General features: G+C 71.0%; 90 protein-coding genes (2 of these 90 only partly in view). 40 read left to right on the forward strand and 50 right to left on the reverse strand.

Annotation, left to right across the window (positions count from 1 at the left end; genetic code table 11):
- The 4 genes from LXT21_RS12705 to LXT21_RS12720 all read left to right on the forward strand — a co-directional run.
- Positions 1-12, forward strand: the end of a protein-coding gene (locus LXT21_RS12705) for a PspC domain-containing protein (RefSeq protein WP_254038380.1). The gene continues 339 nt to the left of window position 1, outside the view; only the last 12 of its 351 coding nucleotides appear in the window; the start codon falls outside the window, past its left edge; it ends in the stop codon at positions 10-12.
- Positions 13-157: 145 nt separating this feature from the next.
- Positions 158-1552, forward strand: a complete 1395-nt coding sequence (fumC, locus tag LXT21_RS12710; RefSeq protein ID WP_254038381.1) for a class II fumarate hydratase — start codon at positions 158-160, stop codon at positions 1550-1552.
- A 151-nt stretch (positions 1553-1703) separates the two neighbouring features.
- Entirely contained in the window at positions 1704-2312 is a 609-nt protein-coding gene (clpP, locus tag LXT21_RS12715; protein ID WP_046716258.1) for an ATP-dependent Clp endopeptidase proteolytic subunit ClpP, read from the forward strand.
- Between the two features lie 178 nt (positions 2313-2490).
- Positions 2491-2913, forward strand: coding sequence for a hypothetical protein (locus LXT21_RS12720; protein ID WP_254038382.1), 423 nt, complete (start codon positions 2491-2493; stop codon positions 2911-2913).
- Here LXT21_RS12720 and LXT21_RS12725 read toward each other — a convergent pair whose 3' ends face one another.
- From LXT21_RS12725 to LXT21_RS12735, 3 genes are all read right to left on the reverse strand, one after another.
- The gene (locus LXT21_RS12725) at positions 2914-4803 is read right to left on the reverse strand and encodes a bifunctional metallophosphatase/5'-nucleotidase (protein WP_254038383.1); all 1890 of its coding nucleotides are present in this window, start codon (positions 4801-4803) and stop codon (positions 2914-2916) included.
- Positions 4804-4960: 157 nt separating this feature from the next.
- On the reverse strand, positions 4961-6949 hold the full coding sequence (locus LXT21_RS12730) for a bifunctional metallophosphatase/5'-nucleotidase (RefSeq protein ID WP_254038384.1): 1989 nt from the start codon (positions 6947-6949) through the stop codon (positions 4961-4963).
- A 97-nt stretch (positions 6950-7046) separates the two neighbouring features.
- Positions 7047-7505, reverse strand: coding sequence for a DUF3293 domain-containing protein (locus LXT21_RS12735; RefSeq protein ID WP_254038385.1), 459 nt, complete (start codon positions 7503-7505; stop codon positions 7047-7049).
- Between the two features lie 317 nt (positions 7506-7822).
- Here LXT21_RS12735 and LXT21_RS12740 point away from each other — a divergent pair, with 317 nt between their 5' ends.
- Positions 7823-8452 (forward strand): hypothetical protein, encoded by a 630-nt coding sequence (locus LXT21_RS12740; RefSeq protein ID WP_254038386.1) that lies wholly within the window; start codon positions 7823-7825, stop codon positions 8450-8452.
- Positions 8453-8475: 23 nt separating this feature from the next.
- On the opposite strand, the gene LXT21_RS12745 is transcribed toward LXT21_RS12740, so the two are convergent.
- The 7 genes from LXT21_RS12745 to LXT21_RS12775 form a co-directional block, all read right to left on the reverse strand.
- Positions 8476-8988, reverse strand: a complete 513-nt coding sequence (locus LXT21_RS12745; protein ID WP_254038387.1) for an ester cyclase — start codon at positions 8986-8988, stop codon at positions 8476-8478.
- Positions 8989-9056: 68 nt separating this feature from the next.
- Positions 9057-9944 (reverse strand): aldo/keto reductase, encoded by an 888-nt coding sequence (locus LXT21_RS12750; RefSeq protein WP_254038388.1) that lies wholly within the window; start codon positions 9942-9944, stop codon positions 9057-9059.
- A gap of 30 nt (positions 9945-9974) precedes the next feature.
- Positions 9975-11579 (reverse strand): hypothetical protein, encoded by a 1605-nt coding sequence (locus LXT21_RS12755; RefSeq protein WP_254038389.1) that lies wholly within the window; start codon positions 11577-11579, stop codon positions 9975-9977.
- Positions 11580-11630: 51 nt separating this feature from the next.
- The gene (locus tag LXT21_RS12760; RefSeq protein ID WP_254038390.1) at positions 11631-13244 is read right to left on the reverse strand and encodes a hypothetical protein; all 1614 of its coding nucleotides are present in this window, start codon (positions 13242-13244) and stop codon (positions 11631-11633) included.
- Between the two features lie 163 nt (positions 13245-13407).
- Positions 13408-13623 carry a hypothetical protein gene (locus LXT21_RS12765; RefSeq protein WP_254038391.1) on the reverse strand — a complete coding sequence of 72 codons (216 nt, stop codon included), beginning with the start codon at positions 13621-13623 and terminating at the stop codon, positions 13408-13410.
- 48 nt (positions 13624-13671) lie between these two features.
- Positions 13672-13878: a hypothetical protein gene (locus tag LXT21_RS12770; RefSeq protein WP_254038392.1), complete on the reverse strand. Its 207-nt coding sequence runs from the start codon at positions 13876-13878 to the stop codon at positions 13672-13674.
- 300 nt (positions 13879-14178) lie between these two features.
- On the reverse strand, positions 14179-14397 hold the full coding sequence (locus tag LXT21_RS12775; protein WP_254038393.1) for a hypothetical protein: 219 nt from the start codon (positions 14395-14397) through the stop codon (positions 14179-14181).
- Between the two features lie 391 nt (positions 14398-14788).
- Between LXT21_RS12775 and LXT21_RS12780 the strand changes: the two genes are divergently transcribed.
- Together LXT21_RS12780 and LXT21_RS12785 are read left to right on the forward strand one after the other, a co-directional pair.
- Positions 14789-15604, forward strand: a complete 816-nt coding sequence (locus tag LXT21_RS12780) for an HlyD family efflux transporter periplasmic adaptor subunit (protein WP_254038394.1) — start codon at positions 14789-14791, stop codon at positions 15602-15604.
- Positions 15605-17824, forward strand: a complete 2220-nt coding sequence (locus LXT21_RS12785; RefSeq protein ID WP_254038395.1) for a peptidase domain-containing ABC transporter — start codon at positions 15605-15607, stop codon at positions 17822-17824. It begins immediately after the preceding gene.
- Between the two features lie 3 nt (positions 17825-17827).
- Here LXT21_RS12785 and LXT21_RS12790 read toward each other — a convergent pair whose 3' ends face one another.
- Positions 17828-20236, reverse strand: coding sequence for an ABC transporter permease (locus LXT21_RS12790; protein WP_254038396.1), 2409 nt, complete (start codon positions 20234-20236; stop codon positions 17828-17830).
- A 114-nt stretch (positions 20237-20350) separates the two neighbouring features.
- Positions 20351-22690 carry an acyl-CoA dehydrogenase family protein gene (locus LXT21_RS12795; protein ID WP_254038397.1) on the reverse strand — a complete coding sequence of 780 codons (2340 nt, stop codon included), beginning with the start codon at positions 22688-22690 and terminating at the stop codon, positions 20351-20353.
- A gap of 143 nt (positions 22691-22833) precedes the next feature.
- On the opposite strand from LXT21_RS12795, the gene LXT21_RS12800 reads away from it, so the two are divergent.
- Positions 22834-24114, forward strand: a complete 1281-nt coding sequence (locus tag LXT21_RS12800) for a phospholipase D-like domain-containing protein (protein ID WP_254038398.1) — start codon at positions 22834-22836, stop codon at positions 24112-24114.
- On the opposite strand, the gene LXT21_RS12805 is transcribed toward LXT21_RS12800, so the two are convergent.
- Both LXT21_RS12805 and LXT21_RS12810 read right to left on the reverse strand, forming a co-directional pair.
- A complete protein-coding gene (locus tag LXT21_RS12805) occupies positions 24115-24885 on the reverse strand; it encodes an endonuclease III domain-containing protein (RefSeq protein ID WP_254038399.1) in 771 nt (256 codons plus the stop codon).
- Between the two features lie 96 nt (positions 24886-24981).
- Positions 24982-25488, reverse strand: coding sequence for a GNAT family N-acetyltransferase (locus LXT21_RS12810; protein WP_254038400.1), 507 nt, complete (start codon positions 25486-25488; stop codon positions 24982-24984).
- Between the two features lie 203 nt (positions 25489-25691).
- On the opposite strand from LXT21_RS12810, the gene LXT21_RS12815 reads away from it, so the two are divergent.
- From LXT21_RS12815 to LXT21_RS12825, 3 genes are all read left to right on the forward strand, one after another.
- Positions 25692-31775, forward strand: coding sequence for a hypothetical protein (locus tag LXT21_RS12815; RefSeq protein ID WP_254038401.1), 6084 nt, complete (start codon positions 25692-25694; stop codon positions 31773-31775).
- Positions 31776-31846: 71 nt separating this feature from the next.
- Complete coding sequence (locus tag LXT21_RS12820) at positions 31847-32761, forward strand: C40 family peptidase (protein ID WP_254038402.1); 915 nt, start codon at positions 31847-31849, stop codon at positions 32759-32761.
- 59 nt (positions 32762-32820) lie between these two features.
- Positions 32821-33234 (forward strand): hypothetical protein, encoded by a 414-nt coding sequence (locus LXT21_RS12825; protein ID WP_254038403.1) that lies wholly within the window; start codon positions 32821-32823, stop codon positions 33232-33234.
- Between the two features lie 33 nt (positions 33235-33267).
- Here LXT21_RS12825 and LXT21_RS12830 read toward each other — a convergent pair whose 3' ends face one another.
- A complete protein-coding gene (locus tag LXT21_RS12830) occupies positions 33268-35868 on the reverse strand; it encodes a protein kinase domain-containing protein (RefSeq protein WP_323394374.1) in 2601 nt (866 codons plus the stop codon).
- Between the two features lie 154 nt (positions 35869-36022).
- On the opposite strand from LXT21_RS12830, the gene LXT21_RS12835 reads away from it, so the two are divergent.
- The 7 genes from LXT21_RS12835 (at position 36023) to LXT21_RS12865 (ending at position 51575) form a co-directional block, all read left to right on the forward strand.
- Complete coding sequence (locus LXT21_RS12835) at positions 36023-45571, forward strand: flagellar hook-length control protein FliK (RefSeq protein ID WP_254038404.1); 9549 nt, start codon at positions 36023-36025, stop codon at positions 45569-45571.
- 21 nt (positions 45572-45592) lie between these two features.
- Positions 45593-46192, forward strand: coding sequence for a hypothetical protein (locus LXT21_RS12840; protein WP_254038405.1), 600 nt, complete (start codon positions 45593-45595; stop codon positions 46190-46192).
- Positions 46192-46890: a 7-cyano-7-deazaguanine synthase QueC gene (gene queC / locus LXT21_RS12845; protein ID WP_046716235.1), complete on the forward strand. Its 699-nt coding sequence runs from the start codon at positions 46192-46194 to the stop codon at positions 46888-46890. The genes LXT21_RS12840 and queC overlap by 1 nt, the downstream gene beginning before the upstream one ends.
- Positions 46887-47555, forward strand: coding sequence for a D-alanyl-D-alanine dipeptidase (gene ddpX / locus LXT21_RS12850; protein ID WP_254038406.1), 669 nt, complete (start codon positions 46887-46889; stop codon positions 47553-47555). Before queC ends, ddpX begins: the two co-directional genes overlap by 4 nt.
- A gap of 80 nt (positions 47556-47635) precedes the next feature.
- Entirely contained in the window at positions 47636-49042 is a 1407-nt protein-coding gene (locus tag LXT21_RS12855; RefSeq protein ID WP_254038407.1) for a YfbK domain-containing protein, read from the forward strand.
- An 8-nt stretch (positions 49043-49050) separates the two neighbouring features.
- Positions 49051-50874, forward strand: a complete 1824-nt coding sequence (locus tag LXT21_RS12860) for a sensor histidine kinase (RefSeq protein WP_254038408.1) — start codon at positions 49051-49053, stop codon at positions 50872-50874.
- Positions 50871-51575 carry a response regulator transcription factor gene (locus tag LXT21_RS12865; protein ID WP_254038409.1) on the forward strand — a complete coding sequence of 235 codons (705 nt, stop codon included), beginning with the start codon at positions 50871-50873 and terminating at the stop codon, positions 51573-51575. Before LXT21_RS12860 ends, LXT21_RS12865 begins: the two co-directional genes overlap by 4 nt.
- A gap of 11 nt (positions 51576-51586) precedes the next feature.
- Here LXT21_RS12865 and LXT21_RS12870 read toward each other — a convergent pair whose 3' ends face one another.
- Both LXT21_RS12870 and LXT21_RS12875 read right to left on the reverse strand, forming a co-directional pair.
- Positions 51587-52501, reverse strand: coding sequence for a hypothetical protein (locus tag LXT21_RS12870; RefSeq protein ID WP_254038553.1), 915 nt, complete (start codon positions 52499-52501; stop codon positions 51587-51589).
- Positions 52498-54333 (reverse strand): protein-arginine deiminase domain-containing protein, encoded by a 1836-nt coding sequence (locus LXT21_RS12875; RefSeq protein ID WP_254038410.1) that lies wholly within the window; start codon positions 54331-54333, stop codon positions 52498-52500. Before LXT21_RS12875 ends, LXT21_RS12870 begins: the two co-directional genes overlap by 4 nt.
- Positions 54334-54607: 274 nt before the next feature.
- Here LXT21_RS12875 and LXT21_RS12880 point away from each other — a divergent pair, with 274 nt between their 5' ends.
- Entirely contained in the window at positions 54608-56101 is a 1494-nt protein-coding gene (locus LXT21_RS12880; protein ID WP_254038411.1) for a DUF1800 domain-containing protein, read from the forward strand.
- Here LXT21_RS12880 and LXT21_RS12885 read toward each other — a convergent pair.
- Together LXT21_RS12885 and LXT21_RS12890 are read right to left on the reverse strand one after the other, a co-directional pair.
- Positions 56055-57467 carry an ankyrin repeat domain-containing protein gene (locus LXT21_RS12885; protein WP_254038412.1) on the reverse strand — a complete coding sequence of 471 codons (1413 nt, stop codon included), beginning with the start codon at positions 57465-57467 and terminating at the stop codon, positions 56055-56057. The genes LXT21_RS12880 and LXT21_RS12885 overlap by 47 nt on opposite strands.
- Positions 57468-57667: 200 nt before the next feature.
- Positions 57668-58621, reverse strand: coding sequence for a LysR family transcriptional regulator (locus LXT21_RS12890; RefSeq protein WP_254038413.1), 954 nt, complete (start codon positions 58619-58621; stop codon positions 57668-57670).
- 104 nt (positions 58622-58725) lie between these two features.
- Here LXT21_RS12890 and LXT21_RS12895 point away from each other — a divergent pair, with 104 nt between their 5' ends.
- The 3 genes from LXT21_RS12895 (at position 58726) to LXT21_RS12905 (ending at position 61805) form a co-directional block, all read left to right on the forward strand.
- Positions 58726-59430 carry a type 1 glutamine amidotransferase domain-containing protein gene (locus LXT21_RS12895; RefSeq protein WP_254038414.1) on the forward strand — a complete coding sequence of 235 codons (705 nt, stop codon included), beginning with the start codon at positions 58726-58728 and terminating at the stop codon, positions 59428-59430.
- A gap of 293 nt (positions 59431-59723) precedes the next feature.
- Positions 59724-60962, forward strand: coding sequence for a DUF1501 domain-containing protein (locus tag LXT21_RS12900; RefSeq protein WP_254038415.1), 1239 nt, complete (start codon positions 59724-59726; stop codon positions 60960-60962).
- Between the two features lie 51 nt (positions 60963-61013).
- Positions 61014-61805 carry an alpha/beta hydrolase gene (locus LXT21_RS12905; protein WP_254038416.1) on the forward strand — a complete coding sequence of 264 codons (792 nt, stop codon included), beginning with the start codon at positions 61014-61016 and terminating at the stop codon, positions 61803-61805.
- A 21-nt stretch (positions 61806-61826) separates the two neighbouring features.
- Here LXT21_RS12905 and LXT21_RS12910 read toward each other — a convergent pair whose 3' ends face one another.
- The 4 genes from LXT21_RS12910 to LXT21_RS12925 all read right to left on the reverse strand — a co-directional run bounded on the left by LXT21_RS12910 (position 61827) and on the right by LXT21_RS12925 (position 63736).
- The gene (locus tag LXT21_RS12910) at positions 61827-62267 is read right to left on the reverse strand and encodes a CBS domain-containing protein (protein WP_254038417.1); all 441 of its coding nucleotides are present in this window, start codon (positions 62265-62267) and stop codon (positions 61827-61829) included.
- 101 nt (positions 62268-62368) lie between these two features.
- Positions 62369-62902 carry an SRPBCC family protein gene (locus LXT21_RS12915; RefSeq protein WP_254038418.1) on the reverse strand — a complete coding sequence of 178 codons (534 nt, stop codon included), beginning with the start codon at positions 62900-62902 and terminating at the stop codon, positions 62369-62371.
- On the reverse strand, positions 62895-63368 hold the full coding sequence (locus LXT21_RS12920) for an SRPBCC family protein (RefSeq protein WP_254038419.1): 474 nt from the start codon (positions 63366-63368) through the stop codon (positions 62895-62897). Before LXT21_RS12920 ends, LXT21_RS12915 begins: the two co-directional genes overlap by 8 nt.
- Positions 63365-63736 (reverse strand): ArsR/SmtB family transcription factor, encoded by a 372-nt coding sequence (locus tag LXT21_RS12925; protein WP_254038420.1) that lies wholly within the window; start codon positions 63734-63736, stop codon positions 63365-63367. The genes LXT21_RS12920 and LXT21_RS12925 overlap by 4 nt, the downstream gene beginning before the upstream one ends.
- A 96-nt stretch (positions 63737-63832) precedes the next feature.
- Between LXT21_RS12925 and LXT21_RS12930 the strand changes: the two genes are divergently transcribed.
- The 3 genes from LXT21_RS12930 to LXT21_RS12940 are packed head-to-tail and all read left to right on the forward strand — an operon-like array spanning position 63833 to position 66467.
- Positions 63833-64717: an S-methyl-5'-thioadenosine phosphorylase gene (locus tag LXT21_RS12930; RefSeq protein WP_254038421.1), complete on the forward strand. Its 885-nt coding sequence runs from the start codon at positions 63833-63835 to the stop codon at positions 64715-64717.
- Positions 64714-65820 carry an S-methyl-5-thioribose-1-phosphate isomerase gene (gene mtnA, locus LXT21_RS12935; RefSeq protein WP_254038422.1) on the forward strand — a complete coding sequence of 369 codons (1107 nt, stop codon included), beginning with the start codon at positions 64714-64716 and terminating at the stop codon, positions 65818-65820. Before LXT21_RS12930 ends, mtnA begins: the two co-directional genes overlap by 4 nt.
- Before the next feature lie 26 nt (positions 65821-65846).
- On the forward strand, positions 65847-66467 hold the full coding sequence (locus tag LXT21_RS12940) for a class II aldolase/adducin family protein (RefSeq protein ID WP_254038545.1): 621 nt from the start codon (positions 65847-65849) through the stop codon (positions 66465-66467).
- Positions 66468-66473: 6 nt separating this feature from the next.
- Here the strand turns inward: LXT21_RS12940 and LXT21_RS12945 are convergent, their stop codons facing one another.
- Positions 66474-67760, reverse strand: a complete 1287-nt coding sequence (locus LXT21_RS12945) for a metallophosphoesterase (RefSeq protein WP_407666982.1) — start codon at positions 67758-67760, stop codon at positions 66474-66476.
- A 168-nt stretch (positions 67761-67928) separates the two neighbouring features.
- Positions 67929-68465 carry an FHA domain-containing protein gene (locus LXT21_RS12950; protein ID WP_254038424.1) on the reverse strand — a complete coding sequence of 179 codons (537 nt, stop codon included), beginning with the start codon at positions 68463-68465 and terminating at the stop codon, positions 67929-67931.
- Positions 68466-69015: 550 nt separating this feature from the next.
- Here LXT21_RS12950 and LXT21_RS12955 point away from each other — a divergent pair.
- From LXT21_RS12955 to LXT21_RS12965, 3 genes are all read left to right on the forward strand, one after another.
- Entirely contained in the window at positions 69016-71046 is a 2031-nt protein-coding gene (locus LXT21_RS12955; protein WP_254038425.1) for a hypothetical protein, read from the forward strand.
- Positions 71047-71312: 266 nt separating this feature from the next.
- Positions 71313-71615 carry a hypothetical protein gene (locus LXT21_RS12960; protein ID WP_254038426.1) on the forward strand — a complete coding sequence of 101 codons (303 nt, stop codon included), beginning with the start codon at positions 71313-71315 and terminating at the stop codon, positions 71613-71615.
- A complete protein-coding gene (locus LXT21_RS12965) occupies positions 71612-72067 on the forward strand; it encodes a PIN domain-containing protein (protein WP_254038427.1) in 456 nt (151 codons plus the stop codon). Before LXT21_RS12960 ends, LXT21_RS12965 begins: the two co-directional genes overlap by 4 nt.
- Positions 72068-72114: 47 nt before the next feature.
- Here LXT21_RS12965 and LXT21_RS12970 read toward each other — a convergent pair whose 3' ends face one another.
- The 3 genes from LXT21_RS12970 to LXT21_RS12980 all read right to left on the reverse strand — a co-directional run bounded on the left by LXT21_RS12970 (position 72115) and on the right by LXT21_RS12980 (position 76397).
- Positions 72115-73752 carry a long-chain fatty acid--CoA ligase gene (locus tag LXT21_RS12970; RefSeq protein WP_254038546.1) on the reverse strand — a complete coding sequence of 546 codons (1638 nt, stop codon included), beginning with the start codon at positions 73750-73752 and terminating at the stop codon, positions 72115-72117.
- 101 nt (positions 73753-73853) lie between these two features.
- Positions 73854-74891, reverse strand: coding sequence for a 6-phosphofructokinase (locus LXT21_RS12975; RefSeq protein WP_254038428.1), 1038 nt, complete (start codon positions 74889-74891; stop codon positions 73854-73856).
- 78 nt (positions 74892-74969) lie between these two features.
- The gene (locus LXT21_RS12980) at positions 74970-76397 is read right to left on the reverse strand and encodes an amidase (protein ID WP_254038429.1); all 1428 of its coding nucleotides are present in this window, start codon (positions 76395-76397) and stop codon (positions 74970-74972) included.
- 215 nt (positions 76398-76612) lie between these two features.
- On the opposite strand from LXT21_RS12980, the gene LXT21_RS12985 reads away from it, so the two are divergent.
- Positions 76613-77356, forward strand: a complete 744-nt coding sequence (locus LXT21_RS12985; RefSeq protein WP_254038430.1) for a glucosamine-6-phosphate deaminase — start codon at positions 76613-76615, stop codon at positions 77354-77356.
- Positions 77357-77360: 4 nt separating this feature from the next.
- On the opposite strand, the gene LXT21_RS12990 is transcribed toward LXT21_RS12985, so the two are convergent.
- The 5 genes from LXT21_RS12990 to LXT21_RS13010 all read right to left on the reverse strand — a co-directional run bounded on the left by LXT21_RS12990 (position 77361) and on the right by LXT21_RS13010 (position 85248).
- A complete protein-coding gene (locus LXT21_RS12990; RefSeq protein WP_254038431.1) occupies positions 77361-78992 on the reverse strand; it encodes a vWA domain-containing protein in 1632 nt (543 codons plus the stop codon).
- Between the two features lie 166 nt (positions 78993-79158).
- Positions 79159-81495, reverse strand: a complete 2337-nt coding sequence (locus tag LXT21_RS12995) for a di-heme oxidoredictase family protein (protein ID WP_254038432.1) — start codon at positions 81493-81495, stop codon at positions 79159-79161.
- A 26-nt stretch (positions 81496-81521) separates the two neighbouring features.
- Positions 81522-82511: a beta propeller repeat protein gene (locus tag LXT21_RS13000; protein WP_254038433.1), complete on the reverse strand. Its 990-nt coding sequence runs from the start codon at positions 82509-82511 to the stop codon at positions 81522-81524.
- 20 nt (positions 82512-82531) lie between these two features.
- Complete coding sequence (locus tag LXT21_RS13005; protein WP_254038434.1) at positions 82532-83029, reverse strand: hypothetical protein; 498 nt, start codon at positions 83027-83029, stop codon at positions 82532-82534.
- The gene (locus LXT21_RS13010; protein WP_254038435.1) at positions 83026-85248 is read right to left on the reverse strand and encodes an NHL repeat-containing protein; all 2223 of its coding nucleotides are present in this window, start codon (positions 85246-85248) and stop codon (positions 83026-83028) included. The genes LXT21_RS13005 and LXT21_RS13010 overlap by 4 nt, the downstream gene beginning before the upstream one ends.
- Before the next feature lie 600 nt (positions 85249-85848).
- Here LXT21_RS13010 and roxB point away from each other — a divergent pair.
- On the forward strand, positions 85849-87870 hold the full coding sequence (roxB, locus tag LXT21_RS13015; RefSeq protein WP_323394378.1) for a rubber dioxygenase RoxB: 2022 nt from the start codon (positions 85849-85851) through the stop codon (positions 87868-87870).
- 74 nt (positions 87871-87944) lie between these two features.
- Positions 87945-88466, forward strand: a complete 522-nt coding sequence (locus tag LXT21_RS13020) for a hypothetical protein (protein ID WP_254038437.1) — start codon at positions 87945-87947, stop codon at positions 88464-88466.
- A gap of 131 nt (positions 88467-88597) precedes the next feature.
- On the opposite strand, the gene LXT21_RS13025 is transcribed toward LXT21_RS13020, so the two are convergent.
- Together LXT21_RS13025 and LXT21_RS13030 are read right to left on the reverse strand one after the other, a co-directional pair.
- Positions 88598-89389, reverse strand: coding sequence for a hypothetical protein (locus tag LXT21_RS13025; RefSeq protein ID WP_254038438.1), 792 nt, complete (start codon positions 89387-89389; stop codon positions 88598-88600).
- 105 nt (positions 89390-89494) lie between these two features.
- Positions 89495-89716, reverse strand: a complete 222-nt coding sequence (locus LXT21_RS13030; RefSeq protein ID WP_254038439.1) for a hypothetical protein — start codon at positions 89714-89716, stop codon at positions 89495-89497.
- Between the two features lie 74 nt (positions 89717-89790).
- Here LXT21_RS13030 and LXT21_RS13035 point away from each other — a divergent pair, with 74 nt between their 5' ends.
- Entirely contained in the window at positions 89791-90291 is a 501-nt protein-coding gene (locus LXT21_RS13035) for an SMI1/KNR4 family protein (RefSeq protein WP_254038440.1), read from the forward strand.
- Between the two features lie 455 nt (positions 90292-90746).
- On the forward strand, positions 90747-91574 hold the full coding sequence (locus tag LXT21_RS13040) for a glycosyltransferase (RefSeq protein ID WP_254038441.1): 828 nt from the start codon (positions 90747-90749) through the stop codon (positions 91572-91574).
- Between the two features lie 82 nt (positions 91575-91656).
- On the opposite strand, the gene LXT21_RS45185 is transcribed toward LXT21_RS13040, so the two are convergent.
- Entirely contained in the window at positions 91657-92640 is a 984-nt protein-coding gene (locus tag LXT21_RS45185) for a transglycosylase SLT domain-containing protein (RefSeq protein ID WP_323394381.1), read from the reverse strand.
- Complete coding sequence (locus tag LXT21_RS13050; protein ID WP_254038442.1) at positions 92624-93349, reverse strand: TetR/AcrR family transcriptional regulator; 726 nt, start codon at positions 93347-93349, stop codon at positions 92624-92626. The genes LXT21_RS45185 and LXT21_RS13050 overlap by 17 nt, the downstream gene beginning before the upstream one ends.
- Positions 93350-93446: 97 nt before the next feature.
- Here LXT21_RS13050 and LXT21_RS13055 point away from each other — a divergent pair, with 97 nt between their 5' ends.
- Complete coding sequence (locus tag LXT21_RS13055) at positions 93447-93962, forward strand: hypothetical protein (RefSeq protein WP_254038443.1); 516 nt, start codon at positions 93447-93449, stop codon at positions 93960-93962.
- 7 nt (positions 93963-93969) lie between these two features.
- Here LXT21_RS13055 and LXT21_RS13060 read toward each other — a convergent pair whose 3' ends face one another.
- From LXT21_RS13060 to LXT21_RS13090, 7 genes are all read right to left on the reverse strand, one after another.
- Positions 93970-94515, reverse strand: a complete 546-nt coding sequence (locus tag LXT21_RS13060) for a hypothetical protein (RefSeq protein ID WP_254038444.1) — start codon at positions 94513-94515, stop codon at positions 93970-93972.
- A 17-nt stretch (positions 94516-94532) separates the two neighbouring features.
- A complete protein-coding gene (locus tag LXT21_RS13065) occupies positions 94533-95168 on the reverse strand; it encodes a hypothetical protein (RefSeq protein ID WP_254038445.1) in 636 nt (211 codons plus the stop codon).
- Between the two features lie 234 nt (positions 95169-95402).
- Entirely contained in the window at positions 95403-95885 is a 483-nt protein-coding gene (locus tag LXT21_RS13070) for an acyl-CoA thioesterase (protein ID WP_254038446.1), read from the reverse strand.
- Positions 95776-96852 (reverse strand): YheT family hydrolase, encoded by a 1077-nt coding sequence (locus tag LXT21_RS13075; protein ID WP_254038447.1) that lies wholly within the window; start codon positions 96850-96852, stop codon positions 95776-95778. The genes LXT21_RS13070 and LXT21_RS13075 overlap by 110 nt, the downstream gene beginning before the upstream one ends.
- Positions 96845-97576 (reverse strand): hypothetical protein, encoded by a 732-nt coding sequence (locus tag LXT21_RS13080; RefSeq protein ID WP_254038448.1) that lies wholly within the window; start codon positions 97574-97576, stop codon positions 96845-96847. Before LXT21_RS13080 ends, LXT21_RS13075 begins: the two co-directional genes overlap by 8 nt.
- A 5-nt stretch (positions 97577-97581) precedes the next feature.
- The gene (locus LXT21_RS13085) at positions 97582-98664 is read right to left on the reverse strand and encodes a fatty acid desaturase (protein ID WP_254038449.1); all 1083 of its coding nucleotides are present in this window, start codon (positions 98662-98664) and stop codon (positions 97582-97584) included.
- 329 nt (positions 98665-98993) lie between these two features.
- Complete coding sequence (locus LXT21_RS13090) at positions 98994-101249, reverse strand: CocE/NonD family hydrolase (protein ID WP_254038450.1); 2256 nt, start codon at positions 101247-101249, stop codon at positions 98994-98996.
- A gap of 334 nt (positions 101250-101583) precedes the next feature.
- Between LXT21_RS13090 and LXT21_RS13095 the strand changes: the two genes are divergently transcribed.
- Both LXT21_RS13095 and LXT21_RS13100 read left to right on the forward strand, forming a co-directional pair.
- The gene (locus LXT21_RS13095; protein WP_254038451.1) at positions 101584-102219 is read left to right on the forward strand and encodes a carboxypeptidase-like regulatory domain-containing protein; all 636 of its coding nucleotides are present in this window, start codon (positions 101584-101586) and stop codon (positions 102217-102219) included.
- Positions 102220-102257: 38 nt separating this feature from the next.
- Positions 102258-103499 carry a hypothetical protein gene (locus tag LXT21_RS13100; RefSeq protein WP_254038452.1) on the forward strand — a complete coding sequence of 414 codons (1242 nt, stop codon included), beginning with the start codon at positions 102258-102260 and terminating at the stop codon, positions 103497-103499.
- 72 nt (positions 103500-103571) lie between these two features.
- On the opposite strand, the gene LXT21_RS13105 is transcribed toward LXT21_RS13100, so the two are convergent.
- Positions 103572-104135, reverse strand: coding sequence for a hypothetical protein (locus tag LXT21_RS13105; RefSeq protein ID WP_254038453.1), 564 nt, complete (start codon positions 104133-104135; stop codon positions 103572-103574).
- Positions 104136-104295: 160 nt separating this feature from the next.
- On the opposite strand from LXT21_RS13105, the gene LXT21_RS13110 reads away from it, so the two are divergent.
- The 3 genes from LXT21_RS13110 to LXT21_RS13120 are packed head-to-tail and all read left to right on the forward strand — an operon-like array spanning position 104296 to position 108290.
- Entirely contained in the window at positions 104296-105591 is a 1296-nt protein-coding gene (locus LXT21_RS13110) for a hypothetical protein (RefSeq protein WP_254038454.1), read from the forward strand.
- A 47-nt stretch (positions 105592-105638) separates the two neighbouring features.
- The gene (locus LXT21_RS13115) at positions 105639-106973 is read left to right on the forward strand and encodes a hypothetical protein (protein WP_254038455.1); all 1335 of its coding nucleotides are present in this window, start codon (positions 105639-105641) and stop codon (positions 106971-106973) included.
- Positions 106974-106985: 12 nt separating this feature from the next.
- Complete coding sequence (locus LXT21_RS13120) at positions 106986-108290, forward strand: hypothetical protein (protein ID WP_254038456.1); 1305 nt, start codon at positions 106986-106988, stop codon at positions 108288-108290.
- A gap of 28 nt (positions 108291-108318) precedes the next feature.
- Here the strand turns inward: LXT21_RS13120 and LXT21_RS13125 are convergent, their stop codons facing one another.
- From LXT21_RS13125 to LXT21_RS13135, 3 genes are all read right to left on the reverse strand, one after another.
- Positions 108319-108858, reverse strand: a complete 540-nt coding sequence (locus LXT21_RS13125) for a dihydrofolate reductase family protein (RefSeq protein ID WP_254038457.1) — start codon at positions 108856-108858, stop codon at positions 108319-108321.
- 380 nt (positions 108859-109238) lie between these two features.
- Complete coding sequence (locus LXT21_RS13130) at positions 109239-111056, reverse strand: hypothetical protein (RefSeq protein ID WP_254038458.1); 1818 nt, start codon at positions 111054-111056, stop codon at positions 109239-109241.
- Between the two features lie 22 nt (positions 111057-111078).
- Entirely contained in the window at positions 111079-111462 is a 384-nt protein-coding gene (locus LXT21_RS13135) for a hypothetical protein (protein WP_254038459.1), read from the reverse strand.
- A gap of 168 nt (positions 111463-111630) precedes the next feature.
- Between LXT21_RS13135 and LXT21_RS13140 the strand changes: the two genes are divergently transcribed.
- Positions 111631-113037 (forward strand): FAD-binding oxidoreductase, encoded by a 1407-nt coding sequence (locus LXT21_RS13140; protein ID WP_254038460.1) that lies wholly within the window; start codon positions 111631-111633, stop codon positions 113035-113037.
- Positions 113038-113052: 15 nt separating this feature from the next.
- On the opposite strand, the gene serA is transcribed toward LXT21_RS13140, so the two are convergent.
- Positions 113053-114306 carry a phosphoglycerate dehydrogenase gene (gene serA, locus LXT21_RS13145; protein ID WP_254038461.1) on the reverse strand — a complete coding sequence of 418 codons (1254 nt, stop codon included), beginning with the start codon at positions 114304-114306 and terminating at the stop codon, positions 113053-113055.
- A 191-nt stretch (positions 114307-114497) separates the two neighbouring features.
- Positions 114498-115343: the 3' portion of a serine protease gene (locus LXT21_RS13150; RefSeq protein WP_254038462.1), read on the reverse strand. The gene runs 813 nt beyond the window's last position; only the last 846 of its 1659 coding nucleotides appear in the window; its start codon lies off the right edge, out of view — the gene reads right to left on this strand; the stop codon is at positions 114498-114500.

The raw sequence follows: 115343 nt of genomic DNA on the forward strand, positions 1-115343 counted from the left end.
CGGCGGGTCTAGGTCCACGGTTCGAGGGGCACGGCTCGCTGAGTCACGCTTATCGGCGCGTTCTGCTCACGGCTCGACGGTTCGCCTCGTCTCCCGGTGACCCGTTGCCCGGCCTGTTATGCGTGGGCTCCAGGATTCTCTTCTCCAGGAGCCCGCCTTGAGCACCCGCAACGTCCGCATCGAGAAGGACACCTTCGGCCCCATCGAGGTCCCCTCCGAGCGCCTCTGGGGCGCGCAGACCCAGCGCAGCCTGCAGAACTTCGACATCTCCACCGAGCGCATGCCCCCCGCCCTCATCCGCGCGCTCGTCCTCGTCAAGAAGGCCGCCGCCCTCGTCAACGTCGAGAACGGCTCGCTGGCCCGCGAGAAGGGGGACGCCATCGTCCGCGCCTCCGACGAGGTCCTCGAGGGCAAGCATGACGCGGAGTTTCCGCTCAGCATCTGGCAGACCGGCAGCGGCACCCAGACGAACATGAACACCAACGAGGTGCTCGCCAATCGCGCCTCGGAGCTGCTCGGCGGCGAGCGCGGAGAACAGCGCCGCGTCCACGCCAACGACGACGTCAACAAGGGGCAGAGCTCCAACGACGTCTTCCCCACCGCCATGAGCGTCGCCGCCGCCACCGCCATCGCCGAGCGCGTGCTCCCTGAACTCGATGCGCTTCGCGACGTGCTCGCCGACAAGTCCCGCGCCTTCATGGACGTGGTGAAGATTGGCCGCACCCACCTCCAGGACGCCACGCCCCTCACCCTGGGCCAGGAGCTGAGCGGCTATGTCGCGCAGCTGCAGCATGCGCGCGCCCACCTGGAGCGCGTGCTGCCCCACCTGCACGAGCTGGCCCTGGGGGGGACGGCTGTCGGCACGGGGCTCAATGCCCCCAAGGGGTATGCCGAGCGCGTCGCCAAGGAGATTGCCCGCCTCACCGGCCTGCCCTTCGTCACCGCCCCCAACAAGTTCGAGGCCCTGGCCGCCAACGACGCCCTGGTCCACGCCCACGGCGCCCTCAAGGGCCTGTCCTCCGCGCTCTTCAAGATCGCCAACGACATCCGCTGGCTGTCCTCCGGCCCCCGCTCCGGCCTGGGCGAAATCACCATCCCGGAGAACGAGCCCGGCAGCTCCATCATGCCCGGCAAGGTGAATCCCACCCAGAGCGAGGCGCTCACCATGCTCTGCGCCCAGGTCATGGGCAACGACGTCGCCGTCAGCGTGGGCGGCGCCTCTGGCAACTTCGAGCTCAACGTCTTCAAGCCCCTCATCATCCACAACGTCCTGCAGAGCTGCAGGCTGCTCGCTGACGGCATGCGCAGCTTCCGCCTCCACTGCGCCGTGGGCATCGAGCCCAACCGGGCCCGCATCCAGGAGAACCTGGAGCGCAGCCTGATGCTCGTCACCGCCCTCAACCCGCACATCGGCTACGACAACGCCGCGAAGATCGCCAAGAAGGCCCACAAGGACGGCAAGACGCTCAAGGAGGTCGCCGTGGAGCTGGGCCTCGTCACCGCCGAACAGTTCGACCAGTGGGTCCGCCCGGAGAAGATGATCGGCCTGTAGGCGCCGGGTGTCCTACACGCCTCCGCCCCTCCGCCGGAAGCCCCTTCGAGGGCCCACCGGGGGAGGGGACGGGGCACAACCGTGGCCCAGCGCACGCTGCGGGAAGAAGGGGCGGGCGCGCGCGCGGCAGGACGATTAGGGTAGGGGGGCCATGAACGTCCCCTTCGTCATCGAGACCACGCACCGCGGCGAGCGGGCGTACGACCTGTACAGCCGGCTCCTCAAGGACCGCATCATCATGCTGGGCACGCCCGTCAACGATGACGTGGCCAACATCATCGTCGCCCAGCTGCTCTTCCTCGAGTCCGAGGACCCCGACAAGGGCATCAACCTCTACATCAACTCGCCCGGTGGCTCCGTCACCGCGGGCCTGGCCATCTACGACACCATGCAGTACGTGAAGTGTCCGGTGTCCACCATCTGCGTGGGACAGGCCGCCTCCATGGGCGCGCTGCTCCTGCTCGCCGGCGCCAAGGGCAAGCGCTACGCCCTGCCCAACAGCCGCATCATGATTCACCAGCCGCTCGGCGGCGCCCAGGGCCAGGCCACCGACATCGACATCCAGGCCAAGGAAATCCTCCGCCTGCGCAGCTACATCAACGGCCTCATCGTCAAGCACACCGGCCACACCGTCGAGCGCATCGAGAAGGACACCGAGCGCGACTACTTCATGAGCGCCGAGGACGCGCGCCAGTACGGCCTCATCGACGAGGTGGTGGAGAAGCAGCGCCTCATCTCCCCGACGCCGTCGAACAAGTAGCCCGGGTCCTCGCCCCCCGCTCCTCATGGCGGAGCGGGGCGCCTGGCGCCTCGCGCGGATTCCCGACGCCTCCCGGGCGCAGGTTCCGCGCTGGAGCCCCGAGCAGGGCAAGACGCGCGCGCCTCTAAAAATGCTCTCCAGGGATGCGGGTGGCACGTCCCATGCCCAACTTGTGGACATGTCCAGGCTCAGCTCGCGCCCTCTTCCTCGACTCCTGCTGACGGCTGCATTCCTGGCTGGAGCGGGCTGTGTCGGGCCCACCGGCCGGCCGCCCCAGCCTCCCAGCTCGGCCTCCGTGCAGGCGGAGCTGGGGGAGCGTGACGTCATCCAGGCCGGTGAGGAATACGCCCGCAACAACAGCTTCGTCCTGACCCAGGCCGGCGAGGCCGTGGAGATACGCCCCAACCTCTGGCGCATCCGCTTCGGCCTGAAGGACAAGCCCGGCCGGGGTGTGGAGCTCGAGTTTGACGAGATTGCCCGCAGGGTGACGCGCGCCCAGGAGATTGAAATCCTCCCGGGCTCCACCCTCACCCCCGAGAACGTCCCCGGACGGGGCGAGGATGTGCCCTCCGGCGGTCAGGGACGCGGGCCCGTGCCCTGACTAGGGCAGCACGGTGATTCGGTTCAACGCGGGCGCCGCGAGGGGCCTGGCCTGGGAGCTGTTGGCCTTCAAGTAGGCCTCCAGGGCGTCGCTGTCCACGGCGCCGCCCAGGCGGTTCGTCCCCTGCGTGAGCACCGCGAAGCCGTCACCGCCGCCCGCGAGGAAGTTGTTCACCGTCACGCGGTAGGTCGCCGCTGAATCCAAGGGCGCGCCGTCGAGGCGGATGGACGCAGGGTCGATGCGGCTGCCGATGGGCGCCGACGCGCTGAACGCGTATGTGAAGCCCGCGGACGGGTGGAGGATGCGGGTGACGACGTTGGGCCCCACCTGTTGCCATTGTCGCTCCAGCAGCTCCTCGAGCTGCGCGCCCGTCAGCGTCAGGGTGACCAGGCTGTTGCCGAACGGCTGCGTGGTGAAGGCCTCGCCGAAGGTGACCTCTCCCCGGTCCCGCGGGTTGTTCGGGTCGCGGGTGATGTCCGCGCGCACGCCGCCCGGGTTCATGAAGGCCACCCGCGCTCCCCCCAGGTTCTCCGCCCGCGTCGCCGCGAGCTGCGAGTCCGCGATGACGAAGCCCAGCGTGGACTGTCCCGCCGGGTCCGCCTGGGTGATGGGCGTCTTGAGCGTCTGCGCCACCCAGCCGATGACCCGGTTGGCCAGGGGCGTGGCCAGCTGCTGGTAGCGCGTCACCAGCTCCTTCACCGGCCCATCCTCCGTCACGTCGCGGGTGACGATGAGGTTGTTCGCCTTCGCCTCCACCACGTCACCGGTCGCCTTGCTCAAGGTCAGGTCGATGTCGGTGACGAGCCGCCCCACCGACGCGGCGCTCGTGACGACCTTGCCGTCGATGACGCAGTTGTAGGCCTGGTGCGTGTGGCCTGTGACGATGACGTCCACCGCGTCGTCGAGTCCCTTCGCGATGGCCACGATGGGGCCGGAGATTGCGCCGCCCTCGCCCGTGCCCCGGCACTCGTTGATGAGCGAGCCCGGCGCGGGCACGCCGCCCTCGTGCACCACGACGATGAGGGTTTCCACGCCCTGCTGGCGCAGTTGAGGCACCAGCGCGTTCACCGTCTCCACCTCGTCCTGGAAGGTGAGCCCCGCCACGCCCGTGGGGGTGACGATCTCCGGCGTGCCCTCCAGCGTCATGCCGATGAAGGCGACCTTCACGCCGTCGAACTCGCGCACGTCGTAGCGGGGGAACAGCGTGCGGTCCACGCCCGTGGCCACGTTGGCCGCCAGGAACTTGAACCGCGCGCCCCCGAAGGCGTCCCCGTCCTGACAGCCGTCCTGCGGGTGGCAGCCCCCGGACTGCATGCGCAACAGCTCCGTGCTGCCCTCGTCGAACTCGTGGTTGCCCACCGCGACCAGGTCCAGGCCGATGAGGTTCATCGCCTCGATGGTGGGCTCGTCGTGGAAGAGCGCGGACACCAGCGGCGTCGCGCCGATGAGGTCTCCGGCCGCGACCACCACCGTGTTGGGGTTGGTGGCCCGCAGGGCCGCGATGTGACGGGCGAAGTACGACGCGCCGCCCGCGCTCACGCGCACCGGACCGCCGTCGGCGTCCATGCCCGTCTGAATCTGTCCGTTGCTGCCCCCGGGCGGCTCGAGCTGCCCGTGGAAGTCGTTGAACGCCAGCACCTGCACGCTCACCGTCTCGGAGCCCGCGTCCACCGTGGGCGGCTGGGCTGGACGCTGGACGCACGAGGCGTCGACGCAGGCCCACTCATGGCCCGGGACCGGTGGGCCCTTCGACTTGCGGCAGTCGAGGGCGTCCGTGCACGCGTCTGCTCCGCGTCCGCCGTGGGCGAAGATGAGGACGCCAGCGAGGAAGGCTCCGGCGAGGAGGAAGACTCCAGGGAGCGCGCCCAGGCGCGAGGTGGACCGTGACATGGCGAGGGGCTCCCGAGGGACAGGACCGGGGCGGGAACCTACTCCGCCCCGCGCACCCTGGCGCGTCTTCCTGGAGGCCGCTCGTGGCGCGTCACGCGGCCGTGGCTCACGCAAGCGCGCGGGGGACAGGGACACGGCCCCGTCCCCCGAAGCGACGCTACGGCAGCCGGGTGACGCGATTGAGCGCCGGGGCGGGGAGCGGGTTCGCCGCGCTGCTGCGCGCCTTCAGGTAGGCCTCCATCGCGTCGATGTCCATGGCGCCAGTCAGCCGGTTCGTCCCCTCGGTGAACACCGAAAAGCCATCACTCCCACTCGCGATGTAGTTGTTCGCGGTGACGCGGTAGTTCGCCGCCGGGTCCACCGTCACGCCGTTGAGCCGGATGGACGCCGGGTCGACGCGGTTTCCGGCGGGTGCCGACGCGCTGAACGCATAGGTGAAGCCCGCCGACGGGAGCAGCATGAGGGTGGCTCCCGACGGCCGCCACTGGAGCTCCAACACCTCCTCGATTTGCGCGCCCGTCAGCGTCATGGTGATGAGGCTGTTGTTGAAGGGCTGTGTGGAGAAGGCCTCGCCGTAGGTGACCTCGCCCTGGTCGATGCTCGCGCGCACGCCGCCCGGGTTCATGAAGGCCACCTGCGCCCCACCCAGGTTCGCGGGCTTCGTCGCCTCCAACTGCGAGTCCGCGATGACGAGGCCCAGGGCGGACTGACCCAAGGAGTCCGACTGGTTCCTGAGCGTCTGCGCCACCCAGCCGATGACCCGGTTGGCCAGGGGCGTGACGAGCTCCTGGTACTTCGTCACCAGCTCCTTCACCGCGCCGACCTCCTGCACGTCGCGCGTGACGATGACGTTGTTCGCTCGCGCCGCCACGACGTCGCCCGTCGCCTTGCTCAACGTCAGGTCGATGTCCGTGACGAGCTGCCCCATCGACGAGGCGCTCGTGACGACCTTGCCATCGATGACGCAGTTGTAGGCCTGATGCGTGTGGCCGCTGACGACGACATCCACCGCGTCGTTGAGCCCCTTGACGAGGCCCACGATGGCACCTGAGATGAGGCCGTCCGCACCCGCGCCCTTGCATTCGTTCACCAGGGAGCCCGGGGTCGCGATTCCGCCCTGGTGCACCACCACGATGATGGCTTCGATGCCCTGCTGCCGCAGCTGGGGCACCAGCGCGTTCACCGTCTGCACTTCGTCCTTGAAGGTGAGCCCCTCCACGCCCGAGGGAATGACGCTTCCCGGCGTGGCCTCCAGCGTCATGCCGATGAAGGCGACCTTCACGCCCTCGAACTCGCGGATGTCGTAGCGGGGGAACAGCGTGCGGTCCACGTCCGTGGCCACGTTGGCCGCCAGGAACTTGAACTTCGCGCCCGCGAAGCCATCCCCGTCCATGCAGCCATCCACCGGGTGGCAGCCGCCCGACTGCATGCGCAACAGCTCCGTGCTGCCCTCGTCGAACTCGTGGTTGCCCACGGCGACCAGGTCCAGGCCGATGAGGTTCATCGCCTCGATGGTGGGCTCGTCGTGGAAGAGCCCCGACAGCATCGGGGACGCGCCGATGAGGTCTCCTGCCGCCACCACCACCGTGTTCGGATTGGTGGCCCGCAGGGCCGCGATGTGACGGGCGAAGTACGTCACGCCGCCCGCGTTCACCCGCATCGGTCCACCGTCGGGGGCCACGCCCGCCAGAATCTGGCCCGAGGGCGCCTCGAGCTGCCCGTGGAAGTCGTTGAACGCGAGGATTTGCACGCTCACCGTGGAGGGGCCCGAGTCGGGCGTTCCCGAATCGGGCCTCCCCGCGTCGGGCGTTCCCGAATCAGGCCTCCCCGCGTCGGGAGTTCCCGAGTCGGGAGCCCCCGCGTCGGGCGTCCCCGCGTCCGTCGTCCCCGCGTCCGTGCCCGCATCCGGGAGCGGTTGCTGGGCGGGGTGCTGCACGCAGCGCTTTTCCTCGCAGACCCACTCCTTGCCCTCGGCCGGTGCGCCGTTGTCGTAGCGGCAGTCGGTGGCGTTCCGGCAATCGTCATCTTCGCCTCCTCCGCAGCCGCCATGGACGAAGAGGAACATGCCGGTGACGAACGCTCCGGCGAGCAGGAATGCGCTGGGGCGCGCTCCCGGAAGTGGCGAGCGCGGTGTGGCTTGAGGCATCGATGGAACTCCGACGAGCAGAGAGGGGAAACCTACTCTGTTTCGTGGACGATGGCTCGACTTCGTCTCGACACGGGGTTGCGACTGTCGTCCTGTTTCAAGGAACGGGCGGCGATGCTTCGCTGCCGCACAGCAGCAGCTCCGCGGGGCCGCCGGTGCGACCCACCAGGATGGCCACCTGCCCATGGGCGCGACCGAAGCGCTCCGCCTCCGAGCGAGGCAGCCCCGGGACGAAGAGGCTCTGCTCGGACCAGCTCCCGTCCTCGGCCTCGCCGATGGCGGGGGCGATGACGAAGCCGCCCGCGACCAGCTGGGAGATCAGGCGTTCCTGCGCTCGCTGGTTTTCATCCTTGCCGCGAGGCCGCGAGCCCGGATTCCACGCGGTGAGGAACGCCCACTCGCGGTGGCCGCGCGCGGTCAGCTCCGCGTCGAGCGCGGGATGGAGCCGGCCCACTCGCAGCACCTGCTCCACGCCTCCGGTGGAGGCATGAGGACGGATGACGTAGCGTGTTGCCCGGTACGCCCCCAACAGCCGCTCCTGGTCGAGCTGTCTCATGTCCGCATTCTCGCGTCGGTCACGGCGCTGTGTCAGCCCCCCGTGCCTCATCAACTTGAGCCGCGGTGTGTCACGTGTCACCCGACACGTGTCTTGAATCAGGCAGTGGGTGGAGCGCTCTTGCGGACGGGCACCGCCACATCGCGACTGGGGCCAGGTCCGGTTGGGGCGACATTCCGGGAGCATCGGGCGTGGTCAGCGCTCAGGAGTGGGGGCCCTCGTTCTCGTCATGGTGGGGGACCGCGCGCGGCCCGGTCGGCCTTCCGCTAACGTGCGGTGCGTCAGACGCGTGGAGCGCTCCGACGGGAGGCACGAAGATGGATTCGCTGGATGCTCGGCTGGAGCGACTGGAGCGCCGCTGCCGGCGGCTGCAGGGACTGACCTTCTCGGCGCTCGCGGTGGCGGGGCTCGGATTGGGCGTGGCCGCGCTGAAGCCCTCACCGACGCTGGGCGGCGGAGAGCTGGTGGCGTCGCGTCTGGTGCTCAACGACGCGCAGGGGCAGCGGCGCGCGTCGCTCGGATTGGATGACGCCGGCACCACGGGGCTGGTGCTGCATGACCAGGCGGGACGTCCGCGCGCGCTCCTCGGCGTGGCCCAGGACGGCGCACCCCGGCTGCGCTTCTCCACCGCAGAGGGCGAGTCGCTCGCCGAGCTCACCGTCTACTCGGACGAGGCCCCGCGCCTCACCCTGTCCAAGCCCGGGGGCGTGGACCTGTTCGCCGTGGGCCTCCAGGTGGACGGCTCCTCGCGCCTGGAGCTCGCGGACTCGGATGGCCGTCCCCGCGCGATTCTCGGCGCGGACGAGCACGGCTCCCCGGGCCTGCTGCTGGTGGACCGCCGGGGCCAGCCGCGCGTGGAGCTGCGCGTGAGCCCCTCCGAGGGCGCGAGCCTCCGCGTCGAGGGCCGCGACGGCGAGGTCTTCCAGGCGCCCGCCGTCCTTCAGTGAGCTGTCGTGGGTCTCCCGCCTCGCTACGGCTGGGGCGGGACGACGCGGTAGCCGCGCTGGAGCAGCGGTGAGAGGCGGTCGGAGATGTCCCACGACTCCACCACCTTGCCGTCGCGCATCCGGTACAGCGAGTGCCCGTTGAGCGCGAGCGGCCGGGGCCTGCCCGCGTCGTCCAGGTTCAGCGGGTCCGTGCCCGCGGCCTTCCAGTGCACCAGCACCAGGTCCTGGTCCGCCACCACGTGGAGGATGTCGAAGCGCAGGTCGGGGAACGTCTCGAACGTGGCCTCGGCCTGCTGGAGCACCAGGGCCGGCCCCACCACGTTTTTGGGCGCGTCCTGCGAGTGGTCCACGTAGTCCTCGGCGAACAGCTCCGGGACGCGGTCCAGCTTGCGCAGGTTGTAGAGCTCCTCGGTGAGTAGCCGGGCCCGTTGACGGTTCTGCTCCTCCTGCTGCGCGGCGCGCTCCACCGGAGACACGGACGCACACGCGGACAGCAGGCCGAGAACGCAGAGCCACAGCGTCGTCGTGGTTTTCATGGCCCGGGAAGCTGGGCAGCCTCGCCCGGCGCGTCAGCCCCCCAGGGCCCGTGAGTGTTCAGCGGGCGTCACAGCTCCCGGCGGCGATGCGGCGCGGAGCGGTCGATGTCCCGCACCTCCTCGGGGGTGAGCTTCAGCTCCGCGGAGGCCAGCGAGTCCTCGAGCGTGGCGCGCCGGCGGGCGCCCGGGATGGGGACCACGCAGGAGGCCTTGGCCATCATCCAGGCGAGGACCAGCTGGGGGACCGACACCCCGCGCGCCCGGGCCAGCTCCTGGACGCGGGGGATGGCGCCGAGCTCGGCGATGCGACGCGGTCCCCCCAGGGGACTCCAGGGGAGGAACGCCAGGCCCTCGCTCTGGCAGCAGGCCAGCACGCCCGTGAACTCCGAGCTTCGCTGCCAGGGGTTGTACTCGTTCTGCACGGAGACGATGGGCGCCAGCCGGCGGGCCCGCTGCAGTTGCTCGAGCGAGACGTTCGACAGGCCGATGTGGCGCACGAGCCCGGCCTCCTGCGCCTCGCGCGCCACGGCGAGGCACGACTCCAGGCTGTAGCGCGGGTCCACCGCGTGCAACTGCCACAGCTCGATGGGCCGCTTGCCCCCGAGCGCCTCGAAGCTCTCGCGCAGCGTCCTTCGCAGATGGTCCGGCTCGCAGAGGACCACCCAGTCGCCGCCCGGACGCACCATGCCGCCCTTGGTGGCGACGATGACGCCCGACGTGTCGCCTGGATAGGTCGAGAGCGCCTCGTGGAGGAGCCGCTCGTTGTGGTGGGCGTCGGAGTCATCCCGGCAATAGGAGTCCGCGGTGTCGAAGAGGGTGACGCCCAGCTCCAGGGCCCGGTGGAGCAGGGCGATGGAGTCCTCGCGGGAGGGGCGGCCCTCCAGCGACAGGTGCAGCGCCCCGAACCCCAGGGCGCTCATGGACAGGTTCGTGACTCCGAAGCGACGCGTCCGCATGCGGCTGGCACCCCTCCCGGGGCGGGTGCTTCAGAGGAAGGTGTTCGGGTTGAGGTGCTTGATGATCATGTTCAGCCGCTGCCCCGACGTCATCACCATGTCCCGGACCAGCGCGTCCGCGGTGGTCTGCTGGTAGGTGGTCCAGGAGGCCTTGCGCAGGGCCTGGGAGATGTTCATCCGCGTGCGCTTGAAGCGCTCCGCCATCACCTCCCGCCCGCCCGGGGAGTCGCCCAGCTCCGCGGCGGGGACCTCGAGCCGGGTGGGCACCTCGACGCCGAGCACCCCCAGGGCATCGCGCGCCGTGCGGACCTCCGCGTCGACGAGGTGCTCGACGATTTTGGGCACGTGCGTGAGCTCCGGCACGGCCAGCGCCCCGCCAAGCTCCCGCGACAGGTCCTCGTCGCTGGCGCGCGTCAGCCGCGCCGCGATGTCCTGGGCCTCGCGGTCATAGAGGTCGAGCAGCAGGTGCACGTAGGCGCCGGGCGGGGGCGGCGCCGGGTCGAAGAGCTTCAGCGTCTGGTTCAGCCAGCCCAGGAACCGCTGCCCGGCCAGCCCCAGCTCGTCCTCGGCCCCTTGCAGCTTCTCGCCCAGGTACGTGGCGCGGTCGAAGGACTGCCGGATGGAGAGCGGGACATCCACCTGGATGGGGCCGTAGCGCTCCTGCAGGCGCTCCAGGTTCAGGTGGACGCGGCTGAAGAACAGCGCGAGCGCGGTGTAGACGTGCGTCACGCTGATGGAGCGGTTGACCTCCCAGCGGTCGGGCCCCGTCGTGCGGGCGCGGTGCCAGGGCGGGATGATGACCGGGGACTCGGAGGCCTTGTAGCCGCGCCGGAGCATCGAGTGCGTGTGCTCCAGGTCCAGGAACTTCTGGTGCAGCGATTCGTGGAGCAGGTACTCGGCGGCAATCCAGGGGTTTCGCAGCAGGTGCGGCGCCAGGAAGATGGTCCCCAGGACGTGGGGGTTCGTCACGGACGTGAAGATTCCGGACTCACCCGGGGGCTGCGGCACGGACGAGTAGATGTCCGAAATCACCACGAGGTGGGTGTGGGTCAGCGCGCTCCGGGACAGCTCGGGCAGCAGCTCCTCCAGCAGCTGGGTGCCCAGCCGGAGGTTCTCCAGCTGCTTCGCGTCGGGCGTCAGCGTGGTGATGCGCGGCAGGTGCTCGCGGTACATCTTCTTGAAGCGCCGCCCGAAGACGTCGTCCTGGCGCTCCTCCATCCATATCCACCCGTGGTGGGGCTTGTCGCCCAGCCGCTCCAGCCGCCCGCTCGCCAGGGACAGCGGCGAGGCGCCCGTGCGGCGCGTCAGGTGGTCCGTGCTCACGCGCAGGACCTCCAGGCAGTCCTCGACGTCGTGCTGGGGCATGTGGAGCGTGAAGTGGCCCAGCAGCGTGTGGACCGCGTCGCGCACCACCGGGTCTCCGATGATGCGGTAGGCCGTCAGGCCGTCGGACTGCTTCAGCGCGTCGAGGAAGGCCCGGGCCTCCGGCACCGTCGGGGCGAGCATGCCCAGCCGCTGCTCGTAGCGCTCGCGGGTGCGCGCGTCGATGTAGTCCCCATCGCCGAAGGGGCGCATCAAGGCCAGGGACTGCTCCACCTTCTCCAGACTGTTCGGGTCCAATGCCGTCGTGCTCATGTGCATGCCTCGCTGCGTCTTGGGGGTGCGACCCTCGTGTGTGGAAGGACTTCAGGAATGCGCGCGCTCCGCGAGGGGCTGGCTGCGCGTCAGGGCGTGGAGCTCCAGGCTGGAGGACTCCACCATCCGACGCACCAGCTCGCTCAGGGGCTGATGGGTGCCGGGCTCGCGTGAGTCCCGGAAGCTCGCGGCCCGCACGCTCCGCAGCAGCTGCGAGACGGCCTGGCGCGTACCCTGGAAGGCGCGGGTGAGCTCCTGCTCACTGGCCTGGACGAGCCGCTGCAGCGACTCGTCGGTGGGCGCATCGGGACCTTGGGGGCGCCATCCGGAGTCCCCCAGGCTGGCGGCGAGCTGGCGGGCCGTGTCGAGCTCCCGGGTCAGCAGGGCCGCCAGCCGCTCGCGCCGGGTCCGCTCCCAGTCCGGCGCCGCGATGGCGGAGGCGGCGCCCAGCCGGAACCCCGCGCTCTCACGCGTGTACAGGTCGAGCAGCAGGTGCACGCCGTTGTCCTCGGGCTCCGGGCCCGCGCCCAGCTGCTCGAGCATCTCCAACAGCCAGGCCACCATGCGCTGGCCGGCGACGCGCAGCTCGCCCTCGCCGGAGCGTCGCACCGCGAGGCCCAGATAGCGCGCCCGCTCGAACGCCTCGTGCTTCAGCAGGGACGGGTCATAGCCCCACAGGGGGCCGTACCTCGCCTCGAGCTCCGGGAGGCCGCGCTCGAGCAGCTCGAAGTAGAGCGCCAGGTGGACATAGACATGCATCGCCGCGATGGAGCGGCACACCGGCCACTCGTTCGTGTTGTCCGGCAGGGGGCGGTTCCAGAGCGCGCGAATCCGGACGGACTGCTCCGCCTGGTAGTCCTTGCGGAAGACGGCGTGCGAGTGCTGGAAGTCATACCACTTGAGGTGGAGCGCCTCGTGGAGCAGGTGCTCGGCGGCCTTGTATGGGTTTCCGAGGACCCCCATGGCGAGGAAGACGGTCCCCGGGATGATGCGGGTGGTGAAGGAGCCGTAGGGGAACGCGCGCTCCCTGTTCTGCCATTGCGTCCGGTCGAGGACGTCCGTCACGGCGATGAGGTGGGTGTGGTCGAGCGCGCTGCGGGTGACGCGCGGCAAGAGCTCCTCCAGGATGCTCACCGCGGAGGAGAGGGTGGCGGTCGCGTTGGCGTGGGGCGTGCGCAGCGCGGAGGAGGAGCCCTCGCGCTCGAAGAGGTCGCGGAACCCCTGGCCCCAGGCGTCCTCCTCGCGCTCGTCGCACCAGACCCAGCCGTGGTGGAGTTGCGTTCCGATGCGGTGCACCTGGCGCGCGCCGAGGGAGAGCGGCGAGGCGGGGGCGGGCTCGCCCAGCAGTCGCGTGGCCTGCTCGAGGATGTGCTGGGAGCGCGAAAGGGAAGGCGGGGTCTGTCCGAGCTGCAGCTCCCCGAGCGTGTCATTGAGCGTGGCGCGGAACACGGGGTCCCCCACGACGCGGAAGCGGGCCTCGGGGGTGGCCTGCCTCATGGCCGAGGCCAGCGGGGCCGTCTGGGGCAGCCGCTCGGCGAGCAGCTCCGCCCGCCGCTGATAGCGGGTCCAGGTGCAGTCGTCGATGTAACGCCAATCCCCGAACGGGACGTTGCTGGCCAGCGCGCCCTCGATGGACGCGAGCTTCTCCGAGTCATCCATACCCATTCGTCACGTCCGTGAGGCTTGGCGCCGCGCCCGGGAGCGCGGACGGAGTGGAGGGACAACGGCACCGAACGCGGGAGCCCGCGACTGGCTCCTCGTGGGCTCCCGCGCAATCAGCTCCATGGCTCATCGCCATGTCTGACCACTTCGGTGAGCCGTCGCGGGCTCAGGGGTTGCGGACGATGACGCCGCCGCCGCCGGTGTCGGGGTTCTGCGGCGCCGTGTACGTGCTTTCGCAGGACACGTACGTACTGCCGCACGTGCCAGCGCCCGCGCTGGAGACCAGGCCTCCGATGACCGCGTCCAGGTCATCCGGGGACAGCTGGGACTCCTGAACCCACGACTCGGTCACCTGCTCACTGCGGATGGTGTCCTTCATCATTGCACCTCGTGTGCTTGGGTTGGGGGTGACGAGAGGGTGCGGAACCGCTCAGCCCTTGGTGCCGGTACCGGGCTGCTGAGGCTGCTCGGGCGCCGTGTACGTGCTGCCGCACGACACGTAGGTGCCACCGCACGTGCCAACGGCATCCCGGGAGGCCAGGCCACCGATGACGACGTCGAGGTCGTCCGGCGACAGCTGGGACTCCTGGATCCACGACTCCGTCACCTGCCCACTGCTGACAATGGTGTCCTTCATGATGCACCTCTTGTGCTTGGGTTTGGGTGCTGCGGTGCATGCCGGGGCTCCGACGCGAGGCGAGACCTGGCTCGAGAGATGAGTCAGGTCAGGCAGGTTGGAGTTCTTGGCAGGCGCAAGCATTAATCCATTCTTTGGGGTGCGAGGCAATGGGGGGTGTATTGTTTTAGGGATGTCCTGGGTTGAAGACAGTCAAAGGGCGTGGGAGCCAGCGATGGGTGTTCGCGGACTCCCACGAGGTCAGCTCAATGGCTCATCGCCACGGCGGACCACCGCGAGATGACGCGGGGCGGCTGGGGCCTACGTGGCGACGGGGCCGGTCGGCACGGGCTGCGTCGGCGCGGGCTGCTCCGGCGCGGTGTACGTGCTGCCGCAGGAGATGTACGTGCTGCCGCACGTGCCAACGCCCACGTTGGAGACCAGGCCGCCGATGACGGCGTCCAGGTCGTCCGGGGAGAGCTGAGACTCCTGAACCCAGTTGTCGGTCGACTGCTCGCTGCTGACGATGGTGTCCTTCATGGTGCTCCTCTTGCTGTTGGGTTGGATGCTGCGGTGCGCGCCAGTGAGGGCGATGTGATGCCTTCACGGCGAGCGTGTTTATTATCCACTGCGAGAAAGTCTCGACAATGGGTCATTGTGTATCTGTCTTGTGTTGTCGGGCTGGATAATTCCGTGATGCAAGGGCTGGATGGTGAGTGATTGGAGTGCGGGAGGACCCGCGCGTCGGCGTTGACTGAGGGGTTGTACTTAGCTGCGACGCGGCATGCGTCAGGTGAGTCAGACATGTCTCGGGAGGAGATGTCTGGATGACGCGGACGGTCTGGCTTCGACCCCATGTCTCGACTGTGTCTATGATGGCTCGCGTGTCGGGGGCGCGGAGGCGCTGCCCGTTCGGGGACAGGAGCTCGCCGTGCAGCGCAAGGCATCCATCTTCAGACGCGAGGCGATGGAGCACCATCGGGAGGGCCCGAAGGGGCGCGGCGACGTGCTGCGCATCGCGCCGACGTGGGTGCACCGCGCGTACTGGGTCCTGATGGCGGCGCTGGCGTCGCTCCTGGTGTTCGGTGTGCTGGGCCGCGTGGATGAGTATGCCTCCGGGCCCGCGCTGGTCCGGGTGACGGAGCTGACGCCCCTGGTGAGCCCCACGTCGGGCGTGGTGGCGCACGTGCGCGTGCAGCCCGGGCAGAAGGTCCTCGCGGGCCAGCCCCTGGTCGGCCTGGTGCACGCGCCCGCCTCAACCGAGCAGTCCGTGTCCCAGCGGGAGCTGACCGCGCCCTTCGAGGGCGTGGTGAGGGACGTGGACGCGCGGCCGGGGCAGCAGCTCGCGCCGGGGCAGCGGGTGCTCTCCCTGACGGCGCGGGAGGCGTCGATGACGCTCAACGTCTTCCTGCCGGGCCGGTTCCAGCCGCTCTTGCGGCCGGGGATGGCGCTGCGCGCCGAGCTCGAGGGCTTCGAGCGCTCCTATCAGGACCTGGTCATCGTCTCCGTGGGGGACCAGCTCATCGCCCCCGGCGAGCTCAAGCGCTACCTGGGCGCGGAGCTGGAGGGGCGGCAGGGGACGGCGGAGGCGGTGGTCCTGGTGACGGCGCGCCTGCCGGGGCCCACCTTCGAGAGCCAGGGGTTGTCCTTCGGCTATGTCGACGGGATGCCCGCGCGCGCGCAGGTTCGCGTGCGCTCCGAGCGTCTCTTGATGCAACTGCTGCCCGGCTTGAGAGGACGGTTGTAGATGTCGACGCAGAAGAAGCCAGGGCTGCTGGAGCGCTTTCCCGCCTTCCGGCGCGTCCGCACGGGCCCCTTGCGCCGGCGCATCCCGGAGGTGCGCCAGATGACCGTGGCCGACTGCGGCGCGGCGTGTCTGGCCATGGTGCTGGGCTACCACGGGCGGGCGATGAGCCTGGAGGAGGTCCGCACGGCGACGGGCGTGGCGCGCGACGGCACCAGCGCCCGGGCCCTCCTCGACTCGGCGCGCCGGTTGGGGTTGCGCGGACGCGGCGTCTCCATCGACCTGGACCGGCTGCCCTTCCTGCCGCCGGGCACCATCCTGCACTGGCGCTTCTCGCACTACGTCGTGCTGGAGCGGCAGGTGCCCGGCGGCGTGGCCATCGTCGACCCGGAGCAGGGCCGCCGGGTCGTGACGATGGAGCAGTTCAGCCAGTGCTTCACCGGCGTGGCGCTGCTGCTCGAGCCCGCCGACGACTTCACGCCCGGCTCGACGCGGCGCGGGACGTGGCGCTACCTCTGGCCGCTCCTGCGCGAGTCGGGGACGCTCAGCCGCATCGTCGTGCTGTCGGGCTCGCTGCAGCTGTTCGCCCTGGGGCTGCCCCTGTTGACGGGGATGGTGGTGGACCGGGTGGTGCCCCGGGCGGACTACGGGCTGCTCGGGGTGCTCGCGGCGTTGATGGGCACGCTGCTGCTGTTCCAGTTCCTCGCGTCCCTGGTGCGCTCCCAGCTGCTGCTGGAGCTGCACTCGCGCATCGACTCGGCCGTGACGCTCGGGTTCCTCGAGCACCTGGTCAGCCTGGCCTACCCCTTCTTCCAGCTGCGCCCGGTGGGCGACCTGGTGATGCGGCTCAACATCCAGACGCGGGTGCGCGACATCCTCTCCAGCGCCGCGGTGTCGGGCCTGCTGGACGGCTCGCTGGTCCTGCTCAACCTGGGCGTGCTGCTGGTGGCGGACGTCCGGCTGGGCGTGCTGGTCGTCGGCCTGGGCCTGGCGCAGCTGGTGGTCCTGCTGGCGGGGCGCCGCTGGATGAAGAGCCTGATGTCGCGCTACCTGGAGCTGGATGCGAAGAACCAGGACTACCAGATTGGGATGCTGTCGGGGATGCAGACGCTCAAGGCGTTCGGCGTCGAGCAGGACGCCGTGCAGCACTACTCCGGCTTCTACGTGGACCTGCTCAACGTCGCGCTCGAGCGGGGGCGGCTGGGCGCCTGGCTGGACTCGTTGAACGCCTCCTTGCGGATGGCCTCGCCGCTGGTCGTGCTCTGTGTCGGCGCCTACCAGGTGATGGAGGGCCACCTGTCCCTGGGCGGGATGCTCAGCCTGAGCGCGCTGTCGGTGACGCTGCTGGCGTCGCTCTCGGCGCTCGTCGCCACGGGCGGACAGCTGCAGTACCTGGGCAGCTACCTGGAGCGCATCAACGACGTGATGGACACCCCGCCCGAGCGCGACCGGCAGAGCCTGGGCGCGAGCCGGAAGCTCGAGGGGAACATCGAGCTGAAGGCGGTGTCCTTCCGCTACCACCCCACGTCCCCGCTGGTGGTGCAGGACGTCTCGCTGCGCATCGACAAGGGGCAGCTCGTCGCCATCGTCGGGCGCTCCGGCTCCGGCAAGAGCACCCTGGCCAACCTCATGCTGGGGCTCTACCTGCCCACCGAGGGACAGGTCGCCTACGACGACATGGACCTGGCGCGGCTGGACCTGCATGACGTCCGGCGGCAGATGGGCATCGTGCTGCAGGACCTGTCGCTGCTGGGCAGCACGCTGCGCGACATCATCGCGGTGGGCAACCCGGAGGTGTCCCTGGAGCGCGTCACGGAGGCCGCGCGCCTGGCGCAGATTCACGACGACATCATGGCCATGCCCATGCAGTACGACACGCCGGTGGCGGACCGGGGGCAGTCACTGTCGGGCGGGCAGCGTCAGCGCCTGGCGCTGGCCCGGGCCCTGGTGCGTCAGCCCTCGGTGCTGCTGCTCGACGAGGCGACGAGCGCGCTGGACGCGGTGACGGAGCAGCAGGTCCAGCAGGCCATCGCCACGCTGGACTGCACGCGCATCGTCATCGCCCACCGGCTGAGCACGGTGCGCCGCGCGGACGTCATCTTCGTGATGGACGAGGGGCGCGTGGTGGAGCGTGGGACCCACGAGGAGCTGCTCGCGGGGCACGGCGTCTACGAGCAGCTGGTCCGGGCCCAGATGGAGCGCCCCCAGGCGCTGGCCGGCTGAGGGCTACTCGCTGCGCAGCGCGACCACGGGGTCCAGGCGGGTGGCGCGCCAGGCGGGCACGAGGCTCGCCAGCAGCGCCACCAGCCCGAGCGTGGTGGCCACCGCGACGTAGGTGAGGACGTCGGTGCGCTCGACGCCGAAGAGCATGTTGCGCAGCAGCTGGCTCGCCACGAAGGCCAGCACGGTGCCGAGCAGCAGCCCGAAGCCGGCCAGGCGCAGGTACTGGCGCACCACGAGCCGGACGACGTCGAGCCGGCCGGCGCCGAGCGCCATGCGGATGCCGAATTCGCGCGTGCGGTGGCTCACCGAGTGCGCGACGACGCCGTAGATGCCGAGCGTCGCGAGCGCCAGGGCCAGCAGGGAGAAGCTGGCGACGAGCACCATGTAGAAGCGCGGCTGGGCCACGGACTGGGCCAGGACGCTGTCCATGGTGCGCACGTTGGCGACCGGCAAATCCTTGTCGAGCCCCTGGACCTCGCGGCGCACCAGGGCCGCCAGCGCGAGCGGCTCCGAGTCGGTGAGCACCGTGAGCTTCATGGCGTTGGCGCGCGCCTGGGCGAACGGGACGTAGACCTCCGAGGAGGGCCGGTGCTTGATGCCCCCGTGGAGGACGTTGCCCACCACGCCCACGATTTCACCGCCGAAGCGCCCGTTGCCGAAGTCCACGCCCAGCTCCACCCGGCGCCCGAGCGGGTCCTCTCCGGGCCACAGCCTGCGCGCGGCCTCCTCGTTGATGAGCACCGCGCGCGTGCCCTCGACGGCGCCATCCTGGCTCGTCAGCGCGCGGCCCCGGTGCACGGGGATGCGCAGCGTCTCCAGGTAGCCCTCGGTGACCAGGCGCACGTTGACGATGGCCTCCTGGCCGGGGACGGGCGGCGGGCGGGCCAGGTCCTGCAGGGGCGACGCCATGGCGCTCCCCGTCAGCGGCAGGTGGATGGCCAGCCCCGCGTGCTGGACGCCGGGCAGGTGGCGCACCCGCTCCAGCAGGGTGTCGTAGAAGGACTGCACCGCCGGACTCCCCCAGGGATAGCGGCTCTCCGGCAGCGCCAGGTCCAGGGTGAGGACGCGGTCCGTCTTGAAGCCCGGGTCCACCTGCTGGAGCTTGAGGAAGCTCTTGAGGAGCAGCCCGGCGCTCACCAGCAGCACCACCGCCAGCGCCGTCTCGGCGACGACCAGGCCCGCGCGCGCGTGGCGCCCCCGGAGGCTCCCCCCGGCGCCCGCGCCGCTCTCGCGCAGCGCCCGGTCCAGGCCGACGTTGGAGCCCTGCAGGGCCGGAATCAGACCGAAGAGCAGCGCGACCAGCAGCGCGAGCGCGGTGGTGAACGCGAGCACCGGCCCGTCGATGGCGACCTCTTCCAACCGGGGGATGTCCCCCGGGCCCATGCCGACGAGCAGGTCCAGTCCCCACCGGGCCAGCATCACTCCCGCCGCCGCGCCGACGAGCGCCAGCACGACGCTCTCCGTGAGCAGCTGCCGGATGATGCGACCCCGGCCCGCGCCCAGGGCCAGCCGCACGGAAATCTCACCCTCGCGGCTGACGCCGCGCGCCAGCAGCAGGTTGGCCAGGTTGGCGCAGGTGATGAGCAGCACCATGCCCACCGCGCCTATCAGGACCAGCAGCGCGGGCTGGACCTGGCCGACCAGCTCCTCTCGCAAGGGGATGAGGCGCAGGCCCAGGTCGGTGTTGGACTTGGGGTGCTGCTGCTCGAGCTCCCGGGCGATGGCGCTCACGTCCTGGCTGGCCTGCTCCAGCGTCATGCCGGGCTTGAGCCGCCCATAGACATTCAGCCAATGCGAGCCGCGATTCTCCGGGTTGATGAGGTCCCCCTCCCAGGTGACGGGGGCCCAGAGCTGCGCCTTGTTGGGGAAGTCGAACTCGCGGCGCGCCACGCCGATGACGGTGTGCGGCGTGCCCTCCAGGGTGATGGTGCGACCGACGACCTGGGGGTCCCCCGCGAAGCGCCGCTGCCAGAGGGTGTGGCCCAGCACCACCACCTGGCTCTTTCCGGGCTGGTCCTCGTCGGGAAGCAGGCCCCGGCCGAGCAGGGGCTGCACGCCCAGGACGCGGAAGAAGTCCGCGGTGATGCGCGCGCCCAGCACGCGCTCGGGTTCGCCCTCCGGGCCCGTCAGGCTGATGTCGGTGGAGCTGACGGCGGCGAGGCCCGAGAAGGAGTGGTTCTGGGATTGGATGTCGCGGAAGTCGAGCGCGGAGGAGGGCAGCGTGCCGCCTCGCCTGGGCGTGTGCTGCACATGGACGAGCTGGTCGATGTCCGCCATGGCGAAGGGGCGCAGCAGGACCGCGTTCACCACGCTGAAGATGGCGGTGTTGGCGCCCAGGCCGAGCGCCAATGTCAGCACACAGATGAGGGTGAAGGCCGGGTTCTGGATGAGCTTGCGGAGGGCCTGACGCACATCTTGGCGAGTCGTGTCCAATGCCTGCTCCAGTCCTGGGATGCGGTCATGCTCGACCCGCGCGAGGCCGAGCATCACCGCAATGCCACACGTCCCGGACCGTGAAGTCAAACGTCAGGCGGACAAATGCCCCAGTCCGATGGGCGCGGCGATGCACGTGTCCGGAATGCCGAAGGCATCCACCAGCGCCACAGCGTCCGGCCGGAGCTCCGTGCACAGCTTCACGACCTCCTTGCGGATGGCCAGCGCCTTGCCGCCCTCCATGAGGTTGTTCTCCTGGAACCAGCCGCTCGCGGCCTCCAGGCAGGACAGGCCGTAGAGGTCGCACAGCCGCCCGAGCACCACCTTGAGGCCCGGGTCCTGGACCATGGTCACCCCGTGGATGAACTGCTCGAGCACCACGCGCTCGACGTGCGCGTGCGCCAGGGCGACCAGGTGCGCCTGGACCTGGTTGAAGGCGGCGAAGGCCTCCACGCCCGCCGTCAGCCGCTTGCGGATGCGCCGCGCCACCGAGGCGAGCAAATCCTCCTCGCGGTAGCGCAGGAAGCGCAGCTGGAAGTCGTCGTCGCGCAGGTGCTCGCTGCCGGTCCTCCGCGCGGCGATGGGGTTCCTGTCCGCCATGGCCGTGGCCTTGTCCGCGATGAGCTTGAGCACCGCGTACACGCGGTCGTCCTCGAAGCGCTGGCGGTAGTCCGTCAGCAGGCTCTTGGCGACCAGCTGCATCAGCACCGTGTTGTCGCCCTCGAACGTGGTGAAGATGTCCGTGTCGTCCTTCAGCGCCGACAGCCGGTTGGCCTCCAGGTAGCCCTGGCCACCGCACGCCTCGCGCGCCTCCTGGAGCACCGCGGTGCAGTTCCACGAGGCATACGCCTTGAGGCCCGCCGCCAGCGCCTCCACCTCCATGGAGTCCTCCTCGGTGCGCTTCACGTAGCGCTCCACCAGGTGCTCCAGCGCGAAGTCGAGCGCGTACGTCTTCGCCAGCGGCTTGAGCAGCCGCAGCTGGTGCGTCTGGTGGTCGAGCAGCCGCACCTCGGGTGCGCCCGGCGGGCCGAACTGTCGGCGCAAGTCCCCGTAGCGCACCGCGATGGTCAGCCCGCTCTTGGCCGCGCTCAGGGACGCGCACGCCACGCTCACCCGGCCCGCCACCAGCGTGCCCAGCATGGTGAAGAACCTGCGCCCGTCGCTGGAGATGGAGCTGGTGTACTCGCCCTCGGCGGTCACCTGGCCGAAGCGGTCCAGCAGGTTCTCCCGGGGCACCCGCACGTGGTCGAACCAGATGCGGCCGTTGTCCACGCCGTTGAGGCCCATCTTCCGGCCGCAGTCCTCGATGCGCACGCCGGGCAGCACCTGTCCGCGCTCGTCGCGCAGCGGCACCAGCAGCGCGTGCACGCCCAGGCCCTTGCCGCCGACCTCCAGCTGCGCGAACACCGTGGTGATGCGGCCGTGGCGCGCGGCGTTGCCGATCCACTCCTTGCGCGCGCCCTCGGACGGGGTGTGCACGACGAAGTTGCCGGCCTCCGCGTCGTAGCGCGCCACCGTCTCCACGTCGCGCACGTTGGAGCCGTGGCCCAGCTCGCTCATGGCGAAGCAGCCGGGCAATTCCAGCGTGGCGACCTTGGGCAGGTACTCGCGGTGGTGCCTCTCCGTGCCGAGGAAGAGGATGCTCGCGCCGAACAGGCCGAAGTGCACCCCTGCCTTCACCACGAGGCTCAGGTCGAAGAGCGCGAGCGTCTCGAACGCGGCGATGAAGGCGCCCAGGTCCGCGCCGGCCTCGTTGCCTTCCGGGAAGGCGATGCGGCCCAGGCCCTGGTCCGCCAACTGCTTGAGCCAGGCGAAGACCTGCTCGCGCTGCTTGTCCGTGTCGAGCGTGCGCTGATAGCGGAAGGTCGGGTCCTCCAGCCACTTGCGCACCTGGGAGCGGACCTCCGGGTACTTGCGGTCCAGCACCGCGCGCAGCGCCTCGGGGGCGAAGGACGTGGGCTCGGTGGGGCCGATGCGGCGCGGCTCGTGCGCGGCGGACGGCACCAGCGCGCGCACGGCCTCGCGCCCTGAGACGCCCAGCACGGCCTCCAGCGAGGCCAGCGCGCGCACCAGCTCCGGCATGCTCGAGGGCAGCTCCTTCGAGTCCGCGACGAGCTCCGTCAGCTTCGCGCCCAGCTCGGAGAGGCTCTCCTGGGGGCTGAGCTTCAGGCGCTCCGCCGCGGCGCGGATGTGCTCGCGCACGAGGGCCAGCTCGTTGGAGCTGGGCGGCATCAGCGGGTCCAGCCAGCGGGCGAGCACGGTGTTGGAGCGCAGGTCCAACCAGGGCTGGGCGCGCGCGGCGGTGCCCAGCATCCGAATCTCCGCGGGCGTCAGCTCACCGTCCGTCCACGCCACGTAGAGCATGGGGACCAGGGGGGCCAGGCGCGGCAGTGACAGCAGCTCCTTCGCGGTTGGACGAATCTCTTCCACCATCAGTTGGCTCTCCAGCAAGCGAGGGAAGAGGCCCAGTGTGGCCAGCCCGGTGCCGGGCGGCAATGGGAGAGAGCACCTGCCTGTCGGGCAGGCGGCCAGGCCCTGCATGCCAGGGCCGGGAAGTGTCCCTAGCTTGCCACGTCATGGACGAGCCCCAGGACCTCTCGGAGATGGAGATTCTTCCCCAGCCCGGCGCCCACGGCTTCGATGCGGGGAGCGAGCGCGGCAAGCACGAGATGAAGGGACCCTTCGAGCTGCCTCCGGGGCCTCGGGGCTTCTCGTTCTCTCTTTATCAATCCACCGGTGCGGCGCTGATGACGGGGCACCGCCTGGAGCTGCTGGACAACGGCGCGGTGTTCGACCGCATGGTGGAAGACATCCGCGCGGCCCGGGAGAGTGTCCACATCCTGGTCTACATCTGGCGGCCCTGCGACGTGTCGGACCGCATCATCGACGCGCTGGTGGACCGCTCACACGCGGGGGTGGCGTGCCGCGTGGTGGTGGACCCGGTGGGCAGCGAGGAGCTGAGCGGGGACAAGGACTTCGACCAGAAGGTGGAGAAGGTGCTCTCGGCCGCGGGCGTGGAGGTGCACTACTACCGGCTGCTCGCGGGCAAGGTGATGGGGCGGCTGTTGGGGCGCACGCACCAGAAGCTGGTCATCATCGACGGGAGAATCGCGTACACGGGCGGCTTCGGCTTCTGGAAGGTCTGGGAGGGAGATGGGCTGTCGCCGGAGGAGTGGCGCGACACCAGCGTGCGCGTCGAGGGGCCCGCCGCGCGCGAGATGCAGCTCTCCTTCTCGCGCTACTGGCAGGAGTCGGGCGGTGGGCTGCTGCCCCCGGACACCTTCCCGGAGCCCATGCTGGTGGGGGACTCCGAGGCGTGCTTCGTGGAGAGCGCGGGCAAGCTGGGCATCACCGACGCGGAGCGGATGGTGCGCATGGTCATCGCCGCCGCGCGTGAGCGCCTGTGGATTGCCAACGCGTACTTCTCACCGCCCAACGAAATCCTGGAGCAGCTGGAGGAGAAGTGTCGCCAGGGCGTGGAGATTCGCGTGCTGGGGCCGGGGCCCGTGCATGACGTGAAGGTCATCCGCGCCTCGCAGCGCTCCACGTACGAGCGATTGCTCGAGGCGGGCGTGCGCATCTACGAGTACCAGCCGTCGATGATGCACGCGAAGACCATGATTGTGGACGACTGGCTCGCGGTGGTGGGCTCGACGAACCTGGACTCGCTGTCGCTCAACAAGCTGGGCGAGGGCTCGCTCATCATCCATGACAAGGAGTTCGTCCGGAAGATGGAGCGGTGCTGGGCCAAGGACCTGCGCGTGTCCAAGGAGATTTCGCTGGAGAACGGCGGCCGCACCAATCCGTGGCGGCGCCTGGCTCGCCGGGCCACGCAGCTGGTGGGGCACGACCGATAGTCAGCGCGGGTTCGTCACGCCGACCTGACGGCAGGCGCTGAGCACCGGGCACGTGGAGCACTTGGGGCGCGAGCCCGTGCACACGTGCTTGCCGAAGGGCACCAGCAGCCGGTTGAGCTCCACCCAGTACCTGCGTGGGAGCTGGGCTTCGAGCGCGGCCATGGTGGCCTCGGGCGTGGGCGCCTTCACATAGCCCCAGCGGTTCGTCACGCGGTGCACGTGGATGTCCACGCTGATGGCCTCGTGTCCGCAGGCGATGCCGAGCGCCAGGTGCGCGCACTTGGGGCCCACGCCCTTGAAGGACTGGAGCACCTGGGCATCGCAGGGCAGCGTGCCCGCGAATTCGTCCCGCGTGCGCACGGCGATGGCGTGGAGTTGATGCGCCTTGGCCTCGTGGAAGGTGACGGGGCGGATGAGCGTGTCGAGGGTGGCGGGGCTCAGGCGCGCGAGGGCCTCGGGTGTGGACGCGCGCTCGAGCAGCCGGAGCGCCGCGGGCAGGCTGACCTCATCGAGGGTCCGGATGGAGAGGATGCAGGCGACGAGCTGCTCGAAGAGGCTGTCGTGGCCTCGGGCCGACAGCGCGAACATGGCCGCGTCCGCGAAGTCGCGGACCGTGTGACGCACGCGCGCGAGCACGTCGTCGATGTCGAAGGGGACCTTGTCCGGACGGGGCGCGGGCTCGGAGACCTCGGGTCGTGCTCTCGCGGTGCGCGCGCTCGTCGGTGACGGTGCCCTGCGGTGTCTGGGAGGCGTCGGTCCTCTGTCCGCCATTCAGTCCCCCTCCTTGCCCGAGAAGATGGGGACACGGTGGACGTCCGGCCTGGAGTGTCGTCCGGGCCGGTGGCAGGGCAGGGGGACGGGGGCGCTTCAGCTCGCGGGCTTCGTGAGGTCCATCGCGTACCAGTGGTCGCAGCCGAAGTGGCCCGTGCTGCCCATGGGCGCGCAGAGGGGCTCGAAGCCGAGGCGGCGGTAGAGCTTCTGGGCCTGGGTCATCGAGGCGAGGGTCTCGAGGTAGCAGCGCTGGAAGCCCGCCTCGCGCGCGAAGTCGAGGCAGCGGCGCAGCATGCGCTCGCCCGCTCCCAGGCCACGCGCCTCGGGGAGGAAGTACATCTTGCGCAGCTCGCACACGCCCGGGTCTCCGCCATCGAGCGGGGCGATGCCGCCGCCTCCGATGACGCGGCCCGCGCGCTCCACCACGAAGTACGCGTGGCGGGGGCGCGCGTAGGCGGCGCTCATGGTGTCGACCTCGGGGTCGTGGAGGGCGAAGCCGGGGCCATCCGCTCCGAACTCGGGCATCACCGTGCGGATGACGCCCGCCACGGCGGCATCATCCGTGGGTCGGATGGGACGCAGGGTCAGCTCGTCGTTGCTCATGCGCGGGGACGGTCCCACGGAATGAGAGGTGGGGCCAGTGGGACTCCAGGGCGTGACGGGTGCGTCGGAGTGCGCGCACCCGTTGTGCACCTGCTTGCACAGGTGGCACCCGGGCGACGCACCTGGAATGTGGGGGGCGGCTTTCCACGCCCTGGATATCCCAGGCATTCTGGGTGGCATGTCCGTTGTAGAGGGGGAGCTTCATGTACTGCCCTGATTGCCGACAGGAGCGCCTGGGTCAGTTCCACCAGTGCGCACTCTGTGGCACGGCGATGACCTCGCGGCCTCGTTCCGAGCTGGACGCGGAGCTCGCTCACGTCCACTTCCTCCTGTCCGAGCTGTCGCGCTGGGATGCCACCGAGGTCCCCCCCAACGTCCGTCGCTTCCTCTCCGAGCGCTACGAGCGTCAGGCCCGAATCCTCCTCTCCGTGCTCGCCGAGTCGCCTGCACCGGCGAACCGGGTGGAGCCGCTGCGGACGGCGGAGGCGGTAGCGGTCGGAGCGCCTTCGCGCCCGGGTGAGGGGCCCACGGTGGTTCCCGACGAGGGTGGGGTGCACGCGGGGGCCACGGTGCTGCCCGTGACGGCAACGGATGCGGCGGCTTCGGGCTCCGCGCACGAGGCCCCGTGGCGGTCGAACGAGGCCGTGACGCACTCGGTGCGGGACACGGGGGATTCCGCGTCCGTGGCGAGCGGCGCTTCGGTGATTCGGGAGGCGGGCGGCGGGTGGGGCGCGGATGCGACCGCGCAGCGCTCGGGTGAGTCGCTGGCGAGTGGTGCGCCGGCTGGCGGCGTGTGGGGCGCGGAGGAGGCCGCGGCGAGTGGCGCCTCGGTGATTCGGGATGCTCACGGTGTGAGTGAGGTCTCGCCGGGCTCGGAGCGTCCGAAGGCGGGTCTGTCGTGGGGTGAGGGTGCGTCCGGGCCTCGCTCGGATGCGTCGTTGGCGAATGACGCCTCGGTGATTCGAGAGGCGCACGATGTGAGTGATGTCTCGCCGGGCTCGGAGCGTCCGAAGACGGGCCTGCCGTGGGGCGAGGGTGCGTCCGTGCCTCGCCCGGACGCGTCGGTGGCGAGTGGTGCATCGGTGATGCGAGATGCGAGCGGCACGTGGGGCTCGGACGGGTCCGCGTCGCGTGCCGACGATGCCCAGGGCGCACGAGGCGCGGCGCCATCCGCGTCGGGCGCGGATGCCTCGGCGGCATGGCGCGCGGAGGATGCTTCGGCTGCTTCGCGAGACGAGGCGAAGCGCGAGGCCGAGCGCGCCGCGAGGGCGGAGTCGACGCGACGACCGGGGCCGCGCGTGTCGCCACATGCCCGGGTGTCCGGGGCGGGCGCCGAGGCGCATCCGCTTCCCGAGGACGCCTCCGCGCCGTCGTTCGAGGCCCCGCAGCCCCGAGGCTCGACGGCCCGGTTCGTCGAACAGGCCTCTTCGTGGAGTCGCGTCTGGAAGCCGTTCCTCTACGAAAGCATCATGTGGTTCGTCGGTGCCTTCCTCGTCCTCTCGGGCCTGCTCTACTTCGTGTTCGAGCGATGGGCCGGGATGAGCTCCGTCAGCCGCTCGATGGCCATCTTCCTCGCCACGGCGGGGGCCTCCGCGTTCTTCTCCATCATGGGGGCTGTCCTCGGACGGCGCGAGGCCCTGCGCGGTCCGGGGCGCATCCTCGGTGTCATCGGCTCGGCGGCGGCGCCCCTCGCGGGCATCGCCCTGTCGCCCACCGGGTTCAGCGACGCGTCGCTGTCCGGCAACCTGGGCCCGTGGTGGCTCACTCCGGCGCTCCTGGTCTGGGCGGCCATCGCCGCGTGGTTCGTTCGCAAGCCCGCTGACGCCTTCGACGCGCCCTCGCGCCCCTTCGTCCAGGCCTCGCTCGTGGTCAGCATCCTGATGATGGGACTGGCTCCGGTGGCCGCGAGGCTCGGGGGCGTCGCGCTGTGGCTCAACCTCGTGCCGTGCGTGCTCTTCTTCCTGCTGTCGCGGCGCTCCGCCTCGAGTCCCCGTGAGGGAGCCGCGCTGGCCTTCGCGCTCGCCGCGCCGCTGTACCTGCTCATCGCCTACGCCGTGCGACTGCACCTGGCGCTCGTCCACGCGGGCACGCCGCCCGAGGCGGGCATCTATGCGCCGCTCGTCGCGTTCCTGCTCGCGTCCGCCCATCGCTTCCGTGCACTGCCCGCCGAGCGCGCGGCGGACACGCTGTCGCTGGGCGTCGTCTCGCTCCAGACGATGTGTCTGGTCGCCGCCATCGGCGCCCCGCCGCCGACGTTCTTCGTCACCGCCGCCGTCATCACCTGGACGCTGCTGTCGCTGGCGAGCGGCGCCCTCCACCGGCTGCCGTGGGTGTATCCCGCCTACGCCGCGCTCTACTTCTCGTACGCCACCAGCGGCCAGTTGGTGCCGGGGCCGCTGAGGCGGTTGCTCGACGCGCTCAAGGCCTCGCTCGGTTATCCCGTCGCGGACCGGCTGCCCGTGCAGTACGGCGCGCTGACGGCGCTGCCCTTCGTGCTCGCGGGCGTGGTGCTCGCGGTGTCGCGGCTGTGGCGCGGTGAGCGCACGGGCCAGGCGCGCGACGTCGCCTTCGCGGAGGTGCTGCTGCGCTGCACGGCCGTGGCTGGCGTCCTCTTCTCCTTCTACGGCATCGCCGGGCCCGACGCGCGCCCGGCCCTCTGGAGCGTGCTCGGCATGTCGGTGGTGTGCCTGGGCACGGGCCTGCTGGTGGACCGATTCTACCTGAAGGCCGTCGGCGCGCTGCTGATGCTGGTGGTGCCGGCGTTGGCCATCCAGGTCCTCTCGGTGGAGGCCGCGTCCGTGGTGGTCGGGGTGCTGGCGCTCGGATTGTCGGGCGTGTCCCTGGTGTGCACCGCGCGGACGCGGGCGCTCGTGGCCTCCGTGGGCGGATTGCTGGCCACGGCGGGCTTCCTGATGGGCCTGTTCAGCGACTTCGGCTTCACGCCGCTGGCGGGCGCGGTGCTGTGTGGCGCGAGCATGCTGCTCATCGCGTGGAGCCTGCGCAACGCGTACGCCGTGGCCTACGCGGTCCTGCTGGCGGCGGCCCTGGTGCCGAAGCTCGCGCTCCAGGTGTCCGTCACGGCGATGGCCTTCTCGCTGGTCTTCGTCGCGCTGGCGCTCGCCGTCGTGGCCGAGCGGGGCCGGCTGCTGCGCCAGCTGAGCGGGGTCGCCGTCTTCTACGCGCTCTTCGGATTCCTGGCGGGAATCATCGGCACCGTGAGTGGCCTGGGCGTGGTGATGCTCCTGTCGGCCGGAGCCATCGCCGTGGTGTCGCGCACGTTCCCCCTCGCGCGGCCCCTGGCGGTGTTCCTCGCGGCCTTCGCGCTGCTGCCGGACATGGGGCGCTCGTTCTCGCCCTGGGGCGGGCTGATGACGCCGGCGATGTCCATGGGGGCGTTCATCCTCTGGGCCCTGGGGTCCTCACTCAGCGCGGCGCGCTGGGGACGCAGCCCGAGCACCACCGTCGCGGCGCTCGTGGCGTGGACCTTCCCCTTCTTCGCCGTCGTGGAGGCGAAGTCCTGGCAGGAGAACTCCTTCATCCTCGCCACGGCCTTCGCCGCGCTGCTCACGGCGCGAGCCATGCCCGCGGGGCTCAGTGTCGGGGTGGCCGCGCTGTACGCCACCAGCGGCCTGTACTCCACGGGGCCGATGGCGCTGTTGGGCCTGGCCACGGTGCTCGCCGTCCTCGCGGTGCTCGAGGAGGTCCCCGCGGTGCTGAGGGTGGGCGCCGGTGGCCGCCGCTACGCGATGGTGGCGACGGTGGCCTCCGCGCTGGTGATGGTCATCACCGTGGTGCGCTGGGATGACGGGCACCCGGCCTGGATGGCCGCGGGCGCCATGGTGCTGCCGCTGTTGTGGACGCGCGCCACGCGCCTGCCCTACTTCGCGTGCCTGGGGGTACCCCTCTGCTTCGTGGGCTTCCTGGCCATGGGTGGGGACACGCCCACGTGGGCGTATGCGCTGCCGCTGCTGTCGTTGGCCGTGACTCGCGCCGTGGAGCATGTGCCCGGCTTCAGCGCCCTGCTGCTGCGCTCGAACGAGGTGGAGGTCCGCAATCGGCTGTCCCTGGGCATGCAGGTCAGCCTCGCGCTGCTCACGCCGGTGGTGCTGCTGACGTCGTGGATGGGGCCGCTGCCGGTGTACTTCCTCACGGCGTCGCTGGCGCTGATGCCCGGGCCCATGCCGTTCCTGCGCGTGTGCGGCGCCTCGCTGCTGCTCATCGCCGTGCCCGAGGCGCGGCCCGTCGTCACCGTCCTCCTGCTCGCGCTCGCGCTGGCCGAGCACCATGTGGCGCCGAAGCTCTGGGCCTTCTTCCGCAGTCCGCCAGACGCGCAGCTGCGTCAGGCCTCCGTCATCACCGCGCTGGTCATCGGCGTGTTGCCCGTCCTGGAGGACCCGTCACCGACGAAGCTCGCGGGTCTCGCGGGCGTGGTCGCCGCGTCCGCGTTCCTCCTGTCCTTGCGGTGGCTGCTGGTGCCGTCGCTCCTGGTGCTCTCGCTCGCGTGCGTGGGTCGGACGGAGTCGCTCCAGTTCCTGGAGTGGCGGCCCGAGGCGGGGCTGCCCATCGTCGCCCTGGCGCTGGGCGCCGCCGTGTTGTCCGCCTTCTGCCAGTCCGGGGGTGTGCAGCGCTCGCTCGACCAGGGGGTGAATCGGCTGACGCCTGGACTGGGCGGCACGTGGAGCGAGCCGTTGTGGGCGGGGAGCGCGGGCGTGCTGGGCCTGCTGCTCGTGTCGAGGCTCGTGGACGCGGGGCCCGGAGCGCTCGCGCCGCACGTGGCGCTGGGGGCCGGGGCGGCGTCGCTGGTGTTGATGGCGACGCGTGAGCGGTGGATGGCGAACGTGGCCACCGCGCTCCTCGGCCTGTCGCTGGTGGCGGCGGTGCCCTTCGTGTGGCTGCCCGCCGCTGTCAGTGGCGCGGGCCTGGTGCTGTGCGTGGCGGGCCTGGTGCTGGACGCGCGTGGGGTGCGCGTGGGCGCGGCCCTGCACCATGGCGGCTGGGTGATGGCGCTGTTGTCGTTGTCGGCGCTGCGCGAGCTGCGGCACGTCGGGACTCCGATGTGTTTCTTGTTCGGTCTGGGCGCGGCGTGGACGGTGGTGTGGCGGCGGCGCGAGCGCGAGGCGGTGGGCTGGCTTGCGTCGCTCGTGGCGGTCCACGGCGTGATGATGCACCTGGGCGCGGTGTACTCCACGGGGCGCGGCTCGGAGTTCATCCTCCCGTACCTCGGCGCGCTCAGCGCGCTGCTCGCCGCGCTCGCGCTGTTCGTGGCGGGCCGCGAGGTGCGCCGGGGCGTGGGGTTGGGCTTCACCGTCGTGGCGCTCATGGAGGTGATGTTCGGCCTGGGGTTGCTGGGGCCGCGGGGGGACGCGCTGCGCGAGGCGCTCGTCGCGTGTGGAGCGCTGGCGGTGCTGCTCTTCGCGCTGGTGCGCCACGCCTCCAGGGAGGAGGACGAGCCCGCCGCGTTCCTGGCCCAGGCGGTGCTCGCGCTGGGCTACCTGTCCATGCGCATGCTGGGGATGGGCGCGCAGCCGAACTCGGGTGACAGCCTGGCGGCGCTGGTGGGCGGCGCGCTCTTCACGGGCCTGTACTTCTTCGTGCAGCGCGAGGGTTCGGGGCTGGCCGTCTTCCGGCGGCCGGCGCTGTGGGGCGCGTACCTGTTCCCGATGGCGGGTCTGCTCTCCGCGCCGTGGAGCGAGCCCCTCCAGGTGGCCGCGCTGCTGGTGGGGCACGCCGCGCACTTCGCCGCGCTGGCCTCGCATCCGACGCGCCGGGGCTCGGCCTCGCTCGCGTCGGTGGTGGCCTTCAACGTCGCGCTCTTCCTGGTGTGGCAGGGCACGGGCCACGGCGAGCCGCAGTTCTACGTCATCCCCGCGGGCCTCTCGCTGCTCGCGCTGTTGCGCGTGTTCCGGGGCACCCTCGAGCAGGACACCTACGCGCGGCTGCGCGCGGTGGCTGTCACCGTCATCTACGTGGCGGGCGCATGGAAGCCGCTGATGTTCGACGATGGGGGGGCGATGCTCCTGTGCGTGTTCCTCTGCGTGGTGGGCGTGGGCTTCGGAATCGCGTTGCGCATCCGCTCCTACGTGTACCTGGGCACCGCGTTCCTGGTGACGTGCGTGGCGGCGAACCTGGTGCGCTTCGGCATGAGGGACCACCGCGTCGCGGCGGCTTCGCTGTTCCTCATGGGCCTGTTCGTCATCGGCTCCATGGTGATGCTCAGCGCCCACCGTGCCGCACTCCTCCAGAGATACACCCGGGTCCGCGCACTGCTGTCCACCTGGGAGGGGTGACACTTCGAGTTCTTGGCGACAGGCCCCACCTGTGGGATTGAATGCGGCCGCCTTTGTTGGAGGGTCGTCGGTTGTCCAGTCCTCGCCTGCTCGCCATCGTTCCGCTGTGTGTCCTCATCGGCTGCGCCACCGTGCAGTCCCGCGACGTCGGGACGGCCCCGGAGGTGGTGCCTTCTCCCGCGGCGGAGTCCACCGGGCAGGGCACCCAGGTGCCCGCGTCCGACACGCCTCCGGCCGTGGCCCCCGAGGCTTCGTCCGCGAGCGAGGGGGTGACACCGGTGGTCGCGGAGGCACCTCGCGCGGAGCGTGCGCCCGCCGTCGTCGCCACCGTGATGTCCGAGGAGAAGGCCCGTCCGCTGGTGACGGGCGTCATCTCCGCCGCGCTGGAGGCCGTCGCGCTCGTCACGAGCCCGGGCACGGACTCCGCGGGCTTCTGGGACGCGTACCGCACGCCGATGCAGTTCGCGCGGCTCATCGTGTCGCGCTCCATGCAGCTCGTCGGTGAGCGCAACCTGGGTCGCTTGAGCCGGGGCATGCCGAACGACTGCTCGGGCTTCGTGCGGTTGGCGTATCTCTCCGCGGGCATCGACCTGGTGGCCCACGGCTTCCTCGCGGGGGAGAACGCCGTCTCCGCCATCTTCCGTCGCGCCACGCAGGGCGGCCGACTGCACCAGCACGCGCCGCGTCCGGGCGACCTCGTCTTCTTCCGCGAGACGTATGACCGCAACCGCGATGGTCGCCGCAATGACGGGATGACCCACATCGGCGTGGTGGAGGCGATTGGCGATGACGGCACCGTCACCTTCATCCACCGCGGGAGCAAGGGTGTGGCCCGCAGCCGCATGAACCTGGCCCATCCGGAGAAGCACCAGCTCACCCAGGGCGGCCCCGTGGTGAACGACTTCCTTCGCCCGGCGAGCAAGGGCTTGCGCGCCTATGTCACCGGCGAGCTCTTCGTCTCCTATGCGTCTCCCGAGGGGCTGTAGATTTCCAGTCGATGTCCCGCACCCCGCGTGGCTTTGAAGCTCCGCGAGGTTGTTGCGTCATGTCGGGCATGAGAATCGCCCTGCTGATTGGTGGTCTGTTGCTCGCCCCGGGCTGTGTCGTGCACTCGCGCTCGGAGCCGCGTCCCGGGCCCTCGCGGCCTCCGTCGCGTCCGGCCTCCATGTCCTACAAGGAGGCCGTGGACCGGGGCTTTGGTGAGTGCCGCTCGCGTCGTTACGATTGTCGTCTCAAGGAGGCGCACCTCACCGGTCGCGACGTCTGGAAGGTGAAGTTCGATGCCTCGGCGCCAGGCGCTCGCGGCCACCTGCACCTCGAATACGACGCCTTCTCCCGCAACCTGCTCAGGGTGGACGAGAAGGTGAAGGCGCGCAGGGACAGGCACGATGACTGGGATGACGACCACCGTCACGGTCGCGGCAAGGACAAGAAGGGTCACGCCCACCGCGACGACTGACGCGCGGGCCCGGGACACGATGCCCGGGCCTTCTCAGCCGCCCTTCTTGTTCAGCCGCTGCAGGGCCCGGTTCGCCTCGCCCTGACCGCAGTCTCCGCTCTTGCCGACCTCGAGCTCCGCGAGGCGGATGAGGGCGGGGACGGCGTCCATGTTGCCCAGCACACCCAGCCTCCTCGCGGCGAGGCGGCGCAGCTCGCACTCCTTGGCCTCCAGCGCCTTGGCGTAGCCCGCGACGAGGTCGAACCCCTCGGTCTCCTTCGCGGCGTCCAGGTAGCGCACCGCGCCCCACTGCTTGATGGAGAAGTCGCTCTCCACCAGGTCGATGAAGTACGGACGCACGCGCTCCCGGGGGATGTTGCTCAGCAGCTTGCGCAACTCGTCGGAGTCCTTGCGGCCGTAGTCCTCCGCCAGCCCGTCGAGAATCGAGTCCTCCACGCCCGCGCGGCCCTCATCGTCCAGCGTGGCGAGCAGCACCCGCTCCTTGTCGTGGTTGCCGAGCGCGTGGTGCGTGGCTGCGAGCGCGCGTCGCACGGAGGCCTGCTTCTGCTCGTCGTTCGACGTCGCGTTCAACAGCGCGAGGGCCTCCTCCGTCCTGCCATCCTCCAGCAGCGACAGCGCCTTCACCGCGGGGCGGTTCAGGTGCCACACCCACGCTGCGACGAGCAGCAGGAGCACGCCCACCACCGCGCCCGCGTGCTTCGGCTTCGCGCGGGCCAGGGCCACGGTGGCCTGGGCGCGTGCCTTCAACTTCGCGGGCGTCAGCTCCTCGCGCAGCTTCGGGCCCGCCTCGCGCAGCGACTGTCGGGGCGAGAAGGCGCGCACGCGCTGGATGCGCTCACGGACCCGCTGGGTCAGCGAGGCCCAGGCCGCGCCCGTCCTGTGCAACGCGGGGGCGAAGTGCACCGCGAGCGCGTTCTGTTTCTCGAAGCGGCCACCGAAGGGCGGGCCCTCGGCCACGCGCAGGCAGCGGTACAACTGGAGCTGCTCCTCGCGGCCGGGCAGGGTGATGGAGCCACATGGCTCCACCTCCGCCTCGGCGCGGTTTCGCGCGAGATTCACGGCCTCCGTGAAGGTGACCTCGCCCGCGGCGGCGACGTGCTCCACCGTCTCCACCACCTCCATGGGCTCGCCCAGCACGGTGTCGGCGGTGAGCAGCACCTCGCCCGCGTGCAGGCACACGCGCACGTTCAGCCGCTCCTCGTCGGGCAGCGCCTGGTTGTGGCGCCACAGCTTGTCCTGCATCGCCATGCCGCACAGCACCGCCGCGGTGGGCGAGCGGAACACCACCAGCAGCGCGTCGCCGCGCTTCTGCACCAGCCGTCCCTCGTGCTCCCTCACCAGCGGAATCAGCAGACGGTCATGCGTCTCCAGCATCCGCGCGTTCTCTTCGTGCGTCTGCCGGCTGGTGCGCTCGGTGAAGCCCTGGATGTCGGTGAGCATCACCGTCAGGTTCTGCGGCTTCACCACGGAGTTGCTGCCGGACAGCGACGGGCCGCCCGAGGGCCGGGTTCCGAAGGCCGCCGTGCCCGTGCGCACCATTCCCGGAGGGAGGCTGTGCGCGCCCGAGGTCGCCACCGCGCCGTACGCGGCCGTGCCCTGGCTGATGCGCTGGGACGTGGCGGGCACCGGGGCGTCCGCGCCGCCGAAGACCGAGGTGCCGGTGGGGCCGGGCGTGGCGACCACAGGCGTCTCGCCCGTGCCGAAGACGGACGTGCCCGAGGGCGAGGTGAGGGTGGCGGGCATCCCGACATAGGCGGGCGTGCCCAGCCCCGGCGTCAGCGCGGAGAGCGAGGCGTGGGCCGCGGCGAGGGCATCCGCCAGTTCGTGCGCGCTCTGGGTGCGCTTGGCCGGGTTCTTCTCCAGCAGCTTCATCACCAGCGACAACAGGCCGATGTAGCGCGACAGCGACGGGGCGGCCCGGTCCAACGGCAGCGGCGCGTGCGAGGCGTGCTGCGCGAGGAAGTGACGCGCCTGGGGCCCGTCGAACGGCAGGCGCCCGGCGAGCACGCGGTAGATGAGCACGCCGAAGGTGTACAGGTCACTGCGCGTGTCCACCTTCGCGCCCACCGCCTGCTCCGGCGACAGGTACTCGGGGGTGCCGAGCACCACGCCCACCTGACTGACGTTGCTCTGCGCGTCCGGCTCCACCAGCCGCGCGATGCCGAAGTCGAGCAGCCGCGCCTGCTCCCCGCGCGCGCCGGGGGAGATGAAGACGTTCTCCGGCTTCAGGTCGCGGTGGATGATGCCCTTGTCGTGGATGGCGGCGAGGCCCTCCGCCAGCTGATGGAGCAGCGGCAGCGCGCGCCCCGGCGGCATGGGCCCCGGGGTGAGCACGTCGTAGAGGCTCTCGCCCTCCACGAACTCCATCACCAGACAGGCGTGATCGCCCGACTCGCCGAAGTCGACGATGTGGACGACGGCGGGGTGCTCGACGGCGGAGAGGAGGCGGGCCTCGCGCTTGAAGCGCTCGGCCATGCCGGGCTGGGCGTTGAGGTCGTGGTGAAGGACCTTGATGGCCACCTTGCGGCCCAAGGAGACCTGTTCACCCAGGTACACTTCCCCCATGCCGCCCGAGCCCAACGGACGGAGGACTCGGAAGCGACCGTCGAGGACGAGAGAGTCGGGAGCCAGCACGCCGGGCGCATCTTGGCCGACTTCGCGGCGGCGCGCATGACGAACCGCACGGGGGCGGGCCTGGGGCCGCTCTGCCCCGCTGGCTGCCCCCCTGGCGGGGGATTGCCATAAATTTCGGGGGCTTGGGCACCGTGGTAGCGTCCGGGCTCCCGCGATGGCCAACGAGAGCGACTCCACCAAGCCCACCGCGGCGCCCGACGCGCGCGCCGCAGCACCCGAGCTGCGCCTGCTGGACCGCAGGGCGTTCGTGGGGTTCCCCGCGCTCGAAGTCACGCCCGGGCTGCGCATCTCCGACTTCGCGCTCCAGATTCCGGACGTCAGCTTCCCCTTCAACGTCAGCGCCGGGGCCACGCGTTATCAGCGCAAGAAGCTGAGCTTCGGCTTCCTGGAGCTGAGCGTCGACGCGGACCTCGTCACGCGGCGGGTGGCGGAGCTGGCGGGGAAGCTGGCGGGCATCGAGGAGCTGCGGCTGCACTTCCGTCCCGGCTACCTGGAGGGCCAGGGACGGCTGCCCGCGCCGGAGCGCACGCCGTTCACGTTCAAGGTCGCCTTCGACGCGGATGGCGAGAAGCTCGCCATCTACCTGTACGACGTGCGGCTGTATGGCTTCTCGTCGACGCCGTCGGTGCAGGTGCCGGGGCTGTTGTCCTCGGCGGTGGGCGCGCTGGCGCTGGTGCCCGACGTGGAGGTGCGCGGGGCCTCTGGGTTCTCCACGCGCGTGCTGCCCGCGCTGTGTCAGCTCGCGGCGGTGAGCCGTGGCTACAAGATGCCGTCGCTGGACACGGCGCGGCTGTCCGCCGCCGAGGTGTCGAGCACGGGCCTGCGGCTGCGCTTCGCGGCGGGGGGACTTCCTCCTCCGTCCGCGCCGGACGAGGAGCTGCTGCTCACGCTCGAGGGCGCGCGGGCGTTCGCGGACGCGGAGGGGCTGGTCGCCCAGGGCCGTCTGGCCGAGGCGCGGCAGGTGTATCTGCAGGCCGGGGACGCGCAGGACGCGCACCCGTTCGCGGCGGAGCGGCTGTTGTCGCTCCTGGTCGCGGACCCCCAGGCGCACGAGCTGGCCCTGGACGTGGCGGCCACGCTCCAGCGCAGGCGCGACAGGAGCCCCGCGGCGCTGTGGGGCGAGGCGGTGGTGCGCGAGCGTCGCGGCGAGGGTGCTCGCGCGGCCGAGCGTTATCTGGCGCTGTGCGCGCTGGCGCGTCGTACGTCCGAGGAGGCCGCGGCCTTCTTCTCCGCCGAGGCCGCCGCGCGCTGCTCTCGCGACACCGCGCCTCAAGTCGCGGTGAAGGCGCTGCACGAGCTGCTGGGGCTGAAGCCGGACCACCTGCCGTCGCTCAAGGCGCTGGCTCGCGCGTCGGACCAGGCGCGCGACAGGGCCGGCGCGGTGCGGGCCTATCGCCGGTTGGCGGCGCTGGCTCGCGACCCGCACGAGGCCGCGGACGCGCACGTGCACCTGGCCCGGCTGTGCGCGCAGACGGAGGACGACATCGCCGGCGCGCGCCTGCACTGCGAGGCCGCGCTGCGACTGGCGCCGGACCAGGCCGATGCGTTGCTGCTCTTGGGTGAGCTGTGTCACCGGGGCGGCGAGCACCTGCGCGCGCTCAAGGCGTTGGACCGCCTGCGCGAGGTGTCCATGGCCCGGCACGAGCTGGACCGGGTGGGCCACGCCGACCTGATGGCCGGCCGCGTGTGGGAAGAGGGCTTGAAGCAGCCGGAGAACGCGCTGCTTCGCTACCGCGAGGCGGTGTCGCTGCTCCCCGGCGAGCCCGAGCCGCTGTTCGCCGCCGCGCGCGTGGCGGAGGGGCTGGGCCGGTTGCAGGAGGCACTCGCGGGCTACCAGCAGGCGCTGGAGCTGGCGGGGCCGGCGCCGCGCTCGGAGGGCATCCGCCACGCGGCGCATGCGAGCCACCACGCGTTGGCGCGGCTGTACCGCTCGCGGCTGGGAGACCCGGCGCGCTCGCGGGAGCACCTGGAGTCCGCGCTCGCGTTGGACCCTCGCGACGCGCTGGCGCTCGAGGAGCTGATTCCGTACTTCCGCATCACCGGCAAGTCGCTGGAGCTGGCCGACGCGCTGGAGAAGTCCGCCGCGCTCCAGGACGAGCCTTCCAAGCGCGCCGCGTCCTGGGCGGAGGCGGGCGAGCTGTACCGCGGGCGGCTGCAGCAGCCGGAGAAGGCGGAGCGACTGCTGCTGCTCGCGCTGGAGGCGGACGCGGACCACCGGCCGTCGCTGGAGTCCCTGCTGGCGCTGGCCGAGGCGCGGCGCGACGGGCCGCTGCTCACGCGGTGCCTGTCCGCGCTGGCGCGGCTGTCCACCGACGTGAAGGAGCGCGCGCAGAAGTACCGGCGCCTCGCGGTGGCCGCGCGCGACCTGGCGTTCGACCTGGACCTGGCGGTGCATTCGCTGCAGGAGGTGCTGCGCGCGGAGCCGGATGACCTGCCGGCGCTGGGTGAGCTGTGCGCCCTGCAGCGCAAGCGCGCGGACATGGCCGGGCTGGCCGTGGCGCTGGAGGAGCGCGCGCGGGTGGCCGAGGCGCAGGGCGACAAGCGCCTGGCGGCGGCCGCGCTGCGTGAGCTGGCCGGGGTGCTGGAGGCCCGGCTGGGGCGCGTGGGCGATGCGCTGGTGGCGCTGGAGAAGGCGGCGCGGCTGGCGCCCGACTCCGCGGTGCTGCTGGACCTGGCGGACCTGTCCCTGCGCTGCGACCGCCCGGAGCATGCGCGGCGCGCGCTGGAGTCGCTCCTGTCCACGCTGCCTCGCACGGCGGCGCCGGAGAAGCTGGCGGACGTGCGGGCCCGGCTGGGACGCGCGTGCGAGATGCTCGGCGACCGCGAGGGCGCCATCGCCGCGTATGCGCAGGCGCTGCCCTTGCGCCGTCTGGACGACGCGCTGGCCGCGCGCCTGGAGTCCCTCTACACCGAGGCCGGCGAGACGCAGGCGCTGGCCGAGCTGTGGGCGGGTCGCGCGCAGGCGCTGATGGGGGCCGAGCGCGCCGAGGAGGCCGCGCCGCTGTTCCTGCAGAGCGCTCGCGCGCTGCTCGAGCGGGGCGAGAAGTCCGCCGCGCTGCTGCGCCTGTCCGCCGCGCTGGAGGCGAGCCCCGAGGGCCCGCTGGCGGCCGAGGTGCTGGAGTCGCTGGCCGAACTGGAGCTGGAGCGGGGCGAGAAGCTGGAGGCGGCGCGCCTCTACGCGCGCCGTGCCGTGCTGGTGCCCGAGGACCGCGCGGGCGCGAGGCTCCTGTTCCGCGCGTCGCTGTTGGCGGCGGGGACCAGTCGCGAGGAGGTGTTCCTCGCCGAGGCGCTCGAGCGCGACGCGTCGTTCGCTCCCGCGCGGCAGCGCCGGGGTGAGCTGAAGCTGCCCACCGATGCCCGGGCCGCGCTGGATGACTTCGAGGCGGTGCTGGCGCTGCCTCCGGTGGACGCCGACGCGCCTCGCGAGGCGGAGCGCGTGTCCCTCACGCGCAAGGCCGCGGGCGCCGCCGTGCGCGCGGGCCGCACCGACTCCGCGCGCCGCCTGTTGGGCGAGTACTGCATCCGCGCGCCGGAGGACCTGGACGCGCGCGTGGAGCTGGCCAACCTGCACCGCAAGGCGGGCGCCCGCGAGGCGCTGGCGGACCTGCTGGTGGAGCTGTGGCCCCGCCTGTCCGGTGAGCCTCGGCGCGCGGCCCGTCGCGAGCTGGCGGAGCTGTCGTTGTCGCTGGGACGCGCGGGCGCGGCGATGGACTCGCTGCGCAGCCTGCGTCTGGAGGAGCCGCACGACACGTGGGCGGCGCAGGCGCTGCTCGATCTGCTGCCCCCGCCGGGCACGGGCTCCGTCGAGGAGGAGGCCGAGCGCCTGGAGCTGTTGGGCGCCCTGGTGACCTCGTCGTCGGGAGAGGAGCGCGCGGAGTTGCTCGCGCGCCGCGCCGTGCTGCACCGCGCGTCCCATCGCCTGCCCGCCGCGCGTGAGGACTTCTCCGAGGCCGCCACGCTGTCTCGCCGCCCCGCGCCGTTGCTGCTGGCGCTGGCGGAGCTGGCGCGTGAGTCCGAGGACGAGGCGGGCGAGCTGGCGGTGTGGCGTCGCGCGGTGGTCGCCGATGCCCAGCTCGGCACGCGCGCCCGCGAGCGACTGCTCGCCCTGGGGACGACGCTGGCGGAGAAGGATGTCCGGCCGCTGGCGCGCGAGGCGCTGCTCGCCGCCGTCGCCCTGTCGCCCTCGGAGGCGGAGCGCTGCGACGCCTGGTTCACCCTGGCCGACCTGGCCCGCCGTGACGAGCGTCCGGACGAGGAGGCCACCGCGCTGGCCGAGGCCGCGAAGCAGGGCCCCACGCCCCGCCGCGTCGAGGCGCACCTGGCTCGCGCCGGGCTGCTGGAGTCGCGCGGAGCGCTGGCCGATGCGCGCGAGAGCCTGCGGGCGGCGCTGGCGCTGGCGCCCCGACACACGGGGGCCACGGCGTCCCTGCTGCGCGTGCTGCGGACCCTGGGAGACTGGGCCGCGCTGGCCGAGGTGCTCGCGGCCGAGGCGCCCCACGCCGGGTCGGGCGAGGCCGCGACGATGTACTCGGAGCTGGCGTCGCTCTACCTGGAGCGACTCGACCAGCCGGGCCCCGCAGAGGCGGCGCTGCGCCATGCGCTGCGGCTGACCCCGGACGACGCGAACGCACGGCGCCAGCTGGTGTCCCTGGTCGCGGGTCGGGGCGAGCTGCGCGAGGCCGCGGCGCTGCTGGAGACCGCCGCCGAGAGCGCGGGCGCGACCGAGGCCGCCACGCTGCTGCGCGAGGGCGCCACCTACGCGCGCGACGCGGAGGACCTGGAGCGCGCGCTGAAGCTGTCGCGCAAGGCACACGCCCTGGTGCCGGCGCGCGGCGCGGAGCTGGCCTCGCTGGCGGAGCTGCTCTACCTGCGCGGCGCGGTGGTGGAGGCGCTCCCGCTCCAGGAGACGCTGGCGCTCGCGGTGGACTTCTCGGGCGACGCCGAGTCCGCCGAGGCGAGCTGGCTGCGGCTGGGCGAGCTGGCGGAGAGCGCGGGCGAGACGAAGCGCGCCGTGGGCGCGTACCGGAAGCTGCTCGCCGAGCGGCCCTTGTGCGAGGCCGCGGTGCAGCGGCTCTCCGCGCTGCTGGAGAAGGACGACCCGCGCGGCGCCTTCGAGGTGCTCGTCACCCACGCTCGCTCGCTGGCGCCGTCCGAGGACACGGTGCGGCGGCTCGTGGTGCTGGCGGACAAGGCGCGCGCCTCGCTCGCGGACGCGGGGGTCGCGGCGTCGCTCTTGTCGCACGCGGCCCAGATGGCCCAGACGCCGCTGCCCCTGCGGCTGCGGCTCGCCTCGCTGTACCGCGAGACGGGGCGCTCGCTGGAGCTGCTCACGGAGCTGCGTCAGGTGGCCGCGCTCAGCCTCCAGGTGGGCGACGTGGCGGCGACGCTCGCGGCCCACGACGAAGAGGCCCGGCTCGCCGAGTCCACCGGCCGCGCGGACGACGCGCTGCGCGCGCTCGCGGATGCACGAGACCTCCTGGAGTCGCGTGGCCGTCCCGCCGAGGCCGCCGTCTGCGAGCGCCGTCGCGCGGAGCTGCTGCGCGACGTGAAGCTGGACCTCTCGGCCGCGGAGGGCGCGCTGGACCGCGCCTTCTCGCTGGCGGAGGACCTGGGCACCGCGCGACTGGGCGCCGCGCTGGCCGAGCGCCGCGACGACGCCGACGCCGAGGCCCTGTGGCTGGAGCGCGCGCTGCCGCTGCTGGAGGACTCCAAGGAGGCCGCGGCGCTGCGGCTGCGGCTGGCGAAGCTGCACCTGGGCGTGCTCGCGGACGCGGAGCAGGCGGAGCGCTTCCTGCGCGAGGCGCTGCGCGAGGACCGCTCGCTCGACGAGGCCGAGGCGCTGCTGGCCCGGCTGCTGGAGCGCGACGGCCGCATGGCGGAGCTGGCCGCCTGGTACGAGGAGTGCGCCGAGGGCGAGGCGGACGCGGAGCGCCGCGCCGAGCTGCTCCAGCGCGCCGCGGTGCTGTACCGCGACAGGGCGGGGCGCCCGGACGCGGCCGCCGCGGCCTTCATCGCCGCGCGCTCGGCCCGTCCGGACGACCTGGACCTCACCGCGCAGGCCGCGGAGCTCCTGCACGAGGTGAATCGCCACGCGGACGCCGCCGAGTTCGACGCGGTGCTGCTGGAGGCCGACCCGTTCCGCGAGCCCATCTTCACCCGGCACCGCGCCTTCCTGGAGGAGTCCGAGGACAACCAGTCGCTCGCGGAGCTGATGCTGCGGCGCGCCCAGCGTCAGTCCGACGTGGACGCCGCGGCCAGCTACCTGGCGGCGGCCCGGGCCTTCCGCGCGGGAGGCGCCCGCGAGCGCGCGCTCTTGTGCGAGGACCGCGCCTTCGAGCTGGACCCCGCGAGCGTCGAGGCCTTCGCGCAGGTGCGCGAGCGCGCGGCCACGGACGTGCGCCGGCTGTCGGAGCTGCTCGCCCAGCGCGCGCGAGCCCTGCCTCGCGAGCAGGCGCTGCCCCTCTTGCGCGAGCGCGCCACGCGCCTGCTGGACGCGGGGGAGGCGCTGCTGGCCGCCGAGGCCTTCGACGTGTACCTGGCGAGCGCGGGCGACGACGTGGAGGCGCTGACCGCCCGCGCGGAGCTGGCGGCTCGCAGTGGTGGCCCCGCCGCCGCGCGGCCGTATGACCGGCGGCTGCTGGACGCGGGCGGTGACGCGCTGCCCGTGCCCGTGCGCGCGCGGACCTGGCTGCGGTTGGGCCATGCGTCGCTGGGCGCGAACGCGTACCACGACGCGGCGGATGCCTTCGAGTCGGTGGTGTCGCTGGAGCCCGACGGCGAGCGCGGCCGCGAGGCGCTGTCGCTGCTGGCGGAGGTGCACTCGCGCACGGGCAACGCGCCCGGCCTGTACCGCGCCTCGCTGCAGCTCGCCCGACGCGCGGAGGACACGGCGACGGCGGAGGTGCTGTACCGCCGCGCGGCGGATTTGTTCGAGGACCCGAGGGAGGCCATCGACGCGCTGCTGCCCCTGGCGCGGCTGCGTCCCGCGGACGCCTCCGTCATCGACCGCGCCGTCGCGGGTCTGCGCGCGATGGGCCGCCACGGCGACCTGCTGGCGGTGTACGAGTCCGGCGCCGAGGCCGCGGGAGGCGCACGCGCCGCCGAGCTGCTCCTGGCCGCCGCCACCGTGGCCGCCGAGTCGCTCGCGGACGTGGCCGCGGCGTGGGAGCTCACCCAGCGCGCCGCCGAGGCCGCCCCCGAGGACGTCACCGCGCTGCGCGCCCTGGTGACGGGGCTGCGCGAGCGTCGCGACACGGCCCGACTGCGTCAGGCCCTGGAGCGGCTGGTGCCGCGCCTGGAGGACGCGGACGAGGCGGCCCTGCTGCGGTTGGAGCTGGCCGCGCTGCTGGAGGCCGAGGGCGAGACGTCCACGGCCCGCGAGGCGCTGGAGGCGGTGGTGGAGCGCGGCGCCTCGGGCGCGGGCTACGCCGTCGCGCTGGAGGAGCTGGAGAAGCTGCTGACGGAGGCTCCCGCGCGCCGGGCCGAGGTCCAGGTGGCCCGCGCCGAGCTGACGTCGGGACGTGAGCGTCGTGCGTTGATGCTCGCGGCGGCCCGGGGCTTCGAGAGCGCGGGGCGTCTGCCGGACGCGCTGAAGGCGGCGAAGGACGCGGCGGCCGTCGAGCCGGACGTGGACGCGACGCTGCGAGTCGCGCACCTGTACCGGGCCTCGGGCGAGTCCCCCAAGGCGGCGACGGCGCTGCTGCAGGCGGCCCGGCTCGCCTCTCCGGACGAGCGTCCGCCGCTGCTGCTGGAGGCCGCGGACCTCTGGGAGAAGGCGGGCGAGCACGGCGAGGCGCTGGAGGTCATCGAGCGCATCGCCACCGAGGCGCCGGACATGCTCGCGCCGTCGGAGCTGGCGGAGCGCTTCGGTCGGCTGGGCGCCTTCGCCCGCGCGCTCCAGGTCGGCTTCGCGCCCGCGATGCTGGCCGGCGAGCTGACGGACGCGCTGGCCATGGCCGCGCAGGCCGGAGACGCGGCGCGCACGCGCGAGGCGCTCTGGGCCCTGGTCGCGCAGTCGGACGCGGACCCCGCCCACGCCTCCGCGCTCGCGGACGGGCTGCGCGCGGAGCACGACGCGGAGGGGCTGTTGGAGCTGGCGGCCCTGTCCGTGTCGAGGGACGCGGCCTTCTCCGTGGCCCTGCGCGACGAGGTGCTGCGCGCCCCGGACGCGCCGGAGCTGCAGCGCCTGCGCGCGCTGGACGAGCTGTCGACCGACGCGGGCTTCGCGGCCCGGCTCACGCTGCTGTTGCCTGGCCTCGAGAAGCACCCGGAGCCGCTCTCGGTGGCCGTGCTGAACCGGGTGCGCGCGCTGCCGGACGCGTCGCGCGTGGAAGCGCTCGCCATGGCGGCGGAGGGCTGGACGTCCCGCCGCAAGTCGCTGCTGCTCGAGCGCCACATGCTGGAGTTCAGCCTGGGCCGCTTCGACGCCGCCGCGCGCACGCTGGGCCAGCTCATCGAGGTGGAGGAGGACGCGCGAGCGCGGGCCATCCTGCATCTGGAGCAAGGCGAGCTGTTGCTCAGCCCGCTGGAGCGGCCCGACGAGGCCCGCGCGGCCTTCGAGCGCGCGCTCGAGGATGACGCCGCCTGCGTGACGGCGCTGCACAACCTGCTGGCGCTGGTGGATGAGGCCGAGGACCCGGCCGTCTTCGTGTCGCTCGCCGAGCGCCTGGTGTCGACGGAAGGTCCCGCCGCCGCGACGCAGCACCGCGAGCGCTGGGCGGACGCGTACGAGATGCTGGGCCAGGTGGCCGAGGCCGCCGCCCAATTGGAGGCGCTGCCGGAGACGGAGGAGCGCCTGGCCCGCCGCGCGAGGCTCGCGGAGGAGCGGGGCCTCACGGGCGAGGCGCTGCGGCTGCGCGAGCGGCTCACCGACGAGCCGGGGATGCTGGAGTCCATCCTGCGCGGCTACCTGGACGCGCAGCTGGTGGCCCCCGCGGCCCGGCTCGCCGAGCGCCTCCTCGATGGCGCGGGCCTGTCGCCGGAAGTCCTGCGCCTGGCCTGTGAGCGGCTGTCGCCCGTGTCCGAGGGCGCCGCGTTCGCCACGCGCGTGTGGCCGGGGCTGTTGCGCGCGTCCCCGCTGGACGTGGACGGCTGGACGCTCTTCGCCGAGGCCCTGCGGCTCGTCGGCCGTCAGGACGCGGCCGAGCGCGCGGATGGCATCGGCGCGGCGCTGTCCTCCAGCACGGCGCTGGTGACGCGGGTGCCAGTGTCGCCGCTGCCGTTGCCCTCGGGCTTCCAGCACGCGCCGCCCGTCCGGGTGCTGCCGGTGACGACCGAGAGCCTCCCGCGCCTGTTCGCCGCGCTGCGGCCCGCGCTGACCTCCCTGGGCGCCGAGGTGCTGTCGGTGGGCGTGGACCCCATCGGCGGCGTGGAGGCGTACCTCACCGCGCCGGACGCCCTGGTGCTGGGCGCGGGCGCGCTCGCGTGCTTCGACGCGGTGGAGCTCGCCTATCTGTGCGCGCTGGCCCTGGCGCTCGGAGCGGAGGGCGTGAAGCTTTCCCGCCCGGGCGAAGTCCCCGGCTTCGACGAAGCGGCCGTGGCGGCCTTCCGCGCGGTGCCCTCGTCGCTCGGGGCGGGGCGCGTGCTGGCCCGGCTGGATGCCAAGGTGCGCGGGGGTGACCCGGCGCGGGTGGATGTGGGCGCGGTGCTCGCCCAGGGGGAGACCTTCCGGGCCGTGGCCCTTTGCGTGCTCGACCTCGGGTAGCCGTGTAGCCTGCCCGGCCGTATGCGCCTGAAGCCCTTGCTGCTCTCCGTCCTCCCCGCGGCCGCCGTCGTCGCGGCCATGGCTTGCAACACGGACCCGGTGTACCCAGGCAACCAGTTCCTGGGCACCTTCCAGTTCGAGGCCCGCCTGGACCCGGCGAACACCACCTGCGACGCCTCCATGCCGGAGTTCGCGCAGGTGGACGACGCGGGCGTGTTCCGCTTCGAGGGCACGTTCTCCCGCAACGATGACGGCGGCACGGGCTGGCTCACCGTGCAGGGCTTCAACCGCGACGCGAAGTTCGACGGGCAGCAGGTCGACTCCATGCTCCGCGCGACGTCGCAGCGCGCGTCCTGTGGCAGCACCTGCAAGGACTCACAAATCGAGGAGTCACTGAAGGTGACGCTCTTCAGCGACAGCCAGGCGCGGCTGCTCAACCGCGACTGCAACGGCTTCGACGGCGGCATCCCCGACGCCAGCCCGCCGGCCCCCACGGAGAGTGGCTACGACGTGGCGCTCGCGTGCGGCGCGCTGACGGACGTCTTCCTGCCGGGCTCGTGTACGTGTAATCCGACGACGTGCAGGACTGCGTACAAGGTGCAGGGAGTGCGGAGGGACTGATGACGAAGCGTGCGGTGGTGTTGACCTCGGGGGGCCTGGACTCGACGACGTGCGTGGCCATGGCGAAGGCGAAGGGTTTCGAGCCGGTGTGTCTGGCGGTGGCGTATGGCCAGCGGCACGCGGTGGAGCTCGAGCGGGCGCGTGAGGTGGCGACGGCCCTGGGTGTGAAGGACTTCCGGGTGGTGGGCATCGACCTGCGCCAGGTGGGCGGCTCCGCGCTGACGGCGGACATCGACGTGCCCAAGGACCGGCCCGCGGACGAGATGAGCCACGGCGTCCCGGTGACGTACGTGCCCGCGCGCAACGCGCTGTTCCTCTCGCTGGCGCTGGGGCTCGCGGAGGTGGTGGGCGCCACGGACATCTACATCGGCGTCAACGCGGTGGACTACAGCGGCTATCCCGACTGCCGGCCGGAGTTCATCCGCTCCTTCGAGGCGATGGCCAACCTGGCCACGAAGGCGGGCGTCGAGGGCGCGCGCTTCACGGTGCACGCGCCGCTGTCGGGCCTGACGAAGGCGGACATCATCCGCGAGGGCGTCCGCCTGGGCGTGGACTACGGCATCACCCACTCCTGCTACGACCCGGACACGCAGGGCCGCGCCTGCGGGCGCTGTGACAGCTGCCTGCTGCGCAAGAAGGGCTTCGAGGAGGCCGGCGTGCCGGACCCGACGCGCTACACGGTGGAGGCCGGAGCATGAGGACGTGGGTGCTGGTGGCGGCGCTGGGCCTGTCGACTCCGGCGCTCGCCGAGGACGCGGGGGCCAAGAAGGCGAAGCCCCCGAAGGACTCGGGCACCTCGCCGCTGGTGGACGCCTCCACGGTGGTGGAGGACCTGGCGCTGGACCTGCGCTACGCGACCGAGGACAACTTCCTGAAGAAGAAGGTGTACCCCGACACGGCGCGCTGTCTGCTCCTGCCGGAGTCCGCGAGCAAGCTGAAGGCCGCCGCGGACGTGCTCCGGCCCAAGGGCTACCGGCTCAAGGTCTACGACTGCTACCGGCCGCGCGCGGTGCAGTGGGAGATGTGGAAGATCATGCCCGTGCCCGGCTACGTGGCGGACCCCCGCAAGGGCTCCAACCACAACCGGGGTGGCGCGGTGGACCTGACGCTGGTGACGCTGGACGGACAGGAGGTGGAGATGCCCACCGCCTTCGACACCTTCACGCCCGCGGCGCATCACGGCTATGCGGGAGGCACCGAGGCGTCGCGCCGTCATCGCGAGGTGCTGCGCGAGGCGATGCTGGGCGCGGGCTTCTCGCCCAACCGCATGGAGTGGTGGCACTACGACTTGCCCGACGCGAAGTCGCGGCCCGTGTTGGATGTGCCCTTCACGTCGGAGAAGCAGGGCAACCAGGCGGGCTGACGGCGCCATGATGGAACCGTGATGATGCCGGCCCGCCGCCTGCGGCAGGCTGCGCACCATCCCAAGGAAGGCCGTGCCCGGTGTCCCGCGTGAAGCCCTCGATGAAGAGCGCCCTGCTTCGCTCCCTCTGCGGAGTCCTCCTGTGCCTCGCCTCGCCGGCGTGGGCGCAGGTGGGCGAGGTGACGGGCGTGGTCTCCGAGGCGAAGGACACGCGGCCCCTGGCGGGCGTGAAGGTCCACGCCGCGTCCCCCGCGCTGTCCTCGCCGCGCACCGTGACGACCGATGAGCGGGGCCAGTATCGACTCGCGTCCCTGCCGGCGGGCCTCTACACGCTGCGCTTCGAGAAGGAGTCCTTCCAGCCCGTCACCCGCGAGGGTGTTCGTGTGGAGGCGGGACGGACGCTCGACGTGGCGGTGGAGCTCCAGGCGCTGCCCGTGTCCCATCATCCCTTCGCGTCCCTGACGCCGTTCGCGCCGCCGCTGCGGTTGGAGTCGGACGGAGTCGCCTGGATGGCGGTGCCTCGCGCGGGCGACATCCGAGACCGCGCGCCGCCGTGGGCGCTGCCCCAGGTGTCGCTGATGCCCAGCGAGGGCTCGGGTGAGCGCCGCTACGTGCCGGGCAGCAAGTTCCTGCGCGATTCGGACCTGCGGGGCCACGGCGTCAACCCGACCATCGACACCGAGGAGGAGAACGCCTCCACGTACCCGCTGCGGGTGAGCACGGCCTCGTATGCGCTGACGCGTGGCCACCTGGAGCGCGACTCGCTGCCGGCCGAGGAGGCGGTGCGGGTGGAGGACTTCGTCAACAGCTTCTCTCCCAAGGCGGGTGGCGAGGACGCGGGACCATTCATCGTCGACGTGGAGGGGTTCCCCTCGCCCAGCCGCAAGGGCTACCACGTGGTGCGCGTGACGCTGCGCACGCGCTCGTCCTTCAGCGACGTGGGCGTGCAGCTCGAGTTCGACAAGCGCGCCGTGGCCCGCTATCGCCTGGTGGGCTACGAGAATCCATCCGCCACGCCGCCGGAGCCGCTCGGCGACGACGTGAAGCCGGACCCCGTGGCCCTCTCCGCCGACGCGTCCGTCACCGCCATCTACGAGGTGAAGCTGATTGCCCCGGCCATCGCCTTCGGTGTCCTGCGCATCCTCTACGAGGAGGGCGAGAACACCATGTGGCGCCGCGCGAACAAGCTGTTGCCCTCCAGCGTCCTGCGCTCGTCCATGGCGCGCGCCTCGCCCGACACGCGGCTGGTCTACGTGGCCGCCGCCTTCGCGGAGAGGCTGCGCGGCTCGCCCTGGACGCGCTCGCTCGACTGGGCGCGGCTGCACGCGCTCTGGCAGGACCTCGGTGAGCCGCTGGTGAGCCGGCCGGACGTGGCGAACCTGGGCGCGCTCATCAAGAAGGCGGGCACGCTCGACGCGCGCAAGGAGCGCCCCGGCTCGGATGGCGCGAGCATGGACCCCGACCTGCTCCCGAGCTCCGGGAGGTAGCCGCGACGATGCTCCGCCGGCTGCTGCCCATGCTCGTCGCGCTGGTGCTCGGCCTCCTCGGGCTCGCCTGGGGACTGGGCTCGCTGCACCGCATCTTCGCCGAGGAGCGCGAGGACGCCCGCCGCTCGCTCGACTCGCGGCGCGAGGCCCTGGAGCAGTACGCCCGCGCGTCCCTGACGCAGACGCTGAGGGACCGCTTGGAGGCGGCGAGGCCCGCGTTGGAGGCCGCGGTGACGGACCCGCTGGCGCCCGCCACCGGCCTGTACCTGCGCGAGCGCGGGACCCAGGTGCTGCCCCGACTGGCGCTCCACGACACGGGTGAGGACACCCCCGCGAGCGAGCGGTACGCGCGGCTGCGCGCGGGCACCGAGGTGGCGGAGGACAAGGACGACCCGTGGGCGGAGCGGCTCGCGAGGACGCGCGCGGTGGAGACGGCGCTGACCCGAGGAGACCGACGCGCCTCCACGGTGGCGTTGATGGCGTTGCTGCAACACCGCTCGCAGTACGTGCTCGCCTCGACGCGGGACGTGCCGGGGCTGCTCGTGGTGCTCGAGGCCCTGGCGGAGAAGGGCGACCCGGTGCCGCAGCTCATGCAGGCCCTGGTGCGCGAGGGCCTGTCGGATGGACGTGGAGGCCGACTGGATGGCTTGCAGCGCCTGCTGTTGTCGCGCCGCTCGCGCTTCACGCCCGCGGACTTCCAGTTCCTGCTCACGCGCGTGGCGGCGCTCTCGTCGAAGGTGGGCGCGCCCGTGGAGGACTTGCAGGCCCGCGCGAGTGAGCTCGTGAAGAGCCCCTTGCCGCTGCCGGACGCGCTCCCGGGCCCAGCCCTGGTGCGCGCGGGGTGGTACCTGGAGCCTCGCGGTGGCAACCAGGTGCGCGGCGTGGCGGTGGACGCGGGGGTGCTGCTCGCGTCGCTCACGCGGGAGATGCGCGAGCGCGGGCTCCTGGACGCGGAGGGAACGGTGAAGCTGCTCGGCGACGCGGCGGTGGTGGCCGTGGACGCGCTGCCCTTGTCGGTGGTGACGCCCGAGTGGGCGCGCGCCGAGACGGCGCTGGAGCGGCGCTACCGGCTGAAGACGGGCATGGTGCTGTTGTGCGCGGGGCTCGCGGTGGGCATCGCCGCGCTGGCCTTCCTCGCGCAGCACCGCAAGTACCGCTTCCTGGAGCTGAAGAGCGACTTCGTGGCCACGGTGTCCCACGAACTGCGCACGCCGCTGGCCTCCATCCGCCTGCTCGCGGAGACGCTCGAGTGGCGACTGGCCGAGGGCGCCGAGGCGCGCGACTACCCGGGCCGCATCGTGCGCGAGGCGGACGGCCTGGGCTTCCTGGTGGAGAACCTGCTGTCCTTCAATCGCATCGACAAGGGCCGCTGGGTGGCCCGCTTGGAGCCGGTGCGCCTGGAGGAGCTGGTGGCGTTGATGCGCCGCGACTTGGAGGCCTGGTCCAAGGTGCCCGTGGAGCTGGAGGCGCACGTGGGCGAGCTGTCCTTGCGCGCCGATTCGCAGCTGTTGCGCCTGCTCCTCTCCAACCTCGCGCGCAACGCGTGCGCCTACAACGCCCGGCAGCCGGTGCGCCTGCGCGTGGAGGCGATGCCCGGTGGACGCGTGCGCTTCTCCGACAACGGCGTGGGGATTCCGCCCCAGGATTGGGAGCGCGTCTTCGGCGAGTTCGTCCGCCTGCCCGGCCAGGGCCGCGAGGTGCCCGGCAGCGGCCTGGGCCTGGCGCTGTGCCGCCGCATCATGCGTCTTCACGGAGGCACCCTGCGCGTGGTGGCCTCCAGCCCCGAGGGCACCACCTTCGAGCTCTCGTTTCCCTCGACTGCGACGATATGAACCCCACCCAGCCCACCATCCTCCTCGTGGAGGACGACCCGAACCTGCGGCTCGCGCTGCGCGACAGCCTGGAGCACCAAGGAGGCTACGCCGTGGAGGAGGCCTCCACCGTGCGCGAGGCCCGCGAGCACCTCTCCCGCGGCGCCTTCCAGCTCCTCCTCCTGGACGTCATGCTGCCGGACGGCGACGGCTACTCGCTGTGCCGCGCGCTGCGCGAGGAGGGCGTCGCCACGCCGGTGTTGATGCTCACCGCACGCACACTGGAGGACGACGTGGTGCGCGGCTTCGAGGCGGGCGCGCAGGACTACCTGGGCAAGCCCTACCGGCTGCGGGAGCTGCTCGCGCGCGTGGGGGCGCTGGTGCGCCGCTCGGGCGGCGCCGCGCCCGCGAAGCAGGTGCGCTTCGGCGGCTACCGGATGGACCTGGACCGCCGCAAGGTGGAGAACCCCGACGGCGCGGCCGTGGAGCTGACGCGCACGGAGTTCGACCTGCTGGCCTTCCTGGTGAAGGAGCGCGAGCGGGTGCTGCGCCGCGACGACATCCTGGACGCGGTGTGGGGGCGCGACGTCGTCGTGGACCCGCACACCGTGGACAACTTCGTCTCCAGCTTGAAGAAGAAGCTGGGGTGGAACAGCGCCTCGCGCTTCGCCATCCAGACGGTGCGCGGGGTGGGCTACCGCATGGAAATCGAAGCGCCCTGAGTGGAGGCCCTTCAGCGCAGCGGGTTGTTGACCACCTGCCGCTCCAGCGTCCCCAGGCCCGCGCGCTGCGCATCCGGCATCCGCGCCCGGGTCGACTGGAGGAGCGTCAGCGTCTCCGGCGCGTCCACGCGCAGCACCGCCTGGGTGAGCGCGCGCTGGGCGTCCCCCGAGTAGTCGGGCCACGCGTGGACCAGGGCCTCCGCGGCCACGCGGCGCACGGCGCCTTCCTCCGCGCGGTGCTTCACCTGCGGCGTCTTCCAGGCCCACGCGGAGCCGATGTCTCCCAGCGCCTGCGCGACGCGGCGGGCGACCTCCGGCGCGGGCCGCGCCGCGAGCACCTCCGCCAGTCGCTGCGCCACCGTCAGCCTGCGGCAGGACCCCATGGCCCCGAGCACCGAGAGGCCGCGCGCGCCTGCTTCGCGAGACAGCGCGACGAGCACCTGCGCGGCCTCGTCCGACTCCAGCTTCGCCAGCGCCGTCGCCGCCGCGCGACGTGCCGGACGCCGGGTCTCCAGACGTTCGAGCAGGTACGTCCACAAGGGCAACAGCCGCGCGTCCCTCAGCTCGCCGGTGGCTTCAATCATCCCCAACTGGAGGGCCAGCTTCGCGGAGTCACGCTCGGGCTGGGGCGCCTGCCCCGTGTCGAAGGCGAGCCGCTCCACCATGGGCCACAGCCCCTGGGGGCCGAGCTGGCGGAACAGCGGCGCGATGGCGGCGACAGTCCCACGCTTGCGCGCATCCAAGACGTCCACCTGGGCGACGGCCGCCTCCAGGCGCGTGAAGGCCTCGGGCGTCTGCTGACGCGCCTTCGCCACCTCCTCGCGCAGCGCGCCCAGGCCGTCCGTCTGCGCGAGGGCGGGCAGGGCGAGCAGCATCAACAGCAACGACACGGCGGTGCACAGGCCGCGTGACAGCGTGGAGCTCATCGGCCGCCCTCCCACCACTTCACGGGGGACGGGACGCGCGCGGCGTTCGTCGCGCAATGCACCTCACCACCCCCCACGTGGTAGGGGTCCCAGGTGTCGGACCAGTGCACGCGGATGCCGTGCGGCGCCAGGGCCTGCTCCATCTGCACCTTGAACACGTCCTTCCCGTCGATGACGGGGCCATGCGGGTCCGGCGCGATGACGAGCGAGCGCGACACCGACAACAGATTCACCGTGCCGGGCTGCAGCGCCATCGCGCCGTGGGTGGAACTCTGGAAGAGGAAGGGCACGCGGATGATCTCCGCGTCGGTGATTCCCGTCTCCTCGCGGAGCACGGCCAACTGCTCCTCGATTTCGAGCGCGGCCATCGCGTTGGTGTCCATCACCCCGGCGTGGTCCAGCAGCGCGGAGACCGTCATCTCCGCGGGCTGCTCCATCATCCAGCGCTTGCCCTCGAAGAGCTGCGCCTCGCCATGTCCGCGCGCCTGCGCATCCATCAGCATGCGCCGCGCCTGGGCGGGGTCGGCCACCAGGGCAATCCATCCACGCGGCGAGTCCACGGGCAGGAAGCTGACCGTCTCATCCACGTGCGCCACGGCGAGCCAGGACGTGTCCAGGTACACCACCGGCTGGACGGCCTGCGCGTCGAGCATCCGCGTGAAGCTCGGGTCCAGCTGGAAGTCGGGCTCGGAGTCGGGGCCCCGTCCGCGCAGGAGCCGGCCCAGCGGATACTTCACGCCGTCCTTCTCGTAGGGCGGGATGACCTCGGTGTTGCCCATGGAGTTGAGCGTCTGCGATTCGGGCGACATGCCTGACTGGTACTGCTGCACCGCCGCCTGGTCCCGGCCGCGCAGCCAGTAGACGATGCGTCCGGCCTCGCGCAGCGGCACCGGGCGCTCGTTCGTGTTGACGTTGGCTGAGCGGAGGTTGACCTGGATGACGTGTTGTCCGCCGCCCTCGGTGGGCATCGCCATGTACGCGGGCTCGAAATAGTCCTGGGTCCACAGGTCATCCACCGCGAACTCGGAGAAGAGCGTGGGCTCCTGGGAGCTGACGAGCGCGCCGCCCAGGTCCTCCCGGAAGCGCGCCGACGCCTCGGTGTCCAGTCGCGAGACGTAGACGTTGCGCACCGGTGACAGGTGATGGAACAGCACCACGGGCGCCACGCGCATCATCACCGTGTCCCGGAACAGCTCCTGTGGACGGTCCACGTGGTAGACGGTCAGCGTCACCTCCACGCGGCCATCCCACGCGGCCGAGTCCCTCACGATGTCGTTGGCCTCGATGGCCAGGTCCGCGCCCTCGCGCAAATCCCTGGCGGACAGCGGCAGCACGTTGGCGATGCGGAACGACAGGAACTGTCCATCCATGCGCTTGAACAGGCGCACCTTGTCCGCGCCCGCTCCCGTCACGGACACGGTGCCCACCGCGTAGCTCGGCGCCCCAGGCCACGGCGCGACGCGCAGCCGCGCCAGGTCCTTGAGGTCCTCCTCACCGTTGACCTCGTTGTCCTGGGCGTCGTTGCACCCGGCGAGCTGCTCGTCGCTGAGCTGGGTGAAGGACGGACTGAAGGGACACGCCTTCTGGTCGTCGTCGATGTTGGCCAGGAAGATGGCGCCACGCTCGGCGCTCCAGGTCTCCTCGCCGGCTTCGTCCCGCTCGTCGACCACGCCGTCGCGGTTGACGTCCGCGAGCAGGTCCACGTGCGGCTCGAACGGCGCGGTGAGCCGGTCCGAATGGCTGCCGGTGTCACCACCAGAATCGAAGAGGGCGGAGCACCCGCCGAGCACCACCAGCGAGAGCAACCACCCCAAGGGCGCGGGCGTCTTCATCGTTGGCATCCATACGAAAAACATCCGGGGTTCGGGTACAAGCAACGGTTGGTGCGAGCCGGCGGTGTTCAGGAGGCAAGGGATGTTTGACAGGGTGGGCGAGCAGGCACCTGGGGGCGCGGGCGATAACCTCGCGCGGGCTCGTGGGTTCCTGCCTCCAGCCATGCGCCTCGTGTCCCTCGGTTTGCTGTCGGCCTTGCTGCTCTCATGTGCGAGCACTTCACACCCAGCGCGGAGTCAGGCGCCCGTCGAGGACCTCGGGCCGGGAGCGCAGGTGCACCTGCTCCAGCGGTGGGCCTTCGGGCCGTCGGCGCGCGAGCTGGCGGAGGTGCGGCGCCTGGGGGTGCGCGGTTGGGTGGAGGCGCGGCTCGTGCGTCGGGACGCGCCGATGTCACCGGCGCTGGCAGGCAAGCTCCAGGCGTTGCCCACGCTGGAGATGTCGATGTCGGAGCTGCTCGACGCGTACCCGAACCGGAAGGAGCGCGAGCAGGCGCTCCTGGATGGGCGTGAGCTGGAGCGCCCCGCGCGAATCAGTGAAGAGCTCGCCGCCGCCAAGCTGCTGCGCGCCGTCGAGGGGCCGAATCCGCTCGAGGAGGTGCTGGTGGACTTCTGGTTCAACCACTTCAACGTCTCCGCGGACAAGGGCGCGGTGCGATGGATGGTGACGTCGTACGAGCGCGACGCCATCCGCCCGCATGTCTTCGGGCGCTTCCGGACGTTGCTCGGCGCCACGGCGCGCCACCCGGCGATGCTCGTCTATCTGGACAACTGGAGGAGCAGGCGTGACGGCATGCCGGAGCGGGGCCGCGCGCGCGGGGACGCGGAGGACGAGGGCGAGGTGGAGATGGACGCCGAGCCCAGGCCGGGGCTCAACGAGAACTACGCGCGCGAGCTGCTGGAGCTGCACACGTTGGGCGTGGAGGGCGGCTACTCGCAGACGGACGTGCGGGAGGTGGCGCGGTGCTTCACGGGGTGGAGCGTGAAGAAGCCGCGCGAGGCGCCCGAGTTCGTCTTCCGTCGTCGGGCGCATGACCCGGAGTCGAAGCGCGTGCTGGGGCAGGAGCTCGCGGCGGGAGGTGGGGAGGCGGATGGGGAGCGGGTGTTGGATGTGCTCGCGCGGCATCCGTCCACGGCGCGGCACCTCGCGACGAAGCTGGCGCGGCGCTTCGTGTCGGACTCGCCGCCCCCGGCGTTGGTGGACCGGTTGGCGAAGGTGTTCCTCGACACGGACGGGGACCTTTCGTCGGTGTACCGCGCGCTGTTGGACGCGCCGGAGTTCTGGGCGACCGAGGCGCGTGGCGCGAAGGTGAAGACGCCCTTCGAGTTCGTGGTGTCCGCGCTGCGGGTGACGGGGGCGGAGGTGGAGGTGCGTCCCCGGCTGGTGCAGTCGGTGGCGAAGATGGGACAGCCCCTGTACCGGGCGCCGGCGCCCACGGGCTTCCCCGAGGTGGCGGCGCCGTGGGTGAACAGCGGCTCGCTGGTGGCGCGGCTGAACTTCGGGTTGGACCTGGTGAGCGGCAGGATGCCTGGGACGCGCGTGGTGATGGAGTCCGTCGCGTGGCCCGCGGAGCCCACGGCGGAGGCGTGGCTGGAGGCGCTCGGGCTCGCGCTCCTGGGGACGCCGCCGTCGGAGGAGACGAGGGCGACGGTGCTCGCCGCGCTCTCCCGCCGGAAGGAGTCGGCGAGCGCCGAGGCGGAGCGAGGGCCCGTCGACGTGGCCCTCATCGCCGGACTGCTGTTGGGCTCACCGGAGTTCCAGCGGCAGTAGCACGCGAGCGTGGCCGGGCCGCGGCCCTCCCGCTCAGCTCCTCGAAGAGGGCGCGCATCGCGTCGTCCTGAATCTGGCTCACGTCCCGGAGCTCCGGGGGGAAGGCCCGGTCCATCCGGGCCCCCGCGGCGACCAGGGCACGGACCGCGAGCTCCGCGTCTCGCGAGTAGGCCTGCTCCGCGAGCTGCGCCAGGGGCGTCGTCTTGTGGGCGGGCCACCCGGAGTCCGGCTTCGCTCCGTGCTGGAGGAGGAGGGGGACGCAGCGCAGGGCCTCGCGGTGGGAGACGGCGACCTGGAGCGGATAGACGGCGTCCTTCCCCCCGTGGTTGGGGTTGGCGCCCTTCCCGAGCAGGAGGCGGACCATCTCGCAGTTCATCTGGTGGAGCGCCGTGTGGAGCGCGCTGGCGTCGCCCTCGCGTGGCTGGACCCCGAGGCCCGCCGCCAGCAGCTCCTCCAGCAGATGAGGGTCGCGCAGCTCGATGGCGTGCTTCAAGGCCATGCTGTCGCGCATGCCCGGGCGGATGCCGGGCAGCAGCGCCCGGATGATGTCCTTGTCCCCGTTCAGGGTGGCGCTGGAGAGCGCGGACGTGTCGGGTTCCCGCTGGGGGCCGACATTCGCGCCCTGCGCCACCAGCTCCCGGACCCGCGGGAGGTCGCGCTCCTGGACGGCCGTGCGCAGGGCCGCGTCGACCTGCTGGGTGACCGCCTTCTTCCTCAGACTCGCCATGCGCGCGTCGAAGCCGGGATTCTTCCTGCGCAGTCGCGCCACCCCTTGCTTGAACCAGTCGTGCTCCGAGGTGTTGAAGTGCCAGCGTCCCGACGACGCGACCTCGAACCAGTCGCGCGCCTCGTTCCATCCTCCCATGACGATGAACCTCTGCCCGATGTCGGGTCCGGTGACGTGCGGCTCGGGGGCGGGCTCCTGGGTTCCCGGGCCCTGGGTTCCACAGCGGAACTCCGGAACCCCGCTGCTGAAGACGGCGGGGAGGTGCTCCCCGGGCGTGACGCCCAGCAACGTCTCCTCGACCGCCAGCTCCACCCTCGGGGGCCGGTACTTCGTGGCGCCCTGGTCTCGCACCGAGACGACGCGGACGACGTGGATTTCGCAGCCCTCGATGGAGCGGGCGGGGAACCTCGACTCGAACGAAGGGGGCTTCTGGCCTTGTCTGAAGCTGTTCAGGTCCGGACGCCAGGTGAAGCAGTCCTTCGCGGACCAGCTCCGCGAATCCGAGGGCAGCTCACGCTCGATGGACGCCGCCTCGGCGGAGGTCGTCATCAGCAACGATGCCAGCGCCGCGAGGAGCAGCCCCAGGGGCGCGGTGCCATCGAAGCCGAGGCGGAGGGAGGACACGCGGTGGGAGGACATGGGCGGAGTCTAGACCAGACATCCGCACCCGACGCCAGTCGGCCCCATGGCTGTGATTCGTCAAGGGACGCCCCGCGGGCTGGATGGACACCGCTCGGCGTGCCTCCGTCCACATGACGCGCCACGCCGCTCGGGCCGATGTGTGTCCCTGTCTGTGATGTGATTCCCTGGCGTCAGGAGGTCTTCGGGGCCGTGCCGCGCTAGGCGCGCCGTCCGCGTCTGTCGATGGGGGACGGGGGACTCCGTGGCTCCTTCGCCAGCAACCAGTCGCGGACCGCGAGGAAGCGCGCGGTGGGAGCGGCGGCTCGGCGCCACGCCACCCAGAGGGTGCCCCAGGGGCGGCGTGAGGCGCTGCGGGCGGCCTCCGCGGTGAGCTCGACGACGCGCCCTTCGCGCAGCGCGGGCCCCACCAGGTAGTCGGGCAGCACCGTCAGCCCCACGCCGGCCTCCGCCAGTGCGAGCATCTCGTCGAGGTTGGCGATGCGGCAGACGACCTGCGTCGGCAGGGGCTCCCGGGCGCCGAAGGCCGCGCGCCACCAGGGCAGGAGCATGGCCAGGTCCGCGTCGAAGGCGATGAAGCGATGCGTGGCGAAGTCGCGGGCGCTCCTCGGGCTCCCCCAACGCTTCAAATAGGCAGGGGAGGCCACGGCGACGAAGCGCTCCTGGGCCACGGGGCGCAGCTCCAGGCCCGGGGCCTCGGGCAACAGGCCGACGAGGCCCAGGTCCAGCTCACCGTCGAGGAGCCTGCGCGCGACGCGGCTGGGGACATCGAAGCGGACGTCCAGGCGCAGCTCGGGATGCGCCGCCAGGAGGGACGGCAGGCGCGGGCGCAGCCAGTAGCGGAAGAAGGGCCAGGGGCCGCCCAGGGTCACCTCGCCGCGCACCACGCGGTGGACCTCGGAGGCCTCCTCCACGGCGGCGTCCAGCGCGGGCAGGTGCTCCGCCAGTCGCGCGACGAGCGCCGCTCCGGCGGGGGTGAGCCGCGCCCTTCGTCCCACGCGCTCGAACAGCGCGACGCCCGTGTGTCGCTCGAGCGCCTTGAGCTGCTGTCCCACGGCGGACGCGGTGATGCCCAGTCGCGCCGCGGCGGCGGCGTGCGTCCCCGCGCGACTGACTTCCCACAGCGTCCACAGCGCCTCGCGATTGCCAAGCATGGCTTGAGCTTATGTGAAGAAGCCCTCGGTTTTCTGGGCGGACCCGGGGGCGTATCCCTTCTGGCGTGGGGCCCCTCCTCGTGGGCCCACGAGGGAGCCGTGTCATGGAAGAGATGCTGACCGCCGTGAAGGTCCTGCTGATTGTCACCAGCCACTCGCAGTTCGGAGACACGGGAGAGAAGACGGGCTTCTGGCTGGAGGAGCTCGCCGCGCCCTACGAGGCGTTCGTCGACGCGGGGGCGCAGGTGGACATCGCGTCTCCGGAGGGCGGGGCCGCGCCGGTGGACCCTCGCAGCGAGAAGGAGCAAACGGAGTCCACGCGGGCGTTCCTGTCCGATGCGCAGGCGAAGAAGAAGCTGGCGAACACGCTCAAGCTCGCGAAGGTGCAGGACAAGTACGACGCGTACTTCGTGGTGGGTGGGCACGGCGTGATGTGGGACCTGTCGAAGCACGCGCCCACGCACAAGCTGTTGTCCGCGGGGTACGCGCGCGGAGCGGTGGTGGCGGCGGTCTGCCACGGGCCCGCGGCGCTGGTGGGCGTGAAGGGGCCGGACGGGCAGCCGCTGGTGAAGGGCAAGCGCGTGGCGGGCTTCAGCAACGCGGAGGAGAAGGCGGCGAAGTTCGACGCCATCGTCCCGTTCGCGCTGGAGACGCGGTTGAAGGAGCTGGGGGCCCGCTACGAGTCAGGTCCGTTGTGGGAGAGCTTCGTCGTGAGCGACGGCCGGCTCGTCACCGGGCAGAACCCGGCGTCGTCCGCCGCCACCGCGCGCGAGGTGCTCCACCAACTGCGCGAGAAGAAGCAGCCCTGATTGAGGCCAGGGGGCTCGCTCGGAGGTACGACGCGGCGATGCACCGCGAAGCCTGGGAGGCCCGTGCGCACCAGCGCCTCTTCGCTCGATGCGGACCGGGGGCTGCGCGTGGGAGCGGCACCGCGTGAGCGGAGCGAACGACGCCCGGACGGGGGGGCCGGGGAGGGAAGGGACGGTGTGCCGTCATGGAGTCAGAGGTGCGCGCCTGCGGGCTCGTAACCTCCGGGCCGAACGGGTGTTGAATGGGCGGACCTCGCCGCCTCGCGGGGCCGACACCCTGGAGTTGCGGCCGCATGCCTCAGTCCCTCTCTCGACGCCGCCTGCTGCACGCACTGGGACTGTCCGGAGTGGGGCTGCTGTTCACGCCAGGTCTGCTGCGCGGCGTCCAGGCGGCCACACCTCCTTCACGGCGCACGCTGGTGACGGTGTTCCTCCGGGGCGGTGTGGACGGGCTCTCCCTCATCCCACCCATCGAGGACGCGGCCTATCACCGCGCGCGTCCCTCGCTCGCGCTGAGGTCCTCGGGGGAGGGCGCCGCATTGCCCTTGTCCGCGCCCTTCGGCCTGCACCCACGTCTGGAGCCCTTGCTCCCGCTGTGGAAGGAAGGCCAGCTCGCGGTGCTGCATGGCGTGGGGCTCCCCACCCCGGTCCGCTCGCACTTCGACGCGCAGGACTTCGTGGAGTCCGGAACGCCGGGTCGCAAGTCGACACCGGATGGCTGGCTCAATCGCGCGTTGGACTCCGACGCACAGGTTCCCGCCGCGCCGCTGCGCGCAGTGGCGCTGCAGTCCACGCTGCCCCGCGCGCTCTTCGGTGACGCGGGCGCGCTGGCCATGGGGCGCCTGGAGGAGTTCCGCCTGCGCGTGGGCACGCGAGGCGCACAGGCCACCCGCGGCTTCGAGGCGCTCTACGCCGGCGCCGTGGACGACGCGCTGCGCACCACGGGGCAGGGCGCCTTCGAGGCGCTCTCGCACCTGGATGAAGAGCGCCTCGCCCGGCTGCCGCCCACCGCCGGCGTCGAGTACCCGCGCGCGCCCCTGGGCCAGCGACTGGCGGACATCGCCCGACTCATCAAGGGCGACGTGGGCCTGGAGGTCGCCGCCACGGAGATGGGCGGCTGGGACACCCACGCGGCGCAGGGCGCGGCCACGGGCACCTTCGCCAATCGCTGCGCCGAACTGTCCGGCGCGCTGTCCGCCTTCGCGCGTGATTTGGGCCCACGGCTCGAACACGTGACGGTGGTGGTCCTGACGGAGTTCGGCCGCACCGTGCGGGAGAACGGCAGTCGAGGCACGGACCACGGCGTCGGGAGCGCGATGCTCGTGCTCGGTGGAGGCGTGCGCGGAGGCCGGGTGTACGGGCGCTTCGAGTCACTGACGAAGGACCGGCTCCAGGATGGCAGGGACGTGCCCGCGTGGACCGACGTGCGAGCCCCGCTGTCCGAGGCCCTGCGTGCCTGTCGCCCCGGCGTGGACCTGACCCGGGTATTCCCGGGGTACTCACCCGGCGCACCGCTGGGCCTCTTCGCGTAGCGCGGTCCGGAATGGGGCAGACTGGGCGGGTCCATGGTCCGCCTCCGCCGCATGCTCACCCTCCTCCTCTGCGTCTTCGCGGTCCTCTACGTCGCGCTGTGCGTCGCGGCCTTCGCCTTCCAGCGCTCCCTGCTCTTCCCCGCGCCCAAGGCCCCCACCGCGCTCCCCGCGGCGCTCGGCTTCCGCCGTCTGCCCTCGAGCGGAGAGGCCTACGTGGACCTGCTCCAACTGCCAGGGCCCGAGGGCGCGCCCACGGTGGTGCACTTCCACGGCAACGGGGAGCAGCTCCTCGACCAGCAGGACCTGGGCCTGTTCCTCCAATCGAACGGCCTGGGCTTCCTGGCCGTCGAGTACCCGGGCTACGGCGCCTCCCCAGGAGCCCCTTCCGAGCAGGGCATCTACGCGGCGGCGGAGGCCGCGCTCGCGATGCTGCGCGCTCAAGGTGTCCCGCCGGAGCGCACGGTGCTCAGCGGCCGCAGCCTGGGCACGGGTGTGGCGGTGGAGATGGCGCGCCGGGGCCATGGCGCGCGCATCATGCTGGTGTCGCCCTACACCTCCATCCCCGACATGGCGGCGACGATGCTGCCCTTCCTCCCCACCTCGCTGCTCGTGAGGGACCGCTTCGACACCCTGTCGAAGGCGCGGGGCATCGACCTGCCGGTGCTCATCATCCACGGTGAGCAGGACACGCTCATCCCGGTGGAGATGGGGCGCCAGCTGGGCACCCGCTTCCCTCGCGCCACGGTGGTGACGGTGCCGGACGCGGGGCACGACGACGTGCTGGAGCGCGCGGGGCCGGACCGCGTGCAACGCATGGCCGCGTTCGCGCTCGGCGGCGACTGAAGGCGCCAGGGCACCCAGTCGTCAGTGCACCTGCGACGCGGACTCCGTGTCGACGGAGACCTCGCGCATCATCTCCGCGGTCTCCTCCGCGTCCAGACACTTCACCAGGTCCGCCTGCGCCACCATGCCGCAGACGGTGTTGTCATCATCGAGCACGACCATGCGCCGCACCTGGTTCTGCTCCATCAGCGCCAGGCAGTCCTCCAGCGGGGTGTCGCGGTACACGGTGGCCGCGGGCGCGCTCATCGCCGCCGTCACGTCCAGCATGTAGGGGTCCTTCCCCTTGGCGATGATGCGGCAGGTGATGTCCCGGTCCGTGATGATGCCCAGCGGCCGGTTGTCGGCGTCGATGACGGGCAGGGCTCCGCAATCACACTCGACCATCCATCGCGCCGCCTGTTCGATGCCCGTGTCGGGCAGGCAGGTGACGGGGTTGGTGGTCATGGCGTCTTCGACCTTCATGGCGTCCTCCCAGGCAGAGTGAATCTCTCCAGGAAGGTGCGCCTCGACGTCGTGAACCGCGGCGGGCAGCGGAGCGAGGGCCCGTCACGCGCCCGAGGACTTCAATCCCGGGGGAAGCGCTCCTCGTACTCGGCCTCCAGGCGTGCGTGGGTGGACCAGAAGCCGCGAGGCGTCTGTCCGCGCAGCTGGTCCTCGAGGATGCCCACGTGGGTGTCCCAGCCGCTCGCGACGCTGACGCGGTCGGCGCGCGTGACGAGGCGGCGGTGCGTGACGACGAGCAGCACGTCCGGGCCCCGAGCGCTCAGCTCGAAGATGACCTCGGAGGGGGCGCCCGTCTGCTCGGCCCAGGTGTAGCTCAGCACGTGCGGCGGCTCGCAGCGGAGGACGCGGCCGGTGTGCCGATGGCCGTCGCGCATCACCTGATAGCGCTGGGGCACCGGCTCGTGGGAGAGGTTGGCGTGTTGGAAGCGCAGCTCGACACGGCCGCCCTCGCGCAGCTCCATGTCCCCAGCGGCGAGCCACCTTCCACGCAGCTCCGAGTCCGTGAGGTACGCCCACACGCGCTCCAGCGGGCCTGGCAGCACGCGCTCGAGGCGCACCGTCTGGGGCTCGGTGACGACGCCGTGCTCAGCCATGGCGCGAAGCCTCCACGGCGACCTCGCGCGCCAGCGTGGTGAGCATGGTGGCCCAGCCCGCCTGGGTGCGGTCCGCGTACTCCGCCCACTTGTCGGACATGACGTGCGTCAGCGTCAGCTCACAGCCCGAGTCCCTCGGCTGGATGTCCAGGGTGACGCGGCTGATGTCCTCCGCGTTCATCGTCTCCTCGCGGATGGCCCACGTGAAGACCAGTCGCTGGGGACGGTCGAGCTCCAGATAGGTCCCGACGTGGTCGATGTCCTGGCCCTTCCTGCGCACCAGGAAGGAGAAGCCGCCGCCCACGCGTGCCTCGAGGCGCAGGTGCAGCACCTCCTCGTCGCGCACCCCTGGCCCCCACATCCACCGGCCCAGCGTCTCGGGACTCAACCACGCGTCGAAGACACGCTCGGCGCTGGCGGCGAAGAAGCGGGTGAGCTGGACCTGGACTGTCTTCGAGGGAGTCACCGGGTGCGTCCTTTCTTGTGGGGAGGGGAAGGGGGCGGGGGAGCCTCGCCGCGCAGCAGGCTCTCCAGCATGTCGAGTCGCTCGCTCCAGAAGCGCTCGTAGTAGCGAATCCAGTCCTGCGCGTCCGACAGCGGCCGGGCGTTGAGCCGGCAGACGTGCGTGCGGCCCTTCACCTCGCGGTGCACCAACCCCGCACGCTCCAGCACCTTGATGTGCTTGGACGCCGCGGCCAGGGACATCTGGAAGGGGGCCGCCAGCTCGCCCACGCTGCGCTCGTGCACCGACAGGTTGCGCAGCATCGCCCGACGTGTCGGGTCGGACAGCGCATGGAACGTGTGGTCGAGCTGGCTCGCGTGTTGTTCAACCATGAGGTTGAATATAGAGCCGCTCGTGACACTGTCAACCCACGTGAGTCCCGGCGAGGCTGGTACGCTGGGGGTGCCTCTCGACTCCGGAGAAGACCCATGTCCCGAGCCCCCGCGCCCGTCATCGGCATCATCGGTGGCAGTGGCCTGTACCAGATGGATGGCCTGAAGGACGTCACGTGGAGGAAGGTGTCGTCGCCCTTCGGCGAGCCCTCCGACGAGCTGTGCTTCGGCACGCTCGAGGGCACGCAGGTGGTGTTCCTTCCCCGCCATGGTCGAGGGCACCGCATCGCCCCGAGCGACATCGACTTCCGGGCGAACATCGACGCGCTCAAGCGCAGTGGGGTGACGGACCTGTTGTCGCTGTCCGCGGTGGGCAGCCTGCGCGAGGACCTGCCGCCGGGCACCTTCGTGGTGGTGGACCAGTTCGTGGACCGCACCTTCGCGCGGGAGAAGAGCTTCTTCGGCACGGGGCTGGTGGCGCACGTGTCCATGGCGAAGCCCACGTGCTCGCGCCTGGGCGGCGCGGTGGTGGCGGCGTGTGACGCGCTGGGCGTGGCCGCGCGCCGGGGCGGTACGTACCTGGCGATGGAGGGGCCGCAGTTCTCCTCGCTCGCGGAGAGCCAGCTGTACCGGACGTGGGGCTGTGACGTCATCGGCATGACGAACATGCCGGAGGCCAAGCTCGCCCGGGAGGCGGAGCTCTGTTACGCGACGGTGGCCATGGTGACGGACTTCGACTGCTGGCACCCCGAGCACGACGCCGTCACCGTGGACCAGGTCGTCTCCGTGCTGGTGGGCAACGCGGGCAAGGCGCGCTCGCTGGTGAAGCAGGTGGTGCCGCTGCTCGGTGGACACGAGGGGCCCTGTCGGCAGGGGTGTCAGCGCGCGTTGGAGCACGCGCTCATCACCGCGCCCGAGGCCCGCGACGCGGCGATGGTGGAGAAGCTGTCCTCGGTGGCTGGACGGGTGCTCGGGCGATGAAGGTCCACGGCAAGCCCACCCGCGCTGTCTGGCTGGAGCCCGATGCTCGCGCGGTGGGCATCATCGACCAGACGCGACTGCCCCATGCTTTCGTCACCGCGCGATTGGAGACGCTGGACGAGGCCGCGCACGCCATCCGCGCGATGCGGGTGCGAGGGGCGCCGCTCATCGGCGCGACGGCCGCCCATGGTGTCTGGCTGGCTTTGCGCGCGGACGCCTCCGATGCGGCGCTGACACGGGCCCTCGCGGTGCTGGGTGAGACGCGGCCCACGGCCGTCAACCTGCACTGGGCGCTGGAGGAGATGCGCCGCGTGTTGACGCCGCTGCCGCCCGCCGAGCGCGTGGAGGCGGCGAAGCGGCGCGCGGCGGAGCTATGCGACGAGGACGTGGCCATCAACCGCGCGCTGGGGGAGCACGGCCTGAGGTTGCTGGAGGCCGCGTGGGAGAAGAAGGGGAGGAAGGGCAGGTTGGAGGTGCTCACCCACTGCAACGCGGGGTGGCTCGCGACGGTGGACTTCGGCACCGCGCTCTCGCCCATCTACCTGGCGCACGACGCGGGGCTGCCGGTGCATGTCTGGGTGGACGAGACGCGCCCTCGCAACCAGGGCTCGCAGCTGACGGCGTGGGAGCTGGGGCAGCACGGCGTCCCGCACACGGTCATCGCCGACAACGTGGGCGGGCACCTCATGCAGCACGGGCAGGTGGACCTGTGCATCGTGGGCACGGACCGCACCACGGCCCATGGCGACGTGGCGAACAAGATTGGCACCTACCTCAAGGCGCTCGCGGCGAAGGACAACGGCGTGCCCTTCTATGTGGCGCTGCCCTCGCCCACCATCGACTGGCGCCTGCGCGACGGCGTGCGGGAGATTCCCATCGAGCAGCGCGACGGCGCGGAGTTGAGCGATGTCACCGGTCGGCTCGCCTCGGGTGAGGTGGCCACGGTGAGGGTGACGCCGGAGGGCAGTCCCTCCGCCAACTATGCCTTCGACGTGACGCCCGCGCGGCTCGTGACGGCGCTCATCACCGAGCGGGGCGTGTGTCCCGCGAGTGAGGCCGGCTTGCGCTCGCTCTTCCCGGAGCGCGCGGGGGTGGGGCCGTGAAGGACGAGCGCGCGGTGCGCGAGGCGATGATCGCCACCTGCCGGAAGATGAACGCGGCGGGGCTCAATCAGGGCACGAGCGGCAACCTGAGCGTGCGCGTGGACGGAGGCTTCCTGCTGACGCCGACCGGCATGGACTACGACGCGCTGGTGCCCGAGGACATGGTCCTCATGCGCATGGACGGAGGCCACGAGGGCCCCCGCCGCCCGTCCTCCGAGTGGCAGCTCCACCGTGACATCCTGGAGGCCCGTCCGGAGGTGGGCGCGGTGCTGCACGCGCACTCCATGTTCAGCACCACGCTGGCGTGTCTGCGTCGAGGCATCCCCGCCTTCCACTACATGGTCTGCGCGGCGGGCGGCGTGGACGTGCGGTGCGCGCCGTACGCCACCTTCGGCACCTCGGAGCTGGCGCGAAACGTCCTGGATGCGCTGGAGGGGCGCAAGGCGTGCCTGATGGCGAACCACGGCATGCTCGCGCTGGGGCGGGACTTGCCCTCGGCCTTCAAGCTCGCGGTGGAGGTGGAGACGCTCGCGGCCATGTACTGGCGCGCGCTCCAGGTGGGCGAGCCCGTGCTGCTCGACGACGCGGAGATGGCGCGGGTGCTGGAGAAGTTCAAGACCTACGGCCAGCAGTCCGCGCGGCGCTGAGCGCGCTCACGCCGAGCGGAGCGTGAGCACCGTCACCTCGGGCGGAACGCCCAGGCGGAAGGGCAGCCAGTGTCCGGTGCCGCCGGACACGTAGAGCTGGTGGTCGCCCCGGCGATAGCGGCCGAGCATGTACTGGAAGGCGAAGAAGAAGGCGGGCATGCCGAAGAACGCCACCTGTCCTCCATGGGTATGGCCCGCCAGCGTCAGCCGCGCCCCACGCTCGGCGGCGTGGTCGAAGAAGTCCGGGTGGTGCGTGAGGCACAGCACCACCTCGTCGGGTGAGACACCCTGGAAGGCCTGCTCGGCGGACTGCTTCATGCGCGCGGCCTTCACGCGGTGGCTCCGGCCGGACATGGGGTAGTCCACGCCCACCACGCGCACGCGCTGACCGCCGTGCTCGAAGGTGTGCGACTCGTCCACGAGCAGGCGCACCGGACCGCCGCGCGACTGGGACTTCGCGTAGGCCTCCACGACCTCATCCAGCCCGCGCCAGTGTTCGTGGTTGCCGAGCACCGCCAGCATGCCGTGCGGCGCGCGGCACTCCTCCAGCGCGGCCATGGTGGCGTCGAGCTGGTCCAGGTCGTCGATGAGGTCCCCCGTCATCACCTGGAGGTCCACCTTGGCCTCGTTCATCGCGGCCACGGTGTCGCGCAGGTACTGGGTGTCGATGAACGTGCCCACGTGCACGTCGGTGATCTGCCCGATGCGGAAGCCGTCCAGCGCCGCGGGCAGTCCAGGCAGGCGCACCTCCACCGACTCCACCTTGAAGCCCATGGAGCCGCTGGCGAGGCCCGCCGTGCTGGTCCCCACCGCGAGCAGCGGCACCGCGCGCCCCGCGTTCGTCAGCAGGTTGCGCCGGCTCATCCGCGCGGACGTCAGCGACTCCAGGGCGCTGGCCTGCGTGGAGTGGGGGGCCGGCGTTCCGCTGGGGGCGGACTCCGGGACGGACACGGGGGGAGGGGCCTGGGGGACCTGACCCTGGGTCGTCATGACGTCAGGGGAGGTCTTCGCCTGGGCGCGGCGGTCCAGCCACCGGCGCAGCAGGGCCAGGGGGCCGCCGACGAGGAAGATGATGATGGCGGAGATGGACCAGCCCGTGGCGACGATGCGCAGCAGGGCGGGGACCTCGGCGTTGCGGCCGGCGATGGCGGGCACCAGCCAGACGGCCAGCGACAACGCCGAGCCGCCGAGCAGCACCCACCGGCGCCATCCTCGCGCCATGGCGGGCCAGAACGACTTCAGGACGGTCCAGGCGACCACGTAGACCAGGAGGAGAAGCAACGGCCTGACCATCAACACGCTCCCAAGCGCACGAGAACAGCAGTCATAGCGCCGGGTCGCATGCCCCGCCGCACGAAGTGGCTGAATGTAGGTGACGCCCCTGTCACCGAAGCCCACCCGGACGCCAGGGCGTCCTCCTTACGCCCGCGCGGTCCGGGACATTCCCCAGGGCGTGTGGGTTCAGCCCCGAGCGCCGGGGCTCGCCATGCGCAGGTGCGCGTGCAGCGTCTCGGTGCGCAGGTAGAGGAACTGGGCATCGCCGAAACCCAGCGCGTCGCCATCCGTGAGCAGCACGTCCTGCTCGGGCGTCAGCGCGGCGGTGTTGACCCAGGTCCCGTTCATCGAGCCCACGTCCCGGACCGAGCAGTCCCCCGCCGAGGCGTGCCACTTGAGCGTGGCGTGGTGCTTGGACACGGACGGGTCCGGGACGACGAGCGTGCAGCCTTCGATGCGCCCCACGGTGAGCTCGTGCCCGTCCATGGCGGGACGCAGGAAGTGGACCTCCAGCGCGTCGAAGCCGCGCAGCATGACGAAGAGCCGGTCCACCAGCCGGGTGCGGTGGGCCATGCCCACGGTGCGCGCCTCGCCCAGCCGCATCGCCACCTGTTGGAAGACGGGCTCGGGCGGCTGTTGGACGAGGACCACGGGCCCGGAGGCGTCGAGGAAGGCTTCCAGGGTTGCGAGGGCGAACGGGCGCAGTTGCTTCACGGACGGCATCGTGGCCGCAACCTACCTCGAAGCCGCGTGCCCCGGCGCGCACCCGCACGCGCGAGGTGGACGCCGTCCACCAGCGAACGCTCCCACGCGAGCACCTGGGGCGGGTTCTGCGGAAGACTTCCTGGAGGCACGCGCACGGCGCAATCCATGCGCAGTGATTGCGAGTGGCTGCAATCCCAGACTCGAAGCGAGGTTGGAGACATTTTCAGGGAACGCCAGACAGGGCCTCTCCGCGCACGGAGCTCGGTTCCATCACCAGGAGACGCGCATGAAGGCACGGCCCTTCGTGATGGCCGTGGGCAGGCCGGTGAAGGGCAGCTGCGGAATCTGATACATCCGTGGAAGTCTGCGTCAGCCGAGGAGGAGGGCTGACGCCGTGGCGTTCGAGGGATGTGTGCATTCCGACACGTGGCGGCTCGGGCTCATACCCTGGGCATGCCAGGTCGGTGCGTGGCGCGGTGTGTCGTGAGACAAGGCTTTGCGCTCGTGGCGTGTCCGGTGACACTCCTGTGACACAGACATTTGTGTTCGCGCGAGGAGCGTCCAAGCCATGTGGGAGCGAATGAGGAAGCACGGCGCCTGGGTGTTGGCGGCGTCGTTGTTGGCATTGAGCGGGTGCTCGGACTCGGACGATGACCTGCCGACGCCGGACGCCGGGGAGCAGCCCGATTCAGGGACACCGGACTCGGGGACGCCGGACTCGGGCTCGGAGCTGCCGCCGCTGCAGGTGCCGGAGGGGTGCAATCCGCTGGCGTCCGAGCATGACTGTCTGTTGCCGTATCCCTCGGACTACTTCCTGAAGGAGGACGCGGCGCTGCCGTCGGGGCATCGGGTGACGCTGAGCGCGGCCGCGAAGCTCAAGACGCGGGATGGCACGCCGTTCGACTTCACGGACCTGCATCCGGCGGATGGTTATTCGCACGGCACGCAGATGCTGGTGCTGTTCCCGGGTGGAGTGGATGACACGGGGCTGCCCTCGGTGACGCGGCCCACGGCGGCGACGTCGGGGACCACGGTGTTGCTGGAGGCGGAGGCGGGCACGGGCGTGCCGCACTTCGCGGAGTTGGATCCTCGGGCGACGGCGGATGCGCGGCGGGCGCTGCTGGTGCGGCCGGCGGTGCGGCTGAAGGGCGGGACGCGTTACATCGTGGCGCTGCGCGGACTGAAGGCGAAGGACGGCACGCCGGTGTCGGTGCCCGAGGGCTTCCGTCGCATCCGGGATGGCCAGACGGCGGGGGACGCGCTGCTGGCGCCGCTGGCGCAGCGCTACGAGGCGGACATCTTCCCGGCGTTGGAGTCGGCGGGAGTGTCGCGCGCGGAGCTGCAGCTCGCGTGGGACTTCACGACGGAGACGGAGGAGAACGTCACGCGGGACATGTTGGATGTGCGCCGGTTGGCGATGGATGCGATGGAGGCCACGCCGCCGGTGGTGACGGTGACGGAGGTGACGAACGACGTGGACGCGAACATCGCGCGTCGCATCAAGGGGACGCTGCGGGTGCCGTTGTTCATGGAGACGGCGCAGCCTGGGGCGCTCCTGGCGCGGGATGCGCAAGGGAGGGTGCGGCGCAACGGTGAGGCGGAGGTGCCCTTCACGCTGCAGATTCCCCGGAGTGTCTGGGGGCAGGGCGTGGCGCCGGTGCGGCTGCTCCAGTACGGGCACGGCTTCTTCGGTGGGCAGGGGGAAGCGGATGGCTCATTCGTGCGGCCGTTCGTGCAGGCGACGCGGATGGTGGTGGTGACGGTGGACTGGTGGGGCATGTCGCAGGCGGACGCGCCGGGCGTGGTGGGGGCGATGGCGCAGCAGCCGGGGCAGACGATGCGCTTCTCGGACCGGGTGCATCAGGGGATGGTGAACCAGATGGCGGTGACGTACGCGGCGCGCACGACGCTCAGGGACGTGGCCGAGCTGAGCGACAACGGGGTGCTCGTGTATGAGCCGGCGCAGACGTACTTCTACGGCATCAGCCAGGGGCACATCCTGGGCGGGACGTACGTGGCGCTCTCGCCGCACCTCGAGCGCGCGGTGTTCAGCGTGGGTGGGGCGGACTTCTCGCTGATGATGTTCCGGGCGAAGCCCTTCGCGCCGTTCCTGCAAGCGATTGCGGCGGCGGTGCCGGACGCGTTGGACCAGCAGAAGTTCGCGGCGATGACGCAGACGGGGTTCGACCGCATCGACCCGCTGACGTATGCGCCGCATGTGTTGAAGACGCCGTATGCGGGCGGCCCCGCGTCGCGCAAGGTGTTGGTGCAGTACGGCCTGGGGGATGCGCAGGTGCCCAACGTGGCGACGGAGCTGCATGCGCGAGCGATGGGGCTGACGCAGCAGCTGCCGGCGACGTGGCGGGTGCCGGAGCTGCCGGCGGTGGAGGGTGTCCTCGACGGCGCGGCGCTGGTGCAGTTCGACTTCGGGTTGCCCTCGCCGTTGCCGGGCACGGTGGCGAACCTGCCGGCGGACGACAACCCGGTGCACGAGGGTGTGCGTCGCAACGCGAAGGGCCGTGAGCAGGTGGACCTGTTCCTGAGGCCCGACGGCAAGGTGGAGGCCACCTGCGGCGGCGTCTGCCTCGGCGCGAACTGACGCGAGGGAGTCGCCACCGCGAGGCGTGTGGCTTGCCGCGGTGACGGTCCGCGCTCGTGAAGGGGCGCGGACCGTCCAACCAGTGAGACTGCATGCATCGTCTGAGTGAATCGCCGAGCAGTACGGCCCCTATCGTGATGGGGCCGCGAAGAAAGGTAGGGAGTAGACACCATTACCTGGAGGGTGAGACACCCGAGATGGACCTGGAGCCTGCTCAGGCCGAAGTCCGTCGAGGTGATGGTGCTCGGGCTCGACAGGGAGGGCTCATGACACGGTACTGGCTTTCGTTCGACTTGGGGCTCCGCGGCAACGACGACGACCTCTACCGGTGGTTGGCGAAGCTGGACGCGCGCGAGTGTGGTGACGGCGTGGCGACCTTCACCACGGCGCTGACGCCCGCGCAGCTCAAGCGGGCGCTCAAGCCCATCGTGGGGAAGAAGGGGCGGGCCTATCTGATTGGCTCCGACAAGGAGGGGAAGTGGAGCGGCAAGTGGCTCTTCGGCAACCGGCGTCCCGCGCCGTGGGTCGGCTACGTCGAACTCGCCGGTGAGGAGCAGGACGACGCATGAAGGTCTGTGTCGATGCCTGCTTCCTGCTCGCGCTCTATGACCCGAGGGATGGTCTCCACGGCGTCGCCAAGGCGCTGTTCGAGAAGCTGTTCGACTCATCGGCCCACGAACTGGTGGTGCCCTGGCCCATCCTCTACGAGACGGTGTCGACGCGCATGGCTCGCAGGAGCGCGTCGATGGGACTGCTGGAGCGAGACTTGAAGCGCCTGCGGCAGCGCAACCGGCTGTCGATGTTGTTCGACCGGAAGATGCGAGAGCAGGCGCTTGCGGAGTGCTTCGCGGAGCTGACGAAGGAGGGTGGTTACCGCGCCCTGAGTCTGGTGGACCGGGTGGTGCGGTTGATGCTGCTCAGTCGGAGCAACCGGCTCCACGCCCTCGTCACCTTCAACCGGGGAGACTTCGAGGACGTGTGCCGGCAGCGGAAGATCCAGCTCATCGACCAGGAGGGCTGACGGCCCGGGGCCCACCGTCCTTCCGCGGACGGCGGGCCCACCGTGCTTCAGCTCGCGGCGCTGGTGTTCTTGAGCAGGTGGTCGCCGTAGTCCTCACGGAGCTTCGTCTTGAGGAACTTCCCGGTGGACGTGCGCGGAATCTGCTCGATGAAGAGGTAGTCGTCCGGCAGCCAGAACTTGGCGAACTGCTTCGCCAGGTGCTCCGCCAGCGCTTCCTTGGTCGCCGTCTGCCCCGGCTTGAGCACCACCGCCGCCAGCGGGCGCTCGTCCCACCGCGCGTGCCGCCCGGCGAACACCGCCGCCTCCAGCACCGCCGGGTGGCTCATCAGCGCGTTCTCCAACGCCACCGACGAAATCCACTCACCCCCCGACTTGATGACGTCCTTGCTCCGGTCGCAGATGCGCACATACCCATCCGCGTCCAACGTGACGACATCCCCCGTCTTGAACCAGCCATCCGCCGTGAAGCGGTCCGCGCCCTCGCCGCCGTAGTACGAGCCCGCCACCCACGGCCCGCGCACCTCCAGCTCGCCCATCGTCGCGCCATCCCACGGCAGCGCCTTCCCGTCCTCCCCCATCACCCGCGTCTCCACGAACGGCAGCGCGAAGCCCTGCGAGCTCTGCGCCCCCAGCTGCGCCTTCGCGTCCGCGTGGCGAAGCTCCTGCTTCACCTTCGCCATCGTCCCCACCGGGTTCATCTCCGTCATGCCCCAGGCGTGCGTCACCTCCAGCCCGTGCCGCTGCCGGAAGCCGTCAATCATCGCCGGCGGCGCCGCCGAACCCCCAATCAACATGGTCCGCATCGCGCTCAGGTCCCACTTCTTCGGGTCCTGGTCCAACAACGCGAGGATGCCCAGCCAGATGGTCGGCACCCCGCCCGCCACCGTCACCTTCTCCGCCGCCATCAACTCCAGGAGCGACGGCGGGTCCAGGTGCGGCCCCGGCATCACCATCCGCGCCCCCGTGAGCAGCGCGTCGAACGGCAACCCCCACGCCGCCGCGTGGAACATGGGCACCACCGGCAACACCGAGTCCGCCTCGCCGATGCCCGTCAAGTCCTTCATGCAACACACCAGCGTGTGCAACGTGATGGACCGATGGCTGAACAGCACCCCCTTGGGGTTGCCCGTCGTGCCCGACGTGTAGCAGAGCATCGCCGCGCTGTTCTCATCCAGCGTGGGGAAGTCGAACGTCTCCGGCTCCGCCGCGAGCAGCTTCTCGTAGTCCAGCGTCCCCTCCGGCGCCGGCCCCGCGTCCGGGATGACGACGACATGCCGGAGGCTGGGCACCTGCGCCGCGAACTTCTCGAACAGCGGCCACAGCGAGCGGTCCACCAGCACCACCGTGTCCTCCGCGTGCTTCGCGATGTAGCCCAAGTCGTTCGGATGCAGTCTCAGGTTCAGCGTGTGCACCACCGCGCCCATCGCCGGAATCCCGAAGTACGCCTCCAGGTGCCGGTAGTGATTCCAGCTCAAGGTCGCCACCCGGTCGCCGGCCTTCACCCCCAACCGCTTCAGCGCGTTCATCAACTGGCACGTGCGCCGGTAGAAGTCCGCGTACGTGTAGCGGTGCGTCGACTTGTCCGGGTTGCGGCTGACGATTTCGGAGCGCGGGTAGTACGTCCGCGCGCGCTCCAGGAAGTGCGTCAACGTCAGCGGGAAGTCCATCATGCGGCCTGGCAGCATCGGCATGTCCCTTCGAGGGGAGGGTGGGGCGCCGATGCTACCGGATGCGCGCTCGGGCCAGCGTCCCGCGTCACCCGCGGCCCGAGCGTTGTCGCGTTGCGTCAGCCGAAGAACACCTGGGCGACCTCGAAGAACTCCGTCGGCACGCGCTTGAGCTCCTTGGTGGCGGCGGACAGCTCGATGCTGACGATTTCGTTGCCCTTGAGCGCGGCCATCTTCCCGAACTCGCCCCGGGCGACCATGTCGCACGCGTGCACGCCGTAGCGCGTGGCCAGCACGCGGTCATGCGCGGTGGGCGCGCCGCCGCGCTGGATGTGGCCCAGCACCGACACGCGCGTCTCGAAGCCCGTGCGGCGCTCGATTTCCTGCGCGACGATGTTGCCCACGCCGCCCAGCCGGGGACGTCCCGCCTCGTCCAGCGCGCCGCTCGTCACCAGCTGCTCGCCCTGGTCCGCGGACAGCTTGATGCGCGTGCCCTCGGCCACCACGACGATGGAGAAGCTGCGCCCGCCCGCGTGACGGCTGCGGATGTGCTCGGCCACGCGCTCCAGGTCCGCGGGAATCTCCGGCACCAGGATGACGTCCGCGCCGCCGGCGATGCCCGCGTAGGTGGCAATCCAGCCCACGTGCCGGCCCATCACCTCGCACACGATGACGCGCTTGTGCGACTCGGCCGTCGAGTGCAGCCGGTCCACCGCCTCCGTGGCGATCGCCACCGCGGTGTCGAAGCCGAACGTGAAGTCGGTGCCGTTCAAATCGTTGTCGATGGTCTTCGGCACGCCCACGATTCGCAGCCCCTCCTGGGACATGCGCGTGGCGGCCGACAGCGTGCCCTCGCCGCCGATGGCGATGACGGCGTGGATGCCGTTGCGCTCGATGGCGCGCTTCACCTTCTCCAGGCCGTTCTCCACCTTGAACGGGTTGACGCGCGAGGTGCCGAGGATGGTGCCGCCCCGGTGGAGGATGCCGGAGGTCGTCTCGCGGGTGAGGCGGAAGTGGTTGTCATCGAGCAGGCCCTTCCACCCGTCGCGGAGGCCCATCATCTCGAAACCGTGGGCGGAGGCGCGGCGGACGAGGGCGCGGATGACGGCGTTGAGGCCGGGGCAGTCACCCCCGCCGGTAAGCACGGCGACTTTCATGAAGAATGTTTTATCGCGCCTTGCACCCGACGTGCTGATGAAGTTTGCCCGAGCGCCCTGCGACGGGAGGAGCGGCCCCTAGCCGAACACCGACGGCCGGCGGTGCGTCCACGGGTGCGCGGCCTCCAGTTGCGACGCCAGCCGCAAGAGCGTGGCCTCGTCGCCGAAGCGGGCGATGAACTGCACGCCCACCGGCAGCCCCTCGGGACTCCAGTGCAGGGGCACGCTCATCGCCGGATTGCCCGCCATGTTGGCCATGGGGCAGTAGGGCGTGAAGCCCGCCGCGCGGAACAGGGGGGCGAGCGGCGCGTCGGGCTCGGACGCGAACGTGCCGAGCACGGGCGCGGGCTCGGTGACGGTGGGCAGGAGCCACACGTCCACGTCCTCGAAGTGGCGGGCGAAGACGCGGCCGAAGCGCAGGATTTCCGTCTGCGCGTGCAGGTAGGCCGACAGGCCCTGGCTGAGCCCGTATTGATACAGCGCCCAGGTGAAGGGCTCGAAGTCCTCCGGCGAGGGCGCGCGGCCCAGGCGGCGCGAGAGCCCCTCCACGGTGTTCACCACGCCACAGGCCCAGGCCGTCATGAAGTGCTGTCCGAGCGTGTCGTCGCCGGGAATCTGGAGGTTGCCCTCGATGACGGAGTGGCCCAGTCCCTCGAGCCGCTTCGCGGTGGCGACGACGGCGCTGAGGCACTCGGGGTGGACGGGGGCGCCCACCGCGTTGCGCAGCGTCAGGCCGATGCGCAGCCGTCCCGGGGGCGCGCCGACCTCCAGGCTGTAGGGACGGGCCTTGGGCGGAGCGTGATAGGGCGCGCCGAGGTCAGGCCCTTCCGTGGCGTCGAGCAGCGCCGCGCTGTCTCGCACCGTGCGGGTGAGGGCATGCTCGCCTATCAACCAGTGGACACTGTCGGCCAGCTCCGGCCCGGTGGGGTTGCGGCCCCGGCTGGGCTTGAGGCCGAACAGGCCACACGCGGACGCGGGGATGCGGATGGAGCCGCCGCCGTCGGACGCGTGCGCGAAGGGCACCATGCCGCTGGCCACCGCCGCCGCCGCGCCGCCGCTGGAGCCTCCTGGCGTGCGCGTCACGTCCCATGGGTTGCGACACGGCCCGTGCAGCGAGCCCTCCGTCGTGGGGAGCAGCCCCAGCTCCGACGTGTTGGTCTTCCCCAGGACGACGAGCCCCGCGCGCAGGTAGCGCTTGACGAGCTCGCTGTCGTGGCCCGGCGCGAAGTCCTTCGCGAAGCGCGAGCCGAAGGTGAGCGGATGGCCCTCCTGCGCGGCGAGCAAATCCTTGAGGAGGAAGGGCACGCCGGTGAAGGGGCCCTCGGGCAGGGAGGACTTCGCCCTCAGCCGCGCGGTCTCGAACTGGGTCTGCACCACCGCGTTGAGCCGGGGGTTGCAGCGCTCGATGCGGGAGATGGCCGCGTCCACGAGCTCCAGCGGAGTCACCTCCCGGCGCCGCACGAGGTCGGCCTGGGCGGTGGCGTCGAGGCTGATGAAGGGGTCCATGGGCCGGGCACTCTACCCTCGTTCCCCAGGGAGCCCTCCGTGTGTGCGCCACGCGCGGTATGACGCGTCGCGTTCGCGCGGTGTCGGAGATGACGGCAGTTGCTGCAACAGTCACGGACATGCCTCTCGGTGAACGTGTTCGTGACTCTCGGGTGGTGTTGAGGCGGCGGCATCCATGGTCGTGTGCGCGGCTCTTTTTCGAGCGAGGAGCCTCCATGCACATCCGGGTCTTCGAATCCGAGCAGGAAGCGGCCGCCGCGTGCGCCGCGCGCATCGCCGAGGCGGTGACGGCGCATCCTTCATTGGTGTTGGGATTGCCCACGGGGCGCACGCCGCTCAACGTGTACCGGGAGCTGGTGGCCCTGCAGGCCAGGCGGCGGCTGGACTGGTCCATGGCGCGGACGTTCAACCTGGAGGAGTGGGTGGGGTTGTCGCCGGAGGATGGCGGCAGCTTCCACGCGTACATGGAGCGGCACCTGTTCCGACATGTGAACCTGTCGAAGGAGCGCATCCACTTCCTCGACGGCGCGGCGTCGGACTTCGCCGAGGAGTGCGAGCGCTACGAGGCGGAGTTGATGGCGGAGGGTGGGCTGGGATTGGTGTTGGTGGGCGTGGGCGCGGATGGGCACCTGGCGTTCAACGCGCCGTCGGACCACCTGCGCGCGCGCTGCCACCGGGCGAAGCTGAGCCGTGGGGCGCGCGAGGCGAACGCGATGTTCTTCGGGGATGACGCGAGCCGCGTGCCGTTGGAGGTGCTGACGCTGGGGATGGGCGCGCTCATCCAGTCGCGCCGGGCGATGCTGCTGGCGTTCGGCGCGCAGAAGGCGGAGGCGGTGAAGGCGCTGGTGGAGGGCCCGCTGACGCCTGCGTGTCCCGCGTCGTTCCTGCAACTGCATCGCGACGTGGAGGTGTGGCTGGACGTGCCCGCCGCGAGCGCGCTGGCGGGCCGCGTCCAGTAGGGCTTCAGCGCGAGCTGCTGGCGAGGCGCGGGGCGAGAAGCTGGCGCAGCTTGCCGAGCAGCGAGAGGAACTCCACGCGGTCCTCCTGGCCGTGGGTGGCGTCCGCGGCGAGCGAGTGGATGCGGGAGAAGTTGCGCTCGTCGGTGGTGAGGGTGCCGCGCAGCAGGTCCGCGGTGCTGGCGACCGCCGCGGCGAAGCGCAGGTCATCCGAGGCGCGGTCCAGCGACGCCTTCACCTGCTCGCGGTTCAGCACGAAGCGCTGCTCGGCCGCCTCGGAGTCGCCCGGCTTCTTGGCGCGCACGCGCACGGTGGCCACGGTGTCCCCCTCGCCCGTCAAATCCAGCTCGTAGAGCGCGGTGACGGTGTGGCCCGCGCCCACCTCGCCCGCGTCGACGTCATCCTTGCGGAAGTCCGCGTCGGCGATGGCGCGGTTCTCGTAGCCGAGCAGCCGATAGGCGCGCACCGCCGTGCGGTCGAACTCCACCTGAATCTTCACGTCCTGGGCGATGACCTCCAGCAGGCCGCCCAGCTGGTCCCGGAACACGCGCTGCGCCTCGCGCTCCGAGTCGATGTAATAGCAGTTGCCGTTGCCCTGGTTGGCCAGCTTCTCCATCAACTCGTCACGGTAGTGGCCCATGCCGAAGCCAATCGTGGACAGGGTGACGCCCTCCTTCACGTACTGGCGGATGCTGGCGAGCATCGTCTCCGCCGTCTGGTTTCGGCCCAGGTTGGTGTCGCCGTCCGTCAGCACGATGACGCGCGAGACGCGCTGTGAGCCCGCCATGCGCACCGCCTGCTGGTAGGCGAGCTCCAGGCCGTCCCCCATCGCGGTGCCACCGCTCGCGGAGAGCGCGTCGAGGGCGGCGTTGATGCGCTTGCGCTCCTTGGCGGGCGTGGGCTCGAGCACGGTGGACACGCCGCCGGCGTAGGTGGTGATGGCCACGGTGTCGTTGGGGTTGAGCCCCTCCACCGCGAGCTTCACCGACTTCTGGACGAGCGCCAGCCGGTCGGGCCCCTGCATGGAGCCGCTGGTGTCCACGAGGAAGACCAGGTGCGTGGGCTTGCGCTCGGCCTTGGCGACCTGGCGCCCCTGGAGGCTCACCTTGAGCAGGTGCTGACGCTCCGCGAAGGGCGAGGGCGCGGCCTCGAGCGCGACGTGGAACGGGCCCTGCCCGGGGCGGGGCGCGGGGATGGCGTAGCGGAAGTAGTTGACCCACTCCTCCACGCGAACGTTGGAGGGGTGGGGGAGCTGGTGCTCCGTCACGGAGCGGCGGAACTGGGTGTAGGAGGCCGTGTCCACGTCCACCGCGAAGGTGGAGAAGGCGTCCTCGCGGACCTCCGTGCGCGGATTGATGACCTGGGGCGTGTTGCTCGGGGCGGGGGCCTGCGCGACGGGGATGCGGGCCTGCTGCCCGGTGTCGGAATCGCCATACGCTTCGTTGTTGCCGAAGCTCTTCAGGCTCTTGCGCCGCAGGCTCTCCGAGCCCGAGGTGGCGGCGGGGTACTCCAACGCGAGCGACGAGGCGCTGACGCCGAAGAGCTTCCGGATGTTGTCGCCGTACAGCGTGACGCCGCCGCCGAGCAGCGCGAGCGTGACGAACAGGGTGGTGAGGATTCGGATGAAGCGCTTGCTCATGGGGCCCCGGGGTGTGGTGGGAGAAGTTCGCGTGAGGCGCAACTCCTCTCATGGGCACCCCGTGGCGCGCGTCCGTCATCCGCCCGAGGTCGGTCATCGGGAGGAGGGTCGGTCATCCGTCCGATGTGAGGGAGCCCCGATGGGCCAGCGGGGCTCCCTCGCCCCTTCAGAGCGTCTGGAGGAACGCGAGCAGGGCGTCGCGCTCCGGCGCGGAGAGCGCCTCGTAGGCGCGCCGTGAAGACTCCGCCTCGCCTCCATGGAGGGTGATGGCCCGGGCCACGGTGCTGGCCGCGCCGTCATGGAGATAGGGCGCCGTCCGCGCGATTCCCCACAGCGGAGGCGTGCGCAGCTCGTTCATGCGCGCCTGTCCATCCTCCACACCCTTTCGTCCGTCGCGCATCACGTCGTGCAGGAGCAGGTCGCTGTAGAGCAGGACCTCTCGTCCGTCCGCCGTGGGCAGCGAGGGGATGTGGCACTTCGCGCAGCCCACGTCATGGAACACCGCGCGTCCTGCGTCGTCCAGGTCCGGCCGGGCCCCGGTGCGCGGCGGCGGCGCGAGCGTGGACAGGTAGAAGGTGAGCGACTCGATGGTCGGTGTCCCCACCTCCGGGTCCGGGATGGGGTCCTCGTCCCGTGCGCTGCCGAAGGTGAGCCCTGGCTCGTCGACCAGCGTCAGGCCCAGCTCGTTGCTGAGGGCGTCGCGGACGAACTCGTGCAGGCTCGGCACATGGGCCTTCCAGCCGAAGCGCCCCAGTCTGCCATCCGCGAGCCGGTGGGCCCTGCCGCGAACCCCGTCTCCGTCGCGGTCCTCGGGGTCCTCGTTGGCGAGGATGCGCGCCTCGGGGATGCGCTCGATGAGCCCCAGGCCCAGCAGGGAGGGCGTCTGACGCCGCTCGAAGAAGTTGCTGCGCGGGTCCAGCGGCGGCCGTGCATCCAGCGCGCCGTGCCGGTGCGCCATGGTCCCCGGCGTGGGGTACAGGAAGGCCCCGTCCACGAAGATGCCCTGGCGCGTGACGTCCAGGTCCAGGCCTCCCGCTCCGCCGGACACGGGGTCGAAGTGACAGGCCCGGCAGGAGTCGCCGTTGAAGTGGGGCCCGACTCCCTCCCGCAGACCGAAGTCCCGGTCGAACAGATGCTGCCCCTGCCGGAAGCGCTCCTGGTCCTCCGCGCCGAGCGCCACGGTGGGTCCACCCCAGTCGCCGGGAGCGGGCACCGGTGCGTCCGGCGGGAGCATCCCGTCGCTGCGCTGGGCCCGGCCTCCGAGTGACTCCAGGAAGTGGATGACGCGGGCCTGCTCGGCGCTGCCCAGGGCCACGTAGGCGTCACGCGAGCGTCGGGCCTCACCGCCATGGAACCGGATGGCCTCGTCCAGGTCATCCGCGCGGCCATCGTGCAGGTAGGGCCCCACGGCGGTGATGCCCCACAGGGGCTGGGTGCGGAACTCCGCGCCGCTGGCCTGCTTCATCACGATGCCATCGTCCAGCTCCGGCCCCATGTCGTGCAGGAGCAGGTCGCTGTAGAGCGGGATGAGGCCCCGGGGCCCCTCCAGCGCGGGCACGTGGCAGCGGTCACACCCGAGCGAGGTGAACAGCGCGCGGCCGGCCTCCGACTCTGGCGTGGGCTCATCCGGGCGCGGCGCCGCGGTGAGCATGGAGAACGACACCAGGTCGAACAGCTCCTGCTCGGTCATCTCCGGGTCCGGCACGCCGTCATCGTCCACGGTGGGCTCGTCCGGCGCCGCCGCCTGCCCCTGGCGCACCGTGCCCCAAGCGTCCTCGGACCCCGCGGCGCCGGTGTTCCCATCCAGCGCGCTGGGCACCGGGAGCCGGGCCTTGGCCGCCTCCGACAAGGGATTGGAGGTGATGCCCATGTGGTTGAAGACAGGCCCTCGGATGAAGCCCTCGATGGAGACCGTCTGGGATTTACGGCCGAAGCGGCCGACGAAGCCCCGGTCGTAGTTGGGGCGCCCGCTGATGCCGTCGCCGTCCACGTCGTCCGGGTCCGCGTTGCGGAGGATGACCTCGTCGGGGAGCTCCGCCAGCAGCCCCACGCCGAAGAACGGGATGGGGTGGCGCGTGGCCAGGGTGTTGGTGGCGGTGTCGGTGGGCCGCCGCACGCCGTCCAACGAGAAGTGTGGCTGCACGCCGTTGACGCCCGTGGGGATGAAGGACCCATCTGGCAGCGTCTGCCCCACCAGGAGGAAGTTTCGATATCGCCCCGCGCCGCCACCGACGACGGGCTTCTCATGGCAGTTCACGCAGCTCACCACGTTGAAGGACGGACCGAGCCCCTCCTCCGGCGTGAAGCGGCGCAGCACCACCTGCCGTCCCCGCTCGAAGCTCGCGCGCTGCTCCGGTGTCGCGGAGGGCAGCACGTCGCCCAGCTCCCCGAAGATGTCCTGGGCCATCCGCGGGGGCTCGGGCGCGGGCTGCTTCGAGTCGTTCCGCGAGCATCCCGTGAGCAGGAGGGCGCACCCCACCAGCCCACGCATCCAGCGTGTCATCCTTGTCATCGTCATGTCCTGAGTCGTTACTCGTGAGGGCCCAGCGGCCGTGTCCAGGCCAGGCCGCGATAGTCATCCGCCAGCGCGCCCAGGTTGCCGCCCACGGCCGTCAGCTGGCCGGAGGCATCCCCGAAGACGCCGTGGAAGGTGAGGCGCGTGGTGGCGGGCTCGGACTGGACGGTGAGCGTGTCCACGTCGAGCACGGCCAGCGTCCCCTCGATGCCCACCACGTGCGCCACCTCGGGCGCGCGCATCCACACGCCATTGAGTCCGGGCAGCGGCGCGAGCTCGCGGGAGTCCCATGTCTGTCCATTCCAGCGCGCCACCACGCCGTTGCTGCGGCCGCCCACCACCACCACCCGGTCGCGGCCGGTCCCCCACACGCAGATGAGGTCGTCGCCGAGCCCCACGAAGTGCTCGGTCCACGCCGCTCCATCCCAGTGGAGGACCGCGCCCTTCTGGCCCACGACCCAGACGTCATCGCGGGCGCTGCCCCAGACCTTGTAGAAGGCATCCACCCGCTCCCGGCGGAGCGGCGGCACCGCCACCACCGTCCATTCGCGGCCGTCGTAGTGGAGCAGGGTGGCGTCCCCGGCCTGTCGTCCCCGGCCGCCCACCACCCAGAGCGCGTCCGGCGCGGCGCCCCAGATGCCCCACAGGTCCTGGTCCGTGGGCACCTCCACGCGCCGCCACCGCACGCCATCTCCGTGCAGGACGGTGCCCGCGTTGCCCACCACCCAGCGGTCATCCTCGGCGAAGCCGTGGCTCCAGTTGAGCAGCGGCACGGACTCGGTGAGCGGCACGGGCGCCCAGTCCCGGGCCTGTCGCTGATGGAGGCCCCCCTGGTCGAGCCTGCCGCCCACGGTGAGGAGCGCGCCGCCCGGTGGCGCGGAGACGTTCATCAACCAGCCCGCGTCCGTCGCGTCGAAGGCCTCGGTCCAACTGGGGACGAGCGGGGGCGTCGGCGCGGATTCGCCGCAGCCCGTGGCGAGCGCGAGCCCCAGGGCCACCGCCATGAGGTCGGCTCCTCGATTCCTCAGGGACATGCGTCGGCCCCCCACTGGATGACGCCCTCACGGGTGTCCGTCGAGGACTGGCCCTGCGCGTCCTCCAATCGCGCCTCGAGCGTCACCGGCTCACCCAGGGCCTCGGAGGGCTCCGGGACGACGAGCAGCAGCCCGGAGAGCATCGCGGGGCGTTGGGTGTTCGCCGGCTCGAAGGGGAGGCGCAACTGGTAGGGCAGCGACACCCGCTGACCATCCGAGCGGCGCGTGAGCGACAGGCTCACCGTGGCGGAGAGCGGCTCCAGGTTCCATGCCTGGAGCGACACGAAGACGTGCTGGCTGCCCTGACAGCCACGCTGCAGGCGCAGCGTGTCGCCTGCCTTCACCGGGATGTATTGCCCCGGGCGCCCCACGCCGACGGCCACGCGCGGCGGTGTGGTCGAGGGCTCCTCGGGCGCACGCTCGCTCCCTTCGCCGCAGCCCATCAGCCACGCCGTGGTGGCGAGGGGCCACAGCCACGCGGTCCTCACGGAGCCACCTGGGGTCGAGCCAGATAGACGCCGTGGTCGGAGAGGAGCGCGACGTCCGCCTCCGTCACCGCCACCGCCTGGGGGAAGTAGAGCGTCGCGTCCCGGAAGGGCACGCGCTGCCCCGGGCCGATGCCGCCGCTGCGCACGGGATTGCCGAGCCACGTGGACACCGTGCCGGTCCCCACGTCCAAGGCGCGGAGGACGTGGTTGCCGTTGTCCGCGACATACAGGCGCGTGCCCGCTGGGTTCAGCGCCAGCCCCGAGGGGGCCTTGAAGAGGGCCTGGGTGGCCGGGCCGTCCACCACGCCCGTCGTCTGGTCCTTCCCGGCGACGGTCGTCACCGCGCCCGTGGCCACCGCGACGGCGCGCAGCGTGTGGGCGCTCGAGTCGGCCACGTAGAGTCGCCCCGTGGCCGCATCCAGGGCGAGGCCCGTGGGCTCCCGGAAGCGCGCGGTGGCGCCCGTGCCATCGACGGTGGCTCGTTCGCCCGCGGCGCCGGCCACCGTCGTCACCACCCGGGTGGCGATGTCGATGGCGCGCACCGTGGCGTTGGCCGAGTCCGCGACGTACAGCGTGAGCCCATCCGCCGTCAGGGCGAGTTGCTGGGGGCTGTCGAAGCGGGCGGCCGGGCCGGTGCCATCGCTGCTGCCCGCCGCGCTCGCCGTGCCCGCCAGCGTCTGGACCTGCCGGCTTCGCACGTCGATGACGCGCACCACGTGGGTCCCCATGTCGGAGACGTAGAGCCGCTGGGTGGCCCCGTGCCAGGCGAGCCCCGCGGGGTAGCTCAGCGTGGCGGTCTCCAGCGGGCCATCCACGGCGCCCGGCGTCCCGGGCCTGCCCGCGAGCGTGCGCGTCTCTCCGTCAGCGAACGTGACGGAGCGCACGGTGTGGTTGTACGTGTCGGCGATGAGCCAGGCGCCGTCCCCCGCGACGATGGCGGAGGGGCTGTCGAAGCGGGCCTGGACCCCGGGGCCGTCCACGTGGCCGGAGGGCCGCGCCGCGCCGGCGAGCGTCGTCATCTCCAGCGTGCGCAGGTCCAGCCGGCGCAGCGAGTTGGCGTCGCGGTCGTTGTAGTAGAGGACGTCGCGCGTGGCATCGAGCAGCGGCGGTCCGAAGGCGATGCCCAGCCGCACCTCCGGGCCCACGCCGTCCACCGGACGGACATCGTCCGCGTTCCCCAGCAGCGTGGTGGTGCGCCCATCCTCCAGGGCCACCCGGCGCAGCAGGCCGTCCCACCCGGTGACGTACAGGAAGGTGGCGTCCCCCGTCAGGGACTGCGGCGTGTCGAAGCGCGCCGCGGCGCCCACGCCGTCCTGGTTTCCGGGGGAGCCCGCGGCGCCCGCCAGCGTGGTGACGTCGTACGTCGTCAGGTCGACCCGCCGCACCGAATGGTTGAAGGTGTCCGCCACGTACAGCGCGGCGCCGACGCGGACGATGCCGCCCAGGCTGCTGAAGCGCGCCGCGGCGCCGCGTCCGTCGACGCTCTGGTCCGCGCCGGTGTAGCGGGCCCCCGCCACGGTGCTCACCCGTCGGCTGGCGATGTCCAGGGTGCGGAGCACGCGGTGGGTGCGGTCCGCGATGTAGAGCGTCGCGCCGTCCTCGGAGAGCGCCAGGCTGTGGAGGAGCGACCCCAGCCGCGCCTCGTCGCCCACGCCATCCACGTTGCCTGGGGAGTCGGGGCTCCCGGCGAGCGTCGTCACCCGTGCGTCCGGCAGGGTGATTCTCCGGACGGTGGGGCCGTCCGCCAGGTACAGGGCGCTGCCATCCGGCGCCGCGGCCATCGCGCGAGGACTCTTGAAGCGCGCCTCCGTGCTCGAGCCGTCCACCACCCCCATCTGCTGCACCCGCCCCGCCAGCGTCACGACCGCTCCTGTCGCGGTGTCGATGCGGCGCAGCAGGTTGTTGAAGGTGTCCGCGACATAGATGGACGCGCCGTCCGACGTCAGCGTCGCTCCCGCCGGGCCGCTGAAGCGCGCCTGTGTCCCCACGCCATCCACGAAGCCCGTGGCCGTGTTTCCCGACAGGAGCGTCAGCGTGTCGCGTGCCTCGCCCGTGCCGCCGTCCGGCGGTGCTCCCGCGTCGGGCGTCGTCCCCGCGTCCTCCGGGGGGCCGGCATCGGGCCGAGTGGGGGTGGAGCTGGAGCCGCAGGCCGCGCTCAAGAGGAGGGCCGATGTGACGGCCCACCGGAAGACCCAGGTCCTCGTGCTGCTGGATGTCATGGTGCCTCGTGTGAGAGGCGTCCTGGTTAATGTATCCGTGTTGCATTTGCAATTGATGAGTCAATACAGGGATTCACGGCGCGCGACACCTGGGCTGTCTGGCTTGATTTGAATTGCGAGGCTCACGACCTGGCGGTGTCACCTCCCCCTCCCCCCGGGGAGTCGCTGGATGGCGGCTCTCTCATTTTTTAATGGAATTTGTGCTGTTTCAGACATTTCTGGAGATGGGGCTTGTTGACGGACTGCCAATAAGAGGGCATCTTTCGTGGCGAAGCAGTCACGAGTGGCCCTCCATGACCTCTCCCCCTGGTCCTCGATTGCCGAGCAGGTCCTGCTCCTCGAGCGCTCGAGTCGAGCGACGACCCTGCGTGGGCGAAGGGCTGGCGGACGCGCTCTGCGAGGCGCCCGACGATGTTCCTTCCGCGCGTACTTCCGCCTCGCCGTCGGTGATGCCCGTGCTCGAAGTCCGCCGAGGTGGCGGCTTCGGGGCGGGCTCGACCTGCTTCCTGCCGTGTCTTGGCGGTGGGGAAGCGGGAACACGCAGCGAAGGAGCGTCCTATGCGCGTCGTCAGGAAGTCACTCAAAGAGCGTTGTTCCGTCGTGCCATTCATTCGCACCTGGGTTGCCGTGGCTGCGCTGGCGGTACCCGGTGTCGGCACCGCGAATGATTTGTTGAAGAGCAGTCGAGGCGGTTCGGTGCAGTGGGATTACTGCTATGGCAAGGCGGACAGCACGGTCCTGCCGGTGGACCCCCGCACGCTGGTGCAACCCGGCATCAGCAACGGCAAGGCGGTGCACTTCAACGCCTACTGGAAGAACTGCCACGTCGACCCGGTGGCGGTGAAGGAGGCCGGCGCGGCGAAGACGTGCGGCGAGCTGCGCGCGCGCTTCAACCACGGCGAGGGCCTGCTGACCAACGGCCACCCCGGCGCGGGCGCGCTGTTCACCGGTACGGACTACACGGTGCCCGAGGCGGCGTTCGGCATCGCGACGTTCTCCGCCGGGCAGTACAACGAGCTGTGGCGGGTCTGGGGCTTTCCCTTCCGTCCCGACAACTTCGACACCCTGGTCTCCCAGCGCTACGGCTCGGGGTTGAGCCCCAAGCGCAATCCCTATCCGCTGCCGGGACAGTTCCCCAACCTCTCCAACGGTGGCAGCGGGCAGCTGCCGGAGATGCTCACGCAGCTGCGCAACCCGGATGGGAGCTGGAGCGGGCGCATTGGTGTCACCTGTCATGCCTGCCACACCGGCATGGTGGGCAAGCCCGCGGATGGACCGGGGATGGGAGTGCAGGTGGGCGGTGGCAGCAGCCTGGCGGACCTGGACCTGTTCCTGAGTGACTTGCTGCCGCTGGGGTATCCGGCGTCGCTGGCCACGTTCCTGAACCTCAACCGCACCCGTGGCACCAACAACGCCAGCGACATCAACCTGGCCTTCCTGTTCCCGGACGAGAAGCTGCTGCGTCCCTCGGAGGTCATCGGGCTCATCAACTCCGGCTCCACCGCCGGCATGGACACGCCCGCGTGGTGGAACATGGGGCACCGTCCGGTGAAGTTCGTCGACGGTGTGTTCCCGATGGATGCGCCGCGCGTGGACATGGTGTTCTACACGCCGTTCATCGGCCTGTTCGGAGCCGCTGGCGGGCCCGTGAGCGAGGCGGGGCAGGACTGGATGCGGGACAACGGCCCCGCGCTCAACACCTGGGTGGACGCCCTGAAGTCTCCGCCGTATCCGCTGCCCATCAACCAGACGCTGGCGGAGCAGGGGGCGGTGCTGTTCCACACGCTCGACATGTGGGCGCCCTCGCGCAACAACGCCGTGCCCCGTCCGCAGGGCAACGGCTCGTGCGCGAGCTGCCACGGCGCGTACTCGCCCCGGTACGTCAATGACCCGTCCTTCCTCGCGTCTCCGACGCTGGAGGGCATGGCGAGCTACATCGTCCCGCTGAACATCATCGGCACGGACCCCGTCCGGGTGAACACCAACAACGCCGCGGTGCAGTCGGCGGGGGCGAAGAACTTCTTCGGCTATCCGACGACGGCGGGGACGGACCAGGACTGCGGTCCGCAGAACCAGCCGCACATCCGGGGCAACCGGCCGCTGGGCTATCTGGCGCCGCCGCTCTACGGCGTCTGGGCCACGGCGCCGTACCTGCACAACGGCTCGGTGCCGAACGTGTGGGAGGTGCTCAAGCCCTCGGACCGCAAGCCCATCTGGCGCCGCGTGTCCACGCCGGCGCGTTGGGACCAGCCGCTGGTGGTGATGGGCTTCGACACGGACCTGCAGCGCGCGTTCGACTCGACGAAGCTGGGGTGGAAGTACGACACGATTGCGTGCAAGTGGCGCGGGCCGTTGAACCCGGCGGTGTCGCCGTACATCAACTGCCAGCCGGGGGATGAGTTCACCACGCCGCTGGCGCAGGAGCTGATGAACGTGCTGTTCAGCAACCTGATTGTCTCCTGGAACATCCTCTTCCCGCCCACGCGCACGCGGCAGCAGATCGAGGACCGGAAGATCTTCAACTCGAACGCCTTCGGTCAGGACAACGGCGGGCACGAGTTCAACTCCGTGCTCACCGACCCGGAGCGTCTGGCGCTCATCGAGTACATGAAGACGCTGTAGCGAAGGGCCGTGGGTGTTTGGAATCGAGGCACGGGGTGGAATACTCCGTGCCTCGATTCTTGGAGCACTCACACATGCGAACGGCCCACGTTGTCCCTGTCCTCTTCCTCGCGCTCTCGACTCCGGCCTCCGCGGAGGACGTCACGTTCGAGTACACCGACGTGGAGAAGTGTCCGCGGGAGGCTGCCACCGAGGAGGAGGAGGGCAGTGACATGCCCTTGGACTGTCCCGCTCCCGGAGGCGAGTACACGCTGACGGAGTCCTACAGCGCCTACGACTCCTTCCGGCGCATCACGTTGAAGGGTGACGCCCAGTTCTCCGTCGAGCTGCGGCCGAAGGCTTCGTGCCCCGTGGCCCGCTTCAGCAACAAGGTGGAGTGGCGGATGAAGGATGGGAAGCCCTTCGCGGTGATTCAGCGCGTGACGTGCCACGCCCTCAACAAGGATCAGTCCGGGCCGGGCAAGAAGCTGGGGGAGTACCTCGTCGTGAGGGGACTCAAGGGCCACACGTCGATCAGCGGTGAAGTGCCCACGAAGACGGCGGCCGCGAACACGAAGGCGCGCGCGCTCGCGGACTCGGCGCTCCAGAAGCGCTGAGAGAAGTTCTAATCAGAAGCTCGCCGCACTTCATGTGGGTTGCATTGTCGGTGGCTTCAGGGCTGGGACACGCCGCACATGGCAGTTCCCATTCTGGGAGCTCTCTTGTTCGGGGATGCCCGACTCTGCGCTCAGTCATCGTTAGGCTGATTGCGTATTGCGATCCACTCGTAGCGGCCATCGCTGAGATGCTGTACCCAACCTGCCAGTCGCTTGGGCCTTCGCTTCGCGCTCATCTGATGAAGCGTCGTATTGATGGATGCGATGTTTTTGACAGCCAGTATCTTGGCAACCTCGTCTGCGCTGAGTGGACGTCCAGCGTCGCGGAGCGCCAGCGCCGCCCTGTCTGCAAGAACAAGGTTGTTTGTTCTCGGGCCTTCACCTCGGAGTCCCTTTGCTGCGCGGACGACGCTGGTGCGACGATGGTTTCGCTTGCTCAGTTCTTCTTCAGCCTTCACCCTGCTCTTTACGTCCTCTGCCACCTGCATGCTCTGGAGGATGAGGCCGTAGGCGGTATCGGTGATGCCGTCAGGATCGGGGACCAGAATCAGATCTGTATCCATGAAAGCTTTGTCAACGACACGCGGATCGATGTCCAATTCGTCCTTGAACTGGAACAGCCAAGAATGAAGCAGGATGTCCATTGTCGAGGCACTGAATCGGCTGGTCCAATACCCATCGCCGAACTCCTCTGACGCGGGATAGGTGCCTGCAAGCTCGAAACGCAGTTGGCAGGCTGACAGGTATCCCAAGATCTCAAATGGATTGAGCCATTCGTCCACCTCTTCTAGTGTGGGAGGTGGATCCTTGTAGATGCTCTCCCACATATCCTGAACGTATGCAGATGCGTTTTCGTAGATCTCCTCAGCTGCTTGGATCTGGCTGAGTGGATGTGCGAGAGATCTGAATGAATGCATCGCCATAGGCGTTATCTAGTGCATATTCTGGCGGCGCGTCAAGGTGACTTGTCATGACTGCATGCTCGGCCGAGTCGAGTCGGGATGGTGGCCAGTCGCGTCGGCCCTGGTTCAGTCGGTGCTCCGCGTGCCGCCACGTGACCGGGCGGTGTAGGGCAGCACGAACAGGTACATGCCGGTGAGCAGGAGCAGCAGCAGCGGAGGCAGCGCCAGATAGGCGGCCCAGACGGGGGGCGCCTCCTGTCCCATGACGACGATGTTGGCGATGACGGCCACCGTGAAGGCCACGGACAGCCAGCGATGCGTCCGACGGATTCCCGCACTCCAGTTCATGGGTCGCTCCCGAGATGAGCGACCACTGTGGAGTTTCATGCGGGCGATTGCTTCTCGAATCCTGCTCGACCGTCATGCGCTACGTTCCGGTGGATATGGTGAAGCCCAAGAAGCCTCAGACTCCCGTGGTCGATGCGTTCGGCAATACCTGGAGCGACTGTGTCCCCGTGCTCGCGGAGGACATCGCGTCGACGGAGGCCGCGGTGGGACTGAAGATGCCCGCCGAGCTCGCGAAGCTGTTCGAGGGGTATGCGGGCGGCTCTCCCGAATGGAGCTTCTACGAGAGCGAGGAGAACGACATCGAGGTGTCGATCGGCTACATCATCCCTCTCCAGCAGGAGGGGATGCGCGATGCGCTGGCGACGGTCCACCAGCGAATCCGGAAGCATCAGCCCACCTATCCGCGGGACGTGTTCCCGTTCGCCTATGACAACGGCCACGCCAACCTGCTCTGTGTGAAGGTCGAGACCGGGGAGGTGGTGTACTGGCTTCACGATGACGTGGATGAGCCCGTCCGGGTCGTCGCGGGGACGCTCCAGGAGTTCCTCTCGGGGCTGGCCGAGCCTCCGTTCTAACTGGACGGGGCGCCCGGCTCCTATATGGCCGCACGAACAGATACATGCCGTTGAGCAGCAGCAGGAGTGGAGGCAGCGCCAGCCAGGCGACCCAGACGGGCGGCGCTTCCTTCCTCCAGCCAGCGATGGGCCTGACGGATTCCTCGGTTCCAGCTCATGGGCGCTCCTGAGATGGCGAAGGCAGACACGGGCATGAAGACAGACGCGTGACGGTGCGGTGTTCATGTCAGGTTCGGCAGTCGGAGAATCCATTGGCCCGGCTCGTCGTGGATTCGTGATGCCAGGTTCTTGTCGCCGTGGGTGGTCTCGCTCGCCCTCGAGCTCGTACCCTCCAGCCTGTTGGGCTTGCTCCTCTCGCCTCGGGGCTTTTGGAGCGTCTTCCAGCGGGAAACAGGTGGGCTAGGCTCCAGCGGGACACGGTTGCATCCAGTCCGTGGGGGAAAGGCGGCGCAGGCGTGCGACTCGCTGGGTACGTGATTCACGGAAACAACCAGGACACCTTGCCCAGGTGTCTGGAAGGCCTGCTGGCGGTTTGTGATGAGGTCGTCGCCCTGGACTCCCTGTCCACGGACGGCTCCACGGAGATTGCCCGGAGGATGGGGGCGCGCTCCGTGTCGGTGGCCTGGGCGGGTTATGGCGCCGCCCGGGCCGCCGCCATTGAGGCGCTGGGCCCCTCCGACTACGTCTTCTTCCTCGACTCGGATGAGCACCTGGGCGAGGAGGCCATCCAGACCCTCCGGGCCTGGAAGGAGCGCCAGCCCGAGGAGGCCGTCTACAGGCTGCCCCGGCGCGACTGGGCCGAGGTCGATGGCCAGCGTTTCCTGTACCGCACGGAGTGGCGTGCGCGCCTCATCCGCAGGGATGTCGCCGTGTGGCGGCCCGAGATGATCGTCCACGAGGCGTTGCCGTGCATGCGCGCAGGTCGGCTGCCCGCGCCCATCGAGCACCGGTTCGCGACTTCCGTCTCGCTTCGCTCAGCCAAGGAGCACCGTTATGCGCTGCTCTGGGCGGTCATGGCGCTGGCGGAGGGGCGCAAGTCCAAGCCCGTGATGTTCCAGCGCCCGGCGCATCTCCTCAGGGACGGGGTGCTGCATGGGGCGTTGTGGCGCGGTGGATGGGCCGCGTTGAAGCTCGCATGGGTGGTGGCTGGGTACCACGCGGCCAAGTACCGCTATCTGCGCGACCTGCGACAGGGTGGGTACCCGGAGCTGGTCCGGGCGTTCCAGGAGCGACGCTACGGCGAGCTGTTCCAGCAGGTCCGGACCCTGGAGCTCGAGCCCTGATGCTGGACGTCGCTCCCGGCGAGGCTCGTTGGGGCGGCTGCTTTGGAGGACGAGCCCCTGCGTGATGCGTGTGTCCGCGGGCTCAGCCCTGCCGGGCGTGGGGGCTCACAGCGGGCTTCGCCTGCGTGGCGCGAGGCTGAGTCTTCGCGGGCGTGGCCTGCGGCATCGCGGATGGCTTGCGGGATGCGGGCACGGGCTTCGTGGCCACGGGCTTCCCCTTGGGCACGAGGGGGCGTGGCTCAGCCTTCACTCCCATGGGGCGCGAGGTCTCCACCTTCGCTCCCATCGTCGTCGTGGATGACGGCCTCGCGGGCGTGGGGGGCTTGCGCGCCCCCGTCTGCGGCGGCCTCACCGCCGGAGCCGGCTTCACCACCGCCGCGCGCACCGGCGTCTCCACGGCCACCACCGGCACGGGCCGCGCGCGCGCCGCCACCACGGGACGCGGAGGAGGCTCCGGCCGCGTCCGTGCCCACGCCGTGAGCACCTTCGGCACGTAGTACTCCGTCTCCCCGTTCCTCGGCACGCGCCCGTTCACCGACCCGGGCCCCGCGTTGTACGCGGCCACCGCGAGCCGCACGTCACGGAAGCGCCGCAGCTGCTCGGCCAGGTACCGCGCGCTGCCATCCAGCGCCGGCTCCGGGTCGAACGGGTCCTCCACGCCGAGCATCTTCGCCGTCGTCGGCATCAGCTGCCCCGGGCCCATCGCACCCGCCGGAGAGATGCGGTGCACCCGCCCCTCCGACTCCACCAGCACCAGCGCCTGCAACAACCCCTCGGGCAGCCCGTGCCGCTTCTCCGCCCGCGCGATGAGCGGCTCCAACGGCTCATGCCCATCCCACAGGCACGAGGGCCGATGCGCCGCGTACGAGCGCAGCGCGTTCACCTTCATCTCCAGGAACGAGGGCGACAGGGGCGAGATGTGCGTGTCCCCCAGCCACGCGACGGCCGTGTTGATGAGCACCAGCGGCGCCACCGCCGCCAGCCCCACCCACGCCCACCACGGAATGCTGAAGCCACCCAGGGCCCGCTTGCGTCCCACCTCCCCACCCTTAAGGGCGCTTCGCACCCCCGTCCAACTTCCGGCGCCCCCCGCGTTCACCCGGCGGCACCCTGAGTCCATCCAGCACCAACGTGGTGAGCGCGTCCGGAAGCTCCAGCGGGTTGCCGATGTCCTCCTCGCTCAACACCGCGAGCAACAGCCGCTCCACCGCCCCCACCACCGCGAGCCCGCTCACCGCCGGGCGGATGGGCCGCAAGAGCCCGTGCGTGTGCGCCTTCTGGGTGATGTCCACCGCGTGCCGGGACACCTCGCGCGACAGCTGCGCCACCTTCGTGCGCGCCCCCACCGCCGGCCCCCGGCTCTCCTGCAGGTACAGCCGCACCACGCCCGGGTACTGCAAGAGCGCGCTGGCGATGACCGCCGCCATCGCCCGGTACGCCTCGAACATCGCCTCCACCCCGCGCGCCCCCTCGAGCGCCCGGCCACACGCCTCCAGCCCCGACAACAGCTCCCCGCGCACGGGCGCCAGCAGCGCCTCCACCAGCGCCGGCTTGTCGGCGAAGTACCGGTAGAACGTCCCCTTGGCCACCCCCGCCGCCTGGGTGATGTCGTCGATGGTGACCGCGTCCAGCCCCCGCTCCACGAAGAGCTTCAGCGCCGCGTCCTCCAGCTCCTTCTTCCGCTCCCGCCGCGCCGTCTCCCGCACGCCCCCAGGACGCCCCGGACGCCGGTCCGCCTCCTCGCCCCCTCGCTTCGGTCCCTCGCGGCTCACCATCGTGCGCTCCGACGCATCGCGTGATACATAAAGAGTGACCAAATAGTCATGATTTCGAGGGCGGGGCGCCGGCCGGGCGCTCCGTGGGAGAGCGACGATGATTGGCATCCCTCTGGGCTGGGCGTACTCCAATTTCGGTGAATGGGCGCTGCACAAGTACGTGCTGCATGGCCTGGGGCGCCGCCGCGGGAGCTTCTGGGGCTTCCACTGGCACGAGCATCACCAGGCCTCGCGCCGGCACGACATGCTGGACGACCAGTACCTGCGCTCCCTGTGGACGTGGTCCGCGCAGACGAAGGAGCTGGTGGGGCTGGCGGTGCTGGCGCTCGCGCACGCGCCCCTGTTGCCGGTGGCGCCGTTCTTCGTGGGCACCGTCTGGGCCTGCGCGGCCAACTACTACCGCGTCCACCGCCGCGCCCACCTGGACCCGACGTGGGCCCGAGAGCACCTGCCGTGGCACTGCGACCACCACCTGGGCACGGACCAGAACGCCAACTGGTGCGTCACCCATCCGTTCTTCGACAACCTCCTGGGCACCCGCCGCGAGTACGTCGGCGTGCAGCCCGTGCACGCGGGAGAGCCCCGTTCCCCGGCCTCTCCCGCGCACCCGTGAGGCGGACCTAGAACACCAGGTCGAAGTAGTTCGCCTTGGCGCGCACGCCCGCGCACGCCTCCAGCCGCGCGGTCCACTCGCGCGTGGGCAGCGAGCCGCGCGCGGTGAAGACCAGCTGCAGCGAGTCCTCGCGCGCCATGTCCAACAGGTTCACCGCGCCGCTGCCCGTCAGCCGGATGGACTGCGTGGGCGTGTTGCTGGCGCGGCGGTACTCGCCGATGAGGATGCTCTCGGAGGTGCCCGGCTTCACCACGGACACGCTGGCGCGTTCGATGCCGCTCAGGTCCGTGCTGGACGTCACCTCGAAGCCGCGCAAGCGCAGCTCCGTCTCCACGTCCGTGTCGTCGGGCAGCACGCTGTCGAAGTCACCCAGCGGGAAGTCGAGCGCGTATTCGATGTCGGCGGAGCCGGGGAAGGCGGCGGGGAAGTCCACGTTCGGCTCGGCCTTGCAGATCTCCTCGGCCTCCGCCTCGATGAAGAACAATGAGTCGCAACCGGTGGCGACGAGCGCGCAGGTGGAGAGCACCAGGGCGCGGAAGGAAGTCGTTCGCATGGTGAGGGCTCCTGGCCTTAGAAGAAGTAGAAGAGGAACCCCACCTTGACGGAGGGGATGGTGGCGCGAACGGAGAGGTTGCGGGCGGTGATGTTCGACTCGTCCGTGGCCTCCTCGATGAGGGCGGTGGCGTCCTTCACGCCCAGCCGCACGTAGCTCAGGCCCAGGTGCAGGAAGAAGTTGAAGCGGCTGGCCGCGCCCACCTCCAGGCCCACGCTGCCGGCCACGTAGTTGTAGCTGATGTCCCGGATGGCCGACGTCGACCGCGAGGGCGTGGCCCCCAGCCAGTCCACCACGTCGTTGTAGTCCGAGCCGAAGTAGTACCCGGCCTCGGCGTTGAAGGACGGCGCGATGAAGGTCTGCAGGGGCAGGATGCTCAAGCCGCCGCGCAGGCCCAGGCTCAGCGTGTTGGTGGTGGGGCCCGCCTGCAGCCGCAGCCAGGGCAGCGGCTTGACCACCGCGGACAGGCCGATGCCGTGGGGCGCGCCCGCGTCCACCAGCAGGCCGAAGCGGTAGGGCGAGTCGCCACCGCCTTCGCCCTCCTGGGCGTGGGCGGCGGCGCCAGTGGCCAGCGCCGTGAGGCAGGCCAGCGCCGTGCCGTGTCGTCGTAGGAATGCCGCGCGTCGTCTCGTCGAGGGTGTCGCCGTCGTCATGTGCTGTTCCACGAAGGGAAGTCCCGGCCCGGGCGAGCATCATTCGGCGCCACGCCCCGAAACGGAAGTCGCGCGCTCGAAAATGATGCCGGCGGCGCCATCGAGGCACGGAAAGCCCCGGGTTCCCAGCGCCGGCCCCGAGGAAGAAAGGCCCCTCGCCCGGTGTGCACCAGGCAACGAAACCTCCCACACCCCCAGGGCCTGCATGGACGACGGTGTTGCGCGGCCGTGACGTCAGCCCTGGAGCGCTTCGGTGCGGCCCTGGCGCGCGGTGACGGCCTCGATGACCTGCGCGGGCGCAATCACGCCCTGCTTGCCGAGGATGACGGCGGTGGACTCGCCCTCCGCCACCACCTTGCCGTTCGAGATGAACTGGTGCGTGGCGTAGAAGTACTTCTCGTCCCAGCGCGAAATCGTCATCGACACCGTGTACTTGCGGAACGGCGGCAGCGCCTTTTTGTAGTCCATGGTGTGGCGCACGATGATGGGCGCCCACTTGTTCTTCATCATCAGCGCCGCCAGCCCCGTGCGCACGAACAGGTCCACCCGGTTCAAGTCACACACCGTGAGGAACCGCCCGTTGTTCATGTGCAGGTTCAGGTCCAAATCATTGGGCAGCACGCGCTGCTGGAGGGTGCTGGTCAGCGCGTCCACCTTCATCTGCGGCTTCCACAGCGAGGACAGCAGCACCCACAACATCCGGAGATAGAGATTCATGTGCTTCGCGCTGCTCCTGCAGGAAGAACGAGATGAGGCGGGACGGCGGATAGTAGCCAAAGCCGGAAGCGTGGCGGTACATGAAACCCAGGTGGCCACCGTGGGGCGTGAGCTCCAGTTGCACGTGGGAGCGCAGCTGGCTCGGTGAGGGCAGCGTGTCGGGCGCCACCAGCGGGTCGTCTCCGGCGTTGAGGATGAGGAAGGGCGTCTGGATGGCGTCCAGGAACTGCCGGCTGCTGCAGCGCCGGTAGTAGTCCTGGGCGTCGCTGAAGCCATGCAGCGGCGCGGTGAACACCTCGTCGAAGTCGCGGATGCCGCGCAGGCCCGACAGCGCGCCCAGGCGCGAGGCGTACTCGGGCAGGTGTCCCTTGAGCCGCGCCACGCGCTGGTAGGAGCGCAGCACGCGCAATTGGTAGAGCTGGTTGATGCCCTCGTACGCGCGGGCGGCGGTGCTGGCCAAATCGAAGGTCAGCGACACGGCCGCCGCGGCGCGGAGGTGGCTGTGGTGGCCCGTCTGCGCGAGGTAGCGGATGACCATGCTGCCGCCCAGCGAGAAGCCCACCGCGTACAGCGGCGTGGTGGGCTCCTGCTCGCGCACGGTGGCGACGAGCCAGCCCAGGTGCTCGGTGAAGCCCGCGTGGTAGAACGGCGCCAGGCGGTTGGGCAGCGCGCCGCCCCGGTGGCAGAGCACCGCCGCGCGCAGGCCGCGCCGGGACAGCTCCCACACCAACGCGCGGATGTACGTGGAGTCGGGCGTGCCCTGCATCCCCGGCAGCAGGATGAACAGGGGCCCGGTGCCCTCGCGGTTCAGCCAGTGCACGTCCACGAAGTCGCCGTCGGGCAGCTCGTGACGGCGCTGCTCGATGGCCACGTCATAGCGGCGCGGGTCCAGGTGCGGCGCCACCGTCTGCACGTGCGAGTGCCTGAGCCACCACGGGGCCTGGAAGCCGGAGGCGGGCTCAGCCACGGACGGCCTCGACGGGGGGCGTGGCCGTGTCCTCGGGCAGCGGCATGCCGATGCGCGCCATGACCTCCAGGTCCTTCGGCGTGTAGGGCCGCGTGCGGCGGCGCACGTAGTCGGCGCCCAGCACCAGGTTGAAGTTGGACACGCCGCCGTAGCGGTGGTGCAGGAAGTGGTTGCGGTAGATGGCGCGGCCGTAGCGCGTGCGCAGGAACCACGCGAGCCACCGGGGCGCGGTGCGCTGCCCCTCCTCGAAGGGGCGGTGCAGGTACGGGTGCACGAAGTGGCTCATGAACGGCGGCAAGAGCAGCGTCACGCACCCGGCCAGGAAGGCGATGGGCTTGAGCGTGAAGTAGAAGAGCGGGAAGAAGATGACCAGCGGCGAGACGAACACGAACGCGCCCTCGCCGTGCAGCTTCGTCGCGAACGCGCCCTTGATGATGGTGACGCCGTGCTTGCCGCGCTGGAGCAGCTCCTCGGTGAGCTTCGTCTTCTCCTCCTCGTCGCGGAACTGGGTGACGTGGTCCCCGCGGAAGGTGCGCACGTGGTGGATGGTGTGGTGGGAGAAGTGCGTGTTGATGAGCGGCCGGAACAGCCACGGCGCGCGTTGCCAGAAGCGCACCGCCTTGGGGCGCGCGTCGGACACGTACTCGTGCATGAAGGACTCGATGTACGAGGCGATGAGGTAGCCGAGCACGAGCCCGAGGAGGACATGGATGAGGTCGGACATGGGAGTCAGTGCTCCTCTCCGGAGAGGGCGAGCAGGCGGTCCAGCCGACCGGGTGAGGGCGCTGGAGCCGCCAGGAGCGCGGGTGCGCCCCGGGGTGGGGTGGGGGGAAAGCCAGTCATGCGGCCTTGCGACGCGTCGTAGACCTTGAGGCGGAAGGCCCTCAGCGACTCGAACAGGCCCAGGCGCACGCCGTGGCCCTCCAAGTCGTGGTGCTTCATGTAGTCGCGCAACAGGTAGCTGGGCACCTGCGGCTTGAGGTGGTGCACGTGGTGCAGGTTGATGGCACCGAAGGTCCACTCGAGCGCGCGCGGCAACCTCAGGAAGCTGCTGCCCTTGAGCGCGGAGTCCTTGAGCGTCCAGCGCGCGTGCGGCACCCAGTACGGCTGCTCCACCTGGTGCTGCACGAAGAACAGCCAGATGCCCAGGCCCGCGGCCACCTGGGTGATGATGAGGTGCATCAGGAAGAAGCGCGGCCAGTCACCGAAGGCGAGGAAGGCCGCGTGCGCCGCGACGAGCGCCAGGTTCGTCACCCAGATGGAGCGCCGCTCCGGCCCGCGCGTCCGGGGCACCAGCGTGGGCAGGCGGAAGCGGAACATGAACTGGAACACCGGGCCGATGCCCAGCAGCACCGCGGGGTGGCGGTAGAGCCGGTAGCGCAGCCGCTCGGCGGGGCGGAGCGCCTGGTACTCGTCCGCCGTCATCGTCACGATGTCGCCCGTGCCCCGGCGCTCCAAGTCGCCGCTGGTGCTGTGGTGCACCAGGTGCATCGAGCGCCAGTACGCGTGCGGCGCCAGCGTGAGGAGCCCGAGCCACGTGCCCACCCTGTCGTTCATCGACGGGCGCGCGAAGAGCGAGCGGTGGGAGCAGTCGTGCTGGAGGATGAAGACTCGCACCAGGGTGATGCCCGCGAGCACCGCGAGCCCCAGGCCCAGTGCCATCGATTGCGCGAGCGCCACGTAGCTGGCGGCGGTGAGCAGCAGATAGGCGCCCACCGTGCCCACGACGTGGAGCACGCTGCGTGGGGTGCGGGGTTGCCAGCGGGGAACGGGTGCGGGGTGTGGGGTGTGGGGTGTGGGATGAGATGTCATGGCTGTCTCGACGCTGCGGGCCGGCCCCCCGGAACCATTGATTTCTCCATCAATGGACATAACCGCCGTGACGCGTCGCGACAAGGACTTCGCAGGTTTTGCGCTGATTTGGTAGTTTTCTTGGTTGGTTGTGCCTTTGGGACTGTCAGGGGCGCAACAGTCGATGGAGGCTCACCTCCCGCTGGTTGCGGATGACGGCCAGCAGGCTCTCCCGTTCGGAGGGGCCACGTGCGCGGGTCCTTCGACGTCGGCATGTGCGCGGCCACGGGGGCGCACGAAGTCCTCGGGCTGGAAATGAAGCGACGAAGACGCCGTGAGCCCCCGAGGTCTCAGGGCGCGGGCTGCTTCCACACGGGCAGGGTGAGCCGACTCCCCGGGAGCCAGGTGATTTCGAGCGGCGTCTTCGCGTCCGCGAGGCGCTCGTCGCTGACGTCCTTGCCCGTGCCCAGGTTGAGCTGGGATTGCGCGTGCTTGTTGATGGCGACCACCGCGACCACCTGACTCCCCACCTCGAGTCGACGGCTGGTCATCCGGCCGCTCTGGAACGCCAGGCGCTGGCGCTTGCCCGGGACGAGCAGCCGCCGCTTCTCACGCTCCGCCACGTGGCTGGCGCGCTGGAGCACGTAGGACAGGTACACGTACTCGCCCTTCGCCGTGCGCTCGTAGAGCACCACGTAGAAGTCGAAGTCCTTCTTGTTGGTGATGAGGTCGAACTGCCCGGAGAACAGCCCGCTCACCTCCAGGGCTTGCGTGAGTGGCTCGCCGACATAGACGAAGCCATCGCGCGGCGCCTCGAACGTCGTGGACACGATGTCCGACGGCTCGTAGTGCGGCCCTGGCGAGCGGTCCTTGAAGTCCACGCGCAGCCGCTGCCGGGTGCTCGCCGCGGGCGCCGCTGTCGTCAGCTGGTGCTGCGTCCCCGTGGCCGACGGCGCGAGGAACAACTCCACCGCGCCGTTGCTCACGCCCGCCAGGTCCGGCGCGTGCTTCCAGGTGTTCGCCCCCATCACCTGGTAGTTGACGCGGTCCTGGAGCAGCGCGGGCCGCGGGCCCTGTCTCAGCACGTGCTCCAGCCACTGGTAGCGCAGCGCATGCACATCCAGCCGGGCCACGGGGTCGATGCGATAGCCCATCAGCTCATCGCTCGAGGCGTGCTGCCCGCCCATGTGGTCATACGGCCCGATGACGAAGTAGTGGCGAGCGTCCGGCGCGTGCTTCAGGTGCTCGGTGAGATAGTACATCGCGCTCAGCGAACAGCCGTCGTAGTAGCCCGTCGTGGTGAGCACCGGGATTCGGATGCGCGCGAACTCCTGACGGTACGGAATCATCTTCCGCCAGTACGCGTCGTATGTCGGGTGCTCCAGCCAGCGCTGGAAGAAGGGATTGGGCCGCCCGTCCAGTCGCTCCAGCGCGCGATAGGGCTCGCCGCTCGTGTACCAGCGCTCGTGGAGCGCATCCCAGCGCGCTCCGTCGAAGTAGTCCGCGTCCGCCAGGCCTTTGTCGAGCGTGACGTGGCGCGGCCAGCGGTAGAAGAAGCCCTGGAAGACGTTGCCCTGCATCGGCACGTCGATGCCCGGCGCCACCGGCACCGACGGCATGATGGCCTTGAGCGCCGGGTGGCCTCGCTTCGCCGCGGACCACTGGGTGAAGCCCTCGTAGCTCCCCCCGAACATCCCCACCTGCCCATCGCTCCACGGCTGACGGCTCACCCAGTCGATGACGGCGATGGCGTCGTCCCCGTCGTGCTCGAAGGGCACCGGCGCATCGGGACTGTTGCGCTTGCCTCGCGTGAGCGCCGTCACCCCCACGAAGCCATGCGCCGCCGAGCGCAGCGCCTCCATCCGGTTGAAGGCGTTGGCGTAGATGGTGAACGACATCGCCGTGGGCAGCGGCGCCGGGGCCTTCCGGGGACGGGCGAGGGTGACGGACACCCGCGCCCCGTCGGGCGTGGGCACCAGGAGGTCCTCCTCGATGACGTAGCGGCGCACCTCGTCCTGGGCCCACAGGGGCTCGCTCGCGGGCAGCAGCTCCTGGAACACCTGCTGGACCTGGTAGTGACGCACCAGCTCCACCGCCTGCGGTCGTGACAGCCGCTCCGCCTTGCGCGCCTCGTCGAGTCGGGTGTCCAGCTCCCGTCGCGCCCGCTCCAGGTCGAAGCGGAACATCCCCCGCGCATCGAGCGCGACGCGGTCCTCCAACGCGCCGAAGGTCCGGTCGAACGCCTCGCGCAGCGCCTCTGCGTACGGCGTCCCGCGCTCGGCCTGGGCCTGCTTGGCCAGCGCGTGGGCCTCGTACTGCAGGAAGGTGATGCCCTTCGTCGCGGCGCTCGCCTCCAACAGCGGTCGGAGCTCGCGGATGGACGCGACCGCACCCGCGAAGTCACCCGTCACCATCTGGAGCCGGAAACGCTGGCCCAGCCGGGTGGCCAGGTCCTCGTCGGGCGGGTCCTTCAGCAGGGCTCTGGCGAGCACGGGCATCGCCTTCGCGAGGACCTCGGGGGAATCGGAGGCGGGCGGCGCGAAATCGGCGGGTGTGGCTTTCGCGAGCGTGGCGAGCAGCAGGGTCAACAGGAGGGCGCGTGGCATGGAGTCTTTCGAGACGGACCACGATAGGACGCGATGCCCGCGCATCCATGAGTACCTGGTGCGGCCGAGGCGTCGAAGGTGCGCTCAAGGCCTACTTGTCGCGGAGCCTCTCGCGCGCCTCGCGCGTGTGCTCCGCCGGACGAAGCGAGTGTCGTCGGTGGGGGGCTGTTGGGCTCGCGACGGCGGCGTTGTCCCTGGGAGCAGTTCCGGTGCCCCGCAGTCGGTGCGACCTTGCGAGCCCGGATATCACGGAGGGCACGGGCCCCGTGGAAGCCGGCCCACGACCTGGGGGGACCGGATGATCGACGAAGTCGATCAACGCTTGAAGGCATGGGTGAGCCGCGTCGCCGGTGAAGCGCCCGTGTACCTCGGCGTCCCGGACCGCGAGGCCATCGAGCGCGGCGTGTGTCTGTACCTGCTGGAGCTGGGGCCCGCGCCTCCCACGAGGGGTGGGCGCCGCGTGCCGCTGCAGATTTCGGTCTGCTACCTGGTCACCGCCGGCGGGGCCTCGCCTGAACAGGCGCACCGGCTGCTCGGCGAGCTGGTCTTCTCCGCGATGGAGGAGGCGGAGTTCGAGGTGGACCTGACGCCCGTGCCCGCCACCCTCTGGGCGGGCCTGCGCGTGCCACCGCGCCCTGGCTTCCGGTTGCGCTTGCCCGTGCGGCGCGAGCGGCCTCCTTCCGTGGTGCACCACGTGCGCTTCCCCGGGGGGGCCGCGGAGGCGCTCTTCGGTTGCGTCGTGGGGCCGGGAGACGTGCCCATCGCGGACGCGCTGGTGGAGTTGCCATCGCTGAGCCTCGCGACGCGCACGGATGACCAGGGCTGCTTTCGTTTTCCCCGCGTGCCACCCGTGGCCACGTTGGGGCGACTGGAGGTTCGGGCCAAGGGGGAACTGCTCGCGCTGGGACCCGAGGCGCTCGCCGCCGAACCCCAACCGCTGCTCATCCGCTTGCCGCTGAAGGAGGACTGACGTGCCGAGCGCCCTCGACGAAGTGGAGGAGGTGACTTGTGGCTGAGCGCGCGCGAGGACAGGCGTCCGGTGGGTGGCTGCGCTCCGTCGCCCGGCGGGTGAAGGACTGGGCGCGGGCGGTGCTCTCCGAGGAGGAGGCGGATTTCGCCGCGGCGCTCGCCCAGGCGCGGCTGGCTCCGGAGCGTGTGCGTCCCGCGACGAGCGGGTTGCCCATCACCGTGCCCCGTGGGCCTCCGCTGCCCCCCGCGTCCATCAAGATGGTGACGGCGCCCGCGGTGAGCGTGGGACCGCCGGAACACTGGCTGCGTGATGCGCAGGCACGGCGCGCCATGGGCCCTCCGGCGGACTGGGTGGCGCGGGTGCGCAAGGTCGCGCCCCACCTGGTCGAGGGGATGACGGACGAGACTCCCCCGCCGCCCTTGAGTGAAGCGCACCTGTCTGCTCGGGCGCGCATGATGCTCTCCGGCAATACGACGGACGCGGAGCCTCGGCGTTCCTTGCCACCTTCCGCGATGGTGCCCTCGGTCCGCACGAGGCCCTCGCCTCCGCGCCTCTCGCGCAGGGTCGAATCCAGCGCCACCGCCGAGAACGGGCGAGAGGGAGGGATTGCGCCGTCGCCCGGGGGCTCCTCGCGCGCGTCTGCCTCCGAGGTGGCGACTCCAGTGGGCGCGAGGACGTCGAGCTCCTGGGCCCATCCCTTCGCATCGCCGCCGCACGCGCCCATTCCGTCGGAGCCCGCGCCGCTGCCCGTGGAGGGCCCCACGACGCCCGTTCCGCTGATGCTGCGGGGCGCGCCGTTCCCCCATCCGGTGCGCGTCGAGTCCACGCCGGTGTCGCCCTCGGAGGTGTGCGTGCCGCCGCTGGGGGAGTTGGACAGCGATGACGGGCTCAGCTCGTCGGGATTGCCGCACGGCATCTCGGCGTCGCGGGCGTTTGGCGTGCAGCGCCCCGTGAGCACGTCGGTGGCGGCTCCTCGTGCCCGTTCCACCGCGGAGCTGTGGATTCCGCGCCGGCCGACGCGTGAAACCGTGCCCGTGTACGCGGAGCCGGTGCATCGCGAGCAGTACATCGCGAGTGGGCTTCGGACCGCTCCCGGGAGAACGGAGACCTGGCCTGGCGAGAGCGGTCAGGGAGGGGCGCGACAGGCGGCGTATCCGGTCGAGGAAGAAGCGGGGCAGCCCTCTTCTTCTTCGCGAGACACCGACGACGCGGACGCCGCGCATGAGCTGCGCCTGTGGGAGCGGATGCGCCGGCTCGAGCGGGAGCATCGAGGGGAGTGATGGCTCGCGGGGGCTCGTCCCGGCTGAGGGTTCGGGGCCTGAGTCGCTCGTCGTGAGGCGGGCCTTCCGCCGTCACGAACCCGCGCCGTCTCCTGGCTCGGTGGGGAGGGTGTCCCACCAGCGCGGCTCGTCCAGGCTCTCCGCGGGAGACGGGAAGTAGAGGAGGGTGCCCCATCGCTCCTGGGCCCACTGCCCCACCTCGAGGGCGACTGCTCGCGCGTCACCCGACCCCAGAACTTCGGGGCGCATCGTCACCAGCGGAGCGCAGGTGAAGCGAGGATGCGCGGTGGAGGCACCCGGCAGGATGGCGAAGACGTCGAGACACCATCCCAGTGAGTCGCCATCCCATTGCACCTCGATGGCCACGGGAGGACGCGGGAGCGCGTCGAGTGCTTCACGTGCCTTCGCGCGCCACGCCTCGGGAGACCGCTCTTTCCATCGACGCTTCGCCTCCGCCTCGCCGAACGCGGGGTGGAGCGTCTCCAGTTCCCCGGAACGACAGGTGAGTTGCTCGAGCGCCGTGGCGAGCGTGCAGCCCGTGCGCTCCCGCAGCAGGAAGATGGCCGCGAAGAACTCGCGCGAGAGCAGGAGCGGGTCGACCTCGACGAGGACCTCGGGTGGGATGGACGGGCTCATGTTTCCTGGGAGGGTCGCGGGTGAATCCTTGCACGCGCAGGGACGGCGCGGAGGGACGAAGACCTGCTCGGGCAGCTGACCCGGGCGCGGCTCCCCGTCCACGCGCCTTGCCGGCTATGCTGTGCGCGCAATGTCCGAACGCACCCGAACCGGCGCCGCCTTGACGGAGTCGCGGGCGTCGGAGGGGGACCTGCGCCGCCGCCTGGAAGGGCGGGTGGAGCTCATCGAGTCAGCCCTCCGGCGCTACCGCCTGCTCGCTGAGCAGCTCGAGTCCCGTCGCTGGCGACGCAAGGTGCGCGCCGCGCCGAGCCTGCTTCGTGAGGTCGGAGAGCTGGAGGGTGCGCTGACCGAGGCGCTGGCACAGACCGAGCGACGATGCGACCTGGAGGGCGCGACGCACGACGCGCCGATTCGGAAGACGGTGCGGCGTGTGCGCAAACTCCGGGCCCAGGTCGCCACCCTGGTCGACAAGAGGATGTACGAACTGCTGCTCCTCTCCGAGTCTCTGCCGCTGGAAACAGCGCTCGCGAAGCTCGAAGCCGCCTGTCTCCAGGAGGTCTCGCTCGAGCGGACACCGGGCGAACCGTTCTCGCTGCGCATCGGCTTCGTGGGCGGAGTGGTGCAGTACCTGCTGTCCATGCTCTTGGTCCTGGGTGGATTCCTGGGGTGGGTGCTGTTCTTCGCGCTGGACGCCTGGCTCGGCCTGGGGGCGGCGCTGGCCATCACCGTGTCGTCGATGGGGCTGCTCATGTTCCTCACGGCGACCCTGTTGGGGCGTGAGGCACCGGACGTCGCCTGGCTGACGCCGGAGCGACTGGTGTGGATGGCCTCAGGAGGGGCGCCACCCGTGGCCGTGCGCCTGGATTCATTGGGCGAGGACGCCATTCGAATGGAGGCCGAGCTGGATACGGTGACGGTTCGAGGCGACAAGTACCTTCGACTGTCCCGGCTCGGTCGTGGAGAGGCGGCGAGGTTGCGCGTGTTGCTCGAGTTGTTCCGTGCGCCTCAGGTCCGTGCCAACGCCTCGCGCGCCGAGCGACCCGTGACGCTCGTGACCTATCCCGCGCAGCTTCGTCGCAACAAGGCGTGGACTCCGGGCCAGCTCGTGCTGTCGCATCGGGGTGCCTACTTCATTCCGGGCTCGGGCGCGGATGCGGGAGCGACCTTGCTGCGGACCGCGACGGGACGCAGGCTGGATTCACGGGTCGAGATGCCCTGGGTGCTGGAGGCACTTCGCTGGCATCCCGAGTCGGAGCTGGACGCGCTGCTGGCGCGGGCCATCGCGCAGTCAGGCGGAGTCGCCTGGGCCTCCGTGGATGTGCGCGTGTCTCCCGATGTGGAGGAGGAGCAGGACGTCCACCTGTCGCGAGGCACGGAGGTCCTGGTGGGCAAGCCGGCCTCCGAGGACCGAGGCACGGTCCTCCAACTGCTCCACGGCTGGGGTGGTGGGGCATAACGCTCACCGCCCAACGCGGGAGCTTGTCTGTCTATGCTGTGAGCGCGATGTCCGAACGCGTCCGCGCCGCCAGCGCCGTCCTGTCCGAGCCGCCAGCGTCGGAAGAAGACCTGCGTCTGCGCCTGGAAGGCAAGGTGGAGTTCATCGAGGTGGCCCTCTATCGCTACGCGCCGCTCGTGGATGCCCTCGCGTCACGCCACTGGTTGCGCAACCTGCGCGCGACGCCGGACCTGTTGCGCAAGGTCCGCGAACTGGAGGGCCTGCTGCCCGAGGTGCTGGTGCACCTGGAGCAGCGGGGTAACCAGGACGGCTGGCCCCGTGGCTCACGGATTCCGAGCCGGTTGCGTCGGTTGCGCAAGGTCCGGGAGCGGGTCTTCAAACTGCTCCATCGCAAGGTGGGCATGTTGCTCCTGCTCGACGAGCACACGCCCCAGCGCGAGGCACTCGCGAGGCTGGAGTCCTATTGTCTCGAGGAGTCCCCCGTCGCTCCGACACCGGACGGGTCCTTCGCGATGCACGTCGGCTCCGCGCCCGAGGTGATGCGCTACGTCTATCCCGTGTTGGCCTTCATGGTGGGCTCGCTGGCGACCGTGGGGCTCATGGCCCACCAGTTCTCCATGTTGGCGGCGATGCTGTTCGGCCTCCTCATGTTCTTTCTGTGGCCCGTGCCGGCCGTCCTGATGGCCATGTGGATGACCCGAACCCCCGGGGCCGCATGGCTGACGCCGGAGCGACTCGTGTGGTTGGCCCCACGTGGGGAGCCGTCCGCGTCCGTGCGACTGGACTCGCTGGGAGATGCCAGCGTCCAACTGGAGCACGCGCGAAGAGGGACGCTGCGACTGCGGGGCAATCGGGGGGTCCGCCTTCCCCGGCTCGGTCGTGAGAAGGCGGCGAGGCTGCGCGTATGGCTCGAGCTGTTCCGCGCGCCCCAGGTCCGGGCCAACGCCGCGCGAGCCGAGCGACCGGTGGAGCTGGTGACCTGGCCCGCGCGGCTTCGTCGCCACGGGGCCTGGACCTCGGGCCAGCTCTTGATGTCGCCTCGAGGCGTCTCCTTCCTCCCAGCGCCCGAGCCAGGCGCCGCGCTGATGAAGGCCGCGACGGGGCGGACGCTGGACGGACGCGTCGAGCTGGCCTGGGTGCTGGAGGGGCTTCGCTGGCAGCCCGAGTCGGAGCTGGAGGCCTTGCTGGCACGTGCGGTGGAGGCGTCCGGTGGCGCGGCCTGGCCTTCCGAGGAGGTGCGGGTGGCTCCTGGTGTCGAGGGGGCACGGGAGGTCCACCTGGTGCGTGGCGAAGAGGCGCTCGTGGGCATGCCCGGCAAGGAGGAGCGGAACACCGTCCTCGAGCGACTTCACGCCTGGGCATCTCGCGTGACGACCCGGTAGCCTCTCGAAGTCATGTCCCGACAAGACCTCGCCAAGAGGGTGCCCCGCGAAGGCCCCGCCTCCGAGGCCGTGCGTCTCCAACTGGAGGGGCGCGCGGAGGTCTTGGAGTCCGCGCATGAGCGCACCGCCGCGCTGGAGTCCGCGCTGCGCAGCCGCGCCTGGAAGCGCAAGCTGCGCGCGAAGCCCACGCTCGTCGAGGAGTGGCTGGAGCACCAACCCCGAGTCACGGAGGCCCTGGCGCACGCGAAGCGCCGCGCCGAGCGCGAGGCCTGGCCTGAATCGTTGCCCCTGATGCGCGTGCTGCGGGAGCTGGACGCGAGAGCGAAGCGACTGGGGCCGCTGGTGCGACGGCGGCTCTCCCGCCACACGTTCGTGTCCGGACCCATCGCGCTGCCCGCGGAGCTGCGCCGGCTGGACCTGCTCGCGAAGCAGCGGGTGTCCCAGACGCTCGAGGAGGGCGAGGTGTTGCTGTTCCAGACCCAGCGCTCCGGCTCGGTGCCCGTCCGGCAGACGCCGCTGCGCTGGTCCTCACTGGCGCTGGCGGTGCTGGGCGTGTCCGCGCTCATCTCCTTCCTGCCGGTGGATGGGCGACCGGTCGGTGGCTGGCTGTTGATGGCGCTCCTCATCGCCCCCCTGGTCATGATGCTGCTACGCTCCGGCTGGCTCACGCTGACGAGCGAGCGGCTCATGTGGAACCCGGTGTTCGGTGAGGCCGTGTCGGTGCCCCTGTCCTCCATCGCGCCGGGGGGAATCGAGGTGGGCCGGATGTTCTCCCTGAAGGTGGACGGGACACCGGGCGTCACGGTGCCCTACCTCATGGAGTCCAGCCTGGTCGCCACGCTGCTCGAGCTGCACACCCAGGCTCCGCTGCGAGGGCTGGCGCGCTCTGGGGTGCGGCTGGAGAACGCGGTCCTCTATCCGGCGACGCTGCGTGAGGACGGGCAAGGGCGCTCGGGCTGGGCGGTGCTGCGGCCCGGCGGCGTGTCCTTCGTCCCCGATGACCAGGGCCCCCAGGCGCTCGCCACCGTGCTGGGGCGGCCGAGCGCGATTCAGGCCGAGGTGGGCTGGGTGTTGGACCAGCTGAGATGGATGCCCGACTCGGAGCTCGACGGCGTGCTGGCGCGGGTGGTGGAGGCCACCGGGGGCGTGAGCTGGTCAGCCTGGGAGACCTCGCGACGCGGCGATGTGCCGCTGTGGAAGCGACTGACGCTCGCCCACGGCCATCGGGTGCTCAGTGGACAGGTGGAGTGGTCCTCGCTGAGCGCGACCGAGAAGGTGCTGCGCTTCTGGCCGGAGGGCGGAGGTCACCCGAAGTGAGCAGGCCCACCTCGGGTGCCTCACGTGCTCAGCGCTGCACGTCGTACTGCAGCAGCACCACGCCGTTCCGGTAGACCTTGGTCGAGCGCAGCTCCAGGTTCAGGTGCTTGTCCAGCCGGGAGACCAGCGGGATGCCCGCGCCGAGCAGCCGCGGGTTGAGCTTGATGAGCACCTCGTCCACCAGCCCCGCGGCGAAGAGCTGCGCGGCCAGTTCCCCACCGCCCGACAGGTAGATGCCCTTGCCCTCCTTCGCCTTCAGCGCGCGCACCGCGCCGACGACGTCGTCCGAGATGAGCTTCACCCGGGGATTCGGAGCCTCCTTCAGGCTGCGCGAGACGACGAACGTCTCCAGGTTCGGGTAGGGGTCCGTGACCTGGAACTTCAGGCCGACCTCGTACGTCTTTCGGCCCATCAGCACCGTGTCGTAGCTGTTGTTCAGCGCGGCCATGTACTCGGTGGTGTGGTCGCCCTCGAAGACGAAGAAGTCGAAGGAGTCGTCCTGGCGGGCGATGTAGCCGTCGACGGTGGTGGCGACGTGGTACGTGAGCTTGCGCGTCTGGGATTGCATACAGAGACCTCGAGAGGGGCTGTGTCCCGCCGCGCACACGGGTGGCGCTCCGCGCCGGAAGGCCGCGGTGGGACAGGGATGGGAAGCGTCACGGGCCGCGAGGGCGCGTGGCGCACGCTCTGGATTCCTGGGGAACACTCCGCTGTCCACGTGGACTCACGCCGAGCACATTCGACGCCCGCACGGACTCGAGAGAGCCGAGGGCGAGGTGCGCTTCGAGGAGCGGAGGTGTCAGTAGGAGGAGGTCATGGACAGCGCGGTTTCCCGCGCCGGGAAACACAATGGACCTGCCCTCGTATGAATGCAAGGGCTTGCGTGGCGACGTGTCCCGCTCCGACACCGGACGAGCGTTCGTGCGATGTCGGAGCGAGGAATGTTCTTCACAGGTCGAGGATGAAGGTCTCGAGCTCTTCGTGCTCGGGGTCTGTCACCGTCGACGGGTCATTGTCGTTCGTGTCGTCGCCGAAGATGGACAGGCCCGGAGGCACCGTGGTGCCGATGCACAGGATGCGTCGAGGCTCGGTGCCCACGCCGTCGCCGTCGTTGTCCGGGTATAGCACGGCCCAGCGGATGAGCGCCGCGTCCGCGTCATCGCAGTCGTTGCCCGTGGCCTTGATGAAGTAGGGCGCGGGGAGCGTGGCGGCGGCGCAGAGGGTGCCGGACTCGGGCGTGGTGAAGCCGTCCTCGTCGCGGTCCACGTGCTGGTACGCATGGCTCACCCAGCGACTGGCGTCGTCGTCCGCGCAATCGCTTCCCAACAGCGACCGGTTCGCGGGCGTCTGCCCGTTGGTGCACTGGTCCGCCGCGACGCCCGCGCCCACGCCGTCCCCATCCAGGTCCGGCCACGTGCGCAGCGTCTTGTGCACCGACGCGTTCGTGTCGTCGCAGTCAGGGCCCACGGAGAGGTTGAGGTAGCCCGCGGGCAGCGCCTCGCCCGCGCAGAGCTGGCCCGGGGCGGCCACGGTGTACCTGTCGCCATCCACGTCCCGATAGGCATAGGACAGCCATTGCCACCGCGTGGCGTCGTCGTCCGCGCAGTCCTCGCCGCTCGTCGCGTAGCCCGAGGGCCGGGTGGTGCTCGCGCACACGGAGACCCTGGGGCCCGCGCCCACGCCGTCTCCATCCGCGTCCCGGTAGAGGTCCCAGCGCACGCGGACCGTGGCGTCCTGGTCATCGCAGTCCGAGCCTCGGGCGAGGGTGAGGTAGCCCGGCGGGAGCTCCTGGCCGGCACAGACCTTCCCAGGGGACGACACCGTGTCCCCATCGCCATCCGCATCCCGGTAGGCGTAGTCGAGCTGCCGCCAGCGGGTGGCGTCCTCGGGCGCGCAGTCATTGCTGGAGAAGGCGTGGCCGGCGGCCGGCGTGTTGCCCATGCAGCGCAGGAGCATCGGGCCGGCGCCGACCCCGTCGCCATCCGTGTCCGCGAAGACGCCGGACATCCAGAACTTCGTCGCGTCCGTGTCGTCGCAGTCCGCGGGCAGCCAGGCGTCGAGGTACCCCGCGGGCAGCGGCTCGTCGCGGCCCAGGCAGAGCTGCCCGAAGGACTCCACGCCCGTCCCGTCCAGGTCCTGGTCCCGGTAGAGATAGGTGCGGCTCGCGCTGCGCAGCGGGTCATCGGGCGCGCAGTCACCCGAGAGGCTCGCGTGGCCCTTGGGCAGCGGCTTGCCGGCGCAGACGTCGAGGGGCGCGGCGCCATCGCCCACGCCGTCCCCGTCCACGTCGGCGTAGACCACGGTGGACGCCTGGTAGCGCCCATCCTGGTCATCGCAGTCCGGCGGTCCCGGCTGCTCGCGGTAGCGCAGGAGGAGGTCCCCCACGCAGGCGCTCACGGGCCCGGGACCCGTGGCCCCGTCCACGTCGGAGTCCGGATACAGCCCGGTGGCGTTCCGCCAGGCGCTGGCGTCCGTCGGGGCGCAGTCTCCCTCCAGGGGGGACCAGCCCGGGGGCAGGCTGTTGGAGGCACACACCTTCTGCCCAGGGCCATGCCCCCATCCATCCCTGTCGGTGTCCTCGTAGGCCCACTGCTCCCGCCAGCGCTGGCGGTCCGTGGGAGCGCAGTCCTGCGCGTCCACGACGCCGTCGCCGTCCGAGTCCTGTGGTGTCTTCTTGCCGCCCTCCTCGAGCCCGCTGCCACAGCCGACCAGCAGCGTCGTCAGGGCCAGCGCGAGCGGCAGCCAGCTGCCTTGCGTCGTGCGCATGGAAGTGCCCCTCGTGCTTCCGTCAGGGAGTGGGCTGCGCCGTGCGGCGCGTGAGGCGACACGACGGCTGTCCGCCAATCCATCGCTGGACCTTCAGCTCCAGCAGGTAGCGCCCCGGGCGCGTCATGGCCAACAGCGCCATCCGGTCGCACCGCGAGCCATGCTGGCTGGCGTCGTAGTACGCGGGGGAGGAGTAGAACTCGAACTCGAAGGTCCGGGGCGTGCTCTCGCCCTGGAGCACGCCCCGTATCTCGATGGTGTTGACCTCCGTGACGGCGTAGCTGTCCACCGTCTCGAAGACGTAGGGGACCTCCACCTGGGGCGTCTCGCTCCACGCCAGCGTCGAGGGCAGCAGCGCGGCCGCGGTCGACAGCACGAGGTTTCGGAGGACTCGACTCGGGGACATGTGGGGCAACCTGGGACGGGGGTGGGCAGGGCACACGAAGCCCCGCCGCATATACACCCCGGGGGGATTTTCCTGGCCTTTCCCCGGGATTTCCGGCCGGTCATCCAGGCGACCGGAGGCCCACGCCGCGCCTTGTCATACGCGGGCGCCTGCAATACGCCTGAGGCCATGTCCGACGCCGCGCTCCCCACCGACTTCCTCTCCGCCCTCGCCGAGGGCTTCCCCTCGGACTTCCTCACCCGGGAGCCCGAGGAGCTGAAGGAGTACGGCCGCGACTGGACGCGCGTGTACACCCCGGCCCCCAGCGCGGTGGCGCTGCCCCGCACCACGGACGAGGTGGCCCGGCTGCTCGCCCTCTGCCACCGGTACGGCGTGGCGGTGGTGCCCTCCGGCGGGCGCACGGGCCTGGCCGGCGGCGCGGTGGCGGCGAAGGGCGAGGTGGTGCTGTCGCTGCAGCGCATGGCGCGCCTGGGGCCGGTGGACCTGCTCGGCAACACGGTGCGCGTGCAGGCGGGCGCGGTGACGGAGGCGGTGCACCGCCACTGCGCCGAGCACGGCCTGACGTGGCCGGTGGACTTCGCCTCCAAGGGCTCGAGCACCGTGGGCGGCAACATCGCCACCAACGCGGGCGGGGTGAAGGTCATCCGCTACGGCCTCACCCGCAACTGGGTGCTGGGCCTGCAAGTCGTCACGGCGGAGGGCCGCGTGCTGGAGCTCAACGGCGCGCTGGAGAAGAACAACACGGGCCTGGATTTGCGCCAGCTCTTCATCGGCAGCGAGGGCACGCTGGGCGTCATCACCGAGGCCACGCTCAAGCTGACGCAGGTGCCCGGCAAGCAGGACGTCTTCCTCTTCGCCGTGCCGGACGTGGCCGCGGTGCTGCGGCTGTTCCGCGACGCGCGCGAGCAGACGGCCTTCGTCATCTCCGCCTACGAGTTCTTCACGGACCGCTGCCTCGCCCGCGTGCGGCGCCACCGCAAGCTGCGCTCACCGTTCGAGGCGGACAGCGGCTGCTACGTGCTGCTGGAGGCCGAGTCGCGTGACGCCTCCGCGGTGGAGGCGTGGCTGGGCTCGCTGTTCGAGCGGGGGCTGGTGACCGACGGCACCCAGGCGCAAGGCGCGGCGCAGGCCCAGGAGCTGTGGGCGCTGCGCGAGGGCATCAGCGAGAGCCTGTCCGCCACGGGGCTGCCCCACAAGAACGACATCTCGCTGCCGGTGGCCGGCCTGGAGGCCTTCTGCGCGGAGCTGGAGGCCGTGTTCCAGTCGCGCTACCCGGGGTGGGAGATCTGCCTCTTCGGCCACATCGGCGACGGCAACCTGCACGTCAACGTGATGAAGCCGGACGCCATGGACAAGGCGGAGTTCCTCGCCCACACGAAGCAGGCGGACCCCACGATGTTCGAGCTGGTGCGCAAGCACGCGGGCAGCATCTCCGCGGAGCACGGCATCGGCCTGTTGAAGAAGGACTACCTGGGCTACTCGCGCTCGGAGGAGGAGCTCTCGCTGCTGCGCGCGCTCAAGCGGACCCTGGACCCCCGGGGACTGCTCAACCCGGGGAAGGTGCTGGACGCCTGAGCGGCGCGGCGCGCCTCAGGAGACGATGCGCGTCTTGATGTCGGTGGTGAGGCCCGCGATGGCGTCACACACCGGGCGCGACACGTCCTGGTCCAGGTCCATCACCAGGTAGCCGATGTTGGCGTCCGTGCTGAGGACCTGGGCGTGGATGTTGGCGTTCAAGTCCGAGACGATGCGGTTGATGTCGCGCAGCACGCCCGGGATGTTGCGGTGCACGTTGAGGATGCGGTGCGTGCCGGGGATGAGCGGCGCCTCCACCATGGGGAAGTTCACCGCGCCCGTCGTCGCACCCGTGCGGAAGAACTTGGAGAGGCTCACGGCCACCTCCTTGCCGATGGACGCCTGCGCCTCCTCGGTGGAGCCGCCGATGTGCGGCGTGAGCACCACGTTGGGCAGGTTCTGCAGCTCCGTCACGAAGCCGTCCGAGTTGCCCTCCGGCTCCTCGGGATACACGTCCACCGCGGCGCCGCCCAGGTGCTTGGACTTGAGCGCTGACGCCAGCGCGGCGATGTCCACCACCGTGCCCCGGCTGGCGTTGATGAGGCACGCGCCTCGCTTCATCTTCGCGAACTGCTCGGCGCCCATCATCATGTGCGTGGACGTCAGCGCCGGCACGTGCAGCGTGACGAAGTCCGACTCGGCCAGCAGCTCGTCCAGCGTCGCCACCGAGCGCGAGTTGCCCAAGGGCAGCTTCGTCATCACGTCGAAGTACATCACCCGCATGCCCAGGGACTCGGCGAGCACGCCCAGCTGCGAGCCGATGTGGCCATAGCCGATGATGCCCAGCGTCTTGCCGCGCACCTCGTGGCTGCCGGTGGCCACCTTGCGCCACTGGCCGGTGTGCACCTCGCGGCTGCGGTCGAACAGCTGGCGCGTGAGGACGATGATCTCCGCGATGACCATCTCCGCCACGCTGCGCGTGTTGCTGAAGGGCGCGTTGAAGACGGGGATGCCGTGCGTGTTGGCGGACGTCAGGTCCACTTGATTGGTGCCGATGCAGAAGGCGCCGATGGCGAGCAGCTCCTCCGCGTGCACCAGCGCCTCCGGGGGCACTGTCGTCTTGCTGCGGATGCCGAGCAGGTGCACGCCCCGGAGCCGCTCCGCCAGCTCCGGCGGCTTGAGCGCGGAGCTGACGCGCTCCACCTGGAAGCCCTCGGCGGCGAGCAGCTCCTCGGCGGACGGGTGGATGTTCTCCAGCAGCAGGGCGCGGAACGGACCCTCGTTGAGAATCGGGCGCGTCGGGGACGGCGGGAACCGGGCAGTGCTCATGTCGCCGTGCGTTATTCCCGGGCCTCCGGAGTGTCAAGCGCGGGGTGAGCAGGCGGGACGGCCCGGTGTCTCGGGCTGGCCGGCCGCTGGCCCGCCGTGCATGGAGGGAGTGGCCCCGAAGACAGAAGCGGGCGGCCCGTCATCCACGGACCGCCCGCCTCGGTGAGTCAGGTGCCTTGCGTCAGCGGGGACTACCGGAGCGTCCAGGCCACCGTGCCGGAGCAGGTGGAGGCGCCGTAGCAGCCGGCGCGAATCTGGTACGTCCCACCCGCGCCCGTGGGCACGGTGTAGGTGGCGTGGGACAGCGAGCCGCAGGCGTCGTCGTTGCTGGTCACCTGCTGACCCGCGCTGTTGTACAGACGCAGCAGGGTGTCGCCGGTGCCGGTGGCGCCCGACACCGTGCAGGTCCCGAAGGACAGCGACTGGCCGGCGGTGAGGGTGATGTCCTGGTTGATGGTGCCCGTGCGCGCGCTGTTGGTGGCGGTGGCGGAGAAGTCGAACGCGCCGCTGGTGGGCGCGGGGGTGGAGCCGCCACCCTCGAGCTTCCAGGCCACGGTGCCCGAGCAGGTGGTGGTGTCGTAGCAGCCCGCGCGGACCTCGTAGGTGCCGGCGGACGTCGCGGTGAAGCTCAGCTGGGAGCCGCGGCCGTTGCACGCGTCGTCGTTCTCCGCGACCTGCAGGCCGCTCGGGCCGAACAGGCGCAGGTACGAGTCACCGACGACGGCCGCGTCCGGCACGCCGCAGGTGCCCACGGTGATTTTCTGCCCCGCCGTCAGCGTCACCGCCTTGTTGGTGGTGTTGGCCGTGGCGCTGTAGGTGTTCTGCGCGGAGAAGGTGAAGGTGGTGCCGCCCGTCGGAGGCGGCGTGGTGCCGCACAGGCGCTGGCTGGTGGCCACGCGGCACAGCGCGGTGATGGCGGGCTGCACGTAGGTGATGCCCTCTCCGCCGCAGCCCGTCTCGGGGCAGTTGTTGACGACCCTGCAGCTGCCGCTGCTGACGTAGTCGTTGGCGCCGCGCACCAGGATGCCCGCCACGGT

Source organism: Myxococcus guangdongensis (genome assembly GCF_024198255.1).
GTDB lineage: Bacteria > Myxococcota > Myxococcia > Myxococcales > Myxococcaceae > Myxococcus > Myxococcus guangdongensis.

What these genes read in the sequence shown, in the direction of transcription:
- clpP (WP_046716258.1), top strand. Translation starts at nt 1,704, where the DNA reads ATGAACGTCCCCTTCGTCATCGAGACCACGCACCGCGGCGAGCGGGCG.
- LXT21_RS12720 (WP_254038382.1), top strand. Translation starts at nt 2,491, where the DNA reads ATGTCCAGGCTCAGCTCGCGCCCTCTTCCTCGACTCCTGCTGACGGCT.
- LXT21_RS12725 (WP_254038383.1), bottom strand. Translation starts at nt 4,803, where the DNA reads ATGTCACGGTCCACCTCGCGCCTGGGCGCGCTCCCTGGAGTCTTCCTC.
- LXT21_RS12730 (WP_254038384.1), bottom strand. Translation starts at nt 6,949, where the DNA reads ATGCCTCAAGCCACACCGCGCTCGCCACTTCCGGGAGCGCGCCCCAGC.
- LXT21_RS12735 (WP_254038385.1), bottom strand. Translation starts at nt 7,505, where the DNA reads ATGAGACAGCTCGACCAGGAGCGGCTGTTGGGGGCGTACCGGGCAACA.
- LXT21_RS12740 (WP_254038386.1), top strand. Translation starts at nt 7,823, where the DNA reads ATGGATTCGCTGGATGCTCGGCTGGAGCGACTGGAGCGCCGCTGCCGG.
- LXT21_RS12745 (WP_254038387.1), bottom strand. Translation starts at nt 8,988, where the DNA reads ATGAAAACCACGACGACGCTGTGGCTCTGCGTTCTCGGCCTGCTGTCC.
- LXT21_RS12750 (WP_254038388.1), bottom strand. Translation starts at nt 9,944, where the DNA reads ATGCGGACGCGTCGCTTCGGAGTCACGAACCTGTCCATGAGCGCCCTG.
- LXT21_RS12755 (WP_254038389.1), bottom strand. Translation starts at nt 11,579, where the DNA reads ATGAGCACGACGGCATTGGACCCGAACAGTCTGGAGAAGGTGGAGCAG.
- LXT21_RS12760 (WP_254038390.1), bottom strand. Translation starts at nt 13,244, where the DNA reads ATGGGTATGGATGACTCGGAGAAGCTCGCGTCCATCGAGGGCGCGCTG.
- LXT21_RS12765 (WP_254038391.1), bottom strand. Translation starts at nt 13,623, where the DNA reads ATGATGAAGGACACCATCCGCAGTGAGCAGGTGACCGAGTCGTGGGTT.
- LXT21_RS12770 (WP_254038392.1), bottom strand. Translation starts at nt 13,878, where the DNA reads ATGAAGGACACCATTGTCAGCAGTGGGCAGGTGACGGAGTCGTGGATC.
- LXT21_RS12775 (WP_254038393.1), bottom strand. Translation starts at nt 14,397, where the DNA reads ATGAAGGACACCATCGTCAGCAGCGAGCAGTCGACCGACAACTGGGTT.
- LXT21_RS12785 (WP_254038395.1), top strand. Translation starts at nt 15,605, where the DNA reads ATGTCGACGCAGAAGAAGCCAGGGCTGCTGGAGCGCTTTCCCGCCTTC.
- LXT21_RS12795 (WP_254038397.1), bottom strand. Translation starts at nt 22,690, where the DNA reads ATGGTGGAAGAGATTCGTCCAACCGCGAAGGAGCTGCTGTCACTGCCG.
- LXT21_RS12800 (WP_254038398.1), top strand. Translation starts at nt 22,834, where the DNA reads ATGGACGAGCCCCAGGACCTCTCGGAGATGGAGATTCTTCCCCAGCCC.
- LXT21_RS12805 (WP_254038399.1), bottom strand. Translation starts at nt 24,885, where the DNA reads ATGGCGGACAGAGGACCGACGCCTCCCAGACACCGCAGGGCACCGTCA.
- LXT21_RS12810 (WP_254038400.1), bottom strand. Translation starts at nt 25,488, where the DNA reads ATGAGCAACGACGAGCTGACCCTGCGTCCCATCCGACCCACGGATGAT.
- LXT21_RS12815 (WP_254038401.1), top strand. Translation starts at nt 25,692, where the DNA reads ATGTACTGCCCTGATTGCCGACAGGAGCGCCTGGGTCAGTTCCACCAG.
- LXT21_RS12825 (WP_254038403.1), top strand. Translation starts at nt 32,821, where the DNA reads ATGTCGGGCATGAGAATCGCCCTGCTGATTGGTGGTCTGTTGCTCGCC.
- LXT21_RS12835 (WP_254038404.1), top strand. Translation starts at nt 36,023, where the DNA reads ATGGCCAACGAGAGCGACTCCACCAAGCCCACCGCGGCGCCCGACGCG.
- LXT21_RS12840 (WP_254038405.1), top strand. Translation starts at nt 45,593, where the DNA reads ATGCGCCTGAAGCCCTTGCTGCTCTCCGTCCTCCCCGCGGCCGCCGTC.
- queC (WP_046716235.1), top strand. Translation starts at nt 46,192, where the DNA reads ATGACGAAGCGTGCGGTGGTGTTGACCTCGGGGGGCCTGGACTCGACG.
- ddpX (WP_254038406.1), top strand. Translation starts at nt 46,887, where the DNA reads ATGAGGACGTGGGTGCTGGTGGCGGCGCTGGGCCTGTCGACTCCGGCG.
- LXT21_RS12860 (WP_254038408.1), top strand. Translation starts at nt 49,051, where the DNA reads ATGCTCCGCCGGCTGCTGCCCATGCTCGTCGCGCTGGTGCTCGGCCTC.
- LXT21_RS12865 (WP_254038409.1), top strand. Translation starts at nt 50,871, where the DNA reads ATGAACCCCACCCAGCCCACCATCCTCCTCGTGGAGGACGACCCGAAC.
- LXT21_RS12870 (WP_254038553.1), bottom strand. Translation starts at nt 52,501, where the DNA reads ATGAGCTCCACGCTGTCACGCGGCCTGTGCACCGCCGTGTCGTTGCTG.
- LXT21_RS12875 (WP_254038410.1), bottom strand. Translation starts at nt 54,333, where the DNA reads ATGAAGACGCCCGCGCCCTTGGGGTGGTTGCTCTCGCTGGTGGTGCTC.
- LXT21_RS12885 (WP_254038412.1), bottom strand. Translation starts at nt 57,467, where the DNA reads ATGTCCTCCCACCGCGTGTCCTCCCTCCGCCTCGGCTTCGATGGCACC.
- LXT21_RS12890 (WP_254038413.1), bottom strand. Translation starts at nt 58,621, where the DNA reads ATGCTTGGCAATCGCGAGGCGCTGTGGACGCTGTGGGAAGTCAGTCGC.
- LXT21_RS12895 (WP_254038414.1), top strand. Translation starts at nt 58,726, where the DNA reads ATGGAAGAGATGCTGACCGCCGTGAAGGTCCTGCTGATTGTCACCAGC.
- LXT21_RS12900 (WP_254038415.1), top strand. Translation starts at nt 59,724, where the DNA reads ATGCCTCAGTCCCTCTCTCGACGCCGCCTGCTGCACGCACTGGGACTG.
- LXT21_RS12905 (WP_254038416.1), top strand. Translation starts at nt 61,014, where the DNA reads ATGCTCACCCTCCTCCTCTGCGTCTTCGCGGTCCTCTACGTCGCGCTG.
- LXT21_RS12910 (WP_254038417.1), bottom strand. Translation starts at nt 62,267, where the DNA reads ATGAAGGTCGAAGACGCCATGACCACCAACCCCGTCACCTGCCTGCCC.
- LXT21_RS12915 (WP_254038418.1), bottom strand. Translation starts at nt 62,902, where the DNA reads ATGGCTGAGCACGGCGTCGTCACCGAGCCCCAGACGGTGCGCCTCGAG.
- LXT21_RS12925 (WP_254038420.1), bottom strand. Translation starts at nt 63,736, where the DNA reads ATGGTTGAACAACACGCGAGCCAGCTCGACCACACGTTCCATGCGCTG.
- LXT21_RS12930 (WP_254038421.1), top strand. Translation starts at nt 63,833, where the DNA reads ATGTCCCGAGCCCCCGCGCCCGTCATCGGCATCATCGGTGGCAGTGGC.
- mtnA (WP_254038422.1), top strand. Translation starts at nt 64,714, where the DNA reads ATGAAGGTCCACGGCAAGCCCACCCGCGCTGTCTGGCTGGAGCCCGAT.
- LXT21_RS12940 (WP_254038545.1), top strand. Translation starts at nt 65,847, where the DNA reads ATGATCGCCACCTGCCGGAAGATGAACGCGGCGGGGCTCAATCAGGGC.
- LXT21_RS12945 (WP_407666982.1), bottom strand. Translation starts at nt 67,760, where the DNA reads ATGGTCAGGCCGTTGCTTCTCCTCCTGGTCTACGTGGTCGCCTGGACC.
- LXT21_RS12950 (WP_254038424.1), bottom strand. Translation starts at nt 68,465, where the DNA reads ATGCCGTCCGTGAAGCAACTGCGCCCGTTCGCCCTCGCAACCCTGGAA.
- LXT21_RS12955 (WP_254038425.1), top strand. Translation starts at nt 69,016, where the DNA reads ATGTGGGAGCGAATGAGGAAGCACGGCGCCTGGGTGTTGGCGGCGTCG.
- LXT21_RS12960 (WP_254038426.1), top strand. Translation starts at nt 71,313, where the DNA reads ATGACACGGTACTGGCTTTCGTTCGACTTGGGGCTCCGCGGCAACGAC.
- LXT21_RS12965 (WP_254038427.1), top strand. Translation starts at nt 71,612, where the DNA reads ATGAAGGTCTGTGTCGATGCCTGCTTCCTGCTCGCGCTCTATGACCCG.
- LXT21_RS12970 (WP_254038546.1), bottom strand. Translation starts at nt 73,752, where the DNA reads ATGCTGCCAGGCCGCATGATGGACTTCCCGCTGACGTTGACGCACTTC.
- LXT21_RS12975 (WP_254038428.1), bottom strand. Translation starts at nt 74,891, where the DNA reads ATGAAAGTCGCCGTGCTTACCGGCGGGGGTGACTGCCCCGGCCTCAAC.
- LXT21_RS12980 (WP_254038429.1), bottom strand. Translation starts at nt 76,397, where the DNA reads ATGGACCCCTTCATCAGCCTCGACGCCACCGCCCAGGCCGACCTCGTG.
- LXT21_RS12985 (WP_254038430.1), top strand. Translation starts at nt 76,613, where the DNA reads ATGCACATCCGGGTCTTCGAATCCGAGCAGGAAGCGGCCGCCGCGTGC.
- LXT21_RS12990 (WP_254038431.1), bottom strand. Translation starts at nt 78,992, where the DNA reads ATGAGCAAGCGCTTCATCCGAATCCTCACCACCCTGTTCGTCACGCTC.
- LXT21_RS12995 (WP_254038432.1), bottom strand. Translation starts at nt 81,495, where the DNA reads ATGACACGCTGGATGCGTGGGCTGGTGGGGTGCGCCCTCCTGCTCACG.
- LXT21_RS13000 (WP_254038433.1), bottom strand. Translation starts at nt 82,511, where the DNA reads ATGGCGGTGGCCCTGGGGCTCGCGCTCGCCACGGGCTGCGGCGAATCC.
- LXT21_RS13010 (WP_254038435.1), bottom strand. Translation starts at nt 85,248, where the DNA reads ATGACATCCAGCAGCACGAGGACCTGGGTCTTCCGGTGGGCCGTCACA.
- LXT21_RS13020 (WP_254038437.1), top strand. Translation starts at nt 87,945, where the DNA reads ATGCGAACGGCCCACGTTGTCCCTGTCCTCTTCCTCGCGCTCTCGACT.
- LXT21_RS13025 (WP_254038438.1), bottom strand. Translation starts at nt 89,389, where the DNA reads ATGGCGATGCATTCATTCAGATCTCTCGCACATCCACTCAGCCAGATC.
- LXT21_RS13030 (WP_254038439.1), bottom strand. Translation starts at nt 89,716, where the DNA reads ATGAACTGGAGTGCGGGAATCCGTCGGACGCATCGCTGGCTGTCCGTG.
- LXT21_RS13035 (WP_254038440.1), top strand. Translation starts at nt 89,791, where the DNA reads ATGCGCTACGTTCCGGTGGATATGGTGAAGCCCAAGAAGCCTCAGACT.
- LXT21_RS13050 (WP_254038442.1), bottom strand. Translation starts at nt 93,349, where the DNA reads ATGGTGAGCCGCGAGGGACCGAAGCGAGGGGGCGAGGAGGCGGACCGG.
- LXT21_RS13055 (WP_254038443.1), top strand. Translation starts at nt 93,447, where the DNA reads ATGATTGGCATCCCTCTGGGCTGGGCGTACTCCAATTTCGGTGAATGG.
- LXT21_RS13060 (WP_254038444.1), bottom strand. Translation starts at nt 94,515, where the DNA reads ATGCGAACGACTTCCTTCCGCGCCCTGGTGCTCTCCACCTGCGCGCTC.
- LXT21_RS13065 (WP_254038445.1), bottom strand. Translation starts at nt 95,168, where the DNA reads ATGACGACGGCGACACCCTCGACGAGACGACGCGCGGCATTCCTACGA.
- LXT21_RS13070 (WP_254038446.1), bottom strand. Translation starts at nt 95,885, where the DNA reads ATGAATCTCTATCTCCGGATGTTGTGGGTGCTGCTGTCCTCGCTGTGG.
- LXT21_RS13080 (WP_254038448.1), bottom strand. Translation starts at nt 97,576, where the DNA reads ATGTCCGACCTCATCCATGTCCTCCTCGGGCTCGTGCTCGGCTACCTC.
- LXT21_RS13085 (WP_254038449.1), bottom strand. Translation starts at nt 98,664, where the DNA reads ATGACATCTCATCCCACACCCCACACCCCACACCCCGCACCCGTTCCC.
- LXT21_RS13090 (WP_254038450.1), bottom strand. Translation starts at nt 101,249, where the DNA reads ATGCCACGCGCCCTCCTGTTGACCCTGCTGCTCGCCACGCTCGCGAAA.
- LXT21_RS13105 (WP_254038453.1), bottom strand. Translation starts at nt 104,135, where the DNA reads ATGAGCCCGTCCATCCCACCCGAGGTCCTCGTCGAGGTCGACCCGCTC.
- LXT21_RS13115 (WP_254038455.1), top strand. Translation starts at nt 105,639, where the DNA reads ATGTCCGAACGCGTCCGCGCCGCCAGCGCCGTCCTGTCCGAGCCGCCA.
- LXT21_RS13120 (WP_254038456.1), top strand. Translation starts at nt 106,986, where the DNA reads ATGTCCCGACAAGACCTCGCCAAGAGGGTGCCCCGCGAAGGCCCCGCC.
- LXT21_RS13125 (WP_254038457.1), bottom strand. Translation starts at nt 108,858, where the DNA reads ATGCAATCCCAGACGCGCAAGCTCACGTACCACGTCGCCACCACCGTC.
- LXT21_RS13130 (WP_254038458.1), bottom strand. Translation starts at nt 111,056, where the DNA reads ATGCGCACGACGCAAGGCAGCTGGCTGCCGCTCGCGCTGGCCCTGACG.
- LXT21_RS13135 (WP_254038459.1), bottom strand. Translation starts at nt 111,462, where the DNA reads ATGTCCCCGAGTCGAGTCCTCCGAAACCTCGTGCTGTCGACCGCGGCC.
- LXT21_RS13140 (WP_254038460.1), top strand. Translation starts at nt 111,631, where the DNA reads ATGTCCGACGCCGCGCTCCCCACCGACTTCCTCTCCGCCCTCGCCGAG.
- serA (WP_254038461.1), bottom strand. Translation starts at nt 114,306, where the DNA reads ATGAGCACTGCCCGGTTCCCGCCGTCCCCGACGCGCCCGATTCTCAAC.